General features: G+C 47.4%; 84 protein-coding genes, 1 tRNA gene and 4 pseudogenes (2 of these 89 running past the window's edge). 70 read left to right on the top strand and 19 right to left on the bottom strand.

Annotated elements, in window-relative coordinates:
* Positions 1-818, bottom strand: a pseudogene (gene mgtA, locus QET93_RS13215) (magnesium-translocating P-type ATPase) (it extends 1,612 nt beyond the left edge of the window).
* 1,152 nt (positions 819-1,970) lie between these two features.
* Here mgtA and QET93_RS02010 point away from each other — a divergent pair.
* From QET93_RS02010 to brxL, 21 genes are all read left to right on the top strand, one after another.
* Entirely contained in the window at positions 1,971-3,137 is a 1,167-nt protein-coding gene (locus QET93_RS02010; protein ID WP_322190074.1) for a tyrosine-type recombinase/integrase, read from the top strand.
* 792 nt (positions 3,138-3,929) lie between these two features.
* Positions 3,930-5,099, top strand: a complete 1,170-nt coding sequence (locus QET93_RS02005) for a hypothetical protein (protein ID WP_280133090.1) — start codon at positions 3,930-3,932, stop codon at positions 5,097-5,099.
* 114 nt (positions 5,100-5,213) lie between these two features.
* Positions 5,214-5,522, top strand: coding sequence for a hypothetical protein (locus tag QET93_RS02000; RefSeq protein ID WP_280133089.1), 309 nt, complete (start codon positions 5,214-5,216; stop codon positions 5,520-5,522).
* Positions 5,523-5,525: 3 nt separating this feature from the next.
* On the top strand, positions 5,526-6,590 hold the full coding sequence (locus QET93_RS01995) for a hypothetical protein (RefSeq protein ID WP_215834372.1): 1,065 nt from the start codon (positions 5,526-5,528) through the stop codon (positions 6,588-6,590).
* An 11-nt stretch (positions 6,591-6,601) separates the two neighbouring features.
* The gene (locus QET93_RS01990) at positions 6,602-8,062 is read left to right on the top strand and encodes a DUF3987 domain-containing protein (protein ID WP_280133088.1); all 1,461 of its coding nucleotides are present in this window, start codon (positions 6,602-6,604) and stop codon (positions 8,060-8,062) included.
* Positions 8,063-8,264: 202 nt separating this feature from the next.
* Positions 8,265-8,819, top strand: a complete 555-nt coding sequence (locus QET93_RS01985) for a hypothetical protein (protein ID WP_280133087.1) — start codon at positions 8,265-8,267, stop codon at positions 8,817-8,819.
* 246 nt (positions 8,820-9,065) lie between these two features.
* A complete protein-coding gene (locus QET93_RS01980; RefSeq protein ID WP_280133086.1) occupies positions 9,066-9,296 on the top strand; it encodes a helix-turn-helix domain-containing protein in 231 nt (76 codons plus the stop codon).
* Complete coding sequence (locus tag QET93_RS01975; protein ID WP_280133085.1) at positions 9,293-9,628, top strand: HipA N-terminal domain-containing protein; 336 nt, start codon at positions 9,293-9,295, stop codon at positions 9,626-9,628. The genes QET93_RS01980 and QET93_RS01975 overlap by 4 nt, the downstream gene beginning before the upstream one ends.
* Complete coding sequence (locus QET93_RS01970; protein WP_280133084.1) at positions 9,618-10,583, top strand: HipA domain-containing protein; 966 nt, start codon at positions 9,618-9,620, stop codon at positions 10,581-10,583. The genes QET93_RS01975 and QET93_RS01970 overlap by 11 nt, the downstream gene beginning before the upstream one ends.
* Positions 10,584-10,823: 240 nt before the next feature.
* The gene (locus QET93_RS01965) at positions 10,824-11,705 is read left to right on the top strand and encodes a DUF932 domain-containing protein (RefSeq protein WP_280133083.1); all 882 of its coding nucleotides are present in this window, start codon (positions 10,824-10,826) and stop codon (positions 11,703-11,705) included.
* 37 nt (positions 11,706-11,742) lie between these two features.
* Positions 11,743-12,102 (top strand): hypothetical protein, encoded by a 360-nt coding sequence (locus QET93_RS01960; RefSeq protein WP_280133082.1) that lies wholly within the window; start codon positions 11,743-11,745, stop codon positions 12,100-12,102.
* Positions 12,096-12,230, top strand: a complete 135-nt coding sequence (locus QET93_RS01955; protein ID WP_280133081.1) for a hypothetical protein — start codon at positions 12,096-12,098, stop codon at positions 12,228-12,230. The genes QET93_RS01960 and QET93_RS01955 overlap by 7 nt, the downstream gene beginning before the upstream one ends.
* Before the next feature lie 27 nt (positions 12,231-12,257).
* Positions 12,258-12,425: a hypothetical protein gene (locus tag QET93_RS01950; protein ID WP_280133080.1), complete on the top strand. Its 168-nt coding sequence runs from the start codon at positions 12,258-12,260 to the stop codon at positions 12,423-12,425.
* Complete coding sequence (locus QET93_RS01945) at positions 12,416-12,583, top strand: hypothetical protein (RefSeq protein ID WP_280133079.1); 168 nt, start codon at positions 12,416-12,418, stop codon at positions 12,581-12,583. Before QET93_RS01950 ends, QET93_RS01945 begins: the two co-directional genes overlap by 10 nt.
* Before the next feature lie 454 nt (positions 12,584-13,037).
* Complete coding sequence (locus QET93_RS01940; RefSeq protein WP_280133078.1) at positions 13,038-13,838, top strand: BrxA family protein; 801 nt, start codon at positions 13,038-13,040, stop codon at positions 13,836-13,838.
* Positions 13,822-14,370 (top strand): hypothetical protein, encoded by a 549-nt coding sequence (locus tag QET93_RS01935; RefSeq protein ID WP_280133077.1) that lies wholly within the window; start codon positions 13,822-13,824, stop codon positions 14,368-14,370. Before QET93_RS01940 ends, QET93_RS01935 begins: the two co-directional genes overlap by 17 nt.
* A gap of 10 nt (positions 14,371-14,380) precedes the next feature.
* Positions 14,381-18,010: a BREX system P-loop protein BrxC gene (gene brxC / locus QET93_RS01930; protein ID WP_280133076.1), complete on the top strand. Its 3,630-nt coding sequence runs from the start codon at positions 14,381-14,383 to the stop codon at positions 18,008-18,010.
* 14 nt (positions 18,011-18,024) lie between these two features.
* On the top strand, positions 18,025-21,738 hold the full coding sequence (pglX, locus tag QET93_RS01925; protein WP_280133075.1) for a BREX-1 system adenine-specific DNA-methyltransferase PglX: 3,714 nt from the start codon (positions 18,025-18,027) through the stop codon (positions 21,736-21,738).
* Positions 21,739-21,749: 11 nt separating this feature from the next.
* Positions 21,750-24,401 (top strand): TrlF family AAA-like ATPase, encoded by a 2,652-nt coding sequence (locus tag QET93_RS01920; RefSeq protein WP_280133074.1) that lies wholly within the window; start codon positions 21,750-21,752, stop codon positions 24,399-24,401.
* A gap of 51 nt (positions 24,402-24,452) precedes the next feature.
* On the top strand, positions 24,453-26,690 hold the full coding sequence (locus QET93_RS01915) for a PglZ domain-containing protein (RefSeq protein ID WP_280133134.1): 2,238 nt from the start codon (positions 24,453-24,455) through the stop codon (positions 26,688-26,690).
* Between the two features lie 16 nt (positions 26,691-26,706).
* Positions 26,707-28,758: a protease Lon-related BREX system protein BrxL gene (gene brxL / locus QET93_RS01910; protein WP_280133073.1), complete on the top strand. Its 2,052-nt coding sequence runs from the start codon at positions 26,707-26,709 to the stop codon at positions 28,756-28,758.
* Between the two features lie 389 nt (positions 28,759-29,147).
* Here brxL and QET93_RS01905 read toward each other — a convergent pair whose 3' ends face one another.
* Entirely contained in the window at positions 29,148-30,740 is a 1,593-nt protein-coding gene (locus QET93_RS01905; protein WP_280133072.1) for a serine/threonine-protein kinase, read from the bottom strand.
* A 43-nt stretch (positions 30,741-30,783) separates the two neighbouring features.
* On the bottom strand, positions 30,784-31,200 hold the full coding sequence (locus QET93_RS01900) for a hypothetical protein (RefSeq protein WP_280133071.1): 417 nt from the start codon (positions 31,198-31,200) through the stop codon (positions 30,784-30,786).
* 181 nt (positions 31,201-31,381) lie between these two features.
* On the opposite strand from QET93_RS01900, the gene QET93_RS01895 reads away from it, so the two are divergent.
* From QET93_RS01895 to QET93_RS01820, 16 genes are all read left to right on the top strand, one after another.
* Positions 31,382-31,585: a hypothetical protein gene (locus QET93_RS01895; protein ID WP_322190073.1), complete on the top strand. Its 204-nt coding sequence runs from the start codon at positions 31,382-31,384 to the stop codon at positions 31,583-31,585.
* 21 nt (positions 31,586-31,606) lie between these two features.
* Positions 31,607-31,846 (top strand): hypothetical protein, encoded by a 240-nt coding sequence (locus tag QET93_RS01890; protein WP_280133069.1) that lies wholly within the window; start codon positions 31,607-31,609, stop codon positions 31,844-31,846.
* Positions 31,847-31,935: 89 nt separating this feature from the next.
* Positions 31,936-32,985, top strand: a complete 1,050-nt coding sequence (locus QET93_RS01885) for a tetratricopeptide repeat protein (RefSeq protein ID WP_280133068.1) — start codon at positions 31,936-31,938, stop codon at positions 32,983-32,985.
* An 85-nt stretch (positions 32,986-33,070) separates the two neighbouring features.
* Positions 33,071-33,619, top strand: a complete 549-nt coding sequence (locus tag QET93_RS01880; protein WP_280133067.1) for a hypothetical protein — start codon at positions 33,071-33,073, stop codon at positions 33,617-33,619.
* Positions 33,620-33,634: 15 nt separating this feature from the next.
* A complete protein-coding gene (locus QET93_RS01875; RefSeq protein ID WP_280133066.1) occupies positions 33,635-35,029 on the top strand; it encodes a hypothetical protein in 1,395 nt (464 codons plus the stop codon).
* Positions 34,971-36,908: a hypothetical protein gene (locus QET93_RS01870; RefSeq protein ID WP_280133065.1), complete on the top strand. Its 1,938-nt coding sequence runs from the start codon at positions 34,971-34,973 to the stop codon at positions 36,906-36,908. Before QET93_RS01875 ends, QET93_RS01870 begins: the two co-directional genes overlap by 59 nt.
* A 39-nt stretch (positions 36,909-36,947) precedes the next feature.
* On the top strand, positions 36,948-38,072 hold the full coding sequence (locus QET93_RS01865; RefSeq protein WP_280133064.1) for a GYF domain-containing protein: 1,125 nt from the start codon (positions 36,948-36,950) through the stop codon (positions 38,070-38,072).
* Positions 38,073-38,086: 14 nt separating this feature from the next.
* Entirely contained in the window at positions 38,087-39,472 is a 1,386-nt protein-coding gene (locus tag QET93_RS01860; RefSeq protein WP_322190071.1) for a GYF domain-containing protein, read from the top strand.
* Between the two features lie 527 nt (positions 39,473-39,999).
* Positions 40,000-40,434, top strand: a complete 435-nt coding sequence (locus QET93_RS01855) for a hypothetical protein (RefSeq protein WP_280133062.1) — start codon at positions 40,000-40,002, stop codon at positions 40,432-40,434.
* A gap of 41 nt (positions 40,435-40,475) precedes the next feature.
* Entirely contained in the window at positions 40,476-41,162 is a 687-nt protein-coding gene (locus QET93_RS01850) for a hypothetical protein (protein ID WP_280133061.1), read from the top strand.
* An 89-nt stretch (positions 41,163-41,251) separates the two neighbouring features.
* Positions 41,252-43,132, top strand: a complete 1,881-nt coding sequence (locus tag QET93_RS01845) for a dynamin family protein (RefSeq protein ID WP_280133060.1) — start codon at positions 41,252-41,254, stop codon at positions 43,130-43,132.
* A 19-nt stretch (positions 43,133-43,151) separates the two neighbouring features.
* Entirely contained in the window at positions 43,152-44,783 is a 1,632-nt protein-coding gene (locus QET93_RS01840; protein ID WP_280133059.1) for a dynamin family protein, read from the top strand.
* A complete protein-coding gene (locus QET93_RS01835) occupies positions 44,780-47,668 on the top strand; it encodes an Hsp70 family protein (RefSeq protein WP_322190070.1) in 2,889 nt (962 codons plus the stop codon). Before QET93_RS01840 ends, QET93_RS01835 begins: the two co-directional genes overlap by 4 nt.
* Positions 47,669-47,697: 29 nt before the next feature.
* Positions 47,698-49,773, top strand: coding sequence for an Hsp70 family protein (locus QET93_RS01830; protein ID WP_322190069.1), 2,076 nt, complete (start codon positions 47,698-47,700; stop codon positions 49,771-49,773).
* 347 nt (positions 49,774-50,120) lie between these two features.
* Positions 50,121-51,368, top strand: coding sequence for a hypothetical protein (locus QET93_RS01825; RefSeq protein WP_280133057.1), 1,248 nt, complete (start codon positions 50,121-50,123; stop codon positions 51,366-51,368).
* Between the two features lie 22 nt (positions 51,369-51,390).
* The gene (locus tag QET93_RS01820) at positions 51,391-51,702 is read left to right on the top strand and encodes a hypothetical protein (RefSeq protein WP_280133056.1); all 312 of its coding nucleotides are present in this window, start codon (positions 51,391-51,393) and stop codon (positions 51,700-51,702) included.
* 346 nt (positions 51,703-52,048) lie between these two features.
* Here QET93_RS01820 and QET93_RS13210 read toward each other — a convergent pair whose 3' ends face one another.
* Entirely contained in the window at positions 52,049-52,249 is a 201-nt protein-coding gene (locus QET93_RS13210; protein WP_345786059.1) for a type I restriction enzyme endonuclease domain-containing protein, read from the bottom strand.
* A 23-nt stretch (positions 52,250-52,272) separates the two neighbouring features.
* Here QET93_RS13210 and QET93_RS13205 point away from each other — a divergent pair.
* Together QET93_RS13205 and QET93_RS01805 are read left to right on the top strand one after the other, a co-directional pair.
* Positions 52,273-52,652 (top strand): annotated as a pseudogene (locus tag QET93_RS13205) (tyrosine-type recombinase/integrase); the annotation flags it as partial.
* Positions 52,653-52,806: 154 nt separating this feature from the next.
* On the top strand, positions 52,807-53,796 hold the full coding sequence (locus tag QET93_RS01805; protein WP_280133053.1) for a Fic family protein: 990 nt from the start codon (positions 52,807-52,809) through the stop codon (positions 53,794-53,796).
* A 25-nt stretch (positions 53,797-53,821) separates the two neighbouring features.
* Here QET93_RS01805 and QET93_RS13200 read toward each other — a convergent pair.
* The 5 genes and pseudogenes from QET93_RS13200 to QET93_RS01785 form a co-directional block, all read right to left on the bottom strand.
* Positions 53,822-53,920, bottom strand: a pseudogene (locus tag QET93_RS13200) (type I restriction endonuclease subunit M); the annotation flags it as partial.
* Positions 53,921-54,148: 228 nt separating this feature from the next.
* Positions 54,149-54,223 (bottom strand) — tRNA-Val (locus tag QET93_RS01800).
* 141 nt (positions 54,224-54,364) lie between these two features.
* Positions 54,365-55,735, bottom strand: coding sequence for an asparagine--tRNA ligase (gene asnS / locus QET93_RS01795; protein WP_280126127.1), 1,371 nt, complete (start codon positions 55,733-55,735; stop codon positions 54,365-54,367).
* Between the two features lie 206 nt (positions 55,736-55,941).
* On the bottom strand, positions 55,942-56,259 hold the full coding sequence (trxA, locus tag QET93_RS01790; protein WP_280133052.1) for a thioredoxin: 318 nt from the start codon (positions 56,257-56,259) through the stop codon (positions 55,942-55,944).
* A 35-nt stretch (positions 56,260-56,294) separates the two neighbouring features.
* Positions 56,295-56,801 (bottom strand): hypothetical protein, encoded by a 507-nt coding sequence (locus QET93_RS01785; protein ID WP_280133051.1) that lies wholly within the window; start codon positions 56,799-56,801, stop codon positions 56,295-56,297.
* Between QET93_RS01785 and QET93_RS01780 the strand changes: the two genes are divergently transcribed.
* The 7 genes from QET93_RS01780 to QET93_RS01750 all read left to right on the top strand — a co-directional run bounded on the left by QET93_RS01780 (position 56,800) and on the right by QET93_RS01750 (position 66,225).
* Entirely contained in the window at positions 56,800-57,003 is a 204-nt protein-coding gene (locus QET93_RS01780; protein WP_280133050.1) for a hypothetical protein, read from the top strand. The genes QET93_RS01785 and QET93_RS01780 overlap by 2 nt on opposite strands.
* 166 nt (positions 57,004-57,169) lie before the next feature.
* On the top strand, positions 57,170-57,844 hold the full coding sequence (locus tag QET93_RS01775) for a hypothetical protein (protein WP_280126131.1): 675 nt from the start codon (positions 57,170-57,172) through the stop codon (positions 57,842-57,844).
* Between the two features lie 70 nt (positions 57,845-57,914).
* Complete coding sequence (locus tag QET93_RS01770) at positions 57,915-59,045, top strand: hypothetical protein (RefSeq protein WP_322190066.1); 1,131 nt, start codon at positions 57,915-57,917, stop codon at positions 59,043-59,045.
* 15 nt (positions 59,046-59,060) lie between these two features.
* A complete protein-coding gene (locus QET93_RS01765; RefSeq protein ID WP_280133048.1) occupies positions 59,061-60,422 on the top strand; it encodes a hypothetical protein in 1,362 nt (453 codons plus the stop codon).
* An 18-nt stretch (positions 60,423-60,440) separates the two neighbouring features.
* Positions 60,441-61,670 carry a hypothetical protein gene (locus tag QET93_RS01760; RefSeq protein ID WP_280133047.1) on the top strand — a complete coding sequence of 410 codons (1,230 nt, stop codon included), beginning with the start codon at positions 60,441-60,443 and terminating at the stop codon, positions 61,668-61,670.
* Between the two features lie 47 nt (positions 61,671-61,717).
* Entirely contained in the window at positions 61,718-63,943 is a 2,226-nt protein-coding gene (locus QET93_RS01755) for an alpha-galactosidase (protein ID WP_280133046.1), read from the top strand.
* 101 nt (positions 63,944-64,044) lie between these two features.
* On the top strand, positions 64,045-66,225 hold the full coding sequence (locus QET93_RS01750) for a family 20 glycosylhydrolase (RefSeq protein WP_280133045.1): 2,181 nt from the start codon (positions 64,045-64,047) through the stop codon (positions 66,223-66,225).
* Between the two features lie 70 nt (positions 66,226-66,295).
* On the opposite strand, the gene QET93_RS01745 is transcribed toward QET93_RS01750, so the two are convergent.
* Together QET93_RS01745 and QET93_RS01740 are read right to left on the bottom strand one after the other, a co-directional pair.
* The gene (locus tag QET93_RS01745) at positions 66,296-68,851 is read right to left on the bottom strand and encodes an alpha-N-acetylglucosaminidase (protein WP_280133044.1); all 2,556 of its coding nucleotides are present in this window, start codon (positions 68,849-68,851) and stop codon (positions 66,296-66,298) included.
* A gap of 103 nt (positions 68,852-68,954) precedes the next feature.
* Positions 68,955-69,740 (bottom strand): hypothetical protein, encoded by a 786-nt coding sequence (locus QET93_RS01740; protein ID WP_280133043.1) that lies wholly within the window; start codon positions 69,738-69,740, stop codon positions 68,955-68,957.
* A 214-nt stretch (positions 69,741-69,954) separates the two neighbouring features.
* Between QET93_RS01740 and QET93_RS01735 the strand changes: the two genes are divergently transcribed.
* The 5 genes from QET93_RS01735 to xylE all read left to right on the top strand — a co-directional run bounded on the left by QET93_RS01735 (position 69,955) and on the right by xylE (position 76,500).
* The gene (locus QET93_RS01735; protein WP_280133042.1) at positions 69,955-71,040 is read left to right on the top strand and encodes an autotransporter outer membrane beta-barrel domain-containing protein; all 1,086 of its coding nucleotides are present in this window, start codon (positions 69,955-69,957) and stop codon (positions 71,038-71,040) included.
* Between the two features lie 272 nt (positions 71,041-71,312).
* Positions 71,313-72,023: an NUDIX domain-containing protein gene (locus QET93_RS01730; protein ID WP_322190065.1), complete on the top strand. Its 711-nt coding sequence runs from the start codon at positions 71,313-71,315 to the stop codon at positions 72,021-72,023.
* A gap of 26 nt (positions 72,024-72,049) precedes the next feature.
* A complete protein-coding gene (locus QET93_RS01725; RefSeq protein ID WP_280133041.1) occupies positions 72,050-73,549 on the top strand; it encodes an FGGY family carbohydrate kinase in 1,500 nt (499 codons plus the stop codon).
* A gap of 1 nt (position 73,550) precedes the next feature.
* Complete coding sequence (gene xylA, locus QET93_RS01720) at positions 73,551-74,873, top strand: xylose isomerase (RefSeq protein ID WP_280133040.1); 1,323 nt, start codon at positions 73,551-73,553, stop codon at positions 74,871-74,873.
* Between the two features lie 22 nt (positions 74,874-74,895).
* A complete protein-coding gene (xylE, locus tag QET93_RS01715) occupies positions 74,896-76,500 on the top strand; it encodes a D-xylose transporter XylE (protein WP_280126142.1) in 1,605 nt (534 codons plus the stop codon).
* Positions 76,501-76,546: 46 nt separating this feature from the next.
* On the opposite strand, the gene QET93_RS01710 is transcribed toward xylE, so the two are convergent.
* The 4 genes from QET93_RS01710 to QET93_RS01695 form a co-directional block, all read right to left on the bottom strand.
* Positions 76,547-79,930 (bottom strand): discoidin domain-containing protein, encoded by a 3,384-nt coding sequence (locus QET93_RS01710; RefSeq protein WP_280133039.1) that lies wholly within the window; start codon positions 79,928-79,930, stop codon positions 76,547-76,549.
* A 54-nt stretch (positions 79,931-79,984) separates the two neighbouring features.
* Complete coding sequence (locus QET93_RS01705) at positions 79,985-82,945, bottom strand: 4Fe-4S dicluster domain-containing protein (RefSeq protein WP_322190064.1); 2,961 nt, start codon at positions 82,943-82,945, stop codon at positions 79,985-79,987.
* Between the two features lie 116 nt (positions 82,946-83,061).
* A complete protein-coding gene (locus QET93_RS01700; RefSeq protein ID WP_280133037.1) occupies positions 83,062-83,766 on the bottom strand; it encodes a cytochrome c3 family protein in 705 nt (234 codons plus the stop codon).
* Positions 83,767-83,808: 42 nt separating this feature from the next.
* Entirely contained in the window at positions 83,809-85,071 is a 1,263-nt protein-coding gene (locus QET93_RS01695) for a Gfo/Idh/MocA family oxidoreductase (protein WP_280133036.1), read from the bottom strand.
* A gap of 187 nt (positions 85,072-85,258) precedes the next feature.
* Between QET93_RS01695 and QET93_RS01690 the strand changes: the two genes are divergently transcribed.
* Entirely contained in the window at positions 85,259-85,429 is a 171-nt protein-coding gene (locus QET93_RS01690) for an entericidin (protein ID WP_280126147.1), read from the top strand.
* A gap of 58 nt (positions 85,430-85,487) precedes the next feature.
* Here QET93_RS01690 and QET93_RS01685 read toward each other — a convergent pair whose 3' ends face one another.
* The 3 genes from QET93_RS01685 to QET93_RS01675 form a co-directional block, all read right to left on the bottom strand.
* Positions 85,488-86,357, bottom strand: coding sequence for an FAD:protein FMN transferase (locus QET93_RS01685; RefSeq protein WP_280126148.1), 870 nt, complete (start codon positions 86,355-86,357; stop codon positions 85,488-85,490).
* Positions 86,358-86,523: 166 nt separating this feature from the next.
* Positions 86,524-87,762: an LL-diaminopimelate aminotransferase gene (locus tag QET93_RS01680; RefSeq protein ID WP_280133035.1), complete on the bottom strand. Its 1,239-nt coding sequence runs from the start codon at positions 87,760-87,762 to the stop codon at positions 86,524-86,526.
* Between the two features lie 93 nt (positions 87,763-87,855).
* Positions 87,856-89,139 (bottom strand): trypsin-like peptidase domain-containing protein, encoded by a 1,284-nt coding sequence (locus tag QET93_RS01675; RefSeq protein ID WP_322190063.1) that lies wholly within the window; start codon positions 89,137-89,139, stop codon positions 87,856-87,858.
* Between the two features lie 435 nt (positions 89,140-89,574).
* Here QET93_RS01675 and holA point away from each other — a divergent pair, with 435 nt between their 5' ends.
* Both holA and mnmG read left to right on the top strand, forming a co-directional pair.
* A complete protein-coding gene (gene holA / locus QET93_RS01670) occupies positions 89,575-90,672 on the top strand; it encodes a DNA polymerase III subunit delta (RefSeq protein WP_280133033.1) in 1,098 nt (365 codons plus the stop codon).
* Positions 90,673-90,685: 13 nt separating this feature from the next.
* The gene (gene mnmG, locus QET93_RS01665; protein ID WP_280133032.1) at positions 90,686-92,560 is read left to right on the top strand and encodes a tRNA uridine-5-carboxymethylaminomethyl(34) synthesis enzyme MnmG; all 1,875 of its coding nucleotides are present in this window, start codon (positions 90,686-90,688) and stop codon (positions 92,558-92,560) included.
* A gap of 132 nt (positions 92,561-92,692) precedes the next feature.
* On the opposite strand, the gene ribD is transcribed toward mnmG, so the two are convergent.
* Positions 92,693-93,751, bottom strand: a complete 1,059-nt coding sequence (ribD, locus tag QET93_RS01660; RefSeq protein WP_280126153.1) for a bifunctional diaminohydroxyphosphoribosylaminopyrimidine deaminase/5-amino-6-(5-phosphoribosylamino)uracil reductase RibD — start codon at positions 93,749-93,751, stop codon at positions 92,693-92,695.
* A 556-nt stretch (positions 93,752-94,307) separates the two neighbouring features.
* Between ribD and QET93_RS01655 the strand changes: the two genes are divergently transcribed.
* The 16 genes and pseudogenes from QET93_RS01655 to QET93_RS01580 form a co-directional block, all read left to right on the top strand.
* On the top strand, positions 94,308-95,021 hold the full coding sequence (locus QET93_RS01655) for a hypothetical protein (RefSeq protein WP_322190062.1): 714 nt from the start codon (positions 94,308-94,310) through the stop codon (positions 95,019-95,021).
* A gap of 57 nt (positions 95,022-95,078) precedes the next feature.
* Complete coding sequence (locus tag QET93_RS01650) at positions 95,079-95,765, top strand: response regulator transcription factor (RefSeq protein WP_280126155.1); 687 nt, start codon at positions 95,079-95,081, stop codon at positions 95,763-95,765.
* Between the two features lie 39 nt (positions 95,766-95,804).
* Positions 95,805-97,022: an ATP-binding protein gene (locus QET93_RS01645; protein ID WP_280126156.1), complete on the top strand. Its 1,218-nt coding sequence runs from the start codon at positions 95,805-95,807 to the stop codon at positions 97,020-97,022.
* Positions 97,023-97,337: 315 nt separating this feature from the next.
* On the top strand, positions 97,338-103,196 hold the full coding sequence (locus tag QET93_RS01640) for an RHS repeat-associated core domain-containing protein (protein WP_280133030.1): 5,859 nt from the start codon (positions 97,338-97,340) through the stop codon (positions 103,194-103,196).
* A 488-nt stretch (positions 103,197-103,684) separates the two neighbouring features.
* The gene (locus QET93_RS01635; protein ID WP_280133029.1) at positions 103,685-104,158 is read left to right on the top strand and encodes a hypothetical protein; all 474 of its coding nucleotides are present in this window, start codon (positions 103,685-103,687) and stop codon (positions 104,156-104,158) included.
* Positions 104,159-104,235: 77 nt separating this feature from the next.
* Positions 104,236-105,235 (top strand): annotated as a pseudogene (locus QET93_RS01630) (IS481 family transposase).
* A gap of 180 nt (positions 105,236-105,415) precedes the next feature.
* Positions 105,416-106,069, top strand: coding sequence for a hypothetical protein (locus tag QET93_RS01625; protein WP_280133028.1), 654 nt, complete (start codon positions 105,416-105,418; stop codon positions 106,067-106,069).
* A gap of 180 nt (positions 106,070-106,249) precedes the next feature.
* Entirely contained in the window at positions 106,250-107,065 is an 816-nt protein-coding gene (locus tag QET93_RS01620) for an RHS repeat-associated core domain-containing protein (RefSeq protein ID WP_280133027.1), read from the top strand.
* A gap of 70 nt (positions 107,066-107,135) precedes the next feature.
* On the top strand, positions 107,136-107,717 hold the full coding sequence (locus tag QET93_RS01615) for a hypothetical protein (RefSeq protein ID WP_280133026.1): 582 nt from the start codon (positions 107,136-107,138) through the stop codon (positions 107,715-107,717).
* A gap of 840 nt (positions 107,718-108,557) precedes the next feature.
* Positions 108,558-109,085 (top strand): RHS repeat-associated core domain-containing protein, encoded by a 528-nt coding sequence (locus QET93_RS01610; RefSeq protein ID WP_280133025.1) that lies wholly within the window; start codon positions 108,558-108,560, stop codon positions 109,083-109,085.
* A 14-nt stretch (positions 109,086-109,099) separates the two neighbouring features.
* Entirely contained in the window at positions 109,100-109,735 is a 636-nt protein-coding gene (locus tag QET93_RS01605) for a hypothetical protein (protein WP_280133024.1), read from the top strand.
* Positions 109,736-110,662: 927 nt separating this feature from the next.
* Complete coding sequence (locus QET93_RS01600) at positions 110,663-111,397, top strand: hypothetical protein (RefSeq protein ID WP_280133023.1); 735 nt, start codon at positions 110,663-110,665, stop codon at positions 111,395-111,397.
* 718 nt (positions 111,398-112,115) lie between these two features.
* Positions 112,116-112,754, top strand: a complete 639-nt coding sequence (locus QET93_RS01595) for a hypothetical protein (RefSeq protein ID WP_322190061.1) — start codon at positions 112,116-112,118, stop codon at positions 112,752-112,754.
* A 314-nt stretch (positions 112,755-113,068) separates the two neighbouring features.
* On the top strand, positions 113,069-113,830 hold the full coding sequence (locus QET93_RS01590; RefSeq protein WP_280133021.1) for an ankyrin repeat domain-containing protein: 762 nt from the start codon (positions 113,069-113,071) through the stop codon (positions 113,828-113,830).
* A gap of 334 nt (positions 113,831-114,164) precedes the next feature.
* Positions 114,165-115,010: an RHS repeat-associated core domain-containing protein gene (locus tag QET93_RS01585; protein ID WP_280133020.1), complete on the top strand. Its 846-nt coding sequence runs from the start codon at positions 114,165-114,167 to the stop codon at positions 115,008-115,010.
* A gap of 148 nt (positions 115,011-115,158) precedes the next feature.
* Positions 115,159-115,343: the 5' end (the start) of a hypothetical protein gene (locus QET93_RS01580; RefSeq protein ID WP_322190060.1), read on the top strand. It continues 469 nt past the right edge of the window; the window shows 185 of its 654 coding nt (coding positions 1-185); it begins with the start codon at positions 115,159-115,161; its stop codon lies beyond the right edge, outside the window.

Here is a 115,343-nt window from a genome sequence, read left to right as displayed (position 1 = left end):
CGATACAGAATTGACGCCTTTTTCAAAACTCGTTTTGACCTTGGGTTTGACAAGTTCCTTAGCCATGACACCAAAAATGGTGCGCTCTCCCGTTGCTACAACAACACCTACCGCCGTACCGCTGATAACGTTGCTCCCCAAAAAGGCGAGATTACTGCACGATAGAGGATTTTAACGCGTTCGGATACAGGTTCAAATACTTTTTCCTGAGGTTCGTTTTCTCCAGTGAGCGAGGCTTGGTTGACAAACAAATCTTTGGATTGGATGATACGAATGTCGGCAGGAACCATATCGCCGGCAGCGAGATGGACGATATCACCGCAAACAATGTCCTCGACGGGGATTTCCTGTTTACCTGAAGACTGGCGTTCAACAAGAACTGTTGTCTGGACCATATCCTGAAGCCGGGCAGCCGCTTGATCCGATCGGTATTCCTGAAAAAAACGGAGCAAGCCGCTCAATGTCACCATCGTCACAATAATAACAACCGCCGTCAGGTCACGATCTTCCGGAGCAACGGCAACATAGTCGGTCCACAACGACACACAGGCCAGAATCAGCAAAACAATCGTAAATGGATTGATAAAAGCCACAACCAACTTGTGAACAATGGAAACCTGCTTTTCATAACTGGTCGTATTGTCGCCTTCAACGGAACGAATGAGTTCAACTTGTTCATCATTCAATCCTGACAGCGTTGTATTCAGTTCACGCATGAGGGAATCCACAGGCAAACGGGCTGCGGAAATAAGAGTGTTACCGATATTTCCGGAAGATCCGGGAAGTTGACGAAATCTTTTTTGCTTATTGGCAATCATAGTAAGAATAGGGGGGGAATCGGTATGCGTAGGCATACCTGTGCTACAGGGAAACAAAAGAAGTTTTCAAACCGTCACAAGCCATCGCTTCACCGGACACCGGAAAGCAGGCAAACGAAAGGATACGCCAAAACGTAAACTCGCAAGGCAGATCAGAAAACAAAGACGTTACGGAGAAAATATTCCGCAACCGATAATCCTAACAAAATAATGTCTTACCGACTAGGCGGAGGAAACCCTCTCCTGGAATAATCGCGGACAACCCCCGATAATAAATTCAAAATACACCGTTTTATTTCCGGTATGGAAACAATCGGCATGTAACAGACGGTGTCCCGTTCGACCGTTTTGCATCGCTGTCCGGCAACGATTTGATTGTGTAATATATTCATGTCCTTACCTGAGACGGGTAAGCTGCTTGCTGAAAAAGCAGCTGTTTTAGGGATTGACATATACTCCGAAAGAAAACGCAACCAGGTTCCATAATCGGTCGGAGTCCGACGCTCCTGTTAGCCGGATAAGCTACAGGACGGAGTAAACTAATGTCTTTTAGATAATAAATCAAGTCTAATAGATCAACAAAATTTTCATCTCAAACAATACATTATGAATAAGTTGTCAAAATTTTGAAACAATCAGAACAAAACATGGAATTTTAAACAATAAAATCATTCTACAACTAAAACGAAGAGTTCAAATACTACGGCAACAAATTCTATAGCACATCCTCTCAATGAAATATCGAGATAAATCTCCAGGATGCAATACTCTTGGTACCATAACAGATCAAAGAACATGCAAATATGTCTTCATCATCCCATCATGGTATTACTTTTAGTCTGTTGTTCAGTTAATCTTCTCGCCGAATAGTTTGCCCTGTTGGGTTATTACAGAGGAAAACGGTTTTTCCACTGTTTTTATTGTTCCCTCCGCGACTTCAAATAAGAAAAACGCCTCGAAATACTTGATTACGAGGCGTTTATGAAGATGGTACGCGGTACTGGTTTCGAACCAGTGAATCCAACCCTTGTTGTTTGAGAGTGTTCGCACATGTTTAACTTTATTCATAAATCAATATGTTATGAAAAATGTGAACATGCGCGAATTCTCCTGTACAAGCACGAAAGGTGCTAGTATAGGTGCTAGTAGTTTATGGCGTATTTGCGTAGAAGATCAGGCTCTAAATACTGGTTCGCTCAGTGGAACGACCCCGTATCCGGAAAGAAAATTACCCGGTCAACCAAGGTAGAGGCCAAAAGCGGCAATCGCCGGAAGGCCCAGGATATAGCCGACGAGTTCGAAGAAGAGACAAAAAAGATCCGTACGGAAATTCAAGTCAGAAAGGTGCTGAATGACCTTCATACCCGAATCACGGGGAATAATGTAGTGGTGAAAACCGTGCGGGAAGTTTTCGACGAATGGATCGATAACCAGTCCGGGGGAATCAGCCGCAATTCGCTTCTTGCTTATCGGGGAAGTATTGAAGCATTCCTGTCCTGGTTCGGAGAACGCTCTGATCAAGAGATCAACCTTGTCACGCAAAAAGATATTGTCGACTTCCGCAACGCTACAGAAAAACAGCGTTCCGGGGCAACGGTCAACAAACACCTGAAATTGCTTCGGCGGATTTTTGCAGACGCCAAGAAGAAAGCCTACATCAGCATCGACCCGACGGATGGAGTTAACATCGTCAAACGTCGTAGACAGGAAAGCGGCAGGCAGGCATTTTCTGCGGAAGAATTACAGCGAATAGTGGATCTGGCAGACCCGGAGTGGAAAAGCATGATTCGTTTTGCCTTGTATACGGGCGGTCAACGTCTCGGCGACATTGCCCTGCTGAAATGGGCCAATATCGACCTTCAGGAACAGGTGATCCATTTCCAGACCAAAAAGACAGGCCGACAGATTGTCATCCCCATCATTCCCCCTCTGCTCAAGCACATCAACAGTCTGACGCCTCCCGCATCGGAGAATACCTTTGTACACCCCCGTGCCGCCGCTTCTTTTGAAGCCCAGGGTTCGCCTCGCCTATCGAGCGAGTTTGGTAAAATTCTGTACCAAGCTGGCTTGAGGGATACCCATCCTCAAGCATCCCGCAAGGCATCAGACCCGAACTTCAAATCCGGTCGCAGAAAAATATCGGTTTTATCTTTCCACTCCCTGCGGGCGACTGCCGCCACAATGCTTCACGCCGCAAACGTACCCCCGGCCATGGTTCAGGACATTGTTGGGCATGACTCTGCCGAAGTTCATAGCCGGTACGTCAAACTGGGCAGGGATAATGTACGAAGAGCCTTGGGTAACTTGCCTGAACTCTAAGTTTTCGAATTCTTAATCTTACCATAGGGGATTATTCGGAATCCGGGATATAATGTTTCTGGTGTTAATACAGAAAGGAGTATTCCGAATGGTTCAAAATGTGAGGGGATCGTCTCTATTCAGAAACCTATCAGCAGGTACAAGGCTTTTTATGTGCTGAATCAATATGAGTTTTTACTATTTTAATCATTGGAGCGAATGTTTTTGTAATTTCCTGCATTCCTCTCATTCGGGGAATCAATCTATTCCATTAGTCTTAGAACTATCGTGTATCTCTGAAAATCCTCCTCTCTCCGTGCCATATATCCATGAAGAAGAAGCTTCTCTGCTTTCTGCCTGAGAAACCAATAATCAATGAACATGAATACTCGTTGCATTCACACGCAAAATTTATCGCAACCGTGACAACAATTCGCTGTCCACTCCGTGTTTTGGGGATAATGGCCATCACCACGCTTATCATCTACCGAAGCTTTCTCATATCAGTCCAAGGCCTTTTCCCATGCAAACCAATCATCAGAAGTTTACGGAACTCTTCACATGGTTGAGCCGCCGTGTCTAATGGCAGGTATAGAACAGGCATAACAGATAGTCTCTCTCATGTACCTGCATATCAAGTCATAGTATCCTGATTACATGCTGCCTAAAAAGGAAATGACGGAGTTTTTCAGCTCGATCCAAAACAAACTACACTAAGCTATTACTAGATACAGTTCCACTGGGCTAATGATAATGCGCTTCAATGGTGAGGTTCCCTACAGTCCTATTTGAACTTGTTCAGGGGAACTCCCGATGATAGAAAATATCATGGATCAGCGTGGTCAGGCTAAGAGTTCAGAAATAGCTCCCTCTCCTCATTTTACGGAAGCGATGAAAAGATATGCTCGGCGAGTGTTTGGGATATACAACCCAGTAACTGGGCAAAGAGATCAGTACTATAGGATAAGTAATTTTCTTAATGTTAGCAGATCTTGTTCTTCTTTTAATCCTAGCCAGAATCGTAGGAACAAAAGACAGGTCATAAAGATCGGCAGAACTTTTTTTGTTCATTCTTACCCCAGAACATTGCCGATTCTAAATCATAACTATTCAAATCAAGAGGCATATTTGAAATTTTCATTTATTGAAAATAACGATAAATTTAGATTGCATTCTGCTGATTTTTTTGTCCATTTTCCTAAAAAAAGCGTTCCTATCAACGAAATAAGTGTTTCTGAAGAAAGAAAAAAATGGAGAGAACTTGGAATTATACAAAACAATAATATATTAAATCCTGGTTTTGCTAGATATGTTATTACTCATCCAGATTCCTTCGGTTTTCGTTCAGTTGGCCAAATAATAGATGAATATATTCAAGAAAAGTCTCCTTTATACAAGGCATTCGAACAAAAATATGAAGATTATCTAGGAGATTTTGTTGATTCTGTTTTTGAGGAAATTAGTTGCTTGGATTATGGGACTTTTATTATGACTCTGAATTCTGATGAAATGGAGTTTAATATTAATCAGGGATGGCGAGAAATTAAACATGAAGATATTGTTAATATTTTTGAAGAATATGGAGAAGTAGAAGATATTCCTTATCTTTCGTATAAAGGGTCACTTGATATTCCTTATCCGAAAAATTTTAAGCAATTCATAATTAATTTTATATTTATTTTAATTATAGTTAAATCCAAGGATATTGAAGATGTAGACCCAATAAAAATTATTAATCAATCTATTCCCGGAAGAAAGGAAACGGCTCAAATCCTAGAATATTTTTTATCTTTGAAGGATGGATCCCATATAGATAAATCGAAGAAGAAGACTGATGCTTTTCGGACTGCTGCCCGAATTGTCTCTGATCAAATCTCTGTGGAGTTCCCTTCCAAGAATGAAAAAATGTTTGAAAGTACGGAGTCAGTCCTGCTGTCGAGGATTAGTTCCCATCTGAATTCTCTTAAGATTGGATTTATTTAAATTCTATGTTATTCCATTTATTGTAAATAACATAACAACTTCATTATGGATACGTATGGATGATGGATATGTTGTTTTTCGGTAAAGTTACGACCGCTCAAATGAGCGATTGAAATGAAAAACGAAAAAAACAAATCCAATGAGTCATTGACGAGTCCATCCTCTATTTCTATTCAGAATAGGGAATGGTGGACAGTCAATGAGACACTGAAACAAGGATGGTTTGGCAGAACGACCCTGTACAAACTCCTGAATAACGGCAGCATCAAATCCAGGTTGATTCGTTCGGATCAGTACGCCATTACAGGAAAGAGATTGATTCACGCTCCTTCCGTTCTGGCATTCATTGAACGATCGGAGGGCATGGATGCACATAAAGCCGATTTTGATAATACGAACCTCCATGAACAAGGAGACCGCTAATTCATGGATAAAGATACTTTAGCGTATCTCAAACGAGATCGTGAAGCTTTGGAACGCGTATTGTTATACTACAGCCGCGGAGGTGAAGAGCTTAAGATATGGTTCGAAAATCGGAAGAATTCCGTTCCTTGTCCTTTTCATGTGGATAACAATCCCTCTCTGTCGATCTATCAGAAAGAAGGAATCTGGAGATGGAAGTGCCATCGATGCGACATTGGCGGCACTCTTGTAGATGCCGTCCGTCATGGTTCTCCAAACTGTATGTCTTTCTCTGACTGGTTGGAGGAACTGGAACTCATCCTGAAACCTTCAATGCGTGTCTACAATGAATTTCCCTTCAAGGGAGATAGAAAGAACGAGTGTATTTCGGAAGAAGGTATTTGTCATCCTCCCTTTTTGGGCGATGAAGAGACTGAAAAAGCAATTCGGTATAATGATCGGTTGCTGAACTCTTCTGACAACATCCAAAAGTTAGCCGACACATTCGGCTTGTCTCCGGAAATCATTCGTTTGCACGCCAGTGAAGAGGAACGGGGATTGCTGGGCATAAGTCCGGCCGGGGAGGCTGTCTACTTGTATACGTTCATCATATCCGAGGTAGAACAAGAGCTCTTAGGTATCAAGATCCGTACAGGGAAAAAGCCTCGCAGATTCTATTTCGAATGCGGTAAGCCTTTTCTCTGGGGGTATCATGCTCTTTTAGATAAGGAAAAAGTGATTCTTACTGAATCGGAAAGCGATTTGTTGGCCATAGATGATGTACTGCTGAGCTGGGATGAGGAGAAATGTGGAGAGCGTCCAGGATTGGCCGCTGTTCCTGGCTCCGGAAATTTCAAGTCTGTATGGGCTCCCATGTTTCAGGGGAAACGGGTGGTGATCGCATTTGATGGAGATGAGGCAGGTCTCAATGGTGCGGGAAAAATTCGCACCTTGCTCTCTCCTTATGCTGAATACGTAACCTTATGGAACTTGCCTGACGGGATAAAGGATGCCCGTGAATTTATCATCAATAAAGGGAGGCTGGAAATGCGCTCTCTTCTCATGAACACATTTAAAATTTCATATTAAACATGACCTCTATGATTTCAGAAGACGAAATAGACATACCTTATCCTCCTTTTCCTGTGGATATACTTCCCGCAGTTCTCAAGGAAACTGTCTCGAATATATGTGAAAAAACAAATATTCCCGGGGCTATTATTGCCTATCAATGCCTGGGGATTCTTTCCGGTGTTGTTGGTAACAGCATTCAAAGCAAGCTGGGCTCATTGCCCATCTATCCCAATTTGTTTATCATTGGAGTAGAATACTCTGGGATTGGAAAAACGAAATCAGCCAGCATCCTCTGCCGAGGCCTTCGTCAAGCTCTATCTCCATGGATAGACGAGTCGAATGCGAAAAGGATAAAGGCGGAGATGGAATGGGAAGAATTGAATAAATTGTACAAAAAACAATTCCGGGAAAATGAACAAAAATCGGACTCTCAGGAACCTGGGCATGATCTTCAGCAACTTGCCAATAGGATCACTATTTTACAGAGGCAGAAGAATATCCGAGGAGATATCATTATTTCCGATATCACTCCCGAAAAAATGGCTTCAGCCATGGAGGGAATGCCTGACCATGCCTTGCTTTCCTTTTCTTCTGATGCCAGACAACAAATCGAATCATTGCTTAATGGGTATGGGAATAACAAGTCTTCCACAGAGGGGACATACCTGCAGTTCTTTAGTCATGAATCGTTTTCTCAAGAACGAAAAACAACACAGTCCGTCTCTATTAATGAACCATGTTTGGCTCTTCAATGGAACATCCAAATGGACAAATTCGATAAATTGACTTCCAATGAGGTTATGCGGGAATCCGGGTTTGTCGGACGGACTCTTTTCGCTTCCAGCGGAGTAAGGAAAACGGAATGGCAGAGTTTCTTGTCTGAGAATTCGATCAATGTTGAAGGTTGGGACAAACTCATGTTTGATTTGATCCAGCTGAGACGGAATTTAGTCGGGAATTTACAAGAACCGAGCAGAATTCAAATCATAGTTCAAGATCCACGTGGCTTTGATCAGGTACTGTCCGATTTTCATGTAAATCTGCCCTCCTTCCATTTGGACAAGGAACATGAAAATCGTCAGATCGAAATACTCTTAAGGCTATCCTTGGTGTTGGCCATTGCCGATCAATGCCAGCTTCTTAGAGACTCGCCAGAGAGGATTTGTCTTCAAGAAAATCATTTGCGACAAGGAATAATAATTCTCGATTGGTTCAATCAATGCAGACTAAGGCTCATGTCTTCAGGAAGGTTCAATTCCCTTTGGAACATTCTTCTGAAAATTTTCATTGCTATGAAAAAGGAGAGAAATTCTGATCATGATAAATCCTACACCTGCACTAGCGGACGATTGACTCGCCATCGTACCGTTGGATCATTGGATGAATTAAAAGAGGTAGCAGAAACATTTCCCCAGTGGATCACCCTGACAGAAACAGAACGGCAGGATTCCTTGAAAGTAACGTGGATAGGAGGAAATCCCAGGTAATGATTACAGGCAATTCCGGTATTCAGGCAGTCTCTTATAATCATAGTTTAAAGGAGGTGACAGGAGTGGGCGTCTACGGCAATTGGAAGTATTAACCTGTTATATGAAGATGGACGGAACATGTATCCGTCATTTCCCGGCCTCTGCATGCAATGCGTGCGGAGGCCTTTTCATCATTAACCATTAATAATATCAAGTCATCATGGCTATCAAACTCATCGCCAACTACAGCAAGCGCCTCGGCCTGCCGGGGTATTCCTCCCATCAGTTTGAAGTCTCCATCGAAACGGAGATCGGAAACACGTCAGAACTCGATTTTGCCGCAGAACGCCTCTACAGCTCACTCCAGTCCGCTGTGGATGCCCAGATCCAGCAGGTCGGATTTGTCCCCGATGCTTCTTATGGTTCGGGAAGTGTATCCGGCACGCCGCTTCCTGCCATGCGCCAGGTTCCACGGCTGCCTGTACAGCCATCTTCGAATCCCCGGACATCTCATTCCGGAGAACCGGCATGGAGCTGTTCGGAAAAACAGAGGCAGGTTATTCTATCGCTGGCACGTAAAAACGGGATCAACGATTCCGCACTTCATGATCTGGCCGTACTCTGCTTCGGCAAGGGAGTCCCACAGTTGAACAAGCTGGAAGCTTCTACCCTGATCAAAGAACTGATGGAAACATCCGGAGGAACGTCCCGAAAGAATTCCTCCACCGGAAACTATGCCCGGCACCAGGCGGAAGCTGTAGCTGGAATACGGTAACATCCATGTGTCCCCTTTGCCGGAGCCTTTCCATGGAGGGCTCCGGCAAAGGGCTTTTTTATCTGCTGTATCCCAAGCTTCCAGAGCCAGGAAACACCCGAAGGTTGATTATCGAAACACTTCTTCGCAAAGCAGACATTTGCTCGATTCCAGATATATTTCATTCATGAAAATCACATCATATTGTGATTTTACAAGAAAACAGAGTGGACAGAACATACGAAACATGATATTTCACATTGTATTGTGAATTTGGGTGATATCGGAACATACATTCGAGAACGACGCCGGGCGCTGGGCATTACTCTGAAGGATTTGGCCGAACTTTCCGGCATAGGAATCAATACGCTCAATAAAATCGAACTTGGACAGGCCAATCCAACGTTCAGAATCCTGATGGAGCTGTTCGAAGTACTTGGACTGGAAATGTCGCTGAACCCCAAAAGAACCGATGTGATGAAAGGACCTGAATCATGAGAAAAGCCCTTGTGTTATTGAGGAATATCCCTGCCGGGACATTGACGGAGGAATCCCCTTCCAGCTATGTATTCCGGTATCTGGAATCCTACCTGTTGCAGAAAGAACTTCCTCCCGTCAGCCTGACAATGCCGAAAACTTCCGAAGAGTATCGTTCCTCTCATCTATTCCCCGTTTTCTTCAACATGCTCTCGGAAGGCGTCAACAAGGAAATCCAGTGTCGTCATTTCCATCTGGATGAAAAGGATCATTTCGGCTTGCTCCTTGCGACAGGTCATGACGACACGATTGGAGCATTAACGGTACAGCCTTATACCCACGATGAACATTGACCGCTGTCCCTCAACGCTGGTTCCCGGATTCGCCTCCTACAGCCCGGCCGGATTGCGGAAGCTGTTCGACGGTAAAAAAGTGTCTCCAATTCTTCCCTATGACGCCCCCGGCCTTCATGGCGAACCGCAAGAGTTTCTGGAAAACCGAGAGCACATTTCCATCTCAGGGGTTCAGGAAAAATTCTCTGTTCTTGTTGACCGGGGAACAATCCGTCTGACCAAGTCGGGAGAACAGGGAACGCATCTTCTGAAACCCATCTTATCACGCCTTGCCCGAGCTTTCGACATGCCGGCCAACGAACACGTGACCATGCAAATTGCCGCTCAGATATTCGGCATTTCAACGGCTCCCAACGGACTATGCTTTTTCCGGACCGGAGAACCGGCCTATATCACCAGGCGATTTGACATCACTCAGGAAGGCGGCAAACTCCGCAAGGAAGACTTCGCCTCACTGGCCGGGAAAACATCCGCCCAGGGCGGTTCCAACTTCAAATATGATTACTCCTATCTGGAAATGGGAGAGCTCATCCGCCGTTATGTCCCCGCATGGAGAATTGAAATGGAACGCTTCTTCCGCCTGGTGTTGTTCAATTATCTATTTTCGAACGGCGACGCGCATTTGAAGAATTTCTCCGTACTGGAAACTCCCCAGGGAGATATGACCTTGTCCCCCGCGTACGATCTGCTCAACACAAGCCTGCACATTCAGGACAGCGATTTCGCCCTGTCCGGCGGCTTGTTTCGGGGCGTATCCACGCACACGAATCGCAACCTGTTTGAAGAGTTCGGACGGCAACTGGGGATGCCGGACAAACGCATCAGGACAGTCATCGACAATCTGATGAAATCCAGGGAAGAAGTAGAGACCCTAGTGGAGTGCTCATTCCTTTCCCCTCCGGCCAAACGGGCCTATATGCTTTCCTACAGGACGCGCTACAATACCCTTCGATGAATTACCTGCCATTTCCTTGGCCCCTGTCATGATCTGATGCCAATAGGAGCAAAAGTACACACAAGCAGCCACAAAGTGTGTGCTTTTGATTCAAAACTTTCGATACACAGCAATTCTTGTCGGCTGACCGTTATATAGACCTGAAGGCAGGCATTTAACTTCTGCCTTCATTCCTCGACACCCGTTTCCCCTTTACCGGGAAGCGGGTGTTTTCGTTTCAACCCATATTTCATCATCAATATGAACAATATCATCGCATTGCCTCATCATCCGGCGACAGCCCGGCACATCCTGCCTTTGGAAAATAACAGACAGGCTGTTCTTCCCCAGCAGAGAAACATTATGCCGGAACCGGCAGCGGTTCCGATCACTCCCCCGACCGTATTCCGTAAAGGGCTTCTCCTCCATTGCGGAGCCGAAGTCGTCGACAGGGGAACGCTGTCCCGTGTGGAAACCCCGTCCTGTACGGAATCGTGGTTCCCGATTCCCCACGACTTTCTCCTGAAGGAAGTGGAATCCCAGCTCGCCGCCCACGGCTTCGGGATCGGGGAAACCACCCATGCCCTCAGCCATGAAGGGAAACGGTATTTTGGCGTCCTCCAAATCCTGCGGCCCGACGACGGCCCCGGCGACTACTCGTGGATTGTCGGCATCCGCAACTCTCACGACAAAACTTTCCCGGCCTCCCTGGTCATGGGAACGCGTGTGTTCATCTGCGACAACCTTGCGTTCAACGGAGAAGTGAAACTCTCCCGGAAACATACGAGGTTCGCCGTGCGGGATCTGCGCTTCATGACCTCCCGGGCTGTCGGACGGCTTGGGGAACAATTCCATCGAGAAGACGAACGGATCGCCGCCTATAAAAGACAGAGACTGACCGACAAGGCCGCTCATGATCTTCTGATCCGGGCGGTCGACTGCCGGGCTATCACGCCGACCGTCCTGCCGGAAGTCATCAGGTACTGGCGGGAGCCGCTTCATGAAGAATTCAGACCCCGTACCGTCTGGAGTCTGTTCAACGCCTTCACGGAGCAGTTCAAGGCCGTCAACCCGCATGTGGCAGCCAAACGGAGCCAGGCTCTGCACGGCCTGTGCGATTCCGTCTGCGGCCTGATCGCCTGAGTGTAATAAAAAAAGACAACAGGAAAGGAAACATCTCATGGATTCATCCTACTCATTGACAGGAGCGCAAGCCGCCGTCCTGATCCTGGCTCAATCCGTATCCGGACAAACGAGCGATGAACTGATCGGCTCCTTCCACTCGGAAGAACGGGGGCGGGTCAGGCAAATCATTCGCCTGCTGGAACGCCGTGGACTGCTCGTCTGCCAAACGGGGGAAGACGATCCCTTCGTCTTCCCCCGCACCTGGCACCCTACCTGGGACGGACGAATAGCCTTGCTGGAATGGGCCTCCTACCTGGGCAATATTCGGCTGGCCGGCAGGAACCCTTCGGCATCAACCTGTTCCCGGACAGTTCCCAAACAGGAAGATCACCATCACCCCTCATCCGTATGCTGACTTTCCTTCTCGTAACCGTCGCCGGCTGGTTCCTGTTCCCGTGGCTGTTCGCCATACTCAAATGGGGAATTGTGCTGGCTTTCGGCTTGATGACGGCAGGACTGCTTTTGTGGTTCTGCCTCTTTTGAAGAGACATCCCTCCAGACACCGGAACCATGTACCACATCGTCAAATACAAGGACACGCGTTACTGGGCAGTACTCCATCACAATGGAAAACTGCTTGCTGTCGTCGTGTACAAAAAAGGCGCCGAGGCCATTGTCCAGGCATTGGAACAAATCCTCATCGACGCCGTTACTCACCCACAGTCGCCATGTCCATGATCAAAATCATCCTGTTCGAACTCACCCGCATCCTGCTGGGCTATGCTTCCGACAAGGTTGGCGAGTTCATCCGGAACAAGCAGAGGAACGAATATCGACCTTCTTCCTTTGACGAGGAAGAAGAGGAATATCCCTGGTCTCAACATCCACCCCGCTGATTCCATGATCCTCGCCCAGCTGCTGCAAGCCATTTACAACCTCATCGCCCAACGATGAGATATGCCTTCCAAGACGACATGCTGTCTGAGGAAGGCGCTCAAGAGGCAGTCGAATCGACTCCTCTTTTTTAGCTATAGCGTCCTATGAGAAATACCATCCCATTGTATTTTACAGGCAGAAACAGGTACAGAACCGGGATTGCTTCTTGCAACTGGAGACATTTTTCATAAACTGTTTTTCATTACGTGGATCATTCTCTCCTTACACAAAAAGATTACCATGGAAGAACGATGGCCTACAGTTGATGACATTTGCAAATATCTCAATGTGAGCAACGAGATATGCCGGGCCAACCGGGTAGGACATCAATGGATGTTCAAGCAAAACTAGGTAGATGAATGGGACTACTCTGGTGGCGCAAAGGACAAGCCGGAAAGGGATGAACAGTAATCAATGGAACGACCAAATAACACAACAGCCCTTGGAACTTATAATACCGCCATCAATGTGATTGGTGGCCTGAAGGATTGTAGTGTCATTTTTAAAGCCATAGATTCTCATTTCAATCAATCTGACTCGTTAAAAGAACTCGTCAATCAACGTAATGAATTTAACCTTCGTACAGAAAAGAGCCGCACAAGGATTGAGCGAGAGGTTCGAAAGGCTTTCCTGCAATTTAAGGGTGAAAAGCATCAGGATCTCGTTCAGGGGATCTTCACCGAGCGTGTGCCCCTGCAGGACAAAGAGCTGGTTCTGTTTTGGCAATTCGCTCTGAACAACAGGTTATTCAGAGAGATCTCCTCTCGTGTTTTTGCCAAGACCTACTACTCAGGCCGCGCCAGCATATCTAAAGACGACATTACCGCGTATCTAAAAGAATTTCTGCGGCAGAATGAATCGCTGGGAATAAGCTGGTCTGAAAATACGATCAACACGCTTTCGACCAAATATTTGAATCTGATGAGCAAGCTCGGATTCCTGAGCCCCGGGAGAGTCAAATCATTCAAGCACATCAGACCGTCCTCGGAAGCGCAGGTGCTCTTCCTCTATTTTGCGAAGTTACTCTCTTCAAATGCCAGTAATATCCTGACAAATGAATTGCTGCCCATTAGCTTTGTTCCGTCGGGAGATGTTCAGGATCGGCTGAAAAAGTTCTCCCTTAAAGGCTTTTTCAATATGAATTTTAACGGTGTCGCTTTGAACATCGAACTAACCCATAGCTATAAAGGAATTTGCGATGCCTTATATAACTGATCATCAGCAGAAATTTACTGATCTGAAGTTTCACATAGCAAACCAAGATCAATTGAGACGTCAGGCGAATGGCGGGAATAGCATTCTGTTTTCATATCCCCCAGACGAAGAACAGCAATACATAGAGAAAGCCAAAGAGCTCTATGTGGACAACGCATCATTTATCGATGTCAGTAAATTGCTGGTTCAGTTTATTGATGAGGATGGCTGGGATTCGTTCAGTGAGTATTACAATGATTTCAAAAATACTCCTCACCTTATTTTTCGATCGGACGATCCCACACCGGATCTTTTTGACCTGATTATCAGTGAAATTGAGAACGCCTGTCGCGACGACAAAATTCCATTTCTCATAAGAACCGGTTGCCTCTTTGGAACAGGGATCGAAAACGTAAACATCATGGAGCATAAGGCCGTCATGAACCTGCCTCATCCTCTGGTGATTTTTTACCCGTCAAAAATTGAGGACGACAACATTTACTTTTTGAACTTCAAACCTGCATCGAAGTATCGCTGCACGTTGGTGAAATAAGGGGCTGTACATGACAAAAATAAACGAAATTCTGACTCTGGATCTTCAGGAAGATATTAAAAATGTAATCGACCTGGAGGATCGCTCTGAACTGGAAATCCAGCAGGAAATTGAATCCTATATCGTGACCGAGGGAATTGGTCGGCACCTATACAATTTCACCAACCAGTTTACCTCTAACATCAAAGAAACGGGCGTCTGGCTGTCCGGCTTTTACGGTTCCGGGAAATCCTATTTCGGCAAGATGCTTGGATACATCATCGACAATCCCACCATCAACGGAACGCCAGCCCGGGAGCGCTTTATTCCAAGGCTGAAAGGCGTTTCAGACGAGAGCCTCATTGAAAACTCCATCCGCAACCTCGAAGCAATTAACAGTAGGGTTGTATTCCTCGACGTGGCCAAGCAAAACACAGACAGAGGACTGGCGTTTACTCTTTTCGCCAACCTTCTGAAAAACCTTGGCTTCCGGGATGACATCTATGGCTACATGGAGTTTGATCTCTTCATTGATGGCAAACTCGATGAATTCAAAGGCAAAGCCAAGTCCCTTGAGGGGCAGGAATGGGATGAGCTGAAGACCAGCAACCGTCTGGTCGCAAGGGTTATGCGAAAGGTGTTCGCTGAGATGGGATACAGTGAAGCCGACTATGCCGATACCCAGAAAGTATACAGTTCCGCCATTGAGGACTTCTCGGCAAGCAAATTTAAAGCTGAACTTGAGAAGTATCTGAAAGCCAGACCGGATGAAACGCTTGTCTTTGTCTTTGACGAAGCCAGCGAAGCGATCAGTCAGAAAAAGTTCACGCTACTCGATCTGGAAGGCATCAGTGAAGCACTTTCGAGCATCAGCAACAAGGTCTGGACCATCGCCATTGCTCAGGAAAAGCTCGATGATGTCATCAATAATGCCAATGTGAATCGCAGCCAGCTGACCAAGGTAACCGACCGTTTCAAGACCAAGGTACATCTTGAATCCACAGAGGTGGATGTCATCATCCGCTCCCGATTGCTCCATAAAACAGATGCCGGTCACAAGCAGCTTGCGGATTACCACAAGAAAAATGAAGGGCTCGTATCGGATGCCACAAACCTGAAATCATCCTTTCCGACCAAGACGGCCGATGCGGACGAGTTTGCAACCTACTATCCGTTCCACAAATACCAGTTCGATATTCTGCAGAAATTTTTATTCAGCTCCAATGCGCTGGTGGCCACTCAGATTGCCGCTCGTGGAATGATCATCACCACGTTTGACGTGCTCCGGAAACAGATGCGGGAAAAAGAGCTCTACAGCTTCACCCCGGGATACGCAATCTGCACAGAGGCACAAACAGCACCTCCAATCGGGCTGGTTAACAAATACGATACAGCCAAGAAGATTTTGAACGAGCGAGGCAGCACCGTCGACGGTGAAAAGCTGCTGAAGACCATTCACTTGTTGGCAGATTCCGAAGTTGTGTCGCCGACCGTGGAAAATATAACCAAGAGCTACATCTCGGACATTACCACCTACTACGATGTCAAACCGGTCATTGAGGAGGCGCTTGCATTGCTGCTTGAAGCCAAGGTGCTTCTGCTTTCGAACAACAACTACAAAATAACATCCGATCTTGAGGGCAAGCTCCTTGAGGAGATGAAGGACTTTGATGTCGAGCTTTTCAGCAAAAAACGCTCACTGATCAACTGCATCAAGGACTACAAACTGTTTACTCCGGTGGCTACCTTCAATGATGGCACGGACAGTTTTAAATTCAGCGTCCTGTCTGATCAGGATGACGAGCTGACAGGTCCGGGCAGCAAGCAGCTGAAACTGACGGTCTACAGCCTTTTTAATATCAGTGAGAATCGGCAGGACTTCATTGAGAACCTCAAGCTGGAGACCCAGTATCAGAAGGATCTCATCACACTGGTGCCGGACAACAAAGAGTTCACCCTGATCGACAAATTGATTGGTGAAGTCAGTCGCTACTCCTACATGGAAGAGAAATACTCCAATGAGTCAGATCCGGCCAAGCGGCAGATCATCCGTGACTTTTCCATTATCCGGGAAGAGAAGGAAAAGGAACTCCGGGTCAAAATTGAAAAGGCATATCGCAATGCCTCGTTGATCTACATGTTTGATGAGAACCTGCTCAACGCGGATACCTTCAAAGGCACCATTAGCGAATTGCAGCGAAAGCTCATCAAAAACATTTATACAAAGCGTCTGGCCTCCGGTCTGTCTGAAAGTCTGGTATCCAAAATTTTCAGCACTCGTAGGGAAGGCTTGAGCCGCTTGTTTTCCGGAGATGACTTCAAATTTTTCGACAGCCACGGCAACTTTACCGGCGATCACCTGAAAGTGGTTGAAGAGATCAATGCCAAGATCAAGAGCCGCTACGTTGACGGCCGCACACTCGAATCTGACCTTTCCGGCGCACCGTGGGGCTATTCTTTCGGAACTATCGTTTCAACCTTAGCCGCGCTCTTGCGTGCCGGTCGCCTGTCAGTCAAATACAATGGGGATACTTGGTTCTCCCATGAGCAGAGCGGCATTCAGGAAGCCTTTACCAATGCCACCAAGTTCAAGTCTGCATCGTTTAAATCCATTACCGCCACGCTGACTGCCGCCCAGAAAAATCAGGCGGTCCAGTTGCTGATGGATCTGGAAATTGAATCCCATGCCGGGCGCAAGGTGGACTGGAACACCAACGACTTTGATCTGGCAGACAGTATCAGACACATGGCCGATCATTTCATCGGCGCACTAACAACGCTGGGTGATACGGTTGATGGATTTGAATCTTTGTTCCCGACAGTCGCAAATCAAAAGCAAACCTTACTGAGCTATGGCGGCAAGGTCACGGAAAGCAATTACATCGAAAAAGTCGAATACCTGCTGACCAACAGCGATCAGTTTTCCAGTGCCATCCAAACCATCCTGAAGGCGCAGAAGTTTATCAAAAAGAACTTCTCCAAAGTCAGGGAGTTCAAACGCTTCATCGAAGAGGTGGTGAGTGAACTCAAAAAGGCGGATCGGACCGACAACAGTATCAAGGAAGCACACGAAGAGTTTAACCGCCTGTACAAGCAGGACATGGTCAAAAACTTTGGCAGCCTGCAGCAGCAGGTGCAGATCGTCAAAGACAGCTATTACAAGCTGATCAAGAACGCCGCAGCCGGTATGAGCCATGAATACCAGCTGCTTAACGGCAAAGTCGATGCAGCTCTCAGGACTTTAAAAGGCTACCCGGCCGACTTGAATGTTCAGAACCAGAGAAAGCTGGACGAGCTCAAGCGTTACTGCTCGGGCCGGATCATTAAAGAACCGGTGCTGGAATATGCCATCACCTGTAAAAACTGCGGCTACTCACTTTCGGATATTCTGAACTACACGGCGCTGGCTCCCACCAAGGATAACGAGCTCCTGATTCTTCAAAGCGGATTTATTGCCGAAGCACCCAAACCGGAACCGGATACTGGGGGCGGTTCTCCGGATCAGCCTCCGGCTCCTAAGAAACCGCGCAAAGTACACTTTCAGGTGACCAGCAAGGTCATGACGGTACAGAAATACAAATCGCTCCTTACGTCTCAGCTCACGTCACTGGCCGCTGCCAGACCGGATGAAGAGATCGAGCTGGATATAGAAACTTTATGACAGGATGTTAGCAGATGAAATTACCAGAACATGTAGATAAGCTCCGAGACCTCATTGAGGCGGCTTTTGATAAACATTTCGCCCGGCTGGGGATCGGTAAAACCAAGCAGCTGGACATCGAAAAACTCCCTGGAGATGTCAGGCCCAAACGGCTGCGCTTCGAGGAGATGCTTGAAAACCATATCGGGGAAACCGGCGATTACGAACACGCCCGGGAAAAACTCATCGATGAACTTACCTTTACCCTGTTTAACCGACTGGCAGCCGTCAAAGTCATGGAGGCTGCCGCATTGTTTCCGCCGGTTCTGACCAAACAGCCGGAGCACGGGGACCGCTCTTTCGGCCATAAGGCATGGCTGGAAATGAACCCTCACATGCGTTCGGAAGAGCTGGAAGGTATCCGTGAATACCTGAAGACCGCTTTTGACGAACTGGGTGAGACGCTTCCGCTTTACAGCAAAGCCTATCCCTATGCCTTGCTGCCCGATGCCATCAGTCTCAATGAGATCATCGATGCCTTTAACGCGGTGGAAAAGGATAGCCAGGTGGGCAGCGACATCTGGCAGAGCGACGATGTGCTCGGCTGGATGTATGAGAGCTACAACAACGTCAAGAAAAAGGCTCACAAAGACAGCGGCGACAAGACCGAATACAACAAGGTGTCCCTGCAGTCACAGGTCTATACACCTCGCTGGGTAGTCCAGTTTCTGGTGGAAAACTCACTGGGGAAACTCTATCTGGAAATGTATCCGGATTCCGAGATTAAGCGTCGCTACAAGATTGCCAACGCACCGCAGACACAGGAGCGGAAGCCTAAACCGATGTATAAGGTCAAAGCCATTGACCCGGCGTGCGGATCGGGCAACTTCCTGCTTTATGCCTTTGATTTCTTCTATGAGCTCTATGTTGATCAGATCGATAATTACGGCGCGGATTACGACGAAAAAGAGATCCCCAAGCTGATTATCGAAAACAACCTGCACGGCATCGATCTGGATGACCGGGCGGTTCAGCTGGCCCAGCTCGGGCTGTTTATCAAGGCCAAGAAGAAGCGCCGCACCATTGGCGAACTGGCCTTCAACGTGGTTTCTTCCGATTTTTACCTGCCGGAATATGAAGCCGTTGAGCACATCTTTACCGAAGGCACCACGCTGGACAAAAGCCAGCAGGAGCTGATTGCCGAGATCTGGAACGACCTGCAGTATGCCTACAAGTTCGGCTCACTCATTCGTCTCGACGAAAAGATCAAAGCCAAACTGAAGATGCTGGAAGCCAAACAGAGCTCAGCTCAGCCGGAGTTGTTTACCGCCATGGAGATTGCGGCGTACAAGGACTTTGCCGCGACTTTCTTCACAAACTTGAAAACAGCGGTCGAGCAATACGCTCAGGCTCAGGGCAGCACTTTCCTAACCAGCAAGACTCGGGATGCTATCACCTTCCTTGAACTACTCACCACCGAGTACGATGTGGCCACGGCAAATCCGCCCTATACGGACAGTGGTGATTTTGGTCCAGAGCTTAAGGAGTTTATTGAGGACAACTATAAGAAGCCGTACAAATTCCACACGAACCTCTACGCCACCTTCATCAAGCGGTGTTTCGAGTTGTCCGGAGAGCATGGCAAGGTTGCAATGATACATCCTCGAACATTCATGTTTATCAAAACATTTGAGGATGTCCGAAAATTCATGATCGATAAAACACATATCAATGTTTTTGTCGATTATAGCTTAAGCAATCTATTCGGGGCGATCATGGTCGACCCTGCTTTTTATGTGTTGGAAAAAGGATCATCGAAAGGCCGAGATGCTTGGTTCGTATCTCTGGATCAGTACACGCGAACTCCAAATGAAAAATATAAAAAGGATTTCTGCCTACAGGCCCTTGATGACCATATCAGTGACACTGAAAATGAGCATAACTACACCCTCCCTCAGTCCAAGCTAAAGGTCATCAAATCTTGGCCCTTCATCTACTGGATATCTGACGAGTTCCGGGAGAAATTCAAAAAAGAATCCGTAAAAGACCTTCTGAAAAATTGCCAAGGACTGGCAACAGCTAACAATAACCGATTTTTAAGATTTTGGTGGGAACTATCTTCCTCTGATAAGAATATTAATAACGATGACTGGGTATACTATGCCAAAGGAGGACCATACAAGAAGTGGTCCGGCAATTTATGGCTTATGGTTAACTGGAAGTCAGATGGGCGAGACATAAAAAATTATACTGATGATAAAGGAAAACAAAAATCCCGTCCGCAAAACGAAGCCGTCTATTTTAAAGAAGGTATAACATACTCCGCATCTGGATCTAAGGGACCTTCATACAGACTGTTACCAAAAGGATGTATCTTCGATGTCGGCGGTAGCTCGATATTCCCTATAAACAAATACAAGAATAATTCATACATACTGGCGTTTTTCAATTCGCCATTTTCAAAGTATGTAATTGAATGTTTAAATCCGACGGTAAACAAGCAAGTTGGCGACGTTGAAAGGGTTCCTTTCGCAATTCCAGATTCAACTCATGAAAACCTAATTGAGTTTTTATCACAAAGAAACGTTTCAATAGCTACAGCGATACGTGCAACAGAATTGTTTGATGGAGAATTTACAACAAGCCCTCTTTTGTCGCTCAAAAATGGCGACTGGAAGTCTTCAGTTAATAGGTCGTTAAATCGTGAGAATCATTTCCGAGCACAGATCCTCATCAACGAGACTATCATCAATGAAAAGATATTCGAGATCTATGACCTAACTGAACATGACAAAGCGATGGTCCTGGCCAAAGAAGGTGTAAGCATCGGTGGTCTACCAGTTAGCTCCGAAGCTCGGGATTCTTATTTGGCTGAAACAGAGGTAACCAAAGAATTCCCTATTGATGCTATTCGGGCGTTTATAGAAGCCCTACCTATCAAAAAGTTTACCGCAGAAGAACGAGATGCCATTGAAAACGGATTTGGAAACCTCTATCAGAACAACAACGATCTGGAGGAGTTCTGTATTCGCCATCAGATCAATCCAATCAACGTGTGGTACTGGTTCAAGCAGAGCAATGTAATCCCGCAGCAGCGGATGCATACGCTGGCCATGGAGTTTCTGGCCGATATGGTTCGGGAAATCCTCATGGAGGATGAAGACGGCATTATCCCGCTGGTGCCTAATGCCGGGGAAAAGGTGCTGCTGGACCGCATCGAGGAAAAATTCCGTGAAAAAGGCTTCAGCTCGGCACAGTACTCCAGCTTCGATTCGGTCCTTGGTCGCTCGATCCATGAGTATCTGAACAAATATTTCTTTGCGGAGCTCTCCGACCATCTGAACCTGTTTATGTACCTGCCCAAGACGCCGTTTATCTGGCATCTCTCCAGCGGGCCGGAACAGGGCTTTGACTGCTACATCATCATTTACAAATGGAGCCGCGACAAGCTGATGCGCCTGCGCTCGGTCTATATCGAGCACCGGGAGCGATCACTGGTCAACCGTCAGAGCGACCTCTCCGGCAATGAAAGCGCCGATGCCCAGAATGAAAAGGACCGCATCTTCCGCCAGCTCAAAGAGATCGAAGCCTTCAAAGCCAAGATCGATGAGTTGCTGGCCGAAGGCTACAACCCAATTCTGGATGATGGCGTCGGCAAAAACATCGCTCCCCTGCAGAAAAAGAAGATGATCCCTTACGAGGTGCTCAATGCAGGACAACTCAAAAAGTACCTCAACGCGGACTGGTAGGAGAGCTGATCATGTCTACAGAACAAAAGGAATATGAAGTTTTTCGATCCGGCGCGACATGGCTCCGGGCCGATTTTCATCTCCATACAAAAGCGGACAAGGAGTTCAAGTATTCTGACAGTGAGGATTACTACTTCTCGAATTATGTTGAAGGGCTGGAAAAGGCCCAGATCAGACTCGGCGTAATTGCCAATCATAACAAGTTTGATACGGCTGAATTCAAGTCCCTAAAGAAGACGGCTTCTAAAAAGGAAATCTGCCTGCTTCCGGGGGTTGAATTGTCCGTAAATGATGGCTCAAACGGCGTTCATACATTGATTGTCTTTAGTGATCAATGGCTGGAAAACGGTAATGATTACATATCGCCCTTCATTACTACCATGTTCCCCGGGAAAGCTGAATCAGAGTACCAGAATGAAAATGGAAGAAGCGACAAGAACATACTACAGGTTGTTGAAGAATTGGAGAAAACAGGCCGTGACTACTTCCTCATTTTTGCCCATGTAGAACAGAAAAGTGGGTTGTGGTATGAAATGGGCGGAGGAAAGCTCGGTGATTTTAAGAATAAAAGATATGAAACAGTACGCAGCAGGACTCTTGGGTTTCAGAAGGTCCGAACACATGACAAATCAGATAAGGTTTGCAGAACCAAGATAAAAGACTGGCTTGGTGGATGGTATCCAGCAGAACTTGAAGGCTCTGACTGTAAATCCATCGAAGACATAGGCAACGAAAAGTCGTGCTATCTCAAGCTGGGAGCCTTCTCCTTTGATGCCGTAAAATTTGCCCTTGTGGACAAGGATAGCCGTGTTGCAACCGATCCTGTTCAGCACGGGCACTCCCGCATTCAAAATATCCGCTTTATCGGTGGCACCTTAGCAGGAAAGCAGATCCATTTTTCTCCCGAACTCAACACCATGATTGGAATTCGAGGTAGCGGAAAATCTTCAATTCTTGAGGTGATACGCTATGTGCTGGAAATTCCTGTCGGTGAAAAGTCTGGCGACAAGAAATACAAAGAAGGTCTTGTCAAATACACCATGGGAAGTGGCGGCAAGATTGAGATGGATGTCGTCGACCGTCATGGCAAGGCTTACACAATTTCGAAGGTTTATGGCGAGGATACCAGCGTCGAAGATAGCGGTCAGCTTCTGCAGGGGGTGGCAATAAGGGAATCTATTCTCAGAAAGCCCATATACTTTGGTCAGAAAGATCTATCCAGTACCGGGGAAGGTTTTGAAAAGGACTTGGTAAACAAGCTGTTGGGGTCGAAGCGGGATGAGGTTCTGCAAAAGATATCTACTCAAAAGGTAAAGGTTATTGATGCCGTCCGCAACCTCATCAGCGGATTGGAATTGGATGACCAGATAAAGGAACAGAACGACATCATGAAGGATGCCGACCATCAACTGAAATTTTATGCAGACCACAAAGTTGAAGAGAAGCTCCAAAAGCGACTCGACTTCGATTCGGATGTAAAACAGATCGATGCGACAATTGACGCGATTGATCGTTTCTCTCAGGATATCAGCAATATATCTACCGGCCATGAAAGCACTTTGTCCTCCCAAAAGGATTATGTGTCCAAGCACAATGCTGAATTGTTTGAGAAGCTGAAGACCATTCTGGAAACCAAATATCTTTCCTTGATTGCGCAATTGAAGGTTTGGGAGCAGGACAATCCCGCTGTCCAAAAACAGCTGACCGATCTTCAAACAGAGATGAAAGCAATCCGCAAGGGGATGGTTGATGAGTTTGCTGAGATCGAAAGAAAACTGAGTGAAGAGCTGAAAGAAGCCGGGAATACCAATATCAGCTCTGAAGAGTTTTTAGCACTGAAGACCAAACGCTCAAAAGCAGTCACCCGGATCGATGAGCTCCAGAAACAGAAAAACGAATTTGTCGGGTATCAAGAAACCTTGCTCAAAGAGGTTAAAGCGCTAAACGACCTATGGCATGAAGAGTTTTTGCTGATCAAATCCGAGCTGGAAAAGATCGAAAAAGAGTCGTCCTCAATTACCATCGATTCCAACTACAAAGGCGATAAGGCGCACTTTGTAGATACGATGAAAGAATACTGTAAAGGAAGTGGTCTCAGAGACACAACTTTCCAAGGGATTGCCAGCCAGTATTCTGACTTCGCGTCCATATACAAAGATATGGAAACTGCAAAGCAGTACTTTGGCAGCAACCCACAACTTTTCACGGATCGTTTTTTAGCCAACCTTGAATCGGCTCTGACGTATCAGGTGCCAAACAAATTTATCATCAAATATCGTGGCAAGGAGTTGCAGCACCACTCTTTGGGACAGCGAGCTTCTGCGCTGATTCTTTTCGTTCTCAGCCTCAAAGAGAATGACGTCATTATCATCGATCAGCCTGAGGACGATCTGGACAACCAGACGATATATGAAGACGTCATCAAACTGATTCGTGACATGAAGCCCGGGGTTCAATTCATTTTCGCCACTCACAACCCCAACATTCCCGTTTTAGGGGATGCCGAATTGGTGCATGCCTGTTCATTCATGGATGAAAAAGTGACCGTACAAAGTGGGAGTGTTGACGCCCAAGACACCCAGAAAACGATTGTAAACATAATGGAAGGTGGGCAAGAGGCGTTCAACCGTCGTAAGGAGATTTACAAAATATGGAAACCGTAAACTCCTGCAGGCCAAAGGGTATGCTTCCACCAAAATATAAGGGTCTTCGTGATGATTGATATATGGTTCAAAAATGACCTTCGGGATATATACGAGCAACACACTGTTGCTGTGTTTATCGATGAATCCGGCGATGCTGAGTTTTTGCTGAAGACCCTTGGAGCGGAATACACTATTCAAAAGGCAAACTCCGAGCTGGAGGAACTGCATGTAAAGTATCTCGTTGAAAAGGTGCAACCCAGCCACGAACGCTTCCTCATTTATACCCGCTTAAAAAAGGATGATCTTAAGTTCATTCGGGAATATTGCGAGACCTGCGGATGCCTGGAGATCCGTTATCTGCAGAACTATATCAAAGACAAGGTCCATCAGACCCTGAACCTGAACATCAACCTTCCCAAGGAAGAGATGATTGCTGCAGCCAAAGTCAGTGTCGACCAAGACCGCACCTATTGGATGGATCTCAGTCACAAGGGCGCAACCGAAATATTCGACCTGAACAAAGAGCTGTTGCCGTTTGTGCATGATCCCGAAAGCTACTCAAAAGAGAAGTATGACATACAACTCAGGGAGACTTTTTACCGCAAAGTCAATGAACTGCTTGGGCAGGATTATCTGAACAAGCCTGCGTCTACGCTGGCCGGTGAAGTGGTGAAGGCCATGCTCGACGGCTTGGCCAATGGTAACTGCGATAAAATCCTTGAATCGGTCTATAAAGGCTGGCTCGACTCGGTGACCTATCGCGATTCATTCAATGGATACCTTGACAGTTACACGCTTGGGTCTGATCTGGATATATGGAATGTCAGTATCCATCATCCCTTCCGGCAGGTGGATGAACGGTGGCTGGCCGAAATCGGTAAGAACATTTCTGATAAAGCATCAGTACCGCATACGCTTGCCAAATTGCGGCAACGAAATCAAAACAGACAGGCACAAGCCCTTGGTATTCGTTTTTGGTGTGATGTGATTGCACTGCTGGAATTCGACCCGAAAGACATCGCCTATCTGAGTTCTTTCAGTGAGTGCGTTGAGTTTTACAAAAAGCATTTCTATAAACTTGATACAGCCATTCGCAACCTTTACGCGGAGTTCCTGAACAAGAAAGAGCTCTTGGAGCCATTTCAGGAGCTATACAAGGAGCACGTCTCTGTCTTCCTCGAAAAATGGTTTAAGCACTGGAGCGGCTACAAAGAAACTCAGACCGGAACCCTGCAGCGGATTATCGATGATGCTAACGGCTTGAAGACAGCCGTTATTGTCGGAGATGGTGTCGCCTATGAAATTGCGGAACTGGTCTCTGCAAAGGTTAAAGGGACTACCAACCTCAAGAAGGATTCAATCCTTGCAGATATCCCTTCGGAAACCGAAAACAACATGAGCCGCATCTATATGGCCAATGGAGTTACTGAAGCAGTCCAGAGTAACCGTGAGAAATATCTGGCCGCACAGAACCCTAATGTCAGCATCGATTTTATTCGGTTGGATGAAGTTACCGAAGAGGCTCGACCCGGGCAGGTTTTAATTTGCACCTATAAAGACATCGATGACATGGGTGAAAAGCTTCAGCAGAAGGCGCTGAAGTATTTCCCGGAGACCATCGATTTCTTTGCCGAAAAGATCACACTTCTTTTGGCCAGTGGTTATGCCAAGGTCTATTTGATAACGGATCACGGTTTCGTACTGACCGGATTGCTGAATGACGCGGATAAAATTTCTGTTTCACTGAAGGGTAATTTTGACAAGGCAGAACGCTATATCCGCACAGAAACCAAGCAAGTTGATCTGACTCCCGGGCTGATAGAAGCAGAAAAGAGCTACAGGCAATTCGACTACCTGTATTTTGCAAAGAATATTAACCCATTCAAGACTCCGGGGGTGTACGGCTTCTCCCATGGTGGTGTATCCCCTCAGGAGCTGGTGACACCGTACTTCTGCTGGGAACGATCCGGAGCATCAGCGGCGTTATTGTCTGTATCGATTGAAAACAAAGGGGATTTGAAAGATGTCACCGGCGAACTGTTTTCAATCAAGATTCAGGCCGACAAGGGGGCTGGTGATTTGTTCTCCATGGATCGGAAAGTCTATCTGGTCTTCTTTGCCAACAAGGCGCAGGTCAATAAAAGTGATGTGTTTACCATTCAACGGAATGAGCGGGTTACCAAAGAATATACGTTTGATGGCCATTCGGAACTAGAAGTCCACCTTCTGGATGCTGCCACCAAGCAGCAGCTCGACCGAGCCGTTGTGAAACAAAATAAAGACAGAGATTTAGGCGGGCTTCTCTAATGATAAGGAACTGATTATGGCAGTATTGAATGACTTAGACATAAAACTTCTGGAGCACTTCCGGGGATACGTGGTCAAGAAAGACCTTGTCCGCACCGTGAAGGTTGGGGCCAATGTGCCGGTATTTGTTCTGGAATATCTGATTGCCAACTCGTGCTCCACGGATGATGAAGAAAAAATCCGCATCGGCATGGAGAACGTTAAAAAGGTTCTCAGCGAACATTATGTGAATCCGGAAGAGAGCTCTCTGATTCATTCAAAGATTCGTGAGAAAGGCCGTTACAAGATCATCGACAAAATTTCCGTCGAGTTGGATTCTAAAAAGGACATTTACTGGGCAAAACTACAGAACAGTAACATCAAAAACGGAAACATCAGCGATGGATTGGTAAAACAGCATGAAAAAATGCTGATGGGTGGCATCTGGGCGATTATTGATGTGGAGTATGATCCCAACATAAAGATTGGTCAGAATATCTTCCCGTTTGTAATTACTGAGATTAAGCCGATCCAGCTCTCCAGCTTTGATAATAGTAAGATCATCAATAAACGCAAGGAATTCACAAAAAGTGAATGGCTTGACATCCTGTTACGAAGCTGCGGCTATGAGCCAAGTGCAGAAGGTGTCACTGACCGTATCAAGATGCTCCTGCTTTCCCGGCTACTCCCAATGGTTGAATCAAACTTCAATTTCATTGAGCTCGGGCCACGCTCTACGGGTAAGTCGTTTGTCTTTAAAGAGCTCACACCTTACGCTGTTTTGATCTCTGGTGGCCAAGCAACTGTCGCCAAACTTTTCGTTCATGGCTCAACTGGCAAAGTCGGTGCAGTTGGACAATGGGATGCCATCTGCTTTGATGAGGCTACCGACAAGATTTTCAAAGATAGAGATGCCGTTCCTCTCATGAAGGACTACATGGAATCGGGATCATTCTCCCGTGCCGGTGCTGGTGGTGAAATTACAGGTGTCGCCTCCATCATTCTAAATGGAAATATCAATCAACCGGTTGAAACGGTTTTGCAAACTTCGCACCTGTTCAGCCCGCTATCCGATGAGGTTAACAGCGATACCGCCTTCCTCGATCGTATCCATTTTTATCTGCCTGGCTGGGAAATGATCAAGTTCTCACCCAAGCACTTTACTTCCAGCTTTGGATTTAGCACGGACTACTTTTCGGAAGCTCTCAAGTCGTTGAGGCGGGTTACCTATACTGATGCGATTGAAAAATATTACACCCTTGGTGCTCATCTTAAACAGCGTGATACAAAGCCGGTTAAAAAAACTGTTTCCGGATTGATCAAGCTAATGCACCCAGATGGAGAATACACCAAAGAAGACATCAAAGAGTACGTTGAGATCGCTCTGGAGATGCGTCGTCGCGTTAAAGAGCAGTTGAAGCGCATTGGTGGTATGGAGTTCTGGGATACCAACTTTTCCTACATCGATAAGGAAACCCAGGAAGAGAGCTTTATCGGCCTGCCTGAAGAAAAAGGTTCACACCTTATCGAGAACACACCGCTACCGCCGGGAATCTGTTACACCAGTACAAGTGACGGTGAAAACGTTGCTTTGGTGAGAATTGAAACTGTCGCTGTCGCCGGGTCTGGGAAGTTGAACATAACCGGGGTCAATAACACGGCAGTAAAGGAAAATATCAAAAACACGTATCAATACATCAAGGCCAATGAAAAAACGATTCTGAGCGATAAACACTCGCTGAAGAATTATGACATTACGATACAGGTTACCAACCTTCTGGGAGCTGCGATCTCATCAGGAATAGGTTCCGCTGTTTACATCGCCATCGTATCAGCTCTTTACAAAAAGAACCTCAAGGCTGGTCTGGCGGTGCTCGGAAATATCTCAGTGGGTGGTGCCATCGAGCGGGTGATCAATTTTGCGGACAAGGTCACTATGCTCTCCGAAAACGGAGCAAAGAGCGTCATCGTACCGATGGATAATCTCACTGAGCTGTCAAATGTGCCGCCCACTGTCCTTGGGAACACAGACGTGCCGTTCTATCAAAATAACCAGATGCTGATGCAGAAAGCGATACTGTTGGATTAGCCTATGAAAATCCTCCACATATCAGACTAGTATTTAGGCTGATCTCTTTATGACCGGAAACGTTATGAGGAGTTCAAAGAGTTCGCTGTGTTTTTGGGCTAACTGACGCAGAGTATTGAATATGAGAATATTGTTGATTTATATAAATGATGCAAGACATTATTTCTGCCGAATAAAAATGCCCATAAAATGAGCGAATGAAAGAAAGGAGGATGCCGAGAACCTCGCCATTGAAGTACACGAATAAACAGGGCGGTACTTCCACCCTTAGGCATCTGTTACGTCGCTCACAAGGGAATAAAGTAGATATTGTCATTCCAAATACCCTTGCTCAGAACCATAAACACACAAGATATTCTGGAGAAAGGCATCAAAGCCTCCAAAATCAATCAATCCGCAGCGTCAAAATCTGTCTTGTCGGAAATAGCGGGATTGCGGGGAGTACCATCCGGATAGGAGGTTTTGTAGATGCCAAATTCCTGCGCCTTTTTCTCCAGAGCGTGGGTAACACTGCTGGATGCGGCGTTGATGCGGAGGCGGCTTTCGCTGAGGTAGGAAGGATTGTGGAGGGGATGGGGGAATATCCTTGGAAGGAGTTGCGGGGACAACGACTGGAGGATATCGTCGGAACAGGAGTCGGGATGATTCTGCTTCCAGTGCTGGAACCATGCGGGTGAAGTCAGGTGTTTATATTGCTGGGCGAGTCCTTTTCCCTTGATGGCGTACACGCGTTCCGCCGCCAGCAGGGTCATGTTGTCAAACTGTTGCTGCTTGCGCCATGTCTGCCTGATTTGTTCCAGTTCTTCAGCGTTTCTGGCGGCGTTGATGGTTTCCAGCGTCTTCCGGACGGAAACCTCCTTCTTTTTGGCCAGATTGAGGAACATGCGGCTATAGTAATCATGAAATTCCCGGGATTCCCGGTTGAATGCCGCGATTTCCGGATCTTGAAGCAGTTCTTCGACAAGAAGATCTTCAGGACTTTTCCTGATTTCTTGCGTCAAAACACCTGTCTCATAAAGCCCCCAGGTAAGCGCTCCCCCTGTAACGAGCATCACGACCGCTATCGTCAGAATTCTGCTCCAGAGCTTCCGTATTCGATTGCGACGGAGGGCATGATCCATATCGGTCAGCCACGCTTCTGGCGAAAGAGACCGTTCCTCTCTCTTCAGGGAGAGGTTTTGAACAAGAAGACAGCTTACGCATCTCAGGGATTTCTCTTTTTGGACCAATGATGCCAATAACTCTCCCGCATGTGCTTCACCGACCTTTCCGGACATGGTGTTCCAAGGATAGGAGGTCATCAGTTCATAAAAGCACGCTGCCAGGGAGTATTGATCCGCCCGGATGTCGGGAGCCGCGTCTTCCGTCAATAACTCGGGAGCCGAGTACGCGGAATGTGCCAGAACATGGACCATGCCATACAGGGGCCGCAGGGAGGCGGTTCCGAAATCCGCCAATACGGGCTGGCCTTCCCTGGTGAAGAGGATATTACTGGGCTTGATGTCCAGATGGACGATGTGATGCTGGTTTAGACAGCTGAGAGCCGAAACCAGAGTTTGAAGCCATGAGATAATTGTCGCCGGCGGAATGCGTTTGCCAGAGACGATGACATCCTGCATGGTTCCTCCCTCAAGAAGAGGCATTACATAAAAACAGGTTGTAGGCGAAAGGCTGAATACCCTGTGTATTTTAATGATAGAGGGATGATCCAGGGAGGCGATCAAACGGGCTTCCCTGATGAATTGGTCAACGGATCCGGCAAAGATACATTCCGTTTCTTCATTCAGGGGAACCAGGCAATGGGTCATTGAATCCCTCGTACAAAGACCAAGAGGATAGTGTTCTTTGAGGACAACCTTTCTATCCAGCGTCTTGTCATAGGCCAGATAAGCAATGCCGTTTCCCCCGTGGCCCAATACACGTTCAACGGTATAAGGACCTACCTTTTTGCCGGGTGGAAGAGAGACTGGTTCCTGATGCATGACGAATGAATAGTTCAATCATGTATCATGGCCCCCCTCGGAATCAATCCTTGTCTTCCGGAAATTCCTCGCGTTCGATTTCGTCCACAAGAGACGGCCCAGGTGAAGCCTCTTCATGAACAATCTCGTTGATTTTTGTTGCCAAAAAATCGGTCAATGTCATTTTGCTGTCGAGCGCCCTGCGTTCCAATGCCGCCTGGACATCCGGGGGAAGCTGAAGGATTACGCGGGATTCCGTCTCTACTTTGACAGACGGCAGAGTGACGGGCATATCATTCATCAAGGATCGGATGATGTGTTCCTTGACCTCCGGGATCTTTTTCTTGGCCATCCAGTTGTAAACGGTCACTTCACTGACGAAGCATTGCCCGGCCAACCACTTGTAGTCCAGCCCACGTGCCTTGAGCCAACGCTTGACGTCGGCTTTCAAATCCATCTGTGGTTTGGAATCTGAACTCATGATAGGGATACTAGCTTTCCTGCTATTGTTCGTCAACTCCCAAGCCATGAATGCCAGAGAAATAAGCGGATAGAATAAGAGGGCGAGAGCTAGATTTCTCTATAAAATAATATCTTTTCTTCCATATTAGCTATAATACTATTTGACAAGACACTCTAAAAAGATATAGAAAAATATCCGTATGGCGAGTATGCAGTGTGATATCCCCGAACTACTTGAGAAGCTGAGCGACGAAGCCAGATTGTATCTGCTGAAGCGCATGGCCTTTCGTCATCTTACCCTTCGACAAGCTCTTTTGGAGATTGTCATCGTGATCAGCAACGAGGAGTCACCCATTCCGGAAGGAGATGCCGCCATACATCCGGTTCAATCTGTATCCCGTTAATCCCATCTAAGAAGACTCATCATGAACACATCCCGTATCACCCTCATGGCTTTGATAGCCGTTTTCTGCTCCGCTCTGCTGGCACATGCCAGTTTGTCTCCCTCGAACACTCACTTGTCTGCAAATGAAATCCTGAAATGCCATCAAAACGATGGCGTCAAAGTATGCCCCGCTTGCAACGGAAGCGGCAAGTTCGGCAACAACACCTGCATCAACTGCGGCGGAAAGGGCATCGTCCGCCAAAATGGGCAGAGGCTGTAATGTTTTATTCACAAATCAATAGATGAAAATAAGAAGCATACCAAACCGTTGTTTTTATGAAGTGGATTCTCGTTAGGAATTGTTGCCTCATGACATTCAGTATGGCCCTCCCCTGTTTAGCCGCGGCGGAATATACTCAGGATATCGTCGCTTTAAAGGGGAATGCCCGCAAGGGCGATCCGGAATCCCAGTTCCTGCAGGGCAGTACAGGAACAAAAAAAGATGATAAACAAGCTGCCAGTCGATTTCGTAAGGCGGCGGAGCAAGGAGAAGCTGAAGCGCAATACCATATGGGAAAGGCTTATTCCGGCGGATACGGTGTAGAAAGAAATCAGGAGGAAGCAGTAAAGTGGTACAAAAAAGCCGCTGCGCAGAATCACCCTGTTGCCCTATATTCCTTGGCCCAAAGTTATGAAGAAGGCAATGGGGTACAAAAAGATGAACGAAAAGCTTTCACTCTTTATGAAAAAGCAGCGAAGTTAGGAAACATCTCTGCTCAAAATGCTTTAGGATTTTTTTACCACACGGGTAAAGGGGGTGTCCCGAAAAATCAAAAACTTGCCGTGGAGTGGACACTGAAAGCTGCTGAGCAGGGATTAGCCCAAGCTCAACATAACATGGGATATTATTATGAAGTAGGGAACGGGACCGGAGACACAGGGATACTCGCTAAAGACTTCAGTGGAGTACCACAAGATTATGCAAAATCTATTGAATGGTACACCAAAGCGGCAAATCAAGGCTATGTTCGTTCACAAGTTTATTTAGGGCTGATGTATTTGTACGGAAAAGGAGTACAACAAGATTCTCTGAAAGCTGCACAATGGATATCCAAAGCCGCAATTCAGGGAGACCCGGAGGCCCAATTTGAAATGGCCAATTTTTTTCAGAGATCAGGTGATCGGAAATCTGCCGTTACATGGCTTATGAAAGCAGCCGAGCAAAGATTTACCAGAGCACAAGTCAATTTGGGATGGTGCTATGAGACGGGAGACGGTATTGGCCAGAATCTGGATCAGGCTTCCCAATGGTATCATAAGGCGGCCAATTTAGGGAATGAAGAAGCTCAATATTTATTGAATAAACTTCTAGAAAAACATTCGGATTTAAAGATTCAAGATGAGGATGAAAAAAAGTAATCCTAATTAAAATAGACAAGAGTTTTAATTACTGTTTTTCTTACATTTGTCAATTTATATTAATTAACTTAACCATAAGATTATTATGACACTAGATCAAATCACCGTCAATATGGATATGATCATTCAAAATGAAATATCAGAAATTCTTTCTACCAAACCACAAGATCAGCAATATTTGAACTACCTTGATATGCGGCAGGTTTGCTCGACAGTAAAGAGGTATTGCATCGATTCAATTGGTGAAATACCTCAAGAAGTGGAAATGGCTTGTTGTCTTGCAGAAGCTGTTTTGGCTCCGGATAAAAAAGATAAAAAGCAATTGATCAAACAAGCCGTTTCTCTCGCTTCCGGAGCTGGTGGTGTTGCCTGTATTCTGGCCGGAGTAGGAAGTGCCCTAGGGTGGGGGACAGGTGTTCTTGCAGCTATTACTGCCTTTTTTGTGGGTACATCTGTGACGATCCCTCTAATCGCCATTACTGGTGGATTAGTGCTTTCTGTTGTTGCCGGATATTTTATGTTTCATAACAACGCGCCAACTCTGTCAAATAAAGCGATTAAGGCTTTGAGCAAAGGTGTAGAGAAAGCATTGGCCGCGTACTGGGAAAGACGCAGTATAAAATTCACTGAATAAATTGCCGGGATACTTATGATCGACTTCGTTATGCCTTCCTTTCTATGGCCATTGCTGCATAAGAACATTGTCTGTTTTCGGGAATTTTATGAATCAATCCCATCGGGGCAATGGTTGCGTTTAATTGACAAACAGTTTCCCTCTCTGGCAAAAAGCGAAACAGCAGATTTTATTAGCGGAGGGGGCCATAGGTGGAAAGGGGGACACGATCTTTTCATGGATGTCTTCCCTGAATTTTTTCGTGATCCCCCCAGAGCCATGCATGATCTGGGACATATTCTCTTGACGGATTTTCCTACCAAGGCAGGGATTCCTATTCCCGGTTGTTCTCAATCCGGACTGGGTGAATGGTTGATGAGCATAGGGATCCCTCAAAAATATCTATCAATCAATCTCATGGACGTACTGAACGGGATAGATGGAGGGGGAGGAATCCTGTTCAAAGGAATTGGAGAATATAAAGAAGGGATTGAAGGATATGAGGATCTGATTTCCGCAATGTCCGGTGATCTCTCCATGAATGCGGGAACGTTTCTGGATACCTTTGGAGAGGGGAGTATAGAGTTGATAACAGGAATAAGTACGTCCAATCCTTTATTGGTTGGAGCCGGAGCTGAAAACATCCTGGCAGGTCTCGTTTCAGCATGGAAAACCTATACCTATTACATTGATCCTGCGTCATTTTTTAGCCATTCAATAACAGCAGCTCTGCTGGGAGGTGGAATTTCTTATGTTTTGAACAGAAATGTTAATACGGAATCCTTGGTAAGATCCGTTATGCACACTGCTGGCCGATCTTCTTTGTTAGGAGGGCTTGGTGCGGTGTCATGGTATTTTTCGGCTGGGGCATCCTTGGGATTTCTCGCGATGAAATTAGGAAGAATAATGGCGATTAATGCTCAAAGAAATCAAATGTTATCTTGTGCCTGTTCACCAAGTACTTTTGAACAGAGGAAGGAAAAGTTTTTCCAGGATCCCTGGATACGGGATTTTTTTGAAAGAAATAAGTTGGTCCGGGAACATTTACTCCGAGAATTGGAAAAACCGTCTTTACCTGCTTCTGGACAGCAGATGAAAAAGTTTTCTCGGAATACCTGGATCAGGGAATCAGATTCACAAGTGCGGGAATTTCGTGAAAAAGACAACTTATCCAGAGAACGTTTACGTCAGAAATTGGAAAAACCGTTGTTAATTAATTTTGAGCAACGGAAGAAAAAGTTCTCTCAGGATACCTGGAGCAAGGAATCGGATACGCGAACATGTGACTTTCGTGAAAAAGATAAGTTATTCAAGAAACGTTTTCATCAGGAATTAAAAAAAAACTCTTATATAACTTTTACTCTCTATCAGCATGAAACATCTTTTCCCTTACATCATCGGGCTATTAATCTTTTCTGTCGTTCTCTGTGAAGGAGCGGGTATTGTAGCCTGGAAGGAGCATTCGTTTCATGAGGATTCCTTGGCTGATGTGGCTGTGTATAGCCGCAAGAGGCACAATGGGGTCGAAGGTATTTTCAATATCAAAGGAAAGGAATTTTACATTCCCTCCGGTCGCTATTGGTTTCTAGAGTTACCCAATAGTCTTCCAATGGAATTGGCGGACACTTTTCAGTACGAATCTCTTCTTCGGCAAAAAAGTGAAATGGCTGCTTTTCTGAAACGTTTCCCCAAATCTTCTCCTGTTCTTGATCCCTGGTTGAAACAACTGAAAGAGTATCAGGATAAATATGATTCGGGGAAGTACTTTGTCAACGGTGCCTGGATTGAAAAATCAATTTATGAACAGCAACAAGCGGAATTGAAGGAACAGAGGAAACAACGCCGTTTGAAAGAAGAACAAAAGCGACAGGAAGCAACTCAAAAAAACGTTGAAGCAATATCCGATTTTGCCGAAATAGAAGAGCACGTTCGACTGCCTTATGTGGACGGTTCTTTGCAGGAAATAAGCGACGGAAGTATGGACGGAGCCAGAACAGTTGTCCAAAGGTTGGAACAGAACAAAAAGTCTTTGGATACCGCAGGCCAGAATCAGGCACAGCAACTCATTCAATCCATTAAAAGACTTTTTACCGCACTGGCCTCCTACAAAAAGGCCCTGCAACAGCAAGCCGGAGCCCAAGCTAAAGCGGAACAATATGAACGCCAGGCGGAGAATAACATGAGGCCGAACCCATTAACGGGAGAACCTAACTCCTATATGGCCAATCGCGCCCGCAAGAAAGCAAGGCAGGTTATCCTGAACGCGGAAAATGCCATTTCCAATGGAAAGGAAGAACTTCTTCAAGCCTTAAAGCAGAGTGATGCGTTGGCGTGTTCCTTGTATAAAAGCATTCCCCAGGACGCAGAAAACCTGGCTCTTGCGGTGATGGCGGTTGCCGAATCATACAATGGTGATATTGATTTCACGAGCCGATTTGAAGAAGCTAAAGAAAAAGAAGACAGGCGGCGGGAAGAAATTGCCCGCGAACAAGAAGAAAAGAGACAGCAGGAAGAAATTGCCCGGGAACGGGAAGAAAGAGAGCGACAACTTGCCCGTGAGAAGGAGAAAGAAAGGCTTCAAGAAGAAAGAGAGCGAGAAGAGCAGCGCCTGAGGGAAAAACGGGAACAACAACTCGCCCAGGCGTCTCCAGCACCTCAAGCGTCGCCGGAACCGCAAGCGGTTACACAACCGAAGAGTCGTTACATGTCTCCCCAGCTGACCAATGAGATGCTCTACAAGGCTCTTGGTGCGAATGATCCAACCACCATGAAGGGGATTGATCAGAAGTACAGGGATATCATTGAGAAATCCACTGACGCGGGAGCAATCGCCACGGCTATTCAAGACGCCTACTACAGCAAGGGAGACCTTGACCCTATTATGCGCGGCGAATTGATGCGCATGTCCAGATATCGTGCCCTTTCAAACAAAGTAGGACAGGGAGCAGCCTATCATCCCAGTTTGTCCAGAGCCTTTCCCTCGTTACCCTCTGTCATAGAAATGGGGGATGATGCATGGGCGGAAGAGGTTGATAAAATGATAGGTGCCTCACAAGAAACCTATAACCCCAATCTGTCTCTGGCCTGCAGGCAGCGAGCCAGGGACATTATCAAAGCTCGGAAAACATTGATGGGAGGCTCCATGCCCGAGGTCGACACAATTTACCGGCAAATGGGAATTACTCAAGATACAGACCCTACACCCTTACAGGGAAGAGAATCTTGGATTCATTATATATTGATTGTTCTACTGGCGGCATTCATCCTAATTCCCTTATGCATTTTCCTCAATGTTCGCAAAAAAATGTAAAAGCATCATCAATATCAGCACTCACTTTTCATATCAAAGATGAAAAAATATTTTATTTGTGACAACTCAGAGAATCAGCAAGGTCCCTATTCCGAGCATGTTCTTAAAGCCTTGTATGAAGATGGGACCATACAGCTTCATACCCGTATTCGTGAAATTCAGTCCTCCGAATGGGGTGTATACTCAGACATTGTTTCCGAGGTTTCCCCGGACAAAAACCAGAAAGATATTGATGAATCCACCTACTTGATTGCATTACCGGATGGAGAGCAAGAAGGACCTTACACCCAGGAGCAAATCGTAGCCCTGTACCGAAATGGACGCTTAGCAAGCAACCTTCTTTGTTGCAGGGTAGGATCATCTTCGTGGAATTCGCTGGAGACAGTAATCGGAAAAAACTCTCAACAGACTATTCCAGCCGATTTCTCAGGAAGAGCAAATGAAGTGAATCCTCCTTCTTTTTCAAGCGAAGACAATGAGAGTTCTCCTTTAAGGCAGGAAATACCTCCCACGCCCAATACACCGCCCCCATTAGAAGAAAACGCTTCATACCGTTATCCTCCACTGCAGGATGAAAGAAGTTATACTCCCCGGCAGGAGTATAACATGAGAGCGTTCTGGGCAATGAGCATGCTGTATATTTTGTCCCCGTTATTGATTATTGTAGCAGAGGCCACTTATGCAGGTGACATCAAGTTCACATTAACGGTTTTAGGCATAGGGGTATTGTTCTCTTTGTATGCACAGATTTTATTGCTGATGAATACGAGGAAAGCGTGGAAATGCATACAGCCAGTTACCCAATATGGTCGTCGTATTCCCTCTGCGGGAAAAGCCGTGGGACTATTATTTATTCCCGTGTTCAATTTATACTGGATGTATGTCTGCTTTGTCGGTTTGGCCGATAATGCTTCCTGGCTTGCCCGAGTCACTCAACAAACCAACCTTCGGCTGAAAGCATGGCCCATGTTTGTCTTTGTGTTGCTCACACAGTTTACTTTTTGGGGCAGTATCATAACAAATGCCTTTTTGCCTGAATTCCGATCCTATTTTCATGTTATTTTCTGGCTTTGCTTACTGTGGGCGATCGTCGTGTTCTGGTACACTGAAAGAATTATTCAGTCATTTCCTCGTCCTCAAAGAAAGAAAAAGAAATCTGCATAGAAGGAGGAAGAAGGATGAAGTCTTATTTGATCAGACTACCGGATGGTGCCCAAATGGGGCCATTTCCGTGGGAGCAGATGCGTAAACTATATTCCTCCCACAGAATCAGCGAGAACGATCTCGTATGGACGGAGGGCATGACCTCCTGGCTTCCTCTTCGCGACATTCTGGAAAAGGAGAGTTCATCATTTTCCCAGCAGGCGGCTCCTCCTGATCCCATCCCTCCCAAAAAGGAAGAATCCTATTTTCTGTCATCGGGAGGTGAGAGCCGTAAAGGACCATATACATTAAAGGAAATAACCGCTTGGTATCACACAGGACAAATACCGGTCACCTCTTTTTTATGGAAGGATGGGATGCCGGAATGGGTCAAAGTGGGAGATTTTATCAGCAGCCATCAGGAAGGAAGTTCCTTCTGGGGATTAATTTTTGGGGCGCTGGCATTTCTGACCGGACTTTCGCCTATAGAAAAGTTCAGCTTGAAACACATATTCAAGAAAACGTTCCTCCGCAGAACGGAACAGGAAAGGATAGATTTTTTCGCGTCAGGCGGTTTGAGATCGACTCCTTCACTGGAAGAAATATCTACGGATTGGCCGGCTCCGTGGGTTTTCATTCGTGTTCTTGGCCTCTCCTTGCTGATGTGCATCGGATTTCTAATCCTGATGGCTGTATTTGGAGACCGGGCCATGAACGCTGTGCCTGGATTGCTGTTTGCCATAAGTTTTGCAGTTCCCTTTTCTGTTCTTACCTTGTTTGCGGAATTTAATGTCAGAAGGAACATTTCCTGGTACTCGATTATCGTCATGCTGTTGGGCGGAGGCACCTTGTCTTTGATTGTTACATTTATGCTGAACGACCTTTCCAATAATCCAAGAGAGGCCTACTGGGCTGGTCCTATTGAAGAGACTGCAAAGCTTGCCGCCGCTATTTTCTTTGCCCGCAAGTTCTTTCTGAATGGGCAAATTCTGAACGGGATGTTGTGTGGAGCAGCAGTAGGCGCCGGCTTCGCTATTTTTGAAACAGCAGGCTATATCATCAATTCTGAATATATCAGTCCTGGTACAAATCCATTGGATATTGCGGTCCTACGAGGGATACTTTCGCCTTTCGCACATATTCCCTGGTCGGCAATCATGGCAGGGGCATTCTGGCTTGCTATTCAGAAAAAACGACAAAATGGTACTCCCGCTATTCTGCAACTCTCCTTTTGGAGGATTGCCGTTATCCCTATAGGACTTCACATGTTCTGGAACAGCCCTTTGCTGACGAAATCCGATTTACAGGGATTGCACAAATGGGGTATATGCGCCGTCATTTGTTGGGGTATGATCTTTCTGCTTGTTAATGAAGGATTAATTCAAATCAGAAGAGCGAAAAAACAAAAGATAGATCTCTAAAACATTACCGGACATGGAATACTCCGATCACAACCTGCCTTATGTTTCTACTCGAACAGATTCGGAACCAGGAATTCATTTTTTGTCTGAGATTTACAACTCTGCTGCTCTTCCTTTTGATTCCTGGTTTGTTCCCGTGCTTTCCTTTTGGACCGGCCTGCTCATTGGGCTGAACAGTGGGAAAACGACAGTGCTTTTAATCAGTATTTGATTTGTTATTCCTCATGAAATTGACCGTTTGCAGACAATTCCTAATCAAGTTACTAGCCTTTCAGTCAAAAATTCTGTTGGCAGGGGGAAGCTGGTTGGACCAATTACGTTCAAGGATTGAGCGTTCTTTGGAAGACCAAAAAGCGGCCTCCATGATACCCAAGCGCCTATCGTCTTCCGTTAGTGACATCTTGAACCGGTATTCTCCCGAAGAACCGCTTTCAACAAACCGGAAAGAAAATACGTCTGATGAAAATCCTTTGGTACTAAAGCCTTTTTCGGGGCCTGATTCATCCTGTCCTGAGTGGAAGCAATTTTTGAATCGCGTGGAAGAACAGGCTGATTTTTGGAAGACCCCGAATCTGGCAGAACTGATGAAGGAAAGGACATCCTCCCTGCAGGCTTTCCGAGATGCCGGTACATCCCCCGGAAAAATCCGCTGGGCTTGCGAAGCTGTCGATTTTTACGATGAGTTGGCATCCGTGAAGGAAATCGCCCTTGAAGAAGACCTTCCCGGTCTCGACTCCCTGGGGAATGAGCTGGAAAGAGTGTTTCGGGGCATGGGCGTGGAAATACTCCGTTCATCTTCGTGGAATCCGGAAATGCAGCGGGCTATCGCTGTGGAAAAAACGCTGGAGACTCATACTGCTCCTGTAGTCAAGGAACAGGGGGCATCGGGCGTCCGTGTAGATGGAAGGCTGGTTCGCAAGCAGGAGGTCGTTCTCCAAACATCCATGAAAACCGGCAAGTAATCAATTTATTTCATAACCAACAACAAACCATACATCCAAACATGAATGATTATATCATAGGAACTCCGGATTTGCAGGCAGATGCCTGGCAATTCCAGACTCAACCGGACAGCTGCGCTGTCGTCGCCGAAATGAGTCTCATCAACCAATTCGGCTACGGACTCGACCAGGATCAGGCCTGTTATATTTCTTTCTCAAATGGCTGGTATCAGCCGGGAGCCGGCACATCTCTCTCCGATATCGGGAACATGATGGACATGTATCATATCCCCAATCACTCCGTTCAGAACGCTACTTTAGGGGATTTGGCCAGGGAACTGCAGGCGGGGCATGGAATTATCGTCGGGATCGACTCGGATCAGCTCTGGGATCAAGGACCCCTGAACGATTTGAAGATAGCCTTATGCAAGGGATTGGGGCTGGACAGCTCCCAGTTCATGCCGGCAGACCATGCCGTTGTCGTTACCGGTATCGATGCCAGTGATCCCAATAATCCCATGGTCATTCTGAATGATTCGGGGTCTCCCGACGGGCAGGCCATCCACTATCCTCTGGACAAGTTTATGGATGCCTGGGAAAATAGTGATTTAGTTACACGGCCACGGATATTCCGCTGCCGGATGGGAGTTTCATGGGATCCCTTCAGAGTGTCGACTTCGCCCCCTGGATCAGTGCGGGGGCCGGCATTGGCGCCTTTGCTGCAACGGGTGATCCCACCCTTGCCATGACTGTTGCGGAAGGAGCCTATGAGCTGGTGGACTCCCTGTTCAATGACTCCGATATGATGAGAACCGTATAACCCGACCAACACGAGACCATGAATTCCAATTCTTCAGCATCTTCCGTCAATTTAAAGGAATTGACGACCAACCTTGCCTCCCTTGCCCAGATGGAAAGCGAGGTCTTCGCCTCATCCCCCGATCAAGGGTTTCTGGACAATCTCAAACTCTGGCGGGCAGGTTTGTTCCGCATTGTCGTCATGGGAGAAATAAAACAGGGCAAGTCGTCCTTTATCAACGCTCTTCTGGGCGTCAAAGACCTTGTTCCCGTCAATTCGGATGTCGCTACCTCGACAATTTTCAAAATACGCTACGGCAAGGAAAAACGCTACCGTGTCTTCTTCACCAGACAGAGCGGCAAGCCGGAGCAGATCATTGACGAGAAAGAACTCCACACCTACGGAACGGAAGCCGGAAATCCCGACAACAGCCTCCAGGTGGATTTTATCGAAGTATGCGTGCCGTCCCCCCTGCTGGGGTCCGGCATCGTTATTGTCGATACTCCGGGATTGGGAGGCCTGTTCAAAAAACACAAGGAAATAACGTATCAATACGCCCCGAAAGCGGATGCCGTCTTCTTTGTTACTGACAGCATAGGATCTCCCCTGGGACTTCAGGAAATCGTTTTCCTAAAGGAACTGAGAACCATCACTGACAATATCTATTTTGTGCAGACCAAGGCCGATGCGGCGGATACGCAAATGCGCCAGGCACGCATGCAAAACAACGTAGATATCCTAGTCCGCCAAGTGGGATTCAAACGGGAAGAGATCAGATATTTCATTGTAGATTCCCCTCTCAAACTGGAAGCGGACGATGCAAAAGACCACGAGGATCTTACAGACAGCGGTTTTCCTCCTTTGATGTCCTTCATCCAGAATTCCCTGCGCAAGAATCAACGCCGGCTCATTGCCGGCCGGGCCATGCTTCAGACTCTGCCGAAGCTGGAGAGAGTCAGGACGGAATTGGCGGCACGAGATGCGCTTCTCAACGCCGAAACGGAAGAACAGCAAAAACAGTTGGGGGAACAACTTCAAAAAGCCCAGTCCGATTTCAAGAGATGGAATACCGAAGAGAAACCGCGTCTGCTCTCCGGCCTCAATAAATCCATAGGGAACCTTCGGCTGGACGCCATGGAAAATATACGCAAGTGCCAGCCGGGCGGGGAGATTCAAATGGAATTCGAGAACCTGATCAACCAAGCTCAGGATGCGGATCACTTGGGGAACGTCCTCTCGGAGATTTCATCAAAGTTACCTGAATTCGTTTCAAAAGTAACCATGGAGACCGGACGGATGATTCAGGAAAGAGCGGAAAAGGAATTCTCCCGGATTGCAGGACATGACACGCTGGAACTTTCCACGGAAGTAAGCCATGGACACGTCTCCACATTAAACCGGGTTGCTCTCAATCGTCAGATTGAACACCTCCGGCAGGGAGGTTCCTTGTTTGATGACGCAAGAACGGCTCTTTACGGTGGCGGTGCAGGTATAGCTATCGCTTCCGTAGCTGGGGGAATCATCGGTTCCATCATCCCTGTTGTCGGTACGATTATCGGTAGTGGCATAGGAATGGCCATTGCCGGATGGTTCGGATCTTCCACAGCTTATAAAATCAAGAAGGAACAGGAACTCCGAGCCAATAAGCAACAAGCCTCCAACGGAATTTCCCAGGCTCTTTCCTCCGCCTATTCCCAGGCGCAGTCTTCCATAGAACGCATTTTACAGGACATTCAGCATACTGCCGGCAACGCGATCCAGACATGGGTGTCTGAAACGCAAAACGGCTTTGAAAGGCAGATTGCGGAACTGGCCGAACGGAAAAATATGACAACCCAGGAATTGATGAAAAAACGTTCGGAATTGGCTCGCTGGAAGTCCGCCCTTCAACAGATTGAACGGAATCTTCCTATCACATGATCCCTGGCCCGCCGGAACCATGAGAGACTCCTGGGACAGTAAGCGCCTGCAGGAACGTTTCCAAGCGTTCCTGCTGCAAATGGCGGCATTCTTTGAGAAGTACCCGGCTTTACACGAAGAAGCCCGTGCGTTGCATCACATCGCCGACGCCGCCTGCCGACCGTTCAGCGTCGCCGTGTTTGGCAGGGTTAAGGCCGGGAAAAGTTCCCTGGTCAACGCCTTGATCGGTAAAGAACTGGCCATCATGGGATCGGAAGAAGCAACGGCAACCATCAACCGCATTTCCCATGCCAGCCGGGAAATGAATCAATACTTCACCGTTCATTGGAAGGATGCCCCTGCGGAGTCCTTCCCTCTGGAAAAACTCCATACCGACTGGACCGGGAAGGATGACCGGGTGATCGACCGGGTAAGGAGAACTTCATTCCTTGAATTATTCTCGGATGCCGAAGCGTTGAAACATACCCGCATCATCGATACGCCGGGCACGGGGAGCGCGAATGACGACCATGAAAAAGTGGCTCAGAACTTTCTGGATGCCGAAAAGTCCAGCATTGCAGAGGGAGAAAAGGCCGATGCCCTGATTTACGTCTTCGGTTACCTGGGGAAGGAGGCGGATGAACAATCCCTGCAGACTTTCAGGAAAGGCTGTCTGCCAGGATCCTCCCCCTATAACAGCGTGGGAGTATTCCACCTCTGGGATAATACCTACTGGGACAACGGAGGAGATATGAGCGATATAGAAAGGAAAGCAGAGCAGCTGAAGAACCATATGCGGGATGTGGTTGCCGATATCATTCCCGTCAGCGCTCCATTGGCCTTGGCTGCCCAACTGGCTCCCGACGGCTTTTTCGATCGTCTGCAATCGGTTATTCTCTCCCTTTCGGAAGAAGAACTTCTGGCGGCTCTCAAAAGAGATACCCGCTGGGACAGAGAGGAAGAACAAGCCTCTATCCGGAGCATGTGTCCCTGGCTGCCGTGGCCGAGTTTCCGGGTGCTTGTCCGGCACATGTTCCGCATGGGAAACTCCGAAGCGGTTCGGCACAAGAAAGCCCTTCGGGAACTGAGCGGAATAGACAGATTACTGAGTTTTCTGGAAGAAAAATTCTTCAGGCGGGGTGCCATCATCAAACAAAGACAAAGCCGGGCCAAAGCCCGCCATACGATAGAACATGCTTACTGGACCTTGGAAGGAGTTCAAGAGAGACTGGAACAGGAGCAGGAACACTGGAGCATTCTGGAAATGGCAGTGGAAGCCCCTTCGACCAAATTGTGGGTTTATGAGAAAAAAGCGGAGGGGAAACAGGAACTGGCTGTACTGCTCCAACATTGGGAAGAGGCGGATCGTTTCCGCATCATTGAGGAAGAACTCCTTGCCGAGCTCGATCATGATGTAGAAATCCTGGATTCCCTCGACAAGTCTCTGGCATTCCTTCCTCCGGATGCACGGCAGTATATCCGGCTGCTTCTTGAAGGTTCTCTTGATTCCTCCAACTGGGATCAAGAGAGAGCTGATGACTTTCGCAAAACCTACACTCTCGTATGTGAAGCCGTTACCGGAGCTCCGGACAGAGAAACGCGAACAACAGCCGAACATATACGGCATCGAATGGAAAGTATCCAATCCCCTTTTAATGAAAAAAGATCATGAAATCCATCTGCATAGGTATTGATTTTGGAACAACAAATACACTTGTTTCATACATTGAAGACAAGAGCAAATTTCCGGTGCTGAGCCGTTTGGGACGGAGCAGCGACAGCATGCCTACGACCATCCACATCGATTCCGGAGGAAGTCCCTGTTTCGGAGACGATGCAAATGATTATTGCGAATATGATTCATCCGGCTATGTGAGAGGGTTCAAACTGTGGCTCGGTGGAACTAGGACACTGAAACGGGAAAATTCGGAAAAGGAATATTCCGCTGTCGAACTGACCATGGAATTCCTGAAGCATATTCGTGAAAAATGCGAACAGGAATCCCTTCAAGGCCATTATCACCTGGACCGGGCAGTCATCACCATTCCCGTCAGTTTCAGCCCGGCTCGCAAAGCGGATCTGAAGAAGGCGGCACAAAAAGCGGGATTTCAGGAGGTGATTCTCGTGCCGGAGCCGGAAGCTGCAGGAAAAGCCTTTTGCACATTGTGTCCGGAAGAAGCCTTTAAGGGTTCGGCTTTAATTGTGGACTGGGGAGGAGGCACCCTCGATTTAAGCCTGGTCCAGCGTACTGAAGAAGGCTTCAAGGTTCAAAAAGCCTACAGCCGGGGAGACGAAACCATGGGAGGGGAAGTATTGGACACGATCATGTGGAATCATGTAGCCAACAGATTAAAACTGAAATTCGGAATTGATTTAGGGAAGGAACCTGTTGCCAAACGGTATGCTTTACGGAAAAGAATCAGACAAGCGAAGGAAAAACTCTCTTTATTAAATGATTATACATTGCTGCTTCCTCTGCAGGAGGGACTTCAACGCATTTCCATATTCCGGCAGGAATGGGAAGAGGTCATTGGTTCTCAACTTGGAAAAGTTGTTCAAATGGTCGAAGATATTCTAGCTCGGCTGGCTGCCGACCATCAGCCACCCCCCAATATTATTCTTCTGGTGGGAGGAAGCAGCAAGACACCCCGGCTCAGGGAACTGTTGGAGCAAAGGACAAGTATCCCCTGCAAATTCTGGGACAAAGGCATGGAAGCCGTCGGACTGGGAGCAGCACTTTTCGATATTCAACAAAGGGAAAGTTCCCAGATTCCGGGAAATGATCTGTCCGGCATGGGAGATGATTCCTCTTCCTCAAAAAGACAACCTCATAAATTGAATGTCGAGGCTTGGGAAATGCTTTCCGGGTGTGTAAAGACTGTTGATATTCAAGGGAATCAATTTGATGTGCGCATTCCGTCTGGAGTTGCTGCCGGGACAAGATTGCGCCTCCCTGCCTCTAAAACCAAGGGGCTAGGAGATATTGAATTGGAGCTTGTTTTACAGGATTCTGGAGACGCAAAAGAAAAACCTTTGTATATAGAGGGGCTGGAATATCTGCACGGGATTAACGGCCATCGAATCGATTACCGGGAAGCCGCTAATTATTTTACAAGAGGATATGAGCAGGGAGATTTGAATGCCGCTTACATGCTATGCGAGTGCTATCGGGAGGGATTTGGGGTTCCGCGAGATCCAAGCTTTGCCTTCAAGCTCGCCGAGTTTCTGATTGAACGCGGCTACTTCCCGGCCTATTACCATTTGTCAGAAGCGTGGAGGACAGGAAAAGGCGTTCCCATGGATCAGCAAAAAGTAAAAGATTTTTCTGATAAGCTTAAAAGAACCTGTTCTCAGCCTGTTGCAGGCATTGATGAGATTTTGCGCTACGATTCATTGATGAAAAATGAATTATCGAAGGAAAAGCCTGACACTCGGGAACTGGAACGCCTCGCCAGACTTAATTTCAAGATCTCAAATCTGCCTACGCGTTTTGGTTTCCTTGTAGCTGCCTTGTTGTCAAAGGATGTCGAAGAGAGTCCGTCTGCCAGAGAAGAAATTCGCAAGTTATTGGATGAAGGTTGTAAACAGGGGGATCTCTTCTCTTTTCTTTTTAAGGGAGGTTTATTGTGCGGAGAAGATCATTCCATTTTTGCACCAGACAAAGACAAAGGAATCAGTTTGCTAAGGAAGGCTGCAAGTTATGGAGAGCCGGCAGCGTTGTTTCTGTATTCCGAAGAACTGGACAACGAATCACAAAGCAAACAAGTATTGAACAGGTTCTGGAATGTTTGCAGACTGGGAGCATCTTGTATACCAGGAGACAAAGAGTTGAATTGTGCGATCAGACTTGAACCAAGTCCTTTTGCATGCGTATGGAATGTCTATGAAAGAAGCATTGCGATGCCTCTGCTGGCACAGGAACGATTGGAGCAGCTTGTAACCCAGTTCCCTCCTCAACTGGTTCTCAAAAATGAAAATTCCCATACTTTACATAACATTAAAATCAGGATTTGTTGCGGTGACAAACAGTTGGACAGAACAATAGAGATACCCTCCTCTTTGTCTTCGGATGATGAGCTGAAGATTAATCCTCTGGATTACGATTTAGAATTGGGCGAAGACTTATACGTCGAAGTATATTCGGGAGCCCGCTGTTCAAGAATGGATCTTAGGAATATAATCAAAATAAGCGATTTCATGCGTGGCTCTCCTCCGCTTGCCATGTGGTGGGAAGAAGGATTCTTTGACGGTTTTATTCTCAGACTCGCGTGCAGGGATGGAAGTATCAGCAATGTCATCGTCCGCAAAGAAGGAGGAGCTAGTACAAGTCCTATATATTTGAATACCAATCAAGAGCCTCCTTCTATAGGATGGGTGGAATTTAGCGATGATGCAAGCTTGAGTGAAAATGAAATGTTCTGGATAGAATCGGCTGAATATCCTCCTATCCTGGGACGTATTTTAACGACACCTGATGATTCTGGAAGCTCAGACTGGGAAACTGCCGCTAAAATAGTGGGTGGCGGTCTTCTGGGGATTCTTGCTGCCGGTTCCTGATTTTTATTATGTCATCAAGTATAATACCAATGAAATCCGCCAGTATAGGAATCGACTTTGGCACAACGAATACTCTTATCGCGTATACATGGGGTAACAGCAAACAACCCGAACTAAGCCGCCTTGGTCAGGGAAATGACAATATGCCGACAACCATTTATGTTTCTTCCGATGGGCATTATTGTTTCGGAGACGCTGCGGATGATTGTTGCGTATCAGATCCATCCGGCTATGCGAGAGCTTTCAAATTGTGGCTCGGTGGAACTAGGACATTGAAACCGAAAAATTCGGAAAAGGAATATTCCGCTGTCGAACTGACCATGGAATTCCTGAAGCATATTCGTGAAAAATGCGAACAGGAATCCCTTCAAGGCCATTATCACCTGGACCGGGCAGTCATCACCATTCCCGTCAGTTTCAGCCCGGCTCGCAAAGCGGATCTGAAGAAGGCGGCACAAAAAGCGGGATTTCAGGAGGTGATTCTCGTGCCGGAGCCGGAAGCTGCAGGAAAAGCCTTTTGCACATTGTGTCCGGAAGAAGCCTTTAAGGGTTCGGCTTTAATTGTGGACTGGGGTGGAGGCACCCTCGATTTAAGCCTGGTCCAGCGCACTGAAGAAGGCTTCAAGGTTCAAAAAGCCTACAGCCGGGGAGACGAAACCATGGGAGGGGAAGTATTGGACACGATCATGTGGAATCATGTAGCCAATAGATTAAAACAGGAAGCTGGCTTTGATCTGGAACAGAAGGACCCCGTACCGGAACGGTATGCTTTACGGAAAAGAATCAGACAAGCCAAGGAAATGCTTTCCCAGGTCAATGAATATTCCTTGATTCTTTCCACTGCCCGGGGAATACAACGCCTGCAAATACTTCGTACGGAATGGGAAGAGGTCATTGTACCCCTACTTGAAAAAGTTGTTCGAATGGTCGAAGATATTCTGGATCAACTTGTTTCTACTAATCAATCATCCCCCGACATCATTCTTCTGGTGGGAGGAAGCAGCAAGACACCCCGGCTCAGGGAACTGTTGGAGAAAAGGACAAGTATCCCCTGCAAATTCTGGGACAAAGGCATGGAAGCTGTTGCTAAGGGGGCGGTATTGTATGCCAATGAACTTTTTCCTCCCTCAGCTGCTCCTACCCAAACGGAAAACCGTGACACTGCATCTGAACCATGCACTCCCGAAGAAGAGCCTATTTATCGAATCCGTATTTCGAGAATCGAAGCTAATCTGGGTGTCAAAAAAACATTGAAACTGGGAGAGGAGACTATCGCCGTCAACATCCCTTCCGGTGTCCGGGAAAGGCAAAATGTCACCATTCCATCCCTTGTCAGAGAGGGCACAACATACCGTGGCGTCATCATTCTGCAGGACGATCCTTTTTTGCAGGAACATGCGGAACAAGGAAACAGAACAGATCAATATCTTTTGGGAATGAGTTATTACCGTGGTGTGGGAGTTTCAAAATCCATCAAAAAAGGTATCACATGGCTTGAGAGAGCTGCGGGACAAGGTTCTGGAGACGCACAATTCATGATGGGAAGGATTTGTTTTAACGGAGAAGGAATGAAGGCTCCTGATTTAGAGAAAGGATTAATATGGTTTAAGCTGGCACTCACTAATAGTCACCCTGAAGCTCAAAAATGGATAGATAAGTGCCAACGACTCCTGAATTCTTCAGATAAGAAGGAAGCTATCGTAGTAACTCCATATGTTCATTATTCCTACTTAATGGATCATAAGCCCTTTACTTTGTATGTGATTGGAGAAAGATACAGTGTATTCCTCTCTGACGTAGGCGAACAGGTACTTTCCAAGCTCTACAAGGGAAGAACTGATGTAGTCGTAAGGATTAAAAAAACCTATGATGAAAAAGAATGTTTACCTTATTATAAACAAAAAAATTTTCAACCGAGTGAACCGAGTCCTGGAGACAACTGCAAAAACAATAAAGATTCTTGCTTTTGGCTTGCACTAAAAGGAGTCATTACTTGTTTTTCCATTATCCTATGTATTAGTTTCATAATTAATCATGGAGCTCGTGGGCTTGTTAGTATTTTCGCCCTTACTGGATTTCTGGGATGGCTGTGGAAGGGTAAATAATCTCCCCGCAAACGCTCTTTTCTTGCCATAGACATAAAACGGGAGCTTTTTCTCATAAAAATATCGTCTAAAAGAAATTTTAGGTGATAATCAGGACATTTTCATGGCTTGAGGAAATTGTATGACACAAATCAATCCTCATGCTCTTTTTCCAAAAATTTCTTTTAGCTCAACGGTCGCCAGCGCTACCACTTTCTGAAAGTGCCGGATGAACCTTTGTTTTTAGAATCTCGGGTATTTTTTTGCTCGGGCAGGGTGATGTAATTTCGACGGAAATGTCTCATGACGAATGACCTGCTGAAATATTCCTATTTGATCTTGCCGCAGGAAGACATTAGCATTGAGTCATGAAAGAAGTTGTTTCTAAAGTCCCGGATGCCAAAGAGTTGATTGATGTTTTGGGCAATGAGAAAAAATTTATGTTTGGACTGGTCACAATCAAGCCTGTGGAAAAGTATAAAAGTGTGATGGCTGAACCACGGAGCATACTGGAGGATCCCTGTGCTATTTGCGAGGTTGTGATAGTCGCAGGCCCCAATACGTCCCGTTGTGAACGGTATGCAGTTGCCTGGGCTGATATTGAGACGGAAGAAAAACTGGGAAGTGTGTTTCATAATATCCAGTTTAGAGCTTATCCGTTTGACAATGAATCATGCGAAAGGCGCCAATACTATAAGGAGATCCTTTCTTTGCCGCTTCTTCTTATTTGTCCTTACGTCAATTCAAAGTTTGCCGCCCAGCTTGCTGCCCAAAAGGTCAGTGTTGTCGATTGTTGTGGAAATGGAGCTATCGTTCACGACGGTCTTTTTATCTCCCACACAGGAGAGTTTTCTGCAGACTACAAAGACAGAAGGAGCAACAATCCGTATGTGGGGATTTCTTCCTTGGTTGCCAGAAGTTTCATCGACAATCCCTTATGGAAGTCGCAAAAAATGCTCACCAAGTATATCCGATTTTGCGGGCATGATATTTCCCTGTCTCAGGTTTCCAAGACGATTCATCGTCTTTACGGAGATTTGATGCTGGCAGGTGAACGGAGGAATGTCTGTGCATTGAATCGCAAATCCCTGTTAAATAAGCTTCGGGACAATTTTACTCCGCCTAAGGTGGAGAAGTACTATGCATTCAGGATCACCCACGAATTTTCCATGGCCAAGGTAAGCGCCTATCTGAATCAGTTGGAGAAGATTCAATGGTATGTACATCCCAAATGCGCATTAAGAAGCATGGTTGGACAAGGCGGTGAGCCGGTAACAGTCTTGCGCATCAATCGGGAAATTAGAGGCCTTCCCGGTTTGACCCCATGTTTGCCTGGAGAAGATGCCGAGGTCATTGTTGAAGTAGTTTTCGATGATCCTTTGGTCTATTACAACGTCGAACAGGCACCTAACATCAGACTGCCTTCCCTGCTGGCGGCCTACCTGGAATATCACCCTACCACAACGCTGGAACGGCATGTTTTGGAATTGGCCGAACAAAGGATTTTGAAGCAGGCAGCTCAAAGTTACATGAATTTTTTAAGAGAGGACGAGATTCAATACCTGAGAAATGCCTGGATATCTTCAGATGCGCAAGAAGAGGCTAATCTTCTCTGAAGTTCTAATCTCCTAATCGAATATGAAAATCATAGAAGGTACTTTTGTCTCTGCCGAGGACATCATTACAGAGTTAAGACGCATTCGAGAATGCCTGGATGTTCTTCTTACCCGGGAGACAGCTAAATCGGGTTCCGTTGTCTGGGCAAGCCAGGCGACTCTTGCCAGGCGTTATGATACCAGTAAATCGACCATTTGCAGGTTACTGGCAGAAGCCGTGAGTTCAGGTCATGTCAGGATGATTCGCCCGCATGGCAGCGTCCGGAAGTATCATGTTGCCGAATTTGACGCTTTCATGGTGTCTATTTCGATTGCCTCCTGTAAAAGCATTTAAGCTGGAATCAGGGGAATGAATATTTGAAAGGGATTCCGGAAGTAGAGACAGTGAGAGGATTGTCCCGTTAAGTCCCTCTTGGAATTACTTTGTTTATGATTTATCATCAATGACAGCCGGATCACCACTTCTGCCTCTGAGCTGATTGGATGCACAATGTTTTGCACAAGGAATCTATGGGGGTGTCTGCTCAGGCATTCCCGCCGATGCGGATCGCAATAAACCACACGGACGCAGCCTGGAAGAGAAAAAAATCCGAAAGGCGGGGATATTCTGCTCCGGGAGATACTCGGAATAGGCAGATGCGGATTCCATTTTCCATCCCTGGTTGAATGCCTCGCCATGATCAACTGTTGACCCCGTATTGTTCCGGATCTTCCGCCGCTTTGAGGGCTCCCTCATCCTCGGAAGAATCATTCAAATAACTCTTTTTTCTGACATCCATGATGTTGTCTGCCCACAGCTCACACTGGCTCATGACGGTTTGAAGAGCCTCCGGCACATCATCAGGCGGGTAGTTGTACTTCTTCAAAAGGCGTTTGATCATGATGCGCATTTTTGCCAGCGCCTGAGACTTTGGAAACCATGCGTGGCAACTGTGAAACATTGAGATCTCTCTCCTTGATCGATCTTCTGGCATCCACGGGAATGCCCGTGGGGGGAACTGATACTGCTTGACCGTAAAGACATCAATTTTGAAGAACGGGAAGACGGCAATCATGTCCTGTTTCTCTCTCAAAGCTCCTTATGAACGTTTGAAAATCGACGGCGTGGAATCCCGTCTTCGGGAATTGGGGTACCCCCTGGAATTGCCGCGGGTACACCCCCACAAATTCCGCAGAACGCTCGCCACCGTGGCGATTGACAAGGGAATGCCCGTGAAACAATTGCAGCGTCTTCTGAGGCACCAGAGAATAGACACAACCCTCCAATACGTCGTGGTCAAGTAGAGCAATGTTAAACTTGCCCATCGCAAGTTCCTGGGGTAGGGTGCTTCAGGGCGGGATAGCCTTCTACAAGGCCGCCCAATCGGCGCTATATCGGCCCGCTGCTTTTTTCGTTTCCATTTCCGGCATGAATTGATAACAACGCAATCTTTCCTTGATGTACCAGCCACCATTCAGCATATCATCCGCCACCGTCAACCTGATTGCGGAAATAGCCGCTCTGGTGGAACGGTATGCTATCCGGCTGGAGCAGAGCGGCGGTCTCCGCCTGCGCAAAGCCAGCCGCATCAAGACCATCCACAGTTCGTTAGCCCTGGAAGGCAACCAGCTGTCGGAACATGAGGTGCGTGACGTACTCCAAGGGAAAACAGTCGTGGCTCCGCTCCGAGAAATCCAGGAGGTAAGAAATGCCATCAAGACCTATGAACTGTATCCCTCCCTAGATGCCTTTTCCCTGGCTGATCTGCTCAAAGCCCATGGAGTAATGATGAGCTCTCTGACGGATGACGCCGGAAGTTTCAGGCGGGGAGGCGTAGGCGTCTTTGCCGGAACGCACATGGTACATATGGCCCCGCCCGCCGACCGTGTTCCCGGTCTCATGAACGACCTGTTTGAATGGCTGCGCCGAGCTGAAGACCATCTGCTGATACGTAGCTGCGTTTTTCATTACGAATTTGAATTCATCCATCCCTTCAGCGACGGCAATGGCAGAATCGGCAGACTCTGGCAATCCCTGATCCTGGGGAAACTGCACCCGGCCTTTGAACATCTCCCCGTAGAAAACATGGTTTATGCCAACCAGCAAGCCTACTATGAAGCCATTAGCGCCAGCTCTGCTCGGGCGGATTGCACCCCTTTCGTAGAATTCATGCTCCGGGAAATCCTCAGCACGCTCAAACGATGCCGAAACCCGCATGAAAATGTCGGTATAAATGACGGAACAAATGTCGGTATAAATCTTACAACTACGCAACAACACATCCTGGAACTCATCAGGAGGCAGCCTCGGCTCAGCGTGCGGGAAATGGCAAAACGGCTGGAACTCTCCCAGCGCCAGGCGGAAAGAGTCGTGGCTTCCCTCAGGGAGAAAAACATCATCAGGCGCGTCGGTGCCAACAAATCAGGATATTGGGAAGTTTTAGATTAAAGAAAGGTTAGTATGAAAGAGTGGACTTATGATAATCTGCGGCGGGGATGTGCCCCCACAGTTCACAGACGGCGTCCCATATTTGTTTTTCACAGCCAATGTTGGCGTTATTCTTTTCAGCCATTGCAGTTGTGGTTTTACAAAGAGGAAGTTTAGGGAGGATGATGGAACGCATCAAGATCAGACCATGGAGCTGATCATAAAGGAAACTCCCGCCAATTTTCAGAATCATCTTGGACAACTTCAAACAGGTGTGAATCAGAAAAAACAAGGTGCTAGTATGGGTGCTAGTTGAGCAATTTCGAGAAAGAAAAACGCCTCGAAATACTTGATTACGAGGCGTTTATGAAAATGGTACGCGGTACTGGTTTCGAACCAGTGACCCCATCCGTGTGAAGGATGTGCTCTACCACTGAGCTAACCGCGCGTTTTTTATGTGGGAGGATTAGTAGTGAATCGGCAGACAATTGGCAAGGAAAATTTACATATCCGGCCAGAACACGGAAATAAACCTCCCGTATTTCTGGCTTCCGGGAAAGCACAAGAATACGGGAGGAAATGAAATGGATTAGAATTCGCAGTTACGGGGCGTTCTGGCATAGGGCAACACGTCTCGGATGTTGCCAACTCCTGTCACAAACATGAGAAGACGCTCGAAGCCAGCCCCAAACCCGGCATGAGGAACACTGCCAAAACGTCGGAGATCTATGTACCACCAGTAGGCTTCTTCACTAAGCCCCATACTCTTCATATTTTCAAGCAAGACATCAAGACGCTCTTCACGCTGGCTCCCGCCGACGATTTCACCGATGCCGGGAACAAGAACGTCCATAGCCGTCACGGTTTTCCCATCATCGTTGAGGCGCATGTAAAAAGGTTTGATGGCCTTGGGATAGTTGTAGACGATAACCGGGCTCTTGAAGTGTTCTTCGGTAAGATAGCGTTCGTGCTCGCTCTGAAGATTGATGCCCCAGGAAACGGGGTAATCGAATTGTTTGCCACTCTTGGCCAAAATGTCCACGGCTTCCGTATAGGAACAGCGGACGAAGGGGCTGTCAAGCACATGCCGGAGACGCTCCAAAAGAGTTTTATCGATGAATTTATTGAAAAACTCCATGTCCTCCCGGTTATTCTCCAACATGTCGCGAACAAGAAATTTCACGAAGTCTTCGGCTAGATCCATATCGCCGTGAAGATCACAGAAAGCAACTTCCGGCTCAATCATCCAGAATTCCGCAGCATGACGAGTGGTATTGGAATTTTCAGCACGGAAAGTGGGTCCAAAGGTATAGACGCGTCCCAGAGCACAGGCAAAGGTTTCCGCTTCCAGCTGACCGCTCACAGTGAGATAGGCAGCTTTGCCGAAGAAATCGTTTTCGAAGTCAGCAGCTTTATCCTTGTGAGGATCCAAGGTAGTAACGCGAAACATTTCTCCGGCACCTTCGCAGTCACTGGCAGTAATGATCGGAGTATGGACCCAGACAAAGTCACGCTCTCCGAAGAAACGATGGACAGCCGTAGCCAATTTGCTGCGGGTTCGCAAGACGGCTCCGTACAGGTTGGTGCGCGGCCTCAAATGCGAAATGGACCGCAGAAACTCCGGAGAATGTCCTTTTTTCTGCAATGGGTAGCTTTCCGGTGCCTCTCCAAGGAGGCGGATGGAGGTGGCCCGAAGTTCCCATTTCTGCTTCCCGGGGCTTGCGACAAGGTCTCCGTCAATGCTAACGGAAGAACCCGTAGCCATGTGACCAATCGTCTCATAACCGGGAATGCCGGCATCAGCCACGACCTGAAGAGAGGAGAGGCATGAACCATCGTTGATTTCCAGGAAGGAAAAACCCTTGGAATCGCGCCGGGTACGTACCCAGCCTTCAATTAAAATTCCAGAGCGCTCGGCATCACTATCCAGCGCATGTTTGACAAGCGTTCTCACGTTCATGTCCATGGAATATGACGGATAGGTCCAAATGTCAAAAAGGATACATCAGCAGGGCTGATTTTCCTATTTTCCTCTTCCGCCGACAGGGAGCACTGCGCACTAATCCCAGAGTGAATTCCTCAGACATTCCGGTGAAAACAACAAACCCGCCCGGTTTGAAACCAACAGGGCGGGTTTGTGTGTCAGTAATAATAAATGTCTGTGCTTTAAATAAGCGCGTTTAACTTTTGCATGATGGCATCCTTGGACGTAGCCCCAACGATCGTATCCACAACCTGACCATCTCTGATGAAGACCAGAGTTGGAATGGAACGGACGTTATAGGCGGAAGCAAGGCCGTTGTTACTGTCAACGTCCACTTTGCCAACCTTTGCCTTACCGGCAAATTCCGTAGCAATTTGCTCAACAATGGGGCCGATCATGCGGCAGGGGCCGCACCATGTTGCCCAAAAATCTACAAGTACGGGAACCGGAGATTCGAGTACTTCCGTCTGAAAGTTTGATTCAGTTAATGTAAGTGCCATGATTGCTGTTAAGACTCATGTATTGTTCCATTCGTTCATTCAGACATGGTATCCGCAGATGCAGAATCACCGAACATGCCGGGTTCCACGCGGTTTTCCAGACCATCTGTCTGGATCTGAATGAAGAGGAATGCGATAGCGGCCACAAGCGAAGCAATGGAGAGACCGAGCAGGAGGCCGGTGCCGGTTTCCTCCTCTTCGTCAGCCACATTTTTGACGGAAGCCTGGACGGAGGAAATAGGAGCGGCGGCCGACATGGGACGCGTCGGTGTCAGGGCGATTGTCGCTTTAGGCAACTGAGCCGTCGGTTGACCGGAAGCAAGAGGCCCGGAAGGAGCACCTGCCTTTAAAGCAACGGGAGCACCGGTTCCGGCAAGAGCAATCGTCTTCAATCCTCCGCCAAGGGGAGCAGCGCTACCCAGACCGGCAGGACGAAGCGGTACTGCGCCGTCAGCAACCGGAGCAGCAGGTGCCACGGGAGGTACAGGAGCGCCAGGAGCAGGAGGAGCCGGCGCGGCAGCACCGGGCACTTGCGGGGGCATGGGAGCACCGGGAGCCGGCGGAGGTACAGGAGCACCGGGAACACCAGGACGAGGCGGCATCGGAGCAGCAGCCGCGGAAGGCGGCGGCACGGGAGCCGGCGGAACTCCTGGAACAGACGGCCTCGGGGGCATAGCAGGGGCACCACCGGGGATGGGAGGAGGCGGAGGATTACTCATAGGTGTGTGGACTGGTTTGTGTTGACTATGATTTCTCCCCTATCATCCCTTGAGATGCAAGAAAAGAATCATGTTCGTGGAAAATTTATGCAATTTTTTTCGCATTCTACCCGTATATGAGGGTGTTGTACACGTTGAAAACTTGCAGGTAGCCTCATTTTCTGTACGATGGAAGTACTATTTGCCTCTCCATGAAGCCACTGACAAAACTCGCAGAAACAATTCTTCCGTCCGGAATCTCTTTGGAACTCTGGGAACGCGACAATTCCTATTTCCTCCTTGCCGACGGCATTCAAATGGCTTCCAGCTTTTCCCACGGTGGGGACGATGCTATCGCTACCATTGCGGCAGCACCCATTAAACGTGCCAACCAACCGACTATTCTGATTGATGGTCTGGGCCTCGGTTTCCTTCTCAAAGGAGCCATGGAGCAAATTAACAAGGAAAAAGCCAGTTTTATTGTCGCGGAACCCTGCTCCGATCTTGTCGAGTGGCATGAAAAACTGCTGGGCAACCTCCACCCCGGCATGCTACACGATCCACGCGTCACGATCGAATCCCATTCTGCACTTCAGGTCGCCAGAAAAACATCCAAGGCATACCATGCTATTCTGATGCGCTCAACCCATTCCCGCAATCAGCTTACAATTGCAGAGGCGACCGACTACAACGCTGCCCTGAAACAGGGAGGCATGCTGGTCATCCTCCTATCCCGTCCGGATAAACGATTGGAACGCACGCTGCAAAAAGCCGGTTTCGACGTCTCTTTCGACACAGTCCCCACTTCTCACAAAGGCAAGCAGACCTCATTCCAGACCGTCGTGCTCGCCCGCAAGGGACGCTTCGTTCCCTTTTCACAACGTTAAACACCATCGTTTCCACCCCATGATTCAATCCCGATTTATCCTTACAGCTGTTTTAGCGGGCATGTCATCCATGCCTCTATTCGCCGACTCTATCGCCCAAGGTATTCTCCTACCTAAAAAGGAAATGCACGCTATTTCCTTTGCTCCCAAAAACGTTGCCGATATTTTCATTATTGATGTTCTTCCTCAAGGGGCCAAGGTCAAGCAAGGTCAGGCCATTGCTTCCTCTGACTTCAGGAGTCTGGATCGTCTGATCGAAGATATGGACCGTTATGTCAAAGCTCGCAATCTGGATGTGCTGAAGCTTCGTTTCGAACTCGAACAGGAAAAAGCCACAGCCAATCAAAAGAACAAGGAAGCCACCTTGTCTCTCCAGCGTGCCCAGGAAGACTTGAAAGATTTTCAGGAAAAACGCAAAGCTCGCATGCTTGCCGAAGAGGAAGAACGCGTCAATAAAGCTCTTCGCCAGCTTTCCTACAAGCAGGAAGAACTCAACCAGCTTGTCAAAATGTACAAGGAAGACCAGGTAGCTGAAGAAACGGAGGAAATCATCCTTACCCGGCTTAAAAATGAATTGAGTGAATCCGACTTCGCCGTTCAAGGAGCCAAGCTTACCTCAGAACTTGCTAAACTTCGCACGATCAATCGTTACGGAGAAGACCTCCAGAAAAACATCGATCAGTGGGATCTTGAAGCAAAAAGTGTCGCGGCCAAATACAAGTTCAGTGTCGAGCAAAAACAACTTGCCCTCACTGATGCGGAAGTGGCCCTCAAACGCGCACAGGATCGCCTGAATGATTTGCAGAAGGATCGAGCCATGGCTCAATTCCAATCTCCTGCCGACGGTATCCTGCTTTACGGAGGGTATGTCGGGGATAAATGGGTTGCTAATTCCGTAGCCCTGAAACTCCGCCCCGGAGGCAAGTTAGAGCCATTCGACAAAATTGCAACGATCGTTCCCCCGGATAGCGAGTTGATCATCCAAGCCGTTCTGCCCGATTCCACCCCGACGCCGAAGGTCGGCGATCAGGTTATTGTCAAGATCACTAACAAGCAGCTTCCCGGTACCGTCACCGTCGCAGATCCTATTCCCGATGCCGACGGCAAGCGCCGCATCATCATCACTCCCCAGGCGCCTGCGGCCGAAATATTCGCTCCGGGGTTGCCCGTCCAGGTGATCATCAAGGATCAACAAGCCTAAACTCCCACCGGCAGCATGCGTACAGGATCTCTGTTCCTTGCCGGTATTGCAGCCGGTTTATTGTCCCTCTGTTCTTCCGCCGAAACCGTTGTCCGGACACAAACCGTTACAGTGACGGGAGAGGAGAATCCCCAGGAATCTCCCTCCCCGGAGCAACAGGAAAAAGCAATTTCTGCCGAGAAACACGACAACATTCACATCGCCAAAGTCCCGGACGTCCCTCCGCCTTCCCGCGAAGCCTTGGAGGCGTCTTTCCGTAAAGCAGCCTCTTTCCTCCTGCCCCGGCAAAACAAAGACGGATCATGGGGCGATCACACAGGTACCAAAGGCCTCAATGTCCTTTGCCCCTATCCCCAAGGCCCCCGATCGTTCCGCCTGGCATCCACAGCTCTTTGCATCGTAGGGCTGACTGCTTCCCCCTTGCATGACGATCCCGCCATACAAAATGCCGTAGACAAGGCTCTTAATGTCCTCATCCGCGAATTGCCCAAGCTCAAGCGAGGCGACACCATCACTCTGCTCTCTACCTGGGCGCACGCCTATGGCCTGGAAGCCTACTGCTCTGCAGCCAAAAGACTCCCTAAAGATTCACCTCGCTTTCAGGAACTCAAGGAGGCTGCAGCCAAGGCTATTCATGCCACCGACTTGTTAAGCGATGAAGCGTACGGAGGATGGGGGTACTATACCTTCGATGTGTTTTCCCAGAAAACCATCGGTATGCCGACATCTTTCCTGACATCGACCGTCTTGCTTGCTTACAAGGACGCCAAAGACATCTTCGGGCTGGATTCCGACCCGAATGTTCTGAAACGCGCCGTTAAACTGCTCAAAGCCTTGCGTACTCCCGCCGGGACTTTTGTGTATTCCCGGGATCACATGTACTATGGGACCGCGCCCATTAACCGGCACACGGGCAGCCTCGCACGCAATCCGGCCGGAGACATGGCCATCATGAGCTTCGATCCCGGTTTCGTTACGCTGACCCAGTTGGAAGACAATGTCGAACGTCTCTGGAGTCGTGACGGCTGGCTGTACATGGCACTCAAAAAGCCTGTCCCCCACGAAAGTTTCGCCCAAAACGCAGGATACTTTTTCTACTACGGTTATTATTACGCAGCCCGTACTTTCGACTGGCTCCCCAAGGAACATCTGCCAAGACATGCCGCCCAACTCTCGGAAGATATCCTTCACCTTCAGGAAAAAGACGGCTGCTGGTGGGATTACCCTCTGTATAATTATCACAAATTCTACGGGACGGGATATGCTCTGTATTCCATGTCCCGGGTTTGGGACGTTTTACAGGGTAGTACCATCCCGTTCACCGTAGAATCGCCCCACGCCGCCGGTACCACGGTTTCCTCAAGCCCGGCATCATGAGATTGAGTTCTGCCGGCCATGAAGCACATATTCCCCATTCTTCTTTGTTCTACCCTTCTCCCGGCCTGGGGCGAAGAAGGGGGTATACCGCCACAAACAAGTCTTCCTCCGGCGCGGGAAAAGGCGGATTCCATCCCCATCCCCAAATTGCCAGACACAGCGCCCCCTACTTTGGAGGCTCTGGACAAAGCCCTTGCCCGCGGCGTTCAATTCCTATTGACCCATCAGAATAAGGACGGATCATGGGGCGACCACACCGGTACGAAGGGAATCAACATTTTTTGCCCGTATCCGTCAGGCCCCCTAGCTTTCCGAAGCGGTACGACAGGTCTCTGTATCATCGGCCTTAATGCTTCCCCTCAACGAGATACACCCGAGGTTCAGGCAGCGTTGGAAAAAGCGACGCAGTTCATGTTTTCCCGGCTGCCGAAACTGAAACGCGGCGATACACAGAGCGTTTACGATGTCTGGGGGCATGCCTACACATTGGAAGCCGCCTGTTCCTTGGCAACACGATTGCCCCAAGATTCCCACCGCTTTGCCGAACTCCGCGAATTTGCCAGAGAACGCATCCGCATGCTGGATGCCTTAGCCGATATCAACGGGGGCTGGGGCTATCTGACATTCAAGGTATTTACCGAACGCCCCGCCGGTTCCCCCACCTCCTTTCTGACGGCAACCGTCTTCATGGCCTACAAGGATGCGGAAGATATTTTCGGTCTCAAACCTAATCAGAAAGTATTCCGCCGCTGCTTCAATACTCTGAAATCCATGCGGACACCCAACGGCACTTACGTTTATTCGCGAGAACACATCAAATTCGCAACAACTCCGATTAACCGCCACACAGGCAGTCTCGCCCGTACGCCTGCCGGAGATCTTGCCCTGATGCGTTATGAGCCTTCTCTGATCTCCAGACGGCAACTTGAAGACGGGCTGGACCGTCTTTGGAGCCGTTCCGGGTGGCTTAGCATGGCCCTTAAAAAGCCAATGCCCCATGAGAGTTTTGCTCAAAATTCGGGTTATTTCTATTTTTACGGATATTATTACGCAGCCAAATGTCTTGATTTCGTACCGCATGAAAAATTAGTGAGACATGCCGCGTATGTTTCCAAGGGCGTACTTCCCCTCCAGGAAAAAGACGGTTCCTGGTGGGATTACCCCCTGTACAACTATCACAAATTCTACGGAACAGGATATGCTCTTTATGCGTTATCACGCGTTCGAGCCGCCATCGCTGCAGATTAACAAACAACCAGTCGATTGCCAAACTTCCATCACCACAATAACGTCGCATGAAAATCACATTTGCCCCTCATTCCCCACTACTCATTTCGGCGGCCCTCGCCGGATTATGCCTGAACATGGATGCCGTTGCCGAACAAATGCCCTTCCACCTCCTCTCTAAGGATTCCCAAATGACATTCACTGTCAATGGGAACAAAGTCAACCGCGCCTATTACGGTTCACGGCTTGCCCATCCGGAAGACATCCTTCATGCAGATTCTCCCTCTTCCACCTTGCTCTACCCCACGCGAATGGATGCCATGGGACCTTGGGAAAACGGCTCCGGAGAGCTGGACATTTCCATCACACAGGGAGACGGAACCAATTCCCTCGATCTCGTGTACGATTCCCTGCAGGTATCCAAACCCACACCAGGACAGGAGCTGGCCATCATCCGTCTCAAGGATTCCCACTACCCCGTCCAGGTTCAGGTTTACGTTCTGGCCAACTACGACTCGAATGTCTTCGAACAATGGGTAGAAATCACCAATAACGGTCAGGAAGCCATTACGATCGATCAGGGGGCTACCGGTCATTTGCACGTTAAAGCAGACAAATATTTTGTCACCTCATTCCGCGGAACTTGGGGAGGAGAGTCCCTGATGCGGGAAGAGGAAGTCCAGAAAGGCAACTGCCTCACCATGATTTCCGATGTCGGTGCCCGTACCGCCCAGGAAGGCACGCCCGGATTCGTTTTATCCCTTGGTCAACCGGCACGGGAAGACGACGGTGAAGTATATATGGGAGCGTTGGCTTGGTCCGGCAACTACAAGCTTAGTTTCAAATACTCGCCGTACGGACGGATGTTCGCTTCCTTCGGGACGGACATGCAGGATGCCCCCTATCGCTTGGAAGCAGGCAAGAGTCTGACCCTCCCCCGCCTCATTCTGACTCACAGCCAGCAAGGCAAAGGGGAAGCCTCTCGCCAAATCCATCGCTGGGCACGCGAAAGCGGTATCCGCGGAGGCGACCAGGAACGCATGACTCTCCTCAACTCCTGGGAAGGAGCCTATTTCAACTTTGACGAGCCTCTTCTGCAAACGATGATGGAACGGGCCGCCGGCATGGGAGTGGAACTGTTCGTGCTGGATGACGGCTGGTTCGCCAACAAGTACCCCCGTAACAACGACAAAGCGGGACTCGGCGATTGGAAGGTCAATGAAAAGAAACTTCCCAACGGCCTGCCCGGCCTGACCAAATCCGCTAAGGACCGCAACATTAAATTCGGTCTCTGGGTAGAGATGGAAATGGTCAATCCCAAATCGGAACTCTTTGAACAACATCCTGACTGGGTCATCCAACTCCCTCACCGCGACAAACGCCTGGAACGTAATCAGTTGATCCTGGATCTTTCCAACCCTGACGTCCAGCAGTATATCATCGACAGCATGGATGACATCCTCTCCAAGAATCCCGAAATTGTTTACATCAAGTGGGACTGCAATCGCAAGATTGCCGATCCCGGTTCCCCGTACCTCTCCGCCGCCAACCAGAAAAACCTGTTTATCGATTACGTCAACGGCTACTACAAGGTATTGGACGCCATTACTAAAAAACATCCCGAAGTCATTTTCCAGGCCTGTGCTTCCGGCGGTGGACGGGCGGACTATGGCGCCATGAAATATCATCACGAATTCTGGGTATCCGATAACACGGATCCCTATGAACGCGTCCTGATGCAGTGGGGTATCGGCCACCTCTTCCCGGCCATGGCCATGGCTTCCCACGTTACGGTTTCACCGAACCACCAAACCGGCAGGCAAACACCTCTCAAATTCCGTTTTGATGTTGCAACAACCGGCAGACTTGGCTTCGAACTTCGCCCCCAGGATATGAATCCTCAGGAAACCGAGTTTGCCAAAAAAGCTTTGGAAACGTACAAGCGCATCCGTCCTACCGTTCAATTAGGAGATCTCTATCGTCTACGCTCACCCTATGAGAGTAACGAAGCTTCGCTAATGTACGTCCTCAATGGCAAAGACGGCAAACAAAAGGCTATCGTCTTCGCCTGCCTCATGGATAAGACGCTCGCCTACAAAACCACCCCCATTAAACTCAAAGGGTTAAGAGCCGACAAACGCTACCGCATCCATGAACTCAACGTCGATCAATCCGGCAACCGTACATCACTGGACAACAAGGAACTAGGAGGTGATTACCTCATGGACAACGGTGTCCATTTCAACTTCGGCAAACCTCTCCAATCCGCTATTCTGGAATTGGAAGAGATTTGATTCCGTTTATTCGCGTTACCGCGATACATCCGGCTTCTCCTGCATTGCCCCGGACATCCATCCAGGGCAATGTTGTTTTATAACCAAAACAAGGCTCCCATATGTCCCCTATCATTCGTGCCCTTTTGATCATTCTGGGCCTGCAACTATCCTATACCTTTGCCTTCCCGGAACAGGCAAAAGTACAAGTGGCCCCCCTTTACAAGAGCGATTCTCCAGAAGCTATCTCCCTGATTCCCTACCCTGCCCGCATCGATTGGGGCAAGGGTGAGCTGAGGGCATGCGGTTCTTTGGTTATCGACAATCATCAGTCCATTGCCAACTCCGAGCAGGAAAACCTCGCTGCCGAACTCCGACACATCAATAGTTCCTTTCCCAAAAATGCGGCAGGTAACACACTTGCTATCCATTTGGAACAACTGGATGACCAATGGAAGAAAGACAACCCGGAGGCCTACACCATCACCATTCCCCCGCAAGGGCAAGCCACGATTGCCGCTCGCAGCTTCAGCGGCTATTTCAATGCCCTGCAAACACTCCGTCAGCTCATCGTCCGAAAGAGCGGTGCCTGTTTCATCCCCAACTGTTCGATCCAGGACGCACCAGCCTTCCCCATCCGGGGCATTATGCTGGATACGGGACGGTACTTCATGTCCGTCTCCTTCATCAAGGAAATCGCCCGCAACCTCGCCGCTTACAAAATTAATCTCATTCACCTGCACCTGACGGACAATCCGGCCTGGCGTGTCCAAATCGACAAATACCCGGAACTGGTAAAGCCGGAATATCATTGGAAAACCCGTCTCCCCGGCAAATACTACACCAAGGACGAACTCAAGGATCTCGTTCAATTTTGTGCCAAACTCAACATTCGTATCATCCCGGAGATCGACATGCCCGGTCACAGCGAATCTTTCGCCAAGGCGACCGGAGTCGATATGCAATCCGAAAAAGGAATCTCCATCCTCAAGGATGTGGTGGACGAAATGACGGATATATTCCCCGATCCCTGGTTTCATATGGGTTCCGATGAAGTCCATGTCAAAATGAAAAACTTCATCCCCGAAATGGCTTCCTACATACGGAATAAAGGCAGGGATATCATCGTCTGGCACCCAGGAGCCATCCCGGACGACAACGCCATCTTCATGTGCTGGGGAGAAAATGAAGCGAGCCATCATTTGAAAAAGGGTTCCCGCATCATTGACTGCAATGGCTTCTATCTCGACTGGATGGATGCTCAATCCGGTGTCTATCAGATCTTCTTCCAGCAACCCTGTGAAATGCCCGAGAGCAACGGACTGGGCCTCGGCGGCATCATGGCGGTCTGGTGCGATGGCGCTTTAAGCAACGAGCGAAGAATTCTTGAACAATATCCTTTCTATCCCTGTACTCTCACCTTTGCCGAGCGCCTCTGGCGTGGAGCAGCAGAAAAGCGCAAAGATCTTATGGCGCAATTACCCCCAAAAGGGACCAGAGAGTGGCAGGATTTCTCAGACTTTGAAGACCGTCTTGTCTTTCACCGCGACCATTTCTTCCGTAAGCAACCCTTCTCCTACGTCAAACAGGCCAATATCCCATGGCAAATGATCGGTCCGTTCAATCACCATGGCAAGAATGACCTTTCCTTCGGACCGGAACATTCTATTGAGCCCAGCTATCAGGACGGAGACCGCACCTTATCCTGGATAGAGCAACCTGCCTATGGAGGGGCTATTCATATCAGGCATCTCTTTGCTATGTTCAATGCCCACAGGAAGATCTACCGCCTCAATCATTGGCCCACACTGATGTCCTCCTCCGTCGGCAAAGACTCCGGTACTTGTTATGCCCTGAACTATATCGACAGTCCCAAAGACCAGGATATTTACCTCATGTTTGGACTGAACGGCATGTGGGGACACTCCGGCGGTTACAGGACAGCCAGAGCTCCGGAACAGGGCAGCTGGGACTTCAGCGGCGGCGATGTGTGGATCAATCGCAAACGGATAGTTCCGCCCCATTGGCCCTTCAAGAGCCTCCCATGGACAGGCTGGGGCCGAGGTCGCATTGAAGAGGCTCCACTGACTCAGGAAGGATATTTCTTTCGCCCTCCGGTGCCAATCCACCTGAAAAAAGGACTGAATGAAGTACTCGTGAAAAGCGTCGCCGGCCCCTGGAAAGGTGAAAATAGCGAAACAAAGTGGTTTTTCTGCTGCATCCCCGTCCTGTGGGACGGCCTTCATTACAGGGAAGTTCCCGGCCTGAAATTTGACCTGCCCGGCCAGCCGGCTCAACCGTAAATACAGCCGGGTCAGCCCCCCCCCGGCAAGGGAATTGGCTGACCCGGTTTTCGTGCTAAAGAGCCAGAGCTTACTTGATCTTGCGGAACAAAAGCACTCCCGAGGAATCACCGCCGCCTACACCTTCCACTTCCGCCTTCAGCTTATAGACATCCAGGTTGGTCCGTAGCTTGTCAATGCGGATGATATAGGTATTGGCTTCGTTTTTGACGCCAGTGTACCCGGCATGCACATCCCCGGAAACAGGCTTATCCCCTTCAAACAAGCAGACCTTGCTGATCGACAGGGCATTGTTGCCGTTTCTCCATACAAACGTGGCAGCATATGTTCCGAGTTCCTGGATGGAGTCAGAGACATTGAATTCGAGTACTCCCGTTTGAGGGTCCAGTTTCCATTGCCGCCCAATCTGGTTCCATGAAGAGACAGAGGCGGCAACAGGCATAAAGCGGTTCATGATGTCGTATGCTACTGATTTCGTATCACCCTCCGGCTTTGAAGAGTAGGGGGTATCATTCGCAGCCCAGGCCGGTTCAAACTCATTCAACTGCCGGGCTACAGTCGACATCACATCCTGTTCAGGAAGTTTTCCGGCAAGGGCATCGCGGTGAGCGGTGAAGAAAATATTCCAGCGAGTGAGATAGTAATCCTTCAACAAGCCCTGAAGCTGGCGATGGGCATAATCATTCAGGGCATCGATTTTCCCGCTCCAGGTGGTATAGAGCCGCTTACAGGCAATTTCCATGCCTTTCTTTTCTTCCGGGGTCTTGCCTTTGGCGCGCGCCATCTCACAGGCACGCCCCAGCCTCCACATCGGGTGCGTCCCGCATAGTTCATCAGTGGCAGCAATCAGCCCCAGGAAATCTCCGGCATACTGGTTAAAAGCCGCTTCATCCTTCTTCTCCCATGCATCCATGGCTGCGGCAAGAAGAGGACGGGCAATATCGGCCAGAAACTGGCGGACGACATCAACGACATCATAGCGGAAAGTTTCCTGTCCCCAGAGGGCGGAATTGCTTTCCCCGGCCTTGAGCATCAGCAAAGCAGCTTCCTGAACCTCCTTCGGCTGATAATAAGGTCTTCCGGAAGCCCAACTGGAAGCCCGGTCAACATGTCGTCCTGGGCGGGCGCACAAGATGGATTCCAGACAATCTGTTTGTCCGGAAACCGGCGTATAGACGGAACGTTCCAAAATATTCCACGCTTGCGAAGCATCTTCAGAGGCCGCACCATATCGACGTTGCACGTAGGCTGCAATCCACAGTTTCAGTTCCTCGTCAGACATATTTTTCTGCCTGTCGGTCCAAAATCGGTCAAAGAGCAAATCATAGAAAATCGGGTTGGTTTCCAATCCCTCGGATATTGTGCCAACCCCCAGCAGACGTTCCTTTTCAGGCGATTTTTGAAGATCTCCCAAATGAGCCAAGGCCTTCAAGCTACCATACAAAGCGTGTTTTCCGCCAAAGTTGGACAATTCGCACCATACCCAGGATTTTCCGCAAAACGAACGTATTGTGCTTCCATCCGTTGCCGTTTCCAAACGGTTGGCGAGGGATACGACAACAGCCTTGTCATCATCAAGCCCGCTCAAAAGCGTGGGAGACGGATTGCTTCCCCAATGCTGGAGTACCCACACACTGCCAGGAGACGCCTTTTGCATGGAATTCTGGACAGCTCCGGCAACGGAGGCCAAGTCAACACCCTTTGAATTGCCGCCCTCATGGAACAAGTCTCCCCCGAAAGCCTTGGCCTTGAGACCATACACGCGTTCCAGATTCCGGTACCAGACTTCTGCGATTCTGGTATAATCCTTGGTTGTCGGATCAATCACCGTTGGACGCTGGAATCCGGAAACCCATTTACCCTGAGGGAAATACCGGGCATCCGTTCCCTTGTAATACTTGTCGAAATCATGGGGTAAAAGGCCGACAAATCCCTGAAGTACAGGTTGGATGCCAAGGCTGACCATACGCTGAACAATAAATCTTCCCAGTTCCCCCTCGCGATCAATCTCTCCCTGGCTCAGCGGACCTCCCAGACCTTCCAGATTTCCCATGTTCCACCAAGCTGCGGAAGCAGGATTGGGAATGAATGCCCGGATTCTATCTTCCGGGTATCCGAGTTCGCGAAGCGTCAGTTGCCAGACCTTTTCCAGCCCGGCCTGAACCAGCATGTGAGTCATGCCATTCAACGCCATCCGGTCAATTTCCTGCTCCCATTCTCTGGTTCCCCAAAAGGCGCAAGTATAGGACAAAGTACAGTAATTATACGCATACCTCCAAGCCCATGGAGCCTGGATTTCAGCATGGAATTTCGACAGAGGGAGCTTCATTTCCATCCTGTTTCCATTCCAGGACCAATGGGATCCGCATCCATGTCTCAAATAGTAACCCAGGGCAGGAGCCAGGTTTTTAGTCTCTCCGGCGGAAATTTTTACGTTTCCGTTCTCCGCGTCAACCATAAATCTTTTTGTCAGAGCAGGATTCAAAGAAAATTCAATCCTGCCTTTGAGGAAAGGAACAACTCGCTGAACCAACAATTGCTGGTCGGTACAATCCTGAGCCATCGCAACCGATCCCACCAAGACGGACAAGCAGGCTACGCAGGGAAAAATATTGCTGATAATCATAGAACAATAGATATTTCATACTAAATACGCCTGTCCGGGGAATGATCTATCACAAAACCAACCCTCCTCCTTCCGTCATTACATCAACACCGGAAGCACGAAATCAAAACCGGAATCCGCATTGAAGCCCGATCCAGAAAACGTCCCCAAGCCCAACACGGCGCAAAGAAGAAACGGCTTGTGAATAGTTCAACGATACCTTCAGAGAACAGGACTCCGCATATTGCCAATTGATCCCCAAACTATAGTCGATGCAATTGGAGCCATCGGAAACCCCCGGATTGTATCCTCCATTGTAGCCATACCTGAGCATCGGAGAAACAGTTACATGCTCCATCACTTCCCATGCCGTTTGGCAAAACACACTGTAATAGGCTTCTCCAACCTTGTGTTCCAGCTTAACTTGCATTTCCGCTCCAACCTCCAACCAGTCATCTATCGTGCGGGAAATAGTCAGGGCAGGATTGCTGACGTTGTAATCCTGATCCAGATAAAACTGGTGCTCGTACCACGGATTGATCGTCCAGCCGTCAATTTGCCAGGCATAACCGAGCACGAGATCCAACTCTTTGTAGGATTCCGAAACTCCCTGCGCATACCAGGCGGACACAATCATTCCTTCGTATTTAATGAATGGGGCTATTTCCCAGATGGAACTACCCGGCAAACAGTCGATTCCTTCGGTCACGTATCTACTCGACCAACCGATATTCACGCCCAACTGGCAATCCTGCTCCGGCTGAACCACCGTAGGAATGCCTGTGTCGGCAAGTATCGATCTTTCCGTATAACAAGCGGAAGGTTCCGCAGAAATCGCCCTTCCGGCAACAACACAGGAACATCCAAGAATAAAAACTACCGTTTCGATCGTATTTGTAATTGTCATCATAAGAAAAATTTGGAATACCTTGATCTTATCCTGGAAAAGGGGTTGGTACAGTTAAGCCATGTCTCCAAACCATTAAGATAAAATCAAAAAAAATCATTCTTTCTTCGATTCGTTACACAAATAAAATATCCTGTTTCGATTATCTTGATAAGAAGGCGGTACGTATTCGTACCAGTGTTCATTTTCACACCATTATCCATTCAACACCAATGCCATGAAACTTCCATTCCGTACGTTATGGCTCCTGACGGCAATTGCCGGACTCATTCCCGACCATGCCGGAGCAGTCGATATTTATTCATCCAGCGGCCCCGAAACATCGCTGGATTCCATGTGGGCCTCACTCGGTCATTTGCAGTCGCTGACTGAACTTTCGTCAACACACATCAACCTGGAGCGTTTCCATGACGATTCCTCTTCTAGATTCTGGCTCAGCAGTCTAGGTGCATTTGGCAATACATCCGTCAGGAACAACCACCCGGCATTCCATTACTCGGCAGCGGGTGGAGCCCTCGGATACGACTACAGCGCAGGAGATCCCTATTCCTCAGGCATATTGGGGCTTTCAATCGGCCAGGTCTTTGGTCATCAGAAAATCAAGGAAATGCCCAACCATCCCGATGGTTCCATTGAAGGTGACCGCTTCACGCAAGATTCCTTCATGGCAAACCTATACGGCGGCCTTCTTTTTGCCACCGGGAAAAAGTCCTACCTTATCACGTCCATGAATTTTGGTTTTGCATCGACGAGCAATGAATGCAAGCATCCCGACACTCCCGATTGGGATACGTGGACCTATAACACGGCACTTTCCGTTACATGGCGCTATCAAGCCACGAAATCCTTTGCCATCGCTCCCTTCGTTCGTTTGGACTACACCCACGCCGACAACAAACAAGAACGCAACGACAGCTGTTGGCATGACGACGGTTGCAACAGATGGGATAACCGTGGGAAATTCGACAATCTTGCTCTCGATGTCGGTTTGACTCTGGAACATACAGCTACATTTTCCAGTGGCGCAATTTGGACAAATTCAATTTCCGGCAGCTTTTGTCCTGATATAGTCCGTAACAATCCTCACTACACATTCGAGGATAACTGGTGGGAAAACGATATCCATTATAAGGATATCTACAACGGAAGCGGTTATCCGGCATCACGGCAAGCCTATAAGGGCAAAGTGATCTCCCGCTTCATCAGCAGCAGAGGATTTTCCGTATATCTCACATACCAAATCATCCTCCGCGATTCCATGACAGCACACCAGGCAGCACTAGGCATCGCACAATCGTTTTAGTCAATTGTTCTGACATTGATTCGTCATTTTCATTACCCGGTCAGGAAAGTCTGGCCGGGTAATTTTTTTCACAGGAAAAATGCTTATCGTAAAAATTCCACGTCAAGAAATTTTCAGAAAGAACTGTCTACAAAAGGGAAAAGGTCTTCACTTATCATGAAATACATGATAATTTTTCATATAAACTATTGAAAATCAATCATTTTTTGATAGTAAAAATATTTATTTCCCGTATTGTATATAAAAGATATTCATCCCTAACCCCTCATTCAATGATGAATGCGTACCTTCGTCATGTATCTGTAGACTGCGTACTATTCGGATTCGATGGAACGAACCTCCACACGCTTCTGGTAGAAAAAACCGGAGTTCATGAAGGGAATAATATGAAACTACCCGGTCGCCTCATTCACGAAAACGAAGATTTGGAAACAGCCGCTTCCAATATTGTCGAAGAAATGACAGGCATCAAACGGTCGAATCTTCACCAGTTCAAAGCATTTGGAGCTCCGGACAGAACGAGTAATCCCAATGATCGCGCTTGGCTGGAATACCAAGTCAGTATGGATATTGACCGTGTTGTCACCGTCGGATTCATGTCAACATTCCGAATTTCGACAAAGTTAAAAACATTTTCAACAGTTTTCAATGCCCGATGGGTACCGGTCAATTCAACGCCGAAGCTGATCTTCGACCACAATCTCATCCTGCAGGAAGCCGTGGAGTATCTCCGTCAGATGGCACAGTGGCAACCAGCCATTATCTTCAAACTTCTACCGCCCAAATTCACGGCTCTACAACTTAGGAAGATCTATGAAACCATTACAGGGATCAAAATAGATGCCCGCAATTTTCACAAAAAAATATCTTCCATGCCCTACGTCAAAGTGTTGGACGAAACACAGACCAATGTTTCCCACCGGGCTGCCCACTATTATAAATTCGATAAACGCATCTACAACCGAATGTTTGGACAATTGTAACTCTCTCTTTCATCACCTCTGCTATCATGTATCTTTTAGGCTATGATCTGGGAAGTTCTTCCATTAAGGCTTCTCTCCTTGACGTAGAATCCGGAATATGTCTTGCCTCCGATTTCAGTCCTCATCACGAAATGCGTATCTCGGCACCTCAAATCGGATGGGCCGAACAGGATCCCTTGCAATGGTGGAACAACCTCTGTCTGGTTACCCATTCCATCCTTCAACAAGCGGACATTGATGCCTCCGATATTTCCGCTATTGGGATTGCCTACCAGATGCACGGATTGGTTACAGTTGACAAAAACGGCGAAGTCCTCCGTCCCGCCATTATCTGGTGCGATAGCAGGGCTGTTTCCTTGGGCGAAACGGCTTTCAATCGGTTGGGACACCGTTTCTGCCTGGAACACCTTCTCAATTCTCCCGGTAATTTCACAGCATCAAAATTGTCGTGGATTCGAAAAAACGAACCTGAAATCTTTGATAGAATTCACAAAATCATGCTCCCCGGAGACTATCTTGCCTTCCGGTTAACAGACAACATACAAACAACGAAGTCGGGACTCTCCGAAGGGATTTTCTGGGATTTCTCCCAACATGATATCTCCCGTGAGTTGCTCCATGTTCTCGGTCTCTCCGAGCAGATGCTTGCCACCCAAACGCCAACTTTCGGGGTACAAGGTTATGTAACGCGCCAGGCAGCTGATGAACTGGGGCTTCAGGCCGGTATTCCGGTTACCTACAGAGCCGGAGATCAACCAAACAACGCTCTTTCACTCAATGTCCTCAATCCCGGTGAAATCGCAGCTACAGCCGGTACGTCGGGAACCGTCTACGGCGTCGGAGCAAAGATGACTTACGATCCCGCTTCACGCGTCAATACATTCCTACACGTCAACCATACGGAAAAGAAGCCGCGTTTTGGAATATTGTTGTGTATCAATGGTGCTGGGAGTCTTAACTCCTGGTTGAAACATAATATTGCCCTTCCGGGGACCAATTACCATGAATTAGACAATGCCGCTGCCCAAATCCCCATCGGCTCCGAAGGCATTTCCGTCATTCCTTTCGGAAACGGAGCCGAACGCATTCTTTGTAATAGGGATATTAAAGCCTCGTTTCATGGAATCAATTTCAATATCCATGACAACCGACACTTACTGCGAGCCTCCCAGGAAGGGATAGCCTTTTCCCTGTGTTACGGCATAGATATCATGAAATCCATGGGGTTGGATATTTCTGTAATTCGTGCCGGCAACACCAATATGTTTCTCAGCCCTGTTTTCCGAGACTCCCTGGCTGGAGTTACCGAAGCTGAAATTGAACTCTACGACACAGATGGTTCCCAAGGCGCAGCACGAGGCGCCGGGCTTGGTGCCGGAATTTATGCTTCTCCTCAGGAAGCATTCTCTTCCTTGCGCAAAATAGCTACCGTTACTCCATCATCGACCGATCGAGCTTCCTATAAAGATGCATATGCACGTTGGAATTCCTGTGCCAGCATCTCCAATTCTTTCAATAATTACTAATATGAACAGCAACAAACAGGAATATTTCCCCAGTATTCGTAAAATCGAATACGAAGGTCCTGAATCCCGTAATCATTTTGCATTCAGGTATTACGACGAAAACAGGATCATCATGGGCAAAACTCTCAAAGATCATCTCCGTTTTTCGATGGCTTACTGGCATACATTGTGTGCAGGAGGTCAGGATCCCTTCGGCGGAGCAACTCGCCCTATGCCATGGAACAAAGGAAGATCTCCTATGGACAGAGCGCGCCATAAAATGGATGCGGCCTTTGAATTCATGATGAAGACGGGGATTCCGTTTTACTGTTTCCATGATGTGGATCTGGTTGAAGAAGGCGATTCCCCCGCCGAATTTGAAAAACGCCTTCATCAAATAACCGATTATGCCCGTGAACATCAAAACGCTACAGGCATCAAACTACTGTGGGGGACGGCTAATGTCTTCGGCCACGCAAGATATATGAACGGCGCAGCAACCAATCCGTATTTCCCCGTCACGGCTTTCGCCGGCTTCCAAATTAAAAACGCGATCGACGCTACGATCTCCCTCGGAGGAGAAAACTACGTTTTCTGGGGAGGAAGAGAAGGTTACATGAGCCTTCTCAATACAGACATGAGACGGGAAAAAGATCACTTGGGTATGATGTTATCCATGGCCCGGGACTATGCTCGACAAAACGGGTTCCAGGGAACGTTCCTCATCGAACCCAAACCCATGGAACCAATGAAGCATCAGTACGATTTCGATGCCGAAACCGTCATCGGATTTCTGAAATATTACGGGTTGGATAAAGATTTCAAACTCAATCTGGAAATCAACCATGCAACTTTGGCCGGCCATACGTTCGAACATGAGATCCAAGTCGCCGTCAATGCCGGCATGTTCGGCAGTATGGATGCCAACCGAGGTGACTACCAGAACGGCTGGGATACAGACCAGTTTCCCATCAATGTCCAAGAGCTTGTCTACGCATGGCTGGTTATCCTGGATGGACCAGGGCTCACTACGGGAGGTACGAACTTCGATGCCAAAGTTCGCCGTAATTCCACGGATATCGAAGATTTGTTCATTGCCCATATCAGCGGCATGGACGCTTTCGCCAAAGCTCTGATCATTGCCGCCGACATTCTGGAACATTCGGATTATCGTAAATGCCGTCAGGAACGATATATTACCTATGACTCCGGAGACGGTCATGCTTTTGAAAAAGGCCTCCTCACTCTAGAAGATCTAGCCCGCTTTACACTCTCCCATGGAGAACCTGCACAAAAAAGCGGTCGTCAGGAATGGTATGAGGCCCTGATCAACCAATACATGTAATGTTTACTTTCTTTACACGGCTATGAATACGGAATCCCGCCATCTCTACATCTTCTCCATCACATTGGTTGCCGCTTTGGGAGGCCTATTGTTCGGATACGATACGGCAGTCATTTCCGGAACTACTTCGGCAATCGACAACTTCTTTATCAAACCCCTGATATCCAATCCGGAAAAGGCAATAGCAGTCATCGGAGACTACAAATCCATCGTCAGTCTGTGCTTCGTCATGGTAGTTGCCATCCTCGGCGGTTTTCTGACCAAACTATACGGACAAAAGAAAGGTGGAATCTGGACGGGTATTGTCGCAACAGTTGCCGCCCTGATCTGGTACCGGGAATTCTGGAATTCCTCAGAAGAGTTGACTGCCAATATGGCTAGTGCCATCAAGGGATTTACAATTTCCAGCGCCTTGATCGGCTGTATCGGAGGAGGGGCTCTCGGTGGCATCGTCGGGCAAACGCTGGGACGCAGGAAGGGATTAATACTCGCATCCGTTCTATTTGCCGTATCGTCCGTCGGTTCCGCTCTGCCGGATCTCATGAACTACTTTGGACTTCAGGATATCAGTTCTCTGATCATCTACAGGATTCTCGGAGGTATCGGTGTTGGACTGGCATCAATGCTCTCTCCGATCTATATTGCAGAAATTGCACCAGCTCCCATTCGGGGGAGGCTGGTAGGATTCAATCAGTTCGCCATTATTTTCGGCATGCTGGTCGTTTATTTTGCCAATTACTTCATCGCTCTGCAAGGAGATGTCCAATGGCTCTATTCAATTGGCTGGCGGTGGATGTTTGCCTCAGAAATTATCCCTTGCATCCTGTTTTTCGTTCTCCTGTTCTTTGTTCCGGAATCGCCCCGGTACCTCGTGTATCGCGGCAAAATCGGCCAAGCCAAACAAATCATTGACCGCCTTAATCCGCAGGAAGAAAGAAAACGGGAACTGGACAGCATTCGTGAATCACTGAAAGAAAAGAAAGTGCCATGGAATACGTTCGGAATGGGAGTCCTCCTTGCCGGGATTCTCATCTCTTTTTTCCAACAGGCTATAGGCATTAATGTCGTACTCTATTATGCCCCCGAAATTTTTCGTTCTCTCGGACTGGGTACGGATGCATCCCTGATGCAAACAATTATTGTCGGAGCCGTTAATTTACTTTTCACCACAATCGCCATTTTCACCGTAGACCGCTTCGGACGTAAACCGCTGATGATTCTGGGAGCACTTGGCATGTGTGTATGTATGATCTTGCTCTCCCTGATATTTTACACCAGTTCGAACGGTATGGCCTCCCTGGCATGCATGCTTGCCTATACTGCCTTTTTCGCTTTATCGTGGGGTCCGGTCGCGTGGGTTCTGCTCTCGGAAATCTTTCCGAACAGCATCCGAGGAGCTCTTTCTATTGCCATTGCCATCCAATGGCTTTCCAATTTTGCTGTTTCGTGGACGTTCCCTATCATGAATGAAAACGCAACGTTAACGGCTCTTTTCCATCACGGTTTTTCCTACTTCATCTACGGAGTTATGGGATTATTTGCCGCCATCTACGTTTGGAAATTCATCCCGGAAACTAAAGGTAAAACCCTGGAAGACATTGAGCATCTCTGGCGACGGCATAAATAACCTCTGTCTCTCTGTTTGCAGAGAGACAGAAATAGCAGTCACAATATCACTTGGCCCATACGTCCATTTCCCAAAGGGCGCAAACTCCTGCAGGCATCTTGCCGGTAACCAGCATGCGGACATAACGACCGGATCCATCAACATCGATGATCTGGAGACCGGAATCCGAAGCCTTACCTTCGTAAATGGTCCGGAAGCCTGTACCATCGTCGGATACCTGGATCGCATATTGTTCCGGATAATATTTTTTCCCGAGCACTTCGCTCCAATCAAGCAGGACACGGGCTAAATCCTGTTTTTCACCCAAATCGATCATTACCCAAGGAGCCTTATCGTCCTTGCCGCTCTGCCAGCGGGTATTCGACGCTCCGTCATTGACATTGGGAGCCTGGAACATGCGGTAATACGTACCGTGGTGGAAAGAACTTGCCGTTGCAGGCTTCCGGAAGGCCAATCCGGCGACACGGTCGAGCACCTTCCAGTTACGAATGCTTTGGACAGTTTCTCCCTGCCGGACATATTCCGCCACCAGTTTCAAAACCTCACCGGGAGCAGTCTCTTTGCCGGGAACAAGCACGGAAAATTCCTGTGTCTCACGAGAGGCAGGGGCAACAGAATAGTTCCTGACTGTGTCGAAAAACACCTTATCCCCCTGAAACAGACGCACGCGGACATCCAGCTTGTCCACGCTTTCCGACGAATCATTGATAACAGTTACGGGAATAGTCATTGTTTTTCCGCGAAGTACCTCTTCCGTATAGTCGCCGATAACAAGGCACACAGGGCTAAAAGCATCTCTGAGACGCTGGGCGAGATAGGGCCTGATACGAGGCTTTGCAATGTCGGGCTGCAAAATGTCGCTTGTAGCTCCATCCTGATTGGGAAGGGAATAACTCAGCCCGCAAAATTGGAGAATCCCGACGCATTTGCCCCCCACTCTCCAGAATTCTGTGAGTTCCGCCAATGAATCGGCCTGGTAGGCCAGCCTTTCTTCACGCGAAGAACCGGGCATGATGAAATCATAGCTCCTTTTTCCGAGTTCGGTGGGATCTCCTTCCCTATTCAGCCAATTCCAGCCGTATTCATTGATGACGAGCGGCAGGTCCTCGCTCTTGTTGCCAAAAGTCCACGGCACGGGGGAAATACAGTTCATGTAGCCGAGGGTAAAATCCGGTTCACTGTAGAAGTATGGGTGAGACTCCTTCATATCCGTTTTGCAGGTATTGTGTCCCCAGCCGCAATCGCCCGGACGCTTTTGGAGATCAATGCCGCGGCAGGTATTCAGGACGTCAATCAGCCACGGCTGAAACGATTCGTTTTGGACATCCCAAACAATGACGCTGGGATGCATGCCCCGGTCCATCATCCAGGCACGGACTTCCGGTGTTATGGTTTCCGCCGTACAGTGTTCCCCGTCACAATGCTGCCAATAGGGATATTCGTCCATGATCATCAGCCCCGTTTCATCGGCAACCTCATACCATTTTTCGGGCAGGAATGCCGTATGCGTCCGGAAGCATTCGAAATTGACTTTCTTGAATTCGCGGAACAATTCGCGGGCCCAGCCATCTTTCCAAGGCAAATCTTTCCTCGCAGGATCGTCGCAAAAACGGTTGAAAGCAATATTGGTTCCACGCAGATAATGAGGTTTCCCATTGAGGATGGGCATCTTCGTCGTTTCGTCGAAACGGAAAGTACGCATTCCAAAACGCTGGCCGAACGTATCGCCGGACGTAGATACGACAAGTTTATACAGGGCCGGATTATCCGGACTCCATACGTCCCTGCCCTTGTCATATCCCTTCAACGCCATTGCCGGGACACTGACAACCGTTTCTTTCCCCGCCGGGACGGAAACATCCTTAACTTGATATTCGGCTACAAGTTCCGGGATTGCAGGTTCTACGCCATCGGCCATGATGCCCAATCGATACACGCGGAAGGTAACGGGAGTTATTCTGGATGAAGCGGAATCATTTTTCAGAAAAGCTCGCGCGTAGACGGTTCCCTGATCGATATCAGGTGCCGTTTGAAGATAGGACACCACAGGATTACCGCTCACAATCAGGGATACATCGTCATAAATTCCCGGCCAGTAATACTTGCGTTCTCCATCAAAGCCCAAGTGACCAAGAGATTTGGGATTGTCTTGCTGATACTTTTTGTTTTGCAGCCGTATTACGATTTCGTTGTCTTCATCCTGTTTCAAAAATGGTGCTATATCAAACTGTGACGGAGTGAAAATGTATGTATATTCTCCCACAGGTTTCCCATTTACGTATACATAAGTACCGAATTGTGCCTTGTTGATACGCAGCGTAACGCGTTCCGGGATTTTTCCAGTGCGTACGGTCGTACGATACCACAGAGATTTCCCGTCGTAACTGCCCAAATCCCTGCCGGCAATATCCCAAAGACCGGGAACCTGGATACGGTTGTCGTATTCATAAGGAAGTTCGGATGCCGTATCAGATGTCGTCGTACATTCCCAGATACCATTCAAAGATATGGTTTTCCGGTCTCCGGCAACGGGAATGTCCGCCAAAGAGACCGGACCCGATGCCGGTTCCAAATGACAGAACGTCACCGTATCAAGCAGCACGCCAGAATCTCCCAGACGGACGATTTGAATGGAATTAGCACTATCCGGCTTCAATCCGCTCACGATAAATTCTCCGTATTTTCGGGTTCCTGTCGCAGCAAGCGTTTTAACGACAGGAGGACCCCCGTTTACGGAGACGGATACCCGTGATTCGGTTTCCGATCCGTAACGTATAACAGCTGTATTCCCCTGCCCTATCTCTTTCGGAGCGATAGAAAAAACTACGGAAGCTCCGCCGGTTCCCAGACAGGCAACACGTCCTCCATTGGACATGATGTCCCGGACAACTTCCGCACCGTTTTCAAGTTTGGAAGCGGCAAGAGACACCATGTTCTCCGGAATAGAATCCAGCATGGCTTCTTTGCCAAATTCAACAGCATCTACATTGATCGACTGGCGACGGGAAACGATCCTCACCGTCGCTCCCTCAGGTATATACACGGGAATTTCAAGCTTCCGGTATGGAGCCGTCCAGTTGCCGGTGGATTTATATGCCATTGGGGCAGACAGTTTTCCATTGACGTAAATATCGATGAAACATTCGGAGCCATTGGAACAAGTCGCATAATCAAGTATGATTTTATTCGACTCGCCGACATGTAGGAATTCGATTCCCGAACCATCCGTAAAATATTCTATGACCTTACCGCCGGAAGCATCCGGCCTTTCGACAACGGAAGGCATATGCCCTTTGTCACCGGGTACCAGTGTTCCTTGTTCGGCTTCCATGCGGACAGAAGCAGCATCCGCCTGAATGGTTGCAAAGGTACCTGCTGTCAACAGGACGAGACAATTTTTCCAAAAAGAGAATCCGGACACTGGTATCATGAAGTCAATAATTTGTTTTACGCATTAGAATACGTTAAACATGGAAGCCGAATTTCATTTTAGATCTCTTTTCCCGTTTTTGGAATTCTGTTTCCGGACAAGTTCAGGATTGGAATTGACTGTCCGGGCCAGATAGGATGTTCTGGGCAAAGTACCCATTTCGGACAACCCGGTAAAATGGCGTGGAGACTGCCGGAGCATTGCGATACGGCTTTTGTCCAGCAAATTACCGAAGCTAATGGCTTCCATGGGGCAAGCCGCCTGGCAGGCCGTCCGGACAGCTCCTTCGGGCAGGAGCAAATCCTTATCCGTCAGTTCCAGTTCGGCAGAACGGCCGGGAAGCGCACGGGACATCAATTGGGCCTTGTGCCGGATTTTCGCTTCCTCAATACGCTGGACGCAATAGGTACATTTTTCCATAACGCCTCGGGAGCGAATAGTGACGTTGGGATTACGCTGCAACCGCGTTGCCTCATCGGAGAACCGGGCATAATCGAAGAAGTTGAACCTTCGTGCCTTGTACGGGCAATTGGCAGCACAATACCGCGTGCCCCAGCAACGGGCATAGGTCATGGCGTTAATGCCTTCCGTCGTATGAACAGTTGCATTGACGGGGCACACGGATTCACATGGAGCTTTCGCGCATTGCTGGCATGCCACAGGGAAAGCCTGAAGGGAAACATTTCCTCCTTCGGTCCGGCGGAAGTAGCGGTCAATTCGGATCCAGTGCATGATACGGTCACGGGCGACTTCTTCACGACCTACGGTAGGTATGTTGTTTTCCGCCTGGCAGGCGGATAGGCAGGCATTGCAGCCGGTACACAGGCTTAAGTCGATGCACATGCCCCATTGATGGATGTCGTTCGCGTGAGGAGGCATCCATAAAGGAGATTCCGGTGCGGGGGAAGCGGAAGACAGGGAATCCATCTCGCAGACAGGAACCGGGATATCCCCCTCGGAAACAGGCGGGAGAAGCGCAATAGAGCGCTTCTCTGCCGGAAGAAGCCGCAGAGACGAGGCAGACACTCTTCTGACATACGGAATTGCCGCCGGAGATGACGCCAGAGTCCAGGTATTTCCCTCTGCATGACTACCGGCATCCGCGACAGAGCTCCCTCCGTATCCCAGGGGTATGACCAGAAGGTTGTCCGGCATGCCGGGAACAAGACAAGCCACTCCCTCCCCAAAACATCTCCTATCCTCCTCCACACGAAGCAGGTGGCATTTCCCTTCCATAGTACGGGCCTCTACCGCATCCGGGGCAATTTGTACGGAACCATCCCAGCAAAGTCCGGTTACGGGATCCGGCAGCTCTCTCAGCCATGCATTAGTCAGAAATCTGCCGTCCCACACAGCATAGTCCGGGACGAATTGTACTTCCCTCTGTCCTTCGGCAGGAGGCGGAGTCTCCGCCAAACAGAGGCAGGCATCCAGCGTTTCCTGCGAGGGAGGAGAGGGATTTTTCATCAAGGGAGCATAAACGGTTTCCGGAGAAAACCCCCGTCTCAGGGCATCCGTCCAGCCAGCTTCCTTGTTAACCGGGTTGACAGCTCGTTCAAAACATTTCCGCACACGGTGGAAAGCCGGAGAAAGATTGCCCGGTGCGTTATCCGCAGACAGAAGCCGTCCCTTGCTATTCATCAATCCGGAAAGAAATTCAATCCTGCTGTATCCTCCGTATAGAGGCAAAGTCACAGGCTGCATATAGCAAAAGCGTCCGAATTCGTCTCTTTCGATCCCCCACGATTCCAAATAGTGAGCCGCCGGAAAATGCCAGTCACATGCCTGGGCTGTTTCATCCACATACAAGCCAAGATGAACGCTTTCCAGATTCGGCGATTCCAACAATCCTCGGAAATCCCACTCAGGAGGCAGTTTTCGGACAGGATTGGACTCTCCGAGAAGAAACAATGTCTCCACTTCACCCTGCCGGACAGCTTCAGGAAGAAGCCCCAGGCTTTCTCCGAATGTTTTTTCTCCTTGCAGGAAAGAAAGAGTTACCCCCGGCGCTTTTAGCGCAGAGTTAATCTCCAGTACGAGACTATGCAGAGGCTGCGGGTAATTCCACCCCAATAGAACAAGGGACTGGGAAGAATGGGAGCAAAGATCTTCGGCACAAGCATCCAGCCAAGTATTCCACTCTCCAGAGACAGGAGCTGATGCAGCAGGCAAGTCCCGCAGACAGGCATTCTCCGTTAAACTACCGATACGGCGTGCCAATTCCCACAAAAACAGAGGGATCGCGGATGGCAGCAAGGAGAGACGGTGATCTGCCATCCCACCGGAGAGTGAGAACCTCCCTTCAACAGCATAAAAACGATTAAAATCTTTCCCTGAACCAGGAATTGTCCTGCTTCGTTCGTCATCTGGAATGCGGCCCTGCATGAACTCCGAGGCAACGCCCTGCGGGTCTGTTCCCATCCAATCGCAATCCAGCGCCAGAAGCCGCCGAACCCGGTTCAAGCGCGGGACGGCAACGACACCCGGCTGTAAGGCGGTTTCAACAGCCATGCGACGCCCCGCATCCGAAAGAGGCTCCCAATGGAAAACGCGAATCCCGGGATTGCGTTTTCGCAATTCTTCCAGTAATGCCCGTTCCACCGGGGATATTTTATCTCCAACAAGAAACGCGCACTTGCCTTTACCAACTGTTTTTTTGGCCCAAGAAGCAAAGGCTCCCTGTACTTCCTGCCGGGCAGCGGGTTTACCATGGAACAGGATCTTTCTGCTGCGGGCCGGATCGTACAAACCAAACAAGGAGGCCTGCGCCCAAGACGACAACCCCGATGCCAATGGCCAGGACGGAGAAGGTTCCAACTTAGTCGGTCTGCCATCCCGGCAGACAGCCATCAAGGGAACAGCACTACGAATCCCGGGCATGCAAGTAGCAAAAACAGTCGGTAACCCGGGTACCGTCCATTCCGGCCCTTGATTGTAAGGAACAAGGTAGCGATCCACACGGCGGCAAGCAGGCAGAAGCCCGGCTACAAGTCCCCCTGTCCCAAGCCATTGCATAAACCGCCTTCTGGATAACCGTCCATCTTCATTTTCACGAATTGGAATATTGGTATCAGAAGTAAGGGGATTCGGCATGGCTGGCTGGAATAAAATCGATAAGTGTCAGTTAAAAATCAATGATGGCACGTCGTGCAATTGCTGGAAGGAGCAACAATCCAACGCTTTTGCAATAGAGGGCTCAAATGGTTGGGATCCGTCAATTTCAATCCATTGCCGATCTTGATGTCGTGGTTTTGAAGGTACTGTGCTGGGTTATACGACGGATTGGCAATTTCCTCAAGCGGACGCAAACGCCGGGAAGGATTACGATGGCATTCCGTACACCATTTCATTCCCCGATTTCGCGATGTCCCGACCCTGTCCATCCGGGCAATGTCATCGTGACATTCCGTACATCCCACACCGCGCGTCACGTGGGCAACATGGCTGAAATAGGCGTGCCCGGCAAGGCGGTTCACCGCCACCCAGGGAATCGGCATGCCCGTATATTCCGGATAATCGGGATCCGCCGCCCGGCGGATCGGTTCAATCAGCGGGCTGTCGGACAAAACGTGCCGATGACAATTCATGCAGGAAGACGCCGGTGGGAGTCCTGCCTGGGGAGAAATAAACGCGCCGGTATGGCAGGCGGCACAATCCATACCCAGCTTGCACACATGCGTCTTGTGAGAAAACTCCACAGGCTGCTGGGGTGCATACGGTGCCGGATAAAAATTTTGCATGTAAATGCCGGCAACAATGATAGCTACCGCAACGGCCGTCCACAGCGCCGCCAAGCGGACGCACCGCCGAAGATCGGAAAAGTTGGAAGAAGACATGAGGAGAGAGGAATCAAGGTACTTGAAAATCGAAAAAACGGTTTATCCCCGTCCAGGTACTGGTATTTTAGCCGGAGGTAAAGTTGTATCCATCGTCAAATTTTCGGGAACGAGAACCTGGCTGTCCTTCTGGATATCATCCCATGAAATACGGCGACCGGAGAGGGCGGCATTGCGCCCCATGATAGCTACCAGCGTCTTTGTCGCAGCCTGTTCGAGCGTCTGCACCCACTCTCCATTCCGTAGGTATTTATAGAAAGCCACATGCGTATTAGCATACATATTTGTTCTCTCTCCGCGGTAACGCCAACGTTTAGCAGACTGGATATGAGGACGATAGGGAGTTGCCAAAATACCTTGCTCGCAAAACGTACGATCGGAAATTTCACTGTGGCATCCGACCCACTGCCGGCATGAAATATGGCCGATCACATCATGATCGTATTCAAAATGGACATCGTAATGATCCCATACGTCACCGTCATCGGTACGCTGGGCACGACCGCCGGAACCAAAGGCAGCCAGAGGCGGCCGATCTTCCATCGACCACATCATGCCATCGATGGTATGGATCACCTGTTCCACAAACTGCCCTCCGGAAAGCCAATACCAAGCCGTCCAGTTGCGTAGTGCCCAGGAAACATCCGATTCTTGCGGTGGACGGGAATCCAGGGCAAGGGGCGACTTGGGAGGCGTTGTGTAATACAACCCGTCAAAGGAAAGTACACGTCCTAGTTTACCTTCCTGAAGCCAGGTCCGGGCAGCTTTGTTAGCATCGTCATACCTCCAGCAAAAGCCGTCCAGAATAACTAGATTCCTGTTTTTGGCCGCACGGGCCGACTCCATTACCGACAACACTCCGGGGACATCCACTGCAATAGGTTTTTCCACATAAAGATGTTTGTTGGCCGCCACTGCCGCAGCCAGATGCAAAGGACGGAATGCAGGGGGCGTACACAGCAAAACAACATCCACCGGCTCAGCAAGCAATTTCTGGTAGGCATCAAGCCCTACAAACCGCCTGGACGGCTCGGCCTGCATGCGGCCGCCGTACTGCTCTTTCACTAGGTTGGCTCCAAAATCCACACGTTCCTGAAAAGCGTCCGCCAAAGCCCAAACGACGGTGTCGGAATCGGCATCCAGCGCATTGCGGATAGCTCCCAGCCCACGTCCCCCGCATCCAATCAAACCGATTTTCAAGACTTTTGTCGGAAAAGCCTCCTGGGCCCGGACTACATGGGGCGCAGCCAATAAAAAACCTGCCGTACCTGCAGCGGTTTTCAAAAAGCTTCGTCGTGGGATCATGTTCTCGGACTTCATCGTTGAATTATCTTCTTTTGAGAATACACACTCAAAGGAAACAATCCAGAAGACAATGCCTCATAATTCCTCTTCCCTGCGACATAACGCCACGAAAATATCCATTTCTATGCCTCCCGATTTTTCGGAAACAATTTTTGAGCAAAAAGGCACGATACAACGTCTATCCTGCATGATGAAGTCCATTCTAAACATCGGCCTCGTCGCTGTAGCGGCGGTCTTTTTGTCAGCTTGTAACACCGTTGGCGGCGTCGGCAAAGACGTCAGTTCCGTAGGCGATGCCATGGGACAGGCAGCCAAGGACACGAGCAAAGCTATCGACAAGGGAGTCGATAGCATGTAATGCATGACATACCTACCACGCCTTCGGGCACATACAAAACACAACACGCTCCGGCCAATCATGGCACAGGGGCGTTTTTTGCATCGTCGTGGAACCGTATCTCAACTTCAGGAAAATGCTTCGCAACAAGCCGGGCTCCTTTTTCACCCAGAGCCGAACAGGCCGTTGACAAAGCATCCGCACAAGTGGCAGTAGGAGCCAGGACGGTTACGCTTCCGGCTCGGATACTTCCCAAGCCTGTCTCCGGATCAATGACGTGGGAATAAACCGTGCCTGATACAAGCACGTGCCGATACATAGCACCGGACGTCGAAACGGCCTCTCGCTTCAAAGGACGTAAAAAAACTTTCCCCTCCTGATCCAGAGCAACCCTCCAACCGGGTTGACCGGGAGGAGGATCTCCTACCAGAACATCGCTTGTGCTGGAAACACAATATGACGACACTCCTTCTTTCTCCAGAATTCGTCCCATGGCGTCCACTGCCATTCCCTTTCCGATGCCACCCAGGTCAATCCGCATTCCCGGAACCGTTTTGCATGCCCTGGTACCGTCCAGAACGAGCTTGCGGAAACCTGAAGCTGCCCGGGCCTTCTCCAGCGTCGCAACATCCGGAAGTTGTTTTCTACTGCCAGCTCGTCTCCATAGACGGATACAAGGACCTAAAGTAGGATCAAAAGCACCCCCGGTTTTTTCCGCATAATACAAAGCGGTCTTCAAGACAGAAGATAACTCTGGAGAAAGAGGAAAAAACGTTCCATGTGGAACACGGTTGAAAGAAGCAAGCTCGCTTCTTTCATCCCGTGAGGAAAGAAGACTCTCAAGCCGTTTACCTTCGCCAAAGGCTTTCTTGCAGGCACGGTCAGCCTGCTCTACAGATGAAACATACACCCGGATGGTGAACAGGGTTCCCATCATTGGCTGTTCCATTTTGAATTCCCTCAGCCGGGGCTCATGCTCTTTTGCGGAAGGAACATCAGAAAATTCTCCCCCTGCCCCGCTATCCTCGTCCTCTCCATCGCAAGACAGCACGGAAACTAAGGCAGTAAGAAAAGCAACGGGCAAAATGCTCCATCGTGCAAGGCGGAAACCCTTCTTATGCGAAAAGTTTCTGCACGCGGCGGCAAACTTCTTCCACATTGTCCCGGGAGTTGAACGCCGATACACGGAAATATCCTTCTCCTTTGGAACCGAATCCGGCTCCCGGAGTAATCACAACGTTGATATCATGAAGCATTTTGTCGAACATTTCCCAACTGCCAAGGCCGGGCGGGCATTCGACCCAGACGTAAGGGGCATTCCTCCCTCCCCATACACGCAATCCGACTTTGCTGAAAGCGTTACAAAGCATTTCGGCGTTGCAGAGGTAATGATCTATCAAGCCATTCGTCTGGCGGATACCATCAGCACTGAACAGGGCTTCCGCTCCGCGCTGGACGATGTATGAAGCACCGTTGAATTTAGTGCAATGACGACGGCGCCAAAGGTTCTGCACGGGAACGGGCTTACCTTGAGAATCCCTGCCCATAAGCTGGTTGGGAATAACAATATAACCGCACCGTACACCGGTAAAACCACCCTGCTTGGAGAAAGAACGAAACTCAATGGCACAGTCTCTTGCTCCCGGAATTTCGAATATGGAATGAGGAATGCCCGGTTCACGAACAAAAGCTTCGTACGCGGCATCGAAAAGCAGGATTGCATCATTGGCACGCGCATAGCCTACCCACTTGGCAAGCTCGTCTTTCGTTGCGACAGCACCCGTCGGATTGTTCGGGAAGCACAGATACACTAAGTCCACACGTTCCTGCGGAAGTTCGGGAACAAAATTGTTCTCTGCCGTACAGGGCAAATAGATAAGTCCTTCGTAGGAACCATCCGGACGGGAGTTTCCCGTATTGCCGGCCATAACATTGGTGTCCACGTAAACCGGATAGACTGGATCCGGAACGGCAATGCGGTTATTGCCGCCGAAAATGTCCAAAATGTTACCCGTATCGCATTTGGCTCCGTCCGAGACAAAAATTTCATCCTTGTCGACTGCAACGCCAAGAGGCTTGAAAGCTTTTTCCGCAATGGCGGAACGCAACCACTCGTATCCCTGTTCCGGACCATAGCCATGGAAAGTTTCTCGGGAGGCAAGATCATCAACAGCTTTGTGCATAGCTTCAATGGCTGCCATAGGCAAGGGCTCTGTCACATCTCCAATGCCGCATCGAATCAAACGCGATGCCTCGTCCGGATGTTCCTTGGCAAAGACATTGACTCTTCGGGCGATTTCAGGGAACAGATATCCGGCCTGCAATTTCAAGAAATGATCATTGATAAAAGCCATATGCCGATCCTCTACAAAAAACAGCCTCCCCTCAAGCCCTATATGGGTCTTATAGAGAACAATTACAACATGGAAACGAACTGGATGACTACCTTAAAAATAACTTTTTCCAGTATTTTTGGAAGAAGTTCCCTGCACAGTATTATCCAACTGAAGTTTGAGACGGAACATGCGATTATTGCGAACGAAAAAGATGACGACAGGAGCTTTTTTCAATTTATTATCCAATTCTTTTACAGAGTTGATTTCCTGCCCATCGACGCTGAAAATAAAATCCCCGGCTTTTAATTCACTCTCAAGGTTTTTATGTTCATTTGACATTGCCTTCACTTCCTCGATCACGATTCCTTTAACACCGGATGTTCTCTCCACCAGGGAAAGATCACGCGCGGTAATGCCATTGCGGACTAGAATTGAATCATTATTCAACTCCAATTCCTTCGTCGTATCGTCGAGAGTAATTTTAGCGGATAGTTTACGTCCCTGGCGCCAGACGACAAACCTGATCGTATCCCCTCCCTGCAGGGATTCCAATTCCCGGAGCAATTCCTTAGCCTCTTCGATCTTGTTTCCGTTACATTCAAGAATGACATCCCCAATCTGCAATCCGGCCTTTTCGGCTGGAGAATTGTAACGAATGGAATTGATAATAGCTCCATCCTTATCCTGATAATGGATGAAATTTTTGAGACCCTGTGAGGATTCGACAAAGTCAATCCCAAGATAACCACGCATTGGACGGCCATGCTCGCAAATCTGTTTGAATGCCTGAAGAACGATATTGGACGGTATGGCAAACCCTAGTGTTCCACCCGAAGAAATACGGCCGGAAAGAATGGAGGAATTAATGCCAATCATCTCTCCATAAATATTAATGAGAGGTCCTCCGGAATTGCCTTGATGAATGGTGGCATCGGTCTGGATGTAATTGATACCTACACTGTTAAACTTCCTATCGCGTCCGCTGACAATTCCCTGAGTCACGGTCTTAGCCCAACCATAGGGTGTACCAAGTGCCATGACAATCTGGCCTGTTTTCACTTCGTCACTGTTACCAAAAGGTATAGGCTGCAAATCCTTTTGCAGATCGATTTTTAAAACAGCTATATCCAGTAGCTGATCCACCCCGATCACGCGAGCCGTCGTTACTTCACCATCCCCAAGAATTGCCTGGATGTATGATTTGCCTCTAATGACATGGTAGTTGGTAATGATATGTCCCTCCTTGGAAACAATCACTCCGGATCCCTGGGCCCTACTGACAATATGACTTCCTATCCTTCCGTCCTCGTTATTGCTTCTGTAGCCGACGTCACTGGATCCGGTCGCTGAAATAGTCACCAGAGACTGGGAGGCAAAAGAAGATATTTTGGACATTTCGCGATCCAATTCACTCAACACTGGAACATCTCCATCGGAAAAGAAAGCCCCTGTCTTGATGCTGTACGTCTCTTTCTGGAATGCATCTACAATAGACTCTCCCTCACGGAACCATCTCCAATAGAGTATGCATCCCAGCAATATGACACTAAAGAGACAGAGAGCCAATAACGAACGTTTCCATGGATGCGACATCATGCGGAAAACAAATTTGCAGAATTGCTTGAAAACGCAAGAAGCGAATCCTTCAACATGGAGAAATTCTTTTCTTGCGCGAAAACAATTTCAAAAAATAACCGTTATTTTGCCTTTATTGTTATTCTATCGGTCTCCTACCTCGTCTTTCGGAGATTCATTCCTACAAAAAATGAAAAAATTAATCCGTACCCGGAGTTGACCCACCCTGCCCTCTCCCATTAGACTGACATCCGAATGGCTCAGGACACCCAACATATCATAACTATCTTCGGGAGCGACGAAGGACTCGTTTCCCAACATGCTTCCGAGAGGTTTGCCCGCTTGTCCGAAGGCACCAATACATTCTCCCATGAAATCATCGACGGTAACGCTCCGGATGCAGATTCCGCCGCTTCTATTTGTTACCAAATACGGGATGCTATCCAGACAGTTCCATTCTTTCCCGGATTAAAAATCGTCTGGCTCAAGGGAGCCAACTTTCTGGGAGATTCCGTCACAGGCCGGGCAGAAGCCACTGAAAAAGGCCTTCAAACACTCTCCGACCTCATTTCAGGCGGCCTTCCGGACGATGTTTGTCTTCTCGTCTCGGCCTTCGAATTCGACAAACGTCGGGCATTTAACAAATTGCTTCTCAAATCCGGATCGTCGGAAGAATTTTCCAAGCCCGACATTACCCAAAGCGGGTGGGAAGAACAAGTTGCCGTTATCGCAGGAAATGCCGCTCAAGAGCGCGGTCTTGTTTTCGATCGCGACGCACTTGATATCTTCGTTCATCGCGTCAGTGAATCGTCCAGACAAATTATTTCTGAAATTGAAAAAATCGATATCTATCTCGGCCAGGAACGCAGAACGGTAACCGAGCAGGATATCCGCAATATGGTTTCTCAAACACGCACGGGTATTGTCTTTGAAATCTCACGGGCCATTGAATCGGGAAAAGTCTCAGAAGCAATACAACTTATTGATTTTCAATTAGAAAAAGGAGATCAGGCCGTAGGAATCATTCGTGCAGCCTTCATCCCTGCCCTGCGTAGCATGATCGCTGCCAGAATTATTTGCGACACTTATTCCCTGAATCCCTCCTTCAAAACGGAATTCTACCGGAAGATGGAATCCATCCCTCCCTACGCTCAGAAACTCATCCCTCTCAAAAAGGACGGAACACCGAATTATTACTCTGTTTTTCTCGCTGCCCAAAAACTCGGTAAAAAAACATTATCCAAGCTCAAAAAGAACCTTTACGAATGTCTCCAGGCGGACAAATCACTCGTTTCTTCCTCTCTGGATGCACAACTGGTGCTCCATCGGCTTGCAATTTCCCTCGCTTCCTGATTGAGTTCTGGACGTGAACGTACCTGATCTTCCCGAATTCGACGTCTTGGTTGCCGGAGCCGGACATGCCGGCATCGAAGCAGCGCTTGCCGCATCTCGCCTGGGATGCTCTGTCGCCCTGCTCACTCAGAATCTGGATACAATCGGGCAAATGTCCTGCAACCCTGCCATTGGAGGACTAGCTAAAGGACACATCGTTCGAGAAATCGATGCCCTGGGAGGAGCCATGGCACTCAACACGGACGCTACCGGTATTCAATTCCGCATGCTCAATGCTTCCAAAGGACCGAGCGTTCGTTCCCCCCGTGCCCAATGTGATAAAGCCGCTTACAGGATGCGCATGAAATGGGTGTTGGAAAACGATCCGAACATCCGCATCTTCCAAGGAATGGCGGATCAGATCCTTGTCGATTCAGAGTCGCGCGCTACCGGTATCATGACCAGCCTCCAATTTGCCATCAAGGCTAAAGCCGTCGTCATTTGCTCCGGCACGTTCATGCAAGGCCTCCTCCATGTCGGTCTCAACCATTTCCCCGGCGGACGCCTCGGCTGCGCACCCAGCGGATTGTCCCGACATTTGAAAAAACTCGGCTTCATCGTCGAACGCCTGAAAACAGGCACTTCGCCGCGCATCAACGGCAACTCCATTAATTTCAATGTTTGCGATATCCAGGAAGGAGATGAACCACCACCTCTTTTTAGCTTCCTTTCTCACACGAGACTTCACCGTACGACGGAACCGTTCAGCACGCTTAATACATGGGCCGATCCCGGATTTTCCTTGCACCAACGTTCTTGCTGGATCACCTACACGAATACAAACACACACGACATTATCCGGGATAATCTTAATCAAAGCCCTTTGTACAGCGGTATCATCGAAGGGATCAGTCCTCGCTATTGCCCGTCCATAGAAGACAAAATCGTTCGCTTTGCCGACAAGGACAAACACCAGGTATTCATCGAACCGGAGGGCAGGGATACATCGGAATTCTATCTGAACGGCGTCTCGACATCTTTGCCTTATGCCGCCCAATGTGCATTCATACGCACTATCCCGGGCCTTGAACATGCTCAGTTGATTCGTCCGGGTTATGCTGTCGAATACGACTTTTGTCCACCGACACAACTTCATCCGTCCCTGGAAACAAAAATCGTCGAAAACCTTTACTTCGCCGGGCAAATCAACGGTACATCCGGCTACGAAGAAGCCGCTGCCCAAGGACTCATTGCCGGCGCCAATGCTGCCTTGAAAGTTCGTGGAGAATCCCCCCTCATCCTGAAACGCGACCAGGCCTATATCGGAGTCATGATCGACGACCTCGTCACTAAAGGCACACAGGAACCTTACCGGATGTTCACAAGCCGGGCGGAATTCCGCCTCCTCCTTCGCCAGGACAATGCAGACATCCGCCTCACCCCCATTGCCGCTTCCATAGGACTCGTCAATCGGGATCGCAAACAAGCCGTCGAAGAAAAAATAAACGCCATCAACTTAGGTACGGAAACCGTTCGAAATCTCAAATATGACGGAATACCACTTGATCTATGGCTCAAGAGAACTGGCAACGACTGGAAAAACCTCCCTCCGGAATTGACAGAAATGTTCCACGTGGAACACTGGGAACATATCGCTACGGAAATACAGTATGAAGGTCATATCGTTCGGCAGATCCGGCAGGCGGAAAAAATCAACAGGATGGAGGACAAACAAATCCCATCGGATATCGACTACGAACATGTCCATGCCCTGAAGAAGGAAGCTGTCCTCAAACTCTCATCGATTCGCCCGGCGACAATTGGACAAGCCACTCGCATTCCCGGCATCACTCCGGCAGATATTGCGCTCCTGCTCGTATGGCTGAAAAAGGAACATCGACAGGATTAACAATTCCCAGTCTTTGTTCTTCGCACAGTTTTCTACGCCGTTTCGGTTTTATCAATAGATATCAACCGGAACAGGGCAGGGGGGAGTATCCGGCTTTTCCGTCGGTATATATCACAAATAGTGCAGAATAAATCAGGATCTATACCGTACAAGACCACGGATACAGACATCAGGACCATACATGGTACAATCCGTTTCCTCAAGAAAAGCCTCCTCCTTCAAAAACTCTTCTCCAGCAACAGCCATGGCATGTCCTCCCAGTATCATGGGAGCGTAAAAACCGATCCACTCATCTACCAATTGATGTTGCAATAAGGTTCGTACAAGATTTCCTCCGGCTTCAACCATTAATACGGAGACATCGTATTTCTGGTATATTATTTTCATAAGTTTTTGATAATCAATAATATTTTCAAAAACAACCGTTCTGTCCGCAAAATTGTCCGTAAAACAACAGGCTCGTGAGGGTAGGGATTTACGGTCACGTGTTACAATCATTCTCCATGGTTGCTCTTTCTCACAAGACACGGCTCTGTCAGGCGTTCGTATGGTAAAGGCAGGATTGTCGACCCTGACGGTTTCTCCCCCTGTTAAAATAGCATCGGCTTCGCTTCTCAACGTGTGGACGTAATTTCTGGCTGCCTCAGAAGTCAGCCATTGGGATTTGCCCGGCATTCTGGCAATACGTCCATCCAGACTTGCAGCCGTTTTGACGACAACCCACGGCATCCCTGTTTTTATTGTTTTGGTAAAAGGGCGAATCAAACGCCGGCATTCCTCTTCCATGACACCGTGTTCCACAACGATTCCGTGGATGGCCAGCAGTTTGTCCGCTGCTCCGGCATGTTTGGGATTGGGGTCTTGCGTACCATAAACAACCCGCTTCACGCCATATTCTAAAATAGCATCTGTACATGCAGGAGTACGTCCGGACGTACTGCAAGGCTCCAAAGTCACATAAAGTGTCGATTGAGGTAGAAGAGATGCGTTTCCGCGCTTCAACGCATCGGCAAATGCTTCGCGCTCGGCATGCGGCATTCCGGCTTTTCGGTGGAACCCTTCTCCAATGGCTTGACCGTTGGAAACGAGAACTGCTCCTACGGGAGGATTGGGGCTAGTCATTCCCACTCCGTTTCGTGCCAAAGAAAGAGCGTGAGACATCCAATGGCAATCCTGAGCGGTAAAAAGCATGACGGAAATATACCCCAGATTGTCCCTTCACACAATGAGGTTCTTTTCCACAAGAAATAGATAGATCTTATCTATATAAAATTTCATCGTCTTATATTGTGTGAATAAAGTGAACAACGGAATTAACTTACAGAGTTGGAATGGATTGTTGCGCTCTCCTTTTGTGAATAACTTAGACCATCAAATTTGTGAGCAACCTGGGATCTCGGTTTCCGACAGGTTATTCACAATGAATTCACAAGATATTTTCGGTGGTATTGAACTCATAGACGCAGAAAATCCTGGGTCACCGCCGTTGGAAATGGTAGAGTCTTCTTTTCATGTGATCAACGACATTTCCATGATACAGGCATGTTTGATATCGGATCCGGGATTGGACGAGTGTTTCTGGATTGAGGAATTCCCGGTTGGAGAGCTGGTATTGGGCGGCATCAAGTTACATATTTGGATGGAAGAAATACTTGCCGAGTATGGTATACAGGTAGTTTCTGTCTCAAGTCCGGATACCCTGCAAATTTCACTGCACTATTTTCCGGGAGAAGAAGTACTGCTTTTGATGGCAGATGCATATTCCCGGGAGGGGAAGGGATTTCGGCCTTTTTTCTGCCGGGATGATGACGGAACTCCCCATCCTGTAGCCTGGGTAGGATCCGTTCCACGGGTTTTCCACGGTCATGAATCACGTGAAATATTCACTGTGAGACGCCTTCGTTATCCTTGGGATCTTCTGTCGTGGAATGACACTATCCTGCAAGGCCTCCAACCCTGCCGGGACAATTGCCTTGTCAGCTCCGGATCTTATCTTTCAGGGATCGTTCGCATGGGGGACGGTTGTGAGATTTTGCCGGGAGTCGTCATGGAAGGTTCCGTCAGTCTCGGTTGCAATTGCCGGATAGGACCGAATTGTTACATTCGCGGGCATGTTTCCATCGGGGATCATTGCCGGATAGGGCAGGGCGTTGAAATCAAAAGCAGCATCATCGGCAGTGGGACAAGTATTCCGCATTTGTCCTATGTCGGGGATTCCGTTATCGGTTCCCGCGTCAATCTGGCGGCCGGAACGATTTGTTCTAACTATCGCCATGATGCGGGCGAACATCTGATGGCCGGTTCCGGAGGGTGCCTCCATCCGACGGGCAGGATCAAACTGGGTGCGGTTATTGGGCACGATGTTAAAACGGGATGCCATACGACCATTTATCCCGGCCGAATCATAGCCCCTGGAAAAACGACTCTCCCGGGAGAAGTCGTCAGTAAGAACCTCATGTGAACATTTTGTCACACAAAAGAGTTCGTTCCATGCGGGTTATGCCGTATCAAGAAACGCATGGAACGCATTCTCATCGTCGAAGATGACCTGGATATCGCGGAACTCGTTGAAATCAACCTCGTCCGTAAAGGTTACGATGTTGTCAAGGCTCACGACGGGATGGAAGGGCTGGACGTAGCGCTTAAAACCGCTCCCGACCTGATTATTCTGGATGTGATGATGCCGAAGAAAGACGGCTTCTCCCTTTACAAGGATTTGCGGCGCGACCCGCGCACATCTTCCGTCCCTGTCCTTTTTCTGACAGCTCGTGCACAACTGGACGACAAAATTTCCGGACTGGAACTCGGAGCTGACGATTATGTAACCAAACCCTTCAGCCCGAAGGAACTGGTGTTACGCATCCAGGCTATCCTGAAAAGAAACCAGGTCAAACCCGGTGAAGTCCGCGTTACTTGTGGCCCGCTTTCATTTGACAAAAATTCTTTCAAATTCTATCTCGCGGGCGAACCGGTCGATCTGACGGGGACGGAATTCAAACTCCTTCTCTACTTGACGGAGCGCGCCGGAAAGACTCAGGATCGCAATGACCTCCTCCGTTCTGTTTGGGGCTACAGCGACGAAGTCCATAGCCGTACGCTCGATACCCACATGAAGCGTCTCCGCCAAAAACTCGAAGGATATGCCGATATGATTGAAACTGTCCGCGGAGTAGGGTACCGTCTCGTGGAACCTTCCGATTCCTGATACGGAAAACACCCCGCCCAATTTCTTTTTTCCAAGACAGTGGCTCCCTTGGACATTACCCTGATTTCCCTGCTTACCCTTGCCGTTGGCGCTTGGGCCTATCGCGAGGGTATCTTTTCCATGCAGATGAAACTGCAGCGGAAGAAGTATGCCGACCTGGAAAAATCGTCCGCCCGTTCCAAGGAACATTTTGTTTCCGACCGGCAAGCCGTTCTAGAAGCCATGGGTGACGCATTTCTCGTAGCTGACAGGCACGGACGGGTTTTGATCGCCAACAGAGCGGCAAGCGTACTTTTGGGTGAATCGGGCCGTGTCGGAGGCAATGTCTTCCTTTCTCCCGAGCACGAAACACTCCACCAGTTCTACCGGGAAATCTTTCGCAACTGCGATCCCGTCAGTCAGAAAATTACCGTTTCGATCGGAGAAGGGCAGGGCGGTTCCGGTTCGGAGAAGGTTCTTCAGGTCGTCTCCACTCCCTTGCAGGAAGATCTCAACCAGATCGGTATCCTTTTTCACGATATTACCGAGGAACACAGGACGATGACTGTTCGCCGGGACTTTGTGGCCAATGCCTCCCACGAGTTGAGGACTCCCCTGACGATCATCCACGGCTATTTGGAAAACCTTCTTGAGGACGACGATATCGCCGCCGATGCCGCCATGCGCAAACGCATTCTGGGCATGATGCAAAGACACTGCAAGCGTATCATCCGGATTGTGGAAGACATGCTCATGATTTCCAAACTGGAAAATTCGGAGAACCTTCTCAAACGTACTCTCTTTGACCTCGGCACCTGCGTAGAGGATGTCATTGGCCGTTTGGAGACAATGGCTCATGAAAAACAAGCTACCATCCGCGTCGAACTGGATCGCACTCCTTTCATGATCTATGGTGACATGTTCTATTGGACGCAAATCCTCTTCAACCTCATTGAAAACGCCATCAAGCAAAACCTGGAGCCTGGCCTGACCGTTACCGTCAAGGCGGGCGTCCGGGACGGCAAAACGGTCATCAGCGTCTCGGACAATGGCATCGGGATTCCCGTTTCCCATCTGCCTTACATTTTCAATCGTTTTTACCGGGTGGAAACGGCGCATTCCCAGCAGATCAAAGGTACCGGACTTGGCCTTTCGATTGTTCGCCGGGCTGTGGAAGCCCATCAGGGGACGATTGACGTAGCCAGCATTCCCGGTGTGGAAACCTGCTTCACGATCGTGCTCCCTCAATTGCCCGCTCCCTCTCCTTCCGCTTCCTGACGAAGAAGGATTTTTCGGTTTTACCGGCCGTCTGCCGGATCCCGGATGTTTCATTCCGGGATTTTTTGCGTCTGTTTTTCATTCCTTCTTTCGGCCCGGTTGCCGGCTGGAATGCGGGCACGTATACCCCTGTAACTTGAATTGCCGGAGCTGTTGGCATTCCGATGAGTGTTCGCGTTCGTTTATTTGATGGCGTACTAAATTGATGAAGAATATGTTGGCATGTATTCCCCTTGACCGTCGATAAATTGATTTTCTGGAATTTCCGGGATATTTATTTCATGGACGGCCGAAAAAACAAGCCGTTTTTGAAATATGATCAATAAGCAGAATAAAAACAATGGCATGGAAGATGGCATGTCTTCCATGGATGCTCATTCCTCTTCCTGGATGCCGGGAGACCAATTTGATGCTCCTCTGTCCAGAGCGCGTTTTAACGGAAACTTCGCTCAGCAAAACCAGTTTGAGGATTATTTGGATAGCGGAAGCGATTCGAGCGATTCCGGCACTTCCAGTTACTCGGACTGGTTTGAGTTCGGCAGCGGCTCGGGGGATTCCAGTGATTCGAGCGATTCAAGCTATGGCGGCGATTATTGGGACGATTCTTCGTCTTCCAGCGATTCCCTCGAAAGCAGCAGCGCACACTCCTCTTCATCGGAATCTACCGACTCGACGAGTTGTTCCCCGCCTGAAGAAGGGTGCTGCAACCCCGAGTGCTGTGACGGAGACGACGGCGATACCGAGGACTCAATTCCCATCGAAGGAGCCGGAGAAGACCCCGGAGGCTGCGATGGCGAAGGCCAGATTGCCGCGAACCCCGATGCGCCTCTTCCCGATCAGAATTCTCCGGCCCCGCAAGCTTTCCCTGTTTCCGGAAACCGTGCCCGTGCCCGCTCGGCAACGGCTTCTTCTCTGTATCCTCTGCTCCTGCGCTACAGCCACCCGATGGAATGGAGGGCTTTCTACAAGGACGGTGACGTCCGGATCAGGAAACCCTCCGGCAAGGAACTTTATTTCCAGCATGTCATCGGGACGTCGAAGGCGAAACGTTCCGGTACGACCAGAAGCACCACGTCTCTTGTCCGCCTGCTCAATGACGACGGAACGGACTGCGTTAGCAAAAGCCCGGGCTTGATCTGCCTGGCCGTGGGCAACGGTTCCGAACTGACCTTTTCCGTAAAAACCGGGCTCTTGGTAAGCATGCGCTCCCGGGCCGGAGTTGTCACGACAATGGAAGAATTCAAAAAACGCCTCAAAATTGAACATTACGGCCCGGATGGAGCCATTACATCCGTCTGGACGGCGCGGGGCGGCCTTGTCACGGTGGAATATCTTACCACCGGTCTTAAAATCAGGAAATATGCCCGTTCCCAGGTGTACGAAGCCCTGGGTAGCTGGCACACGGAAGGTGAACCGTACCGCACATGGGATATCCGTCGCTTCAAAGACGGCGGAGAAACTGTGACGGAAACCCGCTCCCGTTACCGCAACCTGCCTGAACAGGTTCGCCAGAAACGCACCGCTGGAGATGACATCGTCATCATCACCGGTGAAGGCAGTGAAAGAATTTATGAATCCACCGTCCGCAGACCTATGGGAGGCAACCTCTGGGAACGGCTCAAAATGGTACGCCGGGCCGGAGATTCGATCCCTGCAACCAGTTCGCGCGAAATCCTGGAATACACGGATGGAGGCTGGAGAACTCTGAGCCGGACGGAAGGATATGGCTCCGAAGGCGCGATTACGACGGAATACGACTACGACAACTACCGGGTTTCACTTGAAACGACCACCGGAGCCGGCACGACCCGTTATGAATACGACTCCGAAGGCCGGGTGAAGAAAACCGTCTCCCCGTGGGGACGCGGCGGACGGCGGGAAGTGATGACTTCGTATAAAACGGGAGGACGTTTCAATGAAACGCGTCCGTCCGTCGTCCAGGAAGACATCGTGGATGCGAAAGGCAACCGCAAAACGCTCAGTAAAAAAGTCTATTCCTACGCAGACGGCAATCTCGTCCTGCGTACGACCGTGACGGAAACCGCCCTCGGTGTTTCCGGATCCCGTACCACCGTGGAAGAATTCTACGGACCTGAGGCGGAACCTTCCTTCGCTCGCGGCAGAATGAAGATGAGGCGCGGCCCGGACGGTGTGGAAACCTGGTATACTTACGAAGACATGGGGGAAGAACTCCTGGAAGCGGAACCCGATTCTTCCTCGTCGTCCAGTGACTCGTCCGCGTCGGAAAGCGCTTCGAGCGGCTCATCTTCCGAGTCCTCCGCGTCGGAAAGCTCGGCCAGCGAGTCGTCTTCGGAATCCTCCGCGTCGGAAAGTTCTGACAGTGAATCATCATCCGAATCGTCCTCGGAATGCGGAGAACCTTCCTTCCAAGCCGTTTTGAAAGCCGCTGCAGTCTCCTGGCCGGTTCCCGTTCGCGGTGTCCGCTGGATCAAAACGACGGAAATGCGCGTCAACGGCGCTCCCGTCTCCGGCAAGAGTACGCGCACCGTGGAATACATCTCGGGCGACGAAACGATCCGTCGCCGGGAAGAATACGCCCACACCGGCCTGGCCTGGTCCCTCGTCTCCCGTGAACGGTACGAATACGATGAAGAAGGCAGGCTCGTCCGGACGGAACGCGCCGATGGCCGTGTCCGGACGGTGGAATCCATGATGTGCAGCGGCCCGCTGAAGGAAATCGACTTCGACGGTATAACCACGCTTTACAGCTACAATTCGGCACGGCAGCTTACGGAAATGATTCGTTCCGGCACGGAAACAACCCCGGAAACCGTCGTCAGCTACGTCCGCGATGCCCAGGGGCGTGTCCTTGAGGAATGGCGCAGCGTCGGCGCGATGAATACGGTGCGGTATGCCAAGTACGATACCATGGGCCGCATGATCTGGCAGAAGGATGAACTGGGACGCGTTACCTCCTGGTACTATTCCGGAGACGGATCCACAGTGACGAAAACCCTCCCCTCCGGCGGTATCGTCCGGACGGAAACGAATGAAGACGGCTCCGTATACACCGAAGGCGGCACGGGAAGTACGGTCTTGAAATACGAGTATGAACTGACGGCCGGCGGATTGAGGACGACGAAAATGTCGCAGGATCTTGTCGAGATTCCTTCCTCGTCTCTCCCGGAAGATCCCTGGACCCCCATTTCCCGCGACACGGTCAACGGTTTCGGTGAAATCGTCGTCCAGGAAGTGCCCAATACCCTGGGAGGATGGGTTTCTACGGTTAACAGTTACAATTCCAAGGGATTCCTCGTGTCCTTCCGCACCGCCTCCGAAGCGGAAACCAGGGTGGAATACGATGTCTTCGGAATACAAAATAAACAAATTATTGTTTTAAATGAACAAAATCCAGCCAGTACGGTGTCAAACCGTATTAAGGCTATGTCATGGCGTTATGAAAACCGGAGCGGGAGCGTGTACCGCGTCACCGAAGACACCGTCTGGAACGCGGCGGGTGCTCCGTTGACGACGAAGACGGCCTCGCTTGTCTCTTCTCTGGACTTCTTGTCCAGGGATATGGTCGTGACGGATGTGCGCGGCATGGTCTCGCGCCGCTGGACGATGCTGGGAACGGGCCCGGAACGCTTCGAACGGGCACAGTCGCCTTCTTCTTCCATCATCGCGGAAACGCGCATAGTGGACGGTTTTGTGACGCGCTCAAGGGATGCGGCGGGAATTACCGTTATCCAGACTCGCAGCTACCGCCAGAACGGCATCCAGGTGAAAACCACCGATGGGCGCGGCAACACGACCGTCGAGGATCAGAACGTTCTCGGCTGGACGCTGAAAACGACGGATGCGGCAGGCAACGCCACGGAAATCGTCTACGATCTCGGCGCGGGCAAACCCGCCAGCATCGTCGACGCCGCAGGCAAGACCTCGTTCTTCGAATACGACCAGCGCGGCCGTACCGTTGCGGAATACGGCACAGCCTTCCAGCCCGCTCTCTACGAATACGACGAAATGAACCGCATCGCCGGATTGACGACCTACGGCGCACCCGGGGAAACTATTACCGGCAACCCGAAAAACCTTCCGAATGGCCGCAAAACCCTCTGGGGTTATCACTTCGGTTCCGGTCTCCTGACGGTCAAGTACGACCCCATGTTCAACAAGTCGGAAGTCTACGCCTATGATGCGCTCAATCGGCTGGAAACCAAAAATAATCACCAAGCGCAAGGAGCGGTCCGGTACGCCTACGCACCTCTGACGGGGGAACTCGTGGAAGTAACTTACGAAGACGGGACTCCGGGGATCTCTTTCGAGTACAACCTCCTCGGCCAGCCTGTTTCCGTGACGGATGCTTCCGGGACCCGCACCGTGACTTACAACGCCTACGGGAAACAGGAAACGGAAAGCCTGGAGATAGGAGGATGTCATTATATCCTCAAGGAAACGCGCGACGGACTCGGCCGTTCATCGGGCTACAAGCTCACCCGCGACCCCTCGGCCGGTTTCGACGACGTGGACACCTTGCTTGACGTCTACCTGACCTACCGGGCGGACGGCCGTCTGGGAACGGCGGGGGTGCGACTGGGAGAAGGCACGCGGACCTATACCTACAGCTACCTGTCGGGAAGCAACCTGCTCTCGAGCGTATCGCTGCCTTTCGGACTGGAGCGCCGGTATAGCTACGAACCCCGTCGCAACCTGTTGACGGGGATTACCCATAGAACGACGTCGGGAACCGAGCTGGTCTCCCGGACGCAAAGCTACGACGCCGTAGGGCGCCCCGTGGAACGCACGCAGTGGCGCGCCGGGGAAGAAACGCGGTGTGACAGCTTCGGCTACAATGCCCGCAGTGAACTGACGCAGACAAGCCTCGGCAGCCTGGGAAGTTATGGCTACGACTACGACAACAACGGGAACCGCTGCACCTCCACGGATGTCTCCGGTACGACAAATTACCAGCCGAATAGGCTGGACCAGTACACGAGCATCGAACGTCCGGACAAGAGCATGGTGACACCCGAATACGATAACGTAGGCAACCAGCTCAAGGTGGTGACGGAAACAGGGGAATGGTCGCTTGTCTGGAACGCGGAACGCCGTCCCGTGACATGGACGAGCGCCGATGGGAAAACCGTGGTCACCAGTGCTTACGATTCCATGGGGCGCCGCTGCCGCCGCCAGGTGCGTGTCAACGGCACGCTGACGCGGGACGAACGCTACCTGTACCGGGGCTACCTGCGCATCGCCACGCTCGACGCATTGAATGGAGATGCCCTGGTGCATGCGATTCTGTGGGATCCGTCGGAACCGGAGGCCACGCGCCCGCTGGGTCTGACGACGTCCGATGGAACACACTACAGCTATGGTCACGATTTCACGAAAAACGTGACGGAAATGCTCGACGAAACGGGAAGACTCGTGGCAAGCTACGAGTATGACCCCTATGGTCGCACGGTCATCGAAAGCGGTTCTTGTGGCCACGCAAATCCGCTAGGTTTTTCCAGCGAAATAACCGACCGTGAAACAGGTACCATGTACTATAATTACCGAGACTACAACCCCACTGACGGTCGCTGGCTCACCCGCGATCCTATCGGGGAAAATGGAGGACGTAATTTGTACGGGTTTTCTAGAGTAAATCCCATTATGCTTACGGATCAGAGAGGGTTAAATGTTAGTATTCGCAACACAAAAGATGCGTTGGGGTTTCACTGGAAAATTTGCGTAACAAATTGGGAAATTTCAGATTCAGAAACAAATAAAGACACATGTTGCTGTAATAATAAAAAGTATATAAAAAATGTAAAAGAATATTGTATAGGATTTGGTCCTAAAGAAATGTCGAGGATGAAGCCATCGTCTAATCCATCATCAAAAATAACATCACGATTTCCAATTGGAGAAAAAGCAAATCAAACACCTGTTCCACCAGAAATGCAAAATGTTAATAATGAATCTGCAAATGGGGTGATCCATGAGGACAATGAAGCTGATAATTGCACAGGAAATCAACCTGGTCATTTACCTGATATAGAAACAACTTGTCAGGAAGATATAAATATAAAGGTATATTTTATGGGTCAAAATGAACAAACAGCTAATTATATTATAATAGGTGGGAAAAGCAATTGCAGATGGTATGCATATTATGTATATAATTATGTTATCAAAAACATTATAAATCCAATGAGAAGATAAAATATGTACATTACAGAAAAACAAAACATAATTATTGTATTAGTGTAATTTAATAAATTGAAATCAAAGAGTTGTCTTTTAATAGGCAGCTCTTTGATTATGTGAGAGTCTCGTATATACAAAATGTAACATAGAAATGAAGATAAAAAGGCTCAATAGGAGTTTTGAAATCTGATTCAGAAATTAAAGCATGAAATTATAATGTGAAGTCGATGCTGTGCTGTGATGCTGTGAAAACATTGGACAATGTTTATCGCATCTCAGGAGAGGTACTGTATGGGGTGCTGTATGGGGTGCAGTGGATTTACCGACAGCAACATTCGGCAACGAGAATTATAATTTAAAAACGATTTTATAAAAAAGTGACAAAAATTCTTGACAAAAAAGAGAATTTTTGTGACAAGATATGATTGTATTTCAGAGATTATGAATATTTATTGCATCAAAGAGTTGAAGTAATCAGAGAAAAGAATGAATGTTATAAAAATATGGATATATATAAATTTTTATTGCCGATGCTATTTCTATTTAATTCATGTGAATTGTTAACAGATAGAGGATATTATTTTTCAAGAAAGGTTCCCGACGACGTTGTTCCAGCACAAGAAAAATATTTGGAATTTTATGATACATATAAATTTCCACAGACAAAGCAGGCAGAAACAGTTTTTAATAATTGGTGGCAGCATGGTCAAACCATGGGGAAACGGGTTATGCTTCCGTTGGCCTCCGGATTTTTTAAATTAAAAATTAGTCCTGAATTAAGTATTTCATTTAGGAGTGAATATCAAATATTATATCATTACAACGGGAAAAATCCAGATGTTGCGCATGTTAAACATGCGAGATCAACTAATAAATATGATCTGGAATTAATGGATTATATATATGGATTGTACAAAAAAGAAGAATCAAATCCTGGATATCTAATTAAGGTAGAAAGATCAAAATTAATTCCGTGATGAAATTGAAAATTGCAATTCCTATTGTCCGGTTAATCTTTTTGTTGAATGATTAAAAATCTATTAACAAGAAGCAAATGAAAGCAGAAACCAAAATCATGCACCAGCGTCTCGAAGCGCTCAAACTCGCTGAAGAACTCGGTAATGTCAGCCGCGTATGTCGGGAACGCGGCATCTCGACAGTCCAATTCTACGAATACCGCAAACGATTCAGAGAACAAGGCTTTGAAGGGTTGAGAGACCTGCCCCCCCATTCACAACCCCACCCGCAGACGACCGTTCCCGAAGTCGAAAAACGAATCCTGGAACTCGTTGAAGAAAATCCTCAAAAAGGCTGCGGATATATCGAATAACTCCTGAAACTGGAAGGCAAAAACTGCTCGAAGCCAACGATCCAGAAAATCATGGAACGCCATGGACGGGGGAGTCTCTACCAGCGGCTCTTGAAGCAGGAAGCCCAACACCTCATCCAAGGAAAGTAGCTGAGCGAAGAGCAGATCAAATCCATCGAAAAAGCCAACCCCTGCTTCAAGGAAAGGCATGTGGAGAGCAAAGCTCCCGGCTACCTGCTTTGTCAGGACACCCTCTATGCGGGCAAACTCAAGGAAGTGGGAAAAGTCTACATGTAAACAGTCGTCGATACCTATGGTTCCTTTGCATTCGGTTACCTGTACACGGGCAAGCTGCCCGATCATGCGGCACTCATCCTTCATAACGACGTACTCTCCTTCTATGAGAAGCATGGATTGCAGATAGAAGCCATTTTGACAGATAATGGCAGGGAATACTGCGGAAGGCTCACCCATCAGCACTATGAAATCTACCTGGAGCTAAACGGCATAGAGCATCGTAAAACACGCATCGCTACGCCTCAAACCAATGGAAGAGTTTTTCGACATAGCCTTAAGACAGAAACTTTATACCAGCGTGGAAGAACTCCAGAAGGATCTGGACGAATGGCTCAAGTACTACAACTACCAGAGACCTCATCAGGGATATCGCAACATGGGAAGACGTCCGATAGAGACGATCGAAGCCTTCAAAAAATCACAACAAACTATTCGGCAAGAAGATTAACTATGCACAATAAATTAAGAAATATGAGATATTTAAATCTAACATAATATTGTGAATCTGCTTGTAAATATTAGAAATTTAAAAATACCGCATTCAAAATTTAATGGATTCCAACAAGTATAATGTTTTATTTATGTTTGTTGGAATAATTGAAATAAAAACAAACATATAATAAAGGGTATGATAAAAAATCTATTTCGTTACGCAATATTATTTTCGATAATTATCAATAATTTTTCCTGCTCGCAAAATGTTGATATTACAGAAAATGATATTCCAGGTCTATGGTTCAAAGATGATAGTATTCAAAATAAATTTTTCCTGGAGGAATATAACGTAACTAAAGCACTGTATAGCCATGGGCGAGAGGGTTGTTCTGATAGTGTTCAAGGAATTATAGCACGAGCACGAAAACTCGAAAAGGGGATGCCTGAAGAGAAGGTACGATCAATCCTGAAGCCTGTTTTTGTAGGAACTCGTCTTGGGAGGCTTACCTCTAAATCAGATTACAGAGGATATAAACCTTATGTCTATTATTTCAATGACACGGAGTATGATTCATTTTTTCTTGGTGGAATGTCACAAGCTCTCAGAAATTCTGATCGAATAAGAATTAAGATGATTATTCCATTAATTATATCAGATATAGGAGGAAAAAGTGAATATGTATTGTCAGAAATACCAGATGATTTATCTCTGATAGTTGGTATATATCCAGATAAATATGATAGAGATACGTGGATATACTATTATATTGATGTCAAAAATGGACGTCTTAAACCCAAATTCATGGAGCAAGTGCAACACCAAACTGCCAAGAAAAAGCCTCAATAGGAACTCTGAAATTTCATAGGGCAACGCGTAAGCGTGATGGAGGTCTTCTTAAACGCGCACAGCATCAAAAACAACAATCGCAGTGAACTATTGCATGTCTGGCTCGATCTCTCATGCGTTCGCTCGGCCGGCAGCCCCCGATAACAAGCATTGCAACTACGCAACGATTTTACAAAAAATGTGACAGAAATTCTTGACGAAAAAGGGAATTTGATGGCAAGCTACGAGTATGACCCCTATGGCCGCACGATCATCGAAAGCGGTTCTTGTGCCCTTGCGAATCCGCTAGGTTTTTCCAGCGAAATAACCGACCGTGAAACAGGCACCATGTACTACAATTACCGAGACTACAACCCCACCGATGGCCGCTGGCTCACCCGCGACACGATCGGAGAAATTAGTGGTTATAATTTGTACAGATTTGTGAAAAATAGGATTAATATTAACCTTGATTTTATAGGGCTGGAAGAAGATTCGAGAGGTACGGACTATGATGCAGCAGCACCACGTCCAGGGTCAAAAAAATGTATAGGTTTCTTTGAAATAGAATATCCATCTATGGTTGGTGATTTAACACAAGAACAACTGGATCAACTAGATGCTGAAATTAAAAGGATTAATAATATTGTAGATAAAAAATCAAGAAAATGCTATATCGTGTTTTTGAGAAGAGAACCAATTAATACTGAATCTATTAAAGATTTACCATGGCTTGCAGATAGAGCGTTCCTTATGGCTCATACAGGAAAATGTTCTAATGGAGATATTTTGGTTAATTCTGGAGGAAAGGTAATTAGAGTTCCTAATAGAGAGCCGATAGTATATATTATAGGTTGTCATAGGGCTACTGAAGTAAATGGTGGAAAAACAATTCCTATTAGTGGAGCAATGCAAATGTTAATAAATAAATTAAAAGAAATAAAAGGAAAAGATTATTGCCCTTGTGAAGAAAAAATCCTAATTACAGGAGGCAGTAAAGATTCAGGTTATTATTAAATAAAGATGTGTAAAAGCATCATTGTATTTTACAATGATGCTTTTACTATTTTATTAGTTAATTTAAATTATGAAAAGAATAATCAATATTATTTTGTTAATTATCATTTGTTGCTCATGTGATGCGAATTCAATCTATAATACATCCGAGAGGGGAAACGTCAAAGTCACTAAATTCACAGGTGGATTGATATTTTTAAGTTATGAAAACAACAATATATTTAAATTTGTTAGTGATTTTGATTCGTTGTCTCTTCAAAAATTAAAAAAATCAATAGGAAAAAATGTTATTGGCGAATTATATAATTTTTTAAATAAGTATTCGGATATAACATTTAGTGGCAGCAGTGAATCAATACGGAGACAATTTATATTTTTGGGTTCTTTGGCCACAATAAATGAAGGAAATAATATTGAATTTATCAGTTATGCTGTTCATACGCAAACAAATGATAAAAATGAGAGTATAATTTATATGGTTGAAGTAAATAATTTCATAATTCATGTTAGAAATTTTGATGAATTTAGAAACTATTGTACTGAAGATAACAATAATTATTTTTACCAAAAATATGTTCTAAAACAGGCACGAGATGGATTTTATGATTTTATTAGAATAAAAACACCTTTGGAATCAGCTATTGGTATATAAAATATACTCTACAAAATTTGTAATATAATAGATAATTATTTTGTAAATAACAAATTGAATTCTGGGAAATTATAATAATCAATTAAAATTGACTCATAGCTGGTTTAGTAGTAAATTTCGTAGATTTGTTATAATGAGCGAATACAGATTTTCTTTTCAACGATCAAATCGAAATTTATATTATTTAACGTGGAGAAAAATATTAGCCTACTACTCAAGTCTCGGAATTTTTGCTCAGTCGTGTTTTGCGCACAAAGAAAAATCCTTCAATGTCATTGACATGAACTACCCTGCGAACAAACTCATTTCCCCCATGAAGGACTTTGAGATGGCATTTAAATCCATCCTTCATCAATGGATCGTAGAGTAAGGCGTTAGATTAAATAGAAAAACTTAACTTTTCTCTAATAGAAATTGTGAAAAGTGTTCAAATTGTTAATATTACGGATATTAAATACAAAGACATACACACCATGTGCAATTTCTTTCATCTTCTAACAAATTTTTCTGATTCTGCAAGCTTTTCAGTCTTGGGTTTCAAGCTGGGTAAATACGTAAGTCAATTTATTGATTAAATATGGAGCCCGCAAAGATGATATAGATCGATTTGGCTATAGACCCTCAGCAATAAATTAGGGAATATACTAAATTATAAAATAGCAGGGATGCTTTCTTGAGACATCCCTGCTATTGTAGTGTAGTATTATGCAAGTATATTTCAGGGCGCATCATTGGATAAATATAGTTGTCTCTGCCAGGTGCCTACCAACGGAACACTGACGCGGGACGAACACTACCTGTACCGGGGCTACCTGCGCATTGCCGAATGGAGATACTCTGGTGCATGCGATTCTGTGGGATCCGTCGGAACCGGAGGCCAGGCGCCCGCTGGGTCTGACGACGTCCGATGGAACACACTACAGCTATGGTCACGATTTCACGAAAAACGTGACGGAAATGCTCGACGAAACGGGAAGACTCGTGGCAAGCTACGAGTATGACCCCTATGGTCGCACGGTCATCGAAAGCGGTTCTTGTGCCCACGCAAATCCGCTAGGTTTTTCCAGCGAAATAACCGACCGTGAAACAGGTACCATGTACTATAATTACCGAGACTACAATCCTACCGACGGCCGCTGGCTCACCCGAGACCCCATTGGGGAGCAGGGGGGGCGTAATTTGTACAGGTTTGCCGGAAATAATAGTCTGAATAGGTGGAATGTGTATAGTTTGACTCTACCTATCCCGAATCCAGAATATCTGATACCAATGCCAAATGGTGAGTATACTTCACCAGGTACTCCTCTTGCTAGACAGCCTGAGCAATTAATCAAAAGCTATAGATCCATGAGGATCACCAAAATTTAATTTATGATAAATATATGAAAATTATATTATGCTTATCTCTGTTAAGCTTATTATACATAAATGATGATATGGATGGCTGTAAAATACAGGAAAAGAATGAATCCGGCATAGAAGCTCAAAATGAATTATGCCATCAATATTCTTCTATAGTTCGGGAAATTGATTCCTCAAATGATCGTAATGAATGGGATTTAAACAAAGCTAAAATATTTCTTGGAGATATGATTCGCTGGATTGGCTATTATAGAAAGATAGAATTAACTCCTGAAGGGTTTTATATCCCGGAATCGGATTTACAACTTGAAGCTTGGGGAAAAGAGGGGGAATATAGATACAATTGTTACTATAAAGGCACTTTTATTGTATCAATTGATACGCTAAAGCAATATCCCATAGATTCGATTTTGATTCGCAAATCTATGGGATCGCCGGCAGAAAAATACGCGATTTCTGAAGTAGAAAGAGTGGTAGGACATAGATTGCCTGTGGTGTATGGGTATAACTCGTTTCCGGTCTATGAGACTAAAAATGCTTTACATGGTGAATCTTTTACCATCCCTATATTCTGTCCTTTCCATACACAAAAAGAAACTAATTTTACATATGATATATTGATTTTATATTTTCCTATACTATGCTTGGATATATGAATTTCCAAGATGGTTCGTTTTATATTTTATTCCTTTCCCGGAATTTATAAGTAAAACCCCATTGGATAAATATATAAAATATGAAAGAAGTGTATAAAATTAGTTCATTGGTTTTCATATGCTTAAGTAAAAAATATAATATAAAATAGAGCCGTGATAAATTTTGGGCATCTATAATAAATATGATCAAAAATATCGCGATTCTTGCATAAAGAGGAAAAATTAAATGAATATTGCGATGATGGCAAAAATATAAAAAGACAATTAAATAAATTCATGGATGGCCTATGTGGATCACGTTGATATAGAATCAAAAAATATGCTGCTCCAGTTATATAGTATTGTATGAATTTTATTGGTATCGGAGATAAAATAAAAGAACATGAATTATCAGATCATGAATACAAATACTATGAAGTATGTCCTCCAAGTAATTTCAGAATTCATCCTGCCTATAAAGTTTCATTTGCACTATTTATAATTGATGAGAAATATATAGATATGTTGATAAGATGCTAATAAAGAAAATTAGGATGCAATTTTTTAAGTATCACCGTTCTCCTCATAGTACATCCCGGATTCATTAAGTACGTGCAACACCGAAGTGAAGAGCAAGAGTGGTAATTCCACTGAGAAACGTCTATGACTTTGGAGCTGGCAAACCTACCAGTATCATAATGACGTGACCAAGTGCGCCCCAACGGAACACTAACGCGGGACGAACGCTACCTATGCATCGCCGCCCTGCTGCATGTGATCCTGTACGTCCGTTACGATTTTATGAAAAAACATGACGGAAATGCTCGACGAAACGAGCATACTCGTGGCAAGCTACTATGGTCGTACGGTTATTAGTCGATTGTGCAGTAAGAACATCAAAGGGTAGTATTTCTTTGAGAATTTACAATCCGAGGGATAATTCAGAGCATGACTACAAAAATATATAAATCGATAGTTCTATTATTCACTATAATTCATATTGCTAGTGCAGATGATTCACTTAGGAATGATATTATAAATGTAGCTAAAATAAATACTAGAAATATAGTCTATGACATGGATAGAATTGATGATGGATTTAGGGCATATATACCATATAAAAATTCTCCTGATGATTCGGCATACGTAATAAAAGATTTATATGAATTGATACCGGAATATGAAACTTTGTTTTTAAGGGCTAACCCAGGGGAATTTCATTATGAATTCCTCACAACAAACAAAGAATATATCCGGTTGATAATTATGAATCGGAAAAAAGAATATGAGTTAGATGATTTCCATAAAGATCCATTCAATGATTATCCTATAAGAGATTTATATAAAATAGATGAATATAAAATAAAAGTTCCGGAATATTTGACAAATGAAATCAAAAAAAAGATGTTATTATTCAAAAACAATAAAATATCAGGAGAATATATTAATGAATTAAGAATTAAACACATATATGAAATGATGAGTTACGCGATAGATGAAAATTTTTTCTATGGGCTTGATTCAAATATATTTGGATTTTCATTCAATGATATTTTAATAATAAAAAATACGCCTGTACATCAAATAATATTGTTATACGATTCGATATACAAATTCATGACATCAGTAAATTTAAATAATAAAAATAAATTTATAGAAGAAATTAGTAATAATCTCAAATAATAAATAGATATTGTGTGATTATTTATAGATTTTCTTTGATGTCTGAGAAAATAAGAAATATATAATTATGGCATATCTCATTTTAAGTAAGTATTACAGCTAAAATGATGGAGAAAATTGGATAATTCGCACTCCTTTGAGACGACAAATAGGATGAGTGTCATAAAAGTATAAATAAACAATATAATGTACGATTATCCGAAAATATACTAAATTATAAAATAGCAGGGATGCTTTCTTAAGACATCCCTGCTATTGTAGTGTAGTACTATGCAAGTATATTTCAGGGCGCATCATTGGATAAATATAGTTGTTTCTGCCAGGTGCATACCAACGGAACACTGACGCGAGACGAACACTACCTGTACAGGGGGGGCTACCTGCGCAGACGCATTGAATGGAGATGCCCTGGTGCATGCGATTCTGTGGGATCCGTCTGAGCCAACAGCCATGCGGCCGCTCGGCCTGACAACCTCCGACAACAATCATTACAACTAAGTCCACACGATTTAAAATGCAGCAGAAATTCTTGGAGAAAACGGAATTTGATGGCAAGCTACGATTACGCCCCCTATAACCGCACGGTTATCGAAGGCGGTTATAGAATGTTTTTTGGATCTAAAAATCTTGGCGTAGAAAGTAATGATAGAAGAAACGGATTTAATTCACCGAGAAGCAAATATGTTGCAAATGCAAACTTGATGTGAGAATATTTGAAATGAAAAAAATAAAATTAACAGCACAAAAGATAGTATTGTACGGAATAATTATAATTCAATTTATTATTATTGCGAATTTATTTGGTAAGAATTTCGAGATGGAAGAAAATCTTAAAAATAGGGAATTCGTATTTTACTCATTGCTATCTAAACATAGGAATCTAAATAAGTGTACATTGCATGAATATTCAAAAATCCCACAATATGATAAAAACAAATATGAAGAAATTGCAAAATCGTATGCATTTCTTATATTTGTAGGAATGAGCTATGACTATTCTGAGATTTATGATACAGGCATAGGGGCGGAAATATTTTATATAAAAAGATTGTATAAAGATAAGATTATAACAGATAAGGATTTAAATGATCCATTTTGCTTGAGAAATTCATTCTCCGACAACAAGGATTTTATGACCTTTCATTTTTCTATTAATCCGCTTGTAATAAAAGATTTGGAATCATATAATAAATTCACAATATGGCTTAGAAAGACAATTATTGGTAATGGAGATATAGACTTTAATATTAAAGTAGAGGAAAATATATTTGAAAAAAATTATGATATTTTCTCAGATTTTTGTGAGAGTATTTATGATATGATATCTGGATTTTATGAAAAATTAACTTTAATATAAATATATTGTTTGTTTTTCATTCATTTTTTCAGAAGTTTCTCTTCTTATTTTCAATCAATATCGGCGAGTCTTCCGAAGAAAATTAATAAATATCTAATGATGAGTTTGGAAGTGTTGTTAATGATATGTCAAAAGACCATATATTCTGTTATAAAAATAGTATCTCTAGGTAAGCCATTGCCTAGAAGAAATCCGTCAAACGAATAAGCAATAATTTTAGATTGAAATTCTCCCTATACGGTTGAAAAAATACGATCCAAATAAATTTGGGGAAAACAGATTTAATACATTATTTAATAATAATTATTCAAAAGATGAGAATAAATAACATCCTCATATTATCCTTGATTACACTATGCTCGTGTTCAGAGAGATCTGCATATAATCGAAATATAGATTTGGATGAACAGGTAAGATGGTATGATGGTATCAAAAGTAATGATAAAAACGCGCCATGGTTGAAAATCAATACAATAAGAGATTTAAAGGAAGTTCTGGAAAATGGAAATAATCCTAATGCCCTTCTCGAATGCGAGGATTCATCAATATCGGGTGTGAAAAAATACTATCCATTGAATCTTGTGAAAGATGAATCTGCAAGAAGAATACTAATTGAAGCGGGAGCCGACCCAAATACAATGCGGTATTCAGAAATAGAAAGCAGGGAAGAAATAGAATTCATGGTGAACCATGGTCTTAAAATCAATGAACCGAATTCGCATGGAGAATACCCATTGATGAATAGAAACATTGAAATTATAAAATGGCTTTTAACCCATGGAGCAAATCCCAATGTTCGCTATCGTGATGGTGATACGCTCTTGCATGCTGTGTGCGGGGAATCTAGAGGAGTTGGGCCGGTTAATGATGAATTAATAGATTGGGGATATCCAATAGTAAAAGCATTACTGGAACATGGTGCTGACGTAAATGCAAAAGATAGGGAAGGAAGAACAGCAATAACTTTGCTGGGTCCGGAAAGGAATTATGATAAAATACGTAATTTATTGATTAAATATGGAGCCCGCAAAGATGATATAGATCGATTTGGCTATAGACCCTCAGCAATAAATTAGGGAATATACTAAATTATAAAATAGCAGGGATGCTTTCTTAAGACATCCCTGCTATTGTAGTGTAGTATTATGCAAGTATATTTCAGGGTGCATCATTGTATAAATATAGTTGTCTCTGCCAGGTGCCTACCAACGGAATACTGACGCGGGACGAACACTACCTGTACCGGGGCTACCTACGCATCGCAACGCTCGACGCATTGAATGGAGATGCCCTGGTGCATGTGATTCTGTGAATCCGTCGGAACCGGAGGCCACGCGTCCGCTGGGTCTGACGACGTCCGATGGAAGACATTACAGCTATGGTCACGATTTCACGAAAAACGTGACGGAAATGCTCGACGAAACGGGAAGACTCGTGGCAAGCTACGAGTATGACCCCTATGGTCGCACGATCATCGAAAGCGGTTCTTGTGGCCACGCAAATCCGCTAGGTTTTTCCAGCGAAATAACCGACCGTGAAACAGGCACCATGTACTATAATTACCGAGACTACAACCCCACTGACGGTCGCTGGCTCACCCGCGACCCTATCGGGGAACAGGGAGGACGTAATTTGTACGGGTTTTCACGTGGAAATTCAGTGATGTACACAGATTGTCTCGGGCTTGTATGGTGGGGCCAACAATCTCCTCCTCCAGGTCAAAGTGTGTTATCGTATAAAGATATTTTTTATAAAGCTGATAAATGTGGACATTTTCGTTGGGATATTCAATGGGAAGTTTCCAATGGAGAAGAAAGTGGTGTTGTTTATCAAGATGTTGTAATGATTACAAGATTGATTGTGTGTGAATCGGGAGAAAAAAGAGGCGAGAATGGCCGCCATCAAGAAAGTTGGAATATGAAAGGATCAATGAGAGATACTTGGTCTTTGGTTAATATCAATGAAAGAGTTGAGACTAAAACAAAAGGAACTGCTGTATTTATGGCAAAAGCATATTATACATCAACTAAACCAAGTCCTTCTTATACTCCGAATTATTATTTTTATGGAATAAAAATTGAACCGCTCTGTAAAAATGGTATTTGCAAAGCCGATAATCAACATGATTTACAAGGTTTAGACCCCGTTTATTTGTCAAATTCTCCAACTGTTCAATCAAATATTATTGAAAGAACATTGACTGTTACATGGGATTGTTGCTGCCGTGATTCGAAAACAAAACTAAAAAAAGAATGAATTTTCATGCGGCACACACAGAAAATTTAAGCCAAAACAAGATGTTATAAATTTTCAAAATTCTGTATTTTAACATGTTTCCACAAGCATAATGGTTTATTTTATGCTTGTGGAAATAATCAGAATAAACAAAACACAAAATGAATCTATGATAAAAAAATCATCCAAATATGGAATATTATTATTAATAATTATTAATAATTTTTCCTGTTCGTCAACTGTTGAAATTTCAGAGGATGATATTCTTGGTCTATGGTTCAAAGATGGCAGTATTCAAGAGAAATTTGATATAGAAGAATATAACATGACTGAAATACTATATAGTCATGGACG

The organism is Akkermansia sp. N21116 (genome assembly GCF_029854705.2).
Classification (GTDB): Bacteria; Verrucomicrobiota; Verrucomicrobiia; order Verrucomicrobiales; family Akkermansiaceae; genus Akkermansia.
Note: the sequence above shows the minus strand (reverse complement) of the source record. Positions and strands in the feature narration are given on the sequence as shown.

Excerpts from the sequence above, each read along its gene's own strand:
- QET93_RS02010 (WP_322190074.1), top strand. The coding sequence starts at position 1,971 with ATGGCGTATTTGCGTAGAAGATCAGGCTCTAAATACTGGTTCGCTCAG.
- QET93_RS02005 (WP_280133090.1), top strand. The coding sequence starts at position 3,930 with ATGATAGAAAATATCATGGATCAGCGTGGTCAGGCTAAGAGTTCAGAA.
- QET93_RS02000 (WP_280133089.1), top strand. The coding sequence starts at position 5,214 with ATGAAAAACGAAAAAAACAAATCCAATGAGTCATTGACGAGTCCATCC.
- QET93_RS01995 (WP_215834372.1), top strand. The coding sequence starts at position 5,526 with ATGGATAAAGATACTTTAGCGTATCTCAAACGAGATCGTGAAGCTTTG.
- QET93_RS01990 (WP_280133088.1), top strand. The coding sequence starts at position 6,602 with ATGATTTCAGAAGACGAAATAGACATACCTTATCCTCCTTTTCCTGTG.
- QET93_RS01985 (WP_280133087.1), top strand. The coding sequence starts at position 8,265 with ATGGCTATCAAACTCATCGCCAACTACAGCAAGCGCCTCGGCCTGCCG.
- QET93_RS01975 (WP_280133085.1), top strand. The coding sequence starts at position 9,293 with ATGAGAAAAGCCCTTGTGTTATTGAGGAATATCCCTGCCGGGACATTG.
- QET93_RS01970 (WP_280133084.1), top strand. The coding sequence starts at position 9,618 with ATGAACATTGACCGCTGTCCCTCAACGCTGGTTCCCGGATTCGCCTCC.
- QET93_RS01965 (WP_280133083.1), top strand. The coding sequence starts at position 10,824 with ATGAACAATATCATCGCATTGCCTCATCATCCGGCGACAGCCCGGCAC.
- QET93_RS01960 (WP_280133082.1), top strand. The coding sequence starts at position 11,743 with ATGGATTCATCCTACTCATTGACAGGAGCGCAAGCCGCCGTCCTGATC.
- QET93_RS01955 (WP_280133081.1), top strand. The coding sequence starts at position 12,096 with ATGCTGACTTTCCTTCTCGTAACCGTCGCCGGCTGGTTCCTGTTCCCG.
- QET93_RS01950 (WP_280133080.1), top strand. The coding sequence starts at position 12,258 with ATGTACCACATCGTCAAATACAAGGACACGCGTTACTGGGCAGTACTC.
- QET93_RS01945 (WP_280133079.1), top strand. The coding sequence starts at position 12,416 with ATGTCCATGATCAAAATCATCCTGTTCGAACTCACCCGCATCCTGCTG.
- QET93_RS01940 (WP_280133078.1), top strand. The coding sequence starts at position 13,038 with ATGGAACGACCAAATAACACAACAGCCCTTGGAACTTATAATACCGCC.
- QET93_RS01935 (WP_280133077.1), top strand. The coding sequence starts at position 13,822 with ATGCCTTATATAACTGATCATCAGCAGAAATTTACTGATCTGAAGTTT.
- brxC (WP_280133076.1), top strand. The coding sequence starts at position 14,381 with ATGACAAAAATAAACGAAATTCTGACTCTGGATCTTCAGGAAGATATT.
- pglX (WP_280133075.1), top strand. The coding sequence starts at position 18,025 with ATGAAATTACCAGAACATGTAGATAAGCTCCGAGACCTCATTGAGGCG.
- QET93_RS01920 (WP_280133074.1), top strand. The coding sequence starts at position 21,750 with ATGTCTACAGAACAAAAGGAATATGAAGTTTTTCGATCCGGCGCGACA.
- QET93_RS01915 (WP_280133134.1), top strand. The coding sequence starts at position 24,453 with ATGATTGATATATGGTTCAAAAATGACCTTCGGGATATATACGAGCAA.
- brxL (WP_280133073.1), top strand. The coding sequence starts at position 26,707 with ATGGCAGTATTGAATGACTTAGACATAAAACTTCTGGAGCACTTCCGG.
- QET93_RS01905 (WP_280133072.1), bottom strand. The coding sequence starts at position 30,740 with ATGCATCAGGAACCAGTCTCTCTTCCACCCGGCAAAAAGGTAGGTCCT.
- QET93_RS01900 (WP_280133071.1), bottom strand. The coding sequence starts at position 31,200 with ATGAGTTCAGATTCCAAACCACAGATGGATTTGAAAGCCGACGTCAAG.
- QET93_RS01895 (WP_322190073.1), top strand. The coding sequence starts at position 31,382 with ATGGCGAGTATGCAGTGTGATATCCCCGAACTACTTGAGAAGCTGAGC.
- QET93_RS01890 (WP_280133069.1), top strand. The coding sequence starts at position 31,607 with ATGAACACATCCCGTATCACCCTCATGGCTTTGATAGCCGTTTTCTGC.
- QET93_RS01885 (WP_280133068.1), top strand. The coding sequence starts at position 31,936 with ATGACATTCAGTATGGCCCTCCCCTGTTTAGCCGCGGCGGAATATACT.
- QET93_RS01880 (WP_280133067.1), top strand. The coding sequence starts at position 33,071 with ATGACACTAGATCAAATCACCGTCAATATGGATATGATCATTCAAAAT.
- QET93_RS01875 (WP_280133066.1), top strand. The coding sequence starts at position 33,635 with ATGATCGACTTCGTTATGCCTTCCTTTCTATGGCCATTGCTGCATAAG.
- QET93_RS01870 (WP_280133065.1), top strand. The coding sequence starts at position 34,971 with ATGAAACATCTTTTCCCTTACATCATCGGGCTATTAATCTTTTCTGTC.
- QET93_RS01865 (WP_280133064.1), top strand. The coding sequence starts at position 36,948 with ATGAAAAAATATTTTATTTGTGACAACTCAGAGAATCAGCAAGGTCCC.
- QET93_RS01860 (WP_322190071.1), top strand. The coding sequence starts at position 38,087 with ATGAAGTCTTATTTGATCAGACTACCGGATGGTGCCCAAATGGGGCCA.
- QET93_RS01850 (WP_280133061.1), top strand. The coding sequence starts at position 40,476 with ATGAATGATTATATCATAGGAACTCCGGATTTGCAGGCAGATGCCTGG.
- QET93_RS01845 (WP_280133060.1), top strand. The coding sequence starts at position 41,252 with ATGAATTCCAATTCTTCAGCATCTTCCGTCAATTTAAAGGAATTGACG.
- QET93_RS01840 (WP_280133059.1), top strand. The coding sequence starts at position 43,152 with ATGAGAGACTCCTGGGACAGTAAGCGCCTGCAGGAACGTTTCCAAGCG.
- QET93_RS01835 (WP_322190070.1), top strand. The coding sequence starts at position 44,780 with ATGAAATCCATCTGCATAGGTATTGATTTTGGAACAACAAATACACTT.
- QET93_RS01830 (WP_322190069.1), top strand. The coding sequence starts at position 47,698 with ATGAAATCCGCCAGTATAGGAATCGACTTTGGCACAACGAATACTCTT.
- QET93_RS01825 (WP_280133057.1), top strand. The coding sequence starts at position 50,121 with ATGAAAGAAGTTGTTTCTAAAGTCCCGGATGCCAAAGAGTTGATTGAT.
- QET93_RS01820 (WP_280133056.1), top strand. The coding sequence starts at position 51,391 with ATGAAAATCATAGAAGGTACTTTTGTCTCTGCCGAGGACATCATTACA.
- QET93_RS13210 (WP_345786059.1), bottom strand. The coding sequence starts at position 52,249 with ATGATCAAACGCCTTTTGAAGAAGTACAACTACCCGCCTGATGATGTG.
- QET93_RS01805 (WP_280133053.1), top strand. The coding sequence starts at position 52,807 with ATGTACCAGCCACCATTCAGCATATCATCCGCCACCGTCAACCTGATT.
- asnS (WP_280126127.1), bottom strand. The coding sequence starts at position 55,735 with ATGAACGTGAGAACGCTTGTCAAACATGCGCTGGATAGTGATGCCGAG.
- trxA (WP_280133052.1), bottom strand. The coding sequence starts at position 56,259 with ATGGCACTTACATTAACTGAATCAAACTTTCAGACGGAAGTACTCGAA.
- QET93_RS01780 (WP_280133050.1), top strand. The coding sequence starts at position 56,800 with ATGGGAGCACCGGGAGCCGGCGGAGGTACAGGAGCACCGGGAACACCA.
- QET93_RS01785 (WP_280133051.1), bottom strand. The coding sequence starts at position 56,801 with ATGCCCCCGCAAGTGCCCGGTGCTGCCGCGCCGGCTCCTCCTGCTCCT.
- QET93_RS01775 (WP_280126131.1), top strand. The coding sequence starts at position 57,170 with ATGAAGCCACTGACAAAACTCGCAGAAACAATTCTTCCGTCCGGAATC.
- QET93_RS01770 (WP_322190066.1), top strand. The coding sequence starts at position 57,915 with ATGCCTCTATTCGCCGACTCTATCGCCCAAGGTATTCTCCTACCTAAA.
- QET93_RS01765 (WP_280133048.1), top strand. The coding sequence starts at position 59,061 with ATGCGTACAGGATCTCTGTTCCTTGCCGGTATTGCAGCCGGTTTATTG.
- QET93_RS01760 (WP_280133047.1), top strand. The coding sequence starts at position 60,441 with ATGAAGCACATATTCCCCATTCTTCTTTGTTCTACCCTTCTCCCGGCC.
- QET93_RS01755 (WP_280133046.1), top strand. The coding sequence starts at position 61,718 with ATGAAAATCACATTTGCCCCTCATTCCCCACTACTCATTTCGGCGGCC.
- QET93_RS01750 (WP_280133045.1), top strand. The coding sequence starts at position 64,045 with ATGTCCCCTATCATTCGTGCCCTTTTGATCATTCTGGGCCTGCAACTA.
- QET93_RS01745 (WP_280133044.1), bottom strand. The coding sequence starts at position 68,851 with ATGATTATCAGCAATATTTTTCCCTGCGTAGCCTGCTTGTCCGTCTTG.
- QET93_RS01740 (WP_280133043.1), bottom strand. The coding sequence starts at position 69,740 with ATGATGACAATTACAAATACGATCGAAACGGTAGTTTTTATTCTTGGA.
- QET93_RS01735 (WP_280133042.1), top strand. The coding sequence starts at position 69,955 with ATGAAACTTCCATTCCGTACGTTATGGCTCCTGACGGCAATTGCCGGA.
- QET93_RS01730 (WP_322190065.1), top strand. The coding sequence starts at position 71,313 with ATGATGAATGCGTACCTTCGTCATGTATCTGTAGACTGCGTACTATTC.
- QET93_RS01725 (WP_280133041.1), top strand. The coding sequence starts at position 72,050 with ATGTATCTTTTAGGCTATGATCTGGGAAGTTCTTCCATTAAGGCTTCT.
- xylA (WP_280133040.1), top strand. The coding sequence starts at position 73,551 with ATGAACAGCAACAAACAGGAATATTTCCCCAGTATTCGTAAAATCGAA.
- xylE (WP_280126142.1), top strand. The coding sequence starts at position 74,896 with ATGAATACGGAATCCCGCCATCTCTACATCTTCTCCATCACATTGGTT.
- QET93_RS01710 (WP_280133039.1), bottom strand. The coding sequence starts at position 79,930 with ATGATACCAGTGTCCGGATTCTCTTTTTGGAAAAATTGTCTCGTCCTG.
- QET93_RS01705 (WP_322190064.1), bottom strand. The coding sequence starts at position 82,945 with ATGCAATGGCTTGGGACAGGGGGACTTGTAGCCGGGCTTCTGCCTGCT.
- QET93_RS01700 (WP_280133037.1), bottom strand. The coding sequence starts at position 83,766 with ATGTCTTCTTCCAACTTTTCCGATCTTCGGCGGTGCGTCCGCTTGGCG.
- QET93_RS01695 (WP_280133036.1), bottom strand. The coding sequence starts at position 85,071 with ATGATCCCACGACGAAGCTTTTTGAAAACCGCTGCAGGTACGGCAGGT.
- QET93_RS01690 (WP_280126147.1), top strand. The coding sequence starts at position 85,259 with ATGATGAAGTCCATTCTAAACATCGGCCTCGTCGCTGTAGCGGCGGTC.
- QET93_RS01685 (WP_280126148.1), bottom strand. The coding sequence starts at position 86,357 with ATGGAACAGCCAATGATGGGAACCCTGTTCACCATCCGGGTGTATGTT.
- QET93_RS01680 (WP_280133035.1), bottom strand. The coding sequence starts at position 87,762 with ATGGCTTTTATCAATGATCATTTCTTGAAATTGCAGGCCGGATATCTG.
- QET93_RS01675 (WP_322190063.1), bottom strand. The coding sequence starts at position 89,139 with ATGTCCAAAATATCTTCTTTTGCCTCCCAGTCTCTGGTGACTATTTCA.
- holA (WP_280133033.1), top strand. The coding sequence starts at position 89,575 with ATGGCTCAGGACACCCAACATATCATAACTATCTTCGGGAGCGACGAA.
- ribD (WP_280126153.1), bottom strand. The coding sequence starts at position 93,751 with ATGCTTTTTACCGCTCAGGATTGCCATTGGATGTCTCACGCTCTTTCT.
- QET93_RS01655 (WP_322190062.1), top strand. The coding sequence starts at position 94,308 with ATGGCAGATGCATATTCCCGGGAGGGGAAGGGATTTCGGCCTTTTTTC.
- QET93_RS01650 (WP_280126155.1), top strand. The coding sequence starts at position 95,079 with ATGGAACGCATTCTCATCGTCGAAGATGACCTGGATATCGCGGAACTC.
- QET93_RS01640 (WP_280133030.1), top strand. The coding sequence starts at position 97,338 with ATGATCAATAAGCAGAATAAAAACAATGGCATGGAAGATGGCATGTCT.
- QET93_RS01635 (WP_280133029.1), top strand. The coding sequence starts at position 103,685 with ATGGATATATATAAATTTTTATTGCCGATGCTATTTCTATTTAATTCA.
- QET93_RS01625 (WP_280133028.1), top strand. The coding sequence starts at position 105,416 with ATGATAAAAAATCTATTTCGTTACGCAATATTATTTTCGATAATTATC.
- QET93_RS01615 (WP_280133026.1), top strand. The coding sequence starts at position 107,136 with ATGAAAAGAATAATCAATATTATTTTGTTAATTATCATTTGTTGCTCA.
- QET93_RS01605 (WP_280133024.1), top strand. The coding sequence starts at position 109,100 with ATGAAAATTATATTATGCTTATCTCTGTTAAGCTTATTATACATAAAT.
- QET93_RS01600 (WP_280133023.1), top strand. The coding sequence starts at position 110,663 with ATGACTACAAAAATATATAAATCGATAGTTCTATTATTCACTATAATT.
- QET93_RS01595 (WP_322190061.1), top strand. The coding sequence starts at position 112,116 with ATGAAAAAAATAAAATTAACAGCACAAAAGATAGTATTGTACGGAATA.
- QET93_RS01590 (WP_280133021.1), top strand. The coding sequence starts at position 113,069 with ATGAGAATAAATAACATCCTCATATTATCCTTGATTACACTATGCTCG.
- QET93_RS01585 (WP_280133020.1), top strand. The coding sequence starts at position 114,165 with ATGCTCGACGAAACGGGAAGACTCGTGGCAAGCTACGAGTATGACCCC.